Annotated in this window: 95 protein-coding genes, 1 tRNA gene, 2 rRNA genes and 3 pseudogenes (1 of these 101 running past the window's edge); 78 read left to right on the forward strand and 23 right to left on the reverse strand. The window is 59.3% G+C overall.

Translation table 11 applies throughout. The features are described 5' to 3' along the window. The 3 genes from rrf (BLL36_RS11060) to BLL36_RS11070 all read left to right on the forward strand — a co-directional run. Window positions 1–110, forward strand: a 5S ribosomal RNA gene (gene rrf / locus BLL36_RS11060); the annotation flags it as partial. A 110-nt stretch (window positions 111–220) separates the two neighbouring features. Then, a 5S ribosomal RNA gene (rrf, locus tag BLL36_RS11065) occupies window positions 221–336 on the forward strand. Between the two features lie 351 nt (window positions 337–687). Beyond that, entirely contained in the window at window positions 688–2568 is a 1881-nt protein-coding gene (locus BLL36_RS11070; protein WP_076951472.1) for a methyl-accepting chemotaxis protein, read from the forward strand. Window positions 2569–2614: 46 nt separating this feature from the next. On the opposite strand, the gene BLL36_RS11075 is transcribed toward BLL36_RS11070, so the two are convergent. From BLL36_RS11075 to BLL36_RS11095, 5 genes are all read right to left on the reverse strand, one after another. Then, window positions 2615–3073 (reverse strand): SRPBCC family protein, encoded by a 459-nt coding sequence (locus BLL36_RS11075; protein WP_076951883.1) that lies wholly within the window; start codon window positions 3071–3073, stop codon window positions 2615–2617. Window positions 3074–3091: 18 nt separating this feature from the next. Continuing rightward, window positions 3092–6469 (reverse strand): amino acid adenylation domain-containing protein, encoded by a 3378-nt coding sequence (locus tag BLL36_RS11080; RefSeq protein WP_076951473.1) that lies wholly within the window; start codon window positions 6467–6469, stop codon window positions 3092–3094. After that, the gene (locus BLL36_RS11085) at window positions 6457–7413 is read right to left on the reverse strand and encodes a diiron oxygenase (protein ID WP_076951474.1); all 957 of its coding nucleotides are present in this window, start codon (window positions 7411–7413) and stop codon (window positions 6457–6459) included. Before BLL36_RS11085 ends, BLL36_RS11080 begins: the two co-directional genes overlap by 13 nt. Next, window positions 7410–8168, reverse strand: coding sequence for a DUF3050 domain-containing protein (locus BLL36_RS11090; RefSeq protein ID WP_076951475.1), 759 nt, complete (start codon window positions 8166–8168; stop codon window positions 7410–7412). The genes BLL36_RS11085 and BLL36_RS11090 overlap by 4 nt, the downstream gene beginning before the upstream one ends. Before the next feature lie 327 nt (window positions 8169–8495). Next, window positions 8496–9206, reverse strand: a complete 711-nt coding sequence (locus tag BLL36_RS11095) for a GntR family transcriptional regulator (RefSeq protein ID WP_076951476.1) — start codon at window positions 9204–9206, stop codon at window positions 8496–8498. Between the two features lie 357 nt (window positions 9207–9563). Here BLL36_RS11095 and BLL36_RS11100 point away from each other — a divergent pair, with 357 nt between their 5' ends. From BLL36_RS11100 to BLL36_RS11140, 9 genes are all read left to right on the forward strand, one after another. Continuing rightward, window positions 9564–10457, forward strand: coding sequence for a TauD/TfdA dioxygenase family protein (locus BLL36_RS11100; RefSeq protein WP_076951477.1), 894 nt, complete (start codon window positions 9564–9566; stop codon window positions 10455–10457). Between the two features lie 14 nt (window positions 10458–10471). After that, window positions 10472–11497, forward strand: coding sequence for an ABC transporter substrate-binding protein (locus BLL36_RS11105; protein ID WP_076951478.1), 1026 nt, complete (start codon window positions 10472–10474; stop codon window positions 11495–11497). Window position 11498: 1 nt separating this feature from the next. Continuing rightward, the gene (locus BLL36_RS11110) at window positions 11499–12350 is read left to right on the forward strand and encodes an ABC transporter ATP-binding protein (protein ID WP_076951479.1); all 852 of its coding nucleotides are present in this window, start codon (window positions 11499–11501) and stop codon (window positions 12348–12350) included. A gap of 12 nt (window positions 12351–12362) precedes the next feature. Next, window positions 12363–13211, forward strand: a complete 849-nt coding sequence (locus BLL36_RS11115) for an ABC transporter permease (protein ID WP_076951480.1) — start codon at window positions 12363–12365, stop codon at window positions 13209–13211. A 51-nt stretch (window positions 13212–13262) separates the two neighbouring features. Continuing rightward, window positions 13263–14183, forward strand: a complete 921-nt coding sequence (locus BLL36_RS11120; RefSeq protein ID WP_076951481.1) for a LysR family transcriptional regulator — start codon at window positions 13263–13265, stop codon at window positions 14181–14183. A 226-nt stretch (window positions 14184–14409) separates the two neighbouring features. Continuing rightward, window positions 14410–15945, forward strand: coding sequence for an MFS transporter (locus BLL36_RS11125; RefSeq protein ID WP_076951884.1), 1536 nt, complete (start codon window positions 14410–14412; stop codon window positions 15943–15945). Between the two features lie 14 nt (window positions 15946–15959). Continuing rightward, on the forward strand, window positions 15960–17018 hold the full coding sequence (locus BLL36_RS11130; protein ID WP_076951482.1) for an HlyD family secretion protein: 1059 nt from the start codon (window positions 15960–15962) through the stop codon (window positions 17016–17018). Next, on the forward strand, window positions 17015–18490 hold the full coding sequence (locus BLL36_RS11135) for an efflux transporter outer membrane subunit (RefSeq protein ID WP_076951483.1): 1476 nt from the start codon (window positions 17015–17017) through the stop codon (window positions 18488–18490). The genes BLL36_RS11130 and BLL36_RS11135 overlap by 4 nt, the downstream gene beginning before the upstream one ends. 124 nt (window positions 18491–18614) lie before the next feature. Beyond that, entirely contained in the window at window positions 18615–19184 is a 570-nt protein-coding gene (locus BLL36_RS11140) for a hypothetical protein (RefSeq protein ID WP_076951484.1), read from the forward strand. 12 nt (window positions 19185–19196) lie between these two features. On the opposite strand, the gene BLL36_RS11145 is transcribed toward BLL36_RS11140, so the two are convergent. Both BLL36_RS11145 and BLL36_RS11150 read right to left on the reverse strand, forming a co-directional pair. Next, window positions 19197–19901, reverse strand: a complete 705-nt coding sequence (locus BLL36_RS11145; protein WP_076951485.1) for a DUF3142 domain-containing protein — start codon at window positions 19899–19901, stop codon at window positions 19197–19199. Further along, the gene (locus BLL36_RS11150; protein WP_076951486.1) at window positions 19898–22066 is read right to left on the reverse strand and encodes a tol-pal system YbgF family protein; all 2169 of its coding nucleotides are present in this window, start codon (window positions 22064–22066) and stop codon (window positions 19898–19900) included. The genes BLL36_RS11145 and BLL36_RS11150 overlap by 4 nt, the downstream gene beginning before the upstream one ends. Before the next feature lie 174 nt (window positions 22067–22240). On the opposite strand from BLL36_RS11150, the gene BLL36_RS11155 reads away from it, so the two are divergent. The 29 genes from BLL36_RS11155 (at window position 22241) to BLL36_RS11295 (ending at window position 59891) form a co-directional block, all read left to right on the forward strand. Then, window positions 22241–23845 carry a glycosyltransferase family 39 protein gene (locus BLL36_RS11155; RefSeq protein ID WP_076951487.1) on the forward strand — a complete coding sequence of 535 codons (1605 nt, stop codon included), beginning with the start codon at window positions 22241–22243 and terminating at the stop codon, window positions 23843–23845. 34 nt (window positions 23846–23879) lie between these two features. After that, the gene (locus tag BLL36_RS11160) at window positions 23880–24125 is read left to right on the forward strand and encodes a DUF2789 domain-containing protein (RefSeq protein WP_076951488.1); all 246 of its coding nucleotides are present in this window, start codon (window positions 23880–23882) and stop codon (window positions 24123–24125) included. Between the two features lie 91 nt (window positions 24126–24216). Next, window positions 24217–24462, forward strand: a complete 246-nt coding sequence (locus BLL36_RS11165) for a type II toxin-antitoxin system Phd/YefM family antitoxin (RefSeq protein WP_076951489.1) — start codon at window positions 24217–24219, stop codon at window positions 24460–24462. Then, complete coding sequence (locus BLL36_RS11170; protein ID WP_076951490.1) at window positions 24452–24733, forward strand: type II toxin-antitoxin system RelE family toxin; 282 nt, start codon at window positions 24452–24454, stop codon at window positions 24731–24733. Before BLL36_RS11165 ends, BLL36_RS11170 begins: the two co-directional genes overlap by 11 nt. Window positions 24734–24885: 152 nt before the next feature. Then, complete coding sequence (locus tag BLL36_RS11175) at window positions 24886–26358, forward strand: Fic family protein (protein WP_076951491.1); 1473 nt, start codon at window positions 24886–24888, stop codon at window positions 26356–26358. A gap of 126 nt (window positions 26359–26484) precedes the next feature. Beyond that, the gene (locus BLL36_RS30445) at window positions 26485–27159 is read left to right on the forward strand and encodes a hypothetical protein (protein ID WP_130925907.1); all 675 of its coding nucleotides are present in this window, start codon (window positions 26485–26487) and stop codon (window positions 27157–27159) included. A gap of 763 nt (window positions 27160–27922) precedes the next feature. Beyond that, entirely contained in the window at window positions 27923–28333 is a 411-nt protein-coding gene (locus tag BLL36_RS11185; RefSeq protein ID WP_076951493.1) for a MarR family winged helix-turn-helix transcriptional regulator, read from the forward strand. Continuing rightward, entirely contained in the window at window positions 28330–30408 is a 2079-nt protein-coding gene (locus tag BLL36_RS11190) for an FUSC family protein (RefSeq protein WP_076951494.1), read from the forward strand. Before BLL36_RS11185 ends, BLL36_RS11190 begins: the two co-directional genes overlap by 4 nt. Then, the gene (locus tag BLL36_RS11195) at window positions 30405–30614 is read left to right on the forward strand and encodes a DUF1656 domain-containing protein (RefSeq protein WP_012721577.1); all 210 of its coding nucleotides are present in this window, start codon (window positions 30405–30407) and stop codon (window positions 30612–30614) included. Before BLL36_RS11190 ends, BLL36_RS11195 begins: the two co-directional genes overlap by 4 nt. Beyond that, window positions 30611–31501 (forward strand): efflux RND transporter periplasmic adaptor subunit, encoded by an 891-nt coding sequence (locus BLL36_RS11200; RefSeq protein ID WP_076951495.1) that lies wholly within the window; start codon window positions 30611–30613, stop codon window positions 31499–31501. The genes BLL36_RS11195 and BLL36_RS11200 overlap by 4 nt, the downstream gene beginning before the upstream one ends. Further along, complete coding sequence (locus BLL36_RS11205; RefSeq protein ID WP_076951496.1) at window positions 31498–32940, forward strand: efflux transporter outer membrane subunit; 1443 nt, start codon at window positions 31498–31500, stop codon at window positions 32938–32940. Before BLL36_RS11200 ends, BLL36_RS11205 begins: the two co-directional genes overlap by 4 nt. A gap of 92 nt (window positions 32941–33032) precedes the next feature. Next, complete coding sequence (locus BLL36_RS11210; RefSeq protein ID WP_076951497.1) at window positions 33033–33665, forward strand: NADH:ubiquinone oxidoreductase subunit N; 633 nt, start codon at window positions 33033–33035, stop codon at window positions 33663–33665. A 146-nt stretch (window positions 33666–33811) separates the two neighbouring features. Beyond that, on the forward strand, window positions 33812–35308 hold the full coding sequence (locus tag BLL36_RS11215; protein ID WP_076951498.1) for a YdgA family protein: 1497 nt from the start codon (window positions 33812–33814) through the stop codon (window positions 35306–35308). 552 nt (window positions 35309–35860) lie between these two features. Then, a complete protein-coding gene (pgaA, locus tag BLL36_RS11220; RefSeq protein WP_076951499.1) occupies window positions 35861–38341 on the forward strand; it encodes a poly-beta-1,6 N-acetyl-D-glucosamine export porin PgaA in 2481 nt (826 codons plus the stop codon). Between the two features lie 12 nt (window positions 38342–38353). Next, window positions 38354–40357, forward strand: a complete 2004-nt coding sequence (gene pgaB / locus BLL36_RS11225; protein WP_076951500.1) for a poly-beta-1,6-N-acetyl-D-glucosamine N-deacetylase PgaB — start codon at window positions 38354–38356, stop codon at window positions 40355–40357. 2 nt (window positions 40358–40359) lie between these two features. Next, the gene (pgaC, locus tag BLL36_RS11230; protein WP_076951501.1) at window positions 40360–41700 is read left to right on the forward strand and encodes a poly-beta-1,6-N-acetyl-D-glucosamine synthase; all 1341 of its coding nucleotides are present in this window, start codon (window positions 40360–40362) and stop codon (window positions 41698–41700) included. Between the two features lie 2 nt (window positions 41701–41702). Beyond that, window positions 41703–42185 carry a poly-beta-1,6-N-acetyl-D-glucosamine biosynthesis protein PgaD gene (pgaD, locus tag BLL36_RS11235; RefSeq protein ID WP_076951502.1) on the forward strand — a complete coding sequence of 161 codons (483 nt, stop codon included), beginning with the start codon at window positions 41703–41705 and terminating at the stop codon, window positions 42183–42185. A gap of 366 nt (window positions 42186–42551) precedes the next feature. Further along, window positions 42552–44276, forward strand: a complete 1725-nt coding sequence (locus BLL36_RS11240) for a ShlB/FhaC/HecB family hemolysin secretion/activation protein (RefSeq protein ID WP_076951503.1) — start codon at window positions 42552–42554, stop codon at window positions 44274–44276. 28 nt (window positions 44277–44304) lie between these two features. After that, entirely contained in the window at window positions 44305–52908 is an 8604-nt protein-coding gene (locus BLL36_RS11245; RefSeq protein ID WP_231998937.1) for a two-partner secretion domain-containing protein, read from the forward strand. Window positions 52909–52923: 15 nt separating this feature from the next. Beyond that, on the forward strand, window positions 52924–53373 hold the full coding sequence (locus BLL36_RS11250; RefSeq protein WP_076951504.1) for a hypothetical protein: 450 nt from the start codon (window positions 52924–52926) through the stop codon (window positions 53371–53373). 676 nt (window positions 53374–54049) lie between these two features. After that, the gene (locus BLL36_RS11255) at window positions 54050–54508 is read left to right on the forward strand and encodes an SMI1/KNR4 family protein (protein WP_076951505.1); all 459 of its coding nucleotides are present in this window, start codon (window positions 54050–54052) and stop codon (window positions 54506–54508) included. Window positions 54509–54750: 242 nt separating this feature from the next. Further along, on the forward strand, window positions 54751–54969 hold the full coding sequence (locus BLL36_RS11260; RefSeq protein ID WP_076951506.1) for a hypothetical protein: 219 nt from the start codon (window positions 54751–54753) through the stop codon (window positions 54967–54969). Between the two features lie 294 nt (window positions 54970–55263). Then, window positions 55264–55668, forward strand: coding sequence for a hypothetical protein (locus BLL36_RS11265; RefSeq protein WP_076951507.1), 405 nt, complete (start codon window positions 55264–55266; stop codon window positions 55666–55668). A gap of 123 nt (window positions 55669–55791) precedes the next feature. Then, entirely contained in the window at window positions 55792–56163 is a 372-nt protein-coding gene (locus BLL36_RS11270) for an SMI1/KNR4 family protein (RefSeq protein WP_231998938.1), read from the forward strand. Window positions 56164–56543: 380 nt separating this feature from the next. Then, the gene (locus BLL36_RS30450; protein ID WP_130925908.1) at window positions 56544–57086 is read left to right on the forward strand and encodes a hypothetical protein; all 543 of its coding nucleotides are present in this window, start codon (window positions 56544–56546) and stop codon (window positions 57084–57086) included. Between the two features lie 162 nt (window positions 57087–57248). Beyond that, window positions 57249–58067 (forward strand): hypothetical protein, encoded by an 819-nt coding sequence (locus tag BLL36_RS11275; protein ID WP_130925909.1) that lies wholly within the window; start codon window positions 57249–57251, stop codon window positions 58065–58067. 292 nt (window positions 58068–58359) lie between these two features. Continuing rightward, a complete protein-coding gene (locus BLL36_RS30455) occupies window positions 58360–58701 on the forward strand; it encodes a hypothetical protein (protein WP_076951510.1) in 342 nt (113 codons plus the stop codon). Window positions 58702–58810: 109 nt separating this feature from the next. Continuing rightward, entirely contained in the window at window positions 58811–59449 is a 639-nt protein-coding gene (locus BLL36_RS11290; protein ID WP_197678443.1) for an RDD family protein, read from the forward strand. Window positions 59450–59456: 7 nt separating this feature from the next. Further along, window positions 59457–59891, forward strand: coding sequence for an RDD family protein (locus tag BLL36_RS11295; protein ID WP_076951512.1), 435 nt, complete (start codon window positions 59457–59459; stop codon window positions 59889–59891). Between the two features lie 33 nt (window positions 59892–59924). Here the strand turns inward: BLL36_RS11295 and BLL36_RS11300 are convergent, their stop codons facing one another. Continuing rightward, complete coding sequence (locus tag BLL36_RS11300; RefSeq protein ID WP_076951885.1) at window positions 59925–60182, reverse strand: hypothetical protein; 258 nt, start codon at window positions 60180–60182, stop codon at window positions 59925–59927. Window positions 60183–60752: 570 nt separating this feature from the next. Between BLL36_RS11300 and BLL36_RS11305 the strand changes: the two genes are divergently transcribed. The 3 genes and pseudogenes from BLL36_RS11305 to BLL36_RS11315 all read left to right on the forward strand — a co-directional run bounded on the left by BLL36_RS11305 (window position 60753) and on the right by BLL36_RS11315 (window position 62738). Then, on the forward strand, window positions 60753–61145 hold the full coding sequence (locus BLL36_RS11305) for a DUF2846 domain-containing protein (RefSeq protein WP_197678494.1): 393 nt from the start codon (window positions 60753–60755) through the stop codon (window positions 61143–61145). Between the two features lie 76 nt (window positions 61146–61221). Further along, a pseudogene (locus tag BLL36_RS11310) lies at window positions 61222–61913 on the forward strand (hypothetical protein). Between the two features lie 204 nt (window positions 61914–62117). Beyond that, window positions 62118–62738, forward strand: a complete 621-nt coding sequence (locus tag BLL36_RS11315) for a hypothetical protein (protein WP_076951514.1) — start codon at window positions 62118–62120, stop codon at window positions 62736–62738. A gap of 173 nt (window positions 62739–62911) precedes the next feature. Here BLL36_RS11315 and BLL36_RS11320 read toward each other — a convergent pair whose 3' ends face one another. Continuing rightward, window positions 62912–63499 (reverse strand): hypothetical protein, encoded by a 588-nt coding sequence (locus tag BLL36_RS11320; protein ID WP_076951515.1) that lies wholly within the window; start codon window positions 63497–63499, stop codon window positions 62912–62914. Window positions 63500–63516: 17 nt separating this feature from the next. Next, complete coding sequence (locus BLL36_RS11325) at window positions 63517–64128, reverse strand: hypothetical protein (RefSeq protein ID WP_076951516.1); 612 nt, start codon at window positions 64126–64128, stop codon at window positions 63517–63519. Window positions 64129–64406: 278 nt separating this feature from the next. On the opposite strand from BLL36_RS11325, the gene BLL36_RS11330 reads away from it, so the two are divergent. The 10 genes from BLL36_RS11330 to BLL36_RS30460 all read left to right on the forward strand — a co-directional run bounded on the left by BLL36_RS11330 (window position 64407) and on the right by BLL36_RS30460 (window position 76535). Continuing rightward, the gene (locus BLL36_RS11330; RefSeq protein WP_076951517.1) at window positions 64407–64988 is read left to right on the forward strand and encodes a hypothetical protein; all 582 of its coding nucleotides are present in this window, start codon (window positions 64407–64409) and stop codon (window positions 64986–64988) included. Between the two features lie 46 nt (window positions 64989–65034). Further along, a complete protein-coding gene (locus tag BLL36_RS11335; RefSeq protein ID WP_076951518.1) occupies window positions 65035–65715 on the forward strand; it encodes a CsgG/HfaB family protein in 681 nt (226 codons plus the stop codon). A 29-nt stretch (window positions 65716–65744) separates the two neighbouring features. Continuing rightward, window positions 65745–66107, forward strand: coding sequence for a DUF4810 domain-containing protein (locus BLL36_RS11340; protein WP_076951519.1), 363 nt, complete (start codon window positions 65745–65747; stop codon window positions 66105–66107). Then, the gene (locus BLL36_RS11345) at window positions 66104–66754 is read left to right on the forward strand and encodes a DUF799 domain-containing protein (RefSeq protein WP_076951520.1); all 651 of its coding nucleotides are present in this window, start codon (window positions 66104–66106) and stop codon (window positions 66752–66754) included. The genes BLL36_RS11340 and BLL36_RS11345 overlap by 4 nt, the downstream gene beginning before the upstream one ends. A gap of 248 nt (window positions 66755–67002) precedes the next feature. Then, window positions 67003–68625, forward strand: coding sequence for a vWA domain-containing protein (locus BLL36_RS11355; RefSeq protein WP_076951522.1), 1623 nt, complete (start codon window positions 67003–67005; stop codon window positions 68623–68625). Between the two features lie 168 nt (window positions 68626–68793). Further along, window positions 68794–69366: an RNA polymerase sigma factor gene (locus BLL36_RS11360; protein WP_076951523.1), complete on the forward strand. Its 573-nt coding sequence runs from the start codon at window positions 68794–68796 to the stop codon at window positions 69364–69366. Further along, window positions 69363–69962 (forward strand): hypothetical protein, encoded by a 600-nt coding sequence (locus BLL36_RS11365; RefSeq protein ID WP_076951524.1) that lies wholly within the window; start codon window positions 69363–69365, stop codon window positions 69960–69962. Before BLL36_RS11360 ends, BLL36_RS11365 begins: the two co-directional genes overlap by 4 nt. A gap of 359 nt (window positions 69963–70321) precedes the next feature. After that, a complete protein-coding gene (locus tag BLL36_RS11370; RefSeq protein ID WP_231999015.1) occupies window positions 70322–71386 on the forward strand; it encodes a 2,3-butanediol dehydrogenase in 1065 nt (354 codons plus the stop codon). 596 nt (window positions 71387–71982) lie between these two features. Then, window positions 71983–74580: a hypothetical protein gene (locus tag BLL36_RS11375; RefSeq protein ID WP_130925910.1), complete on the forward strand. Its 2598-nt coding sequence runs from the start codon at window positions 71983–71985 to the stop codon at window positions 74578–74580. Window positions 74581–74591: 11 nt separating this feature from the next. Further along, entirely contained in the window at window positions 74592–76535 is a 1944-nt protein-coding gene (locus tag BLL36_RS30460) for a hypothetical protein (protein WP_130925911.1), read from the forward strand. Between the two features lie 610 nt (window positions 76536–77145). On the opposite strand, the gene BLL36_RS11385 is transcribed toward BLL36_RS30460, so the two are convergent. Next, window positions 77146–77222, reverse strand: a tRNA-Arg gene (locus tag BLL36_RS11385). 371 nt (window positions 77223–77593) lie between these two features. Between BLL36_RS11385 and gabD the strand changes: the two genes are divergently transcribed. After that, window positions 77594–79036, forward strand: a complete 1443-nt coding sequence (gabD, locus tag BLL36_RS11390) for an NADP-dependent succinate-semialdehyde dehydrogenase (protein ID WP_076951528.1) — start codon at window positions 77594–77596, stop codon at window positions 79034–79036. Window positions 79037–79217: 181 nt separating this feature from the next. Continuing rightward, the gene (gene gabT, locus BLL36_RS11395) at window positions 79218–80495 is read left to right on the forward strand and encodes a 4-aminobutyrate--2-oxoglutarate transaminase (protein WP_076951529.1); all 1278 of its coding nucleotides are present in this window, start codon (window positions 79218–79220) and stop codon (window positions 80493–80495) included. A gap of 207 nt (window positions 80496–80702) precedes the next feature. On the opposite strand, the gene BLL36_RS11400 is transcribed toward gabT, so the two are convergent. Continuing rightward, on the reverse strand, window positions 80703–81704 hold the full coding sequence (locus tag BLL36_RS11400) for a sensor domain-containing diguanylate cyclase (RefSeq protein WP_076951530.1): 1002 nt from the start codon (window positions 81702–81704) through the stop codon (window positions 80703–80705). Window positions 81705–81892: 188 nt separating this feature from the next. Then, window positions 81893–83077, reverse strand: coding sequence for a delta-9 fatty acid desaturase DesA (gene desA / locus BLL36_RS11405; RefSeq protein ID WP_076951531.1), 1185 nt, complete (start codon window positions 83075–83077; stop codon window positions 81893–81895). A 165-nt stretch (window positions 83078–83242) separates the two neighbouring features. On the opposite strand from desA, the gene dibA reads away from it, so the two are divergent. The 6 genes from dibA to BLL36_RS11435 all read left to right on the forward strand — a co-directional run bounded on the left by dibA (window position 83243) and on the right by BLL36_RS11435 (window position 89877). Then, window positions 83243–85156 carry a phosphodiesterase DibA gene (gene dibA / locus BLL36_RS11410; RefSeq protein ID WP_076951532.1) on the forward strand — a complete coding sequence of 638 codons (1914 nt, stop codon included), beginning with the start codon at window positions 83243–83245 and terminating at the stop codon, window positions 85154–85156. Window positions 85157–85661: 505 nt separating this feature from the next. Beyond that, window positions 85662–85844, forward strand: coding sequence for a sulfur starvation response protein OscA (gene oscA / locus BLL36_RS11415; protein WP_010565387.1), 183 nt, complete (start codon window positions 85662–85664; stop codon window positions 85842–85844). Window positions 85845–86004: 160 nt separating this feature from the next. Then, window positions 86005–87015: a sulfate ABC transporter substrate-binding protein gene (locus tag BLL36_RS11420; protein ID WP_076951533.1), complete on the forward strand. Its 1011-nt coding sequence runs from the start codon at window positions 86005–86007 to the stop codon at window positions 87013–87015. A 173-nt stretch (window positions 87016–87188) separates the two neighbouring features. Continuing rightward, entirely contained in the window at window positions 87189–88007 is an 819-nt protein-coding gene (gene cysT / locus BLL36_RS11425) for a sulfate ABC transporter permease subunit CysT (RefSeq protein WP_076951534.1), read from the forward strand. A gap of 13 nt (window positions 88008–88020) precedes the next feature. Next, complete coding sequence (gene cysW / locus BLL36_RS11430; protein ID WP_076951535.1) at window positions 88021–88893, forward strand: sulfate ABC transporter permease subunit CysW; 873 nt, start codon at window positions 88021–88023, stop codon at window positions 88891–88893. A 3-nt stretch (window positions 88894–88896) separates the two neighbouring features. Further along, on the forward strand, window positions 88897–89877 hold the full coding sequence (locus tag BLL36_RS11435) for a sulfate/molybdate ABC transporter ATP-binding protein (protein WP_076951536.1): 981 nt from the start codon (window positions 88897–88899) through the stop codon (window positions 89875–89877). 138 nt (window positions 89878–90015) lie between these two features. Here the strand turns inward: BLL36_RS11435 and BLL36_RS11440 are convergent, their stop codons facing one another. Further along, window positions 90016–90528, reverse strand: a complete 513-nt coding sequence (locus tag BLL36_RS11440) for an Mpo1 family 2-hydroxy fatty acid dioxygenase (RefSeq protein ID WP_076951537.1) — start codon at window positions 90526–90528, stop codon at window positions 90016–90018. A gap of 83 nt (window positions 90529–90611) precedes the next feature. On the opposite strand from BLL36_RS11440, the gene BLL36_RS11445 reads away from it, so the two are divergent. After that, a complete protein-coding gene (locus tag BLL36_RS11445; RefSeq protein WP_076951538.1) occupies window positions 90612–91298 on the forward strand; it encodes a Crp/Fnr family transcriptional regulator in 687 nt (228 codons plus the stop codon). Between the two features lies 1 nt (window position 91299). Here BLL36_RS11445 and uraH read toward each other — a convergent pair whose 3' ends face one another. Together uraH and BLL36_RS11455 are read right to left on the reverse strand one after the other, a co-directional pair. Next, a complete protein-coding gene (gene uraH, locus BLL36_RS11450; protein ID WP_076951539.1) occupies window positions 91300–91710 on the reverse strand; it encodes a hydroxyisourate hydrolase in 411 nt (136 codons plus the stop codon). Between the two features lie 10 nt (window positions 91711–91720). Further along, entirely contained in the window at window positions 91721–92194 is a 474-nt protein-coding gene (locus tag BLL36_RS11455) for a GlcG/HbpS family heme-binding protein (protein WP_076951540.1), read from the reverse strand. 99 nt (window positions 92195–92293) lie between these two features. Here BLL36_RS11455 and BLL36_RS11460 point away from each other — a divergent pair, with 99 nt between their 5' ends. After that, entirely contained in the window at window positions 92294–92653 is a 360-nt protein-coding gene (locus BLL36_RS11460; protein ID WP_076951541.1) for a response regulator, read from the forward strand. Window positions 92654–92797: 144 nt separating this feature from the next. Here BLL36_RS11460 and BLL36_RS11465 read toward each other — a convergent pair. Then, window positions 92798–92962, reverse strand: a pseudogene (locus tag BLL36_RS11465) (helix-turn-helix domain-containing protein); the annotation flags it as partial. Window positions 92963–93081: 119 nt separating this feature from the next. On the opposite strand from BLL36_RS11465, the pseudogene BLL36_RS11470 reads away from it, so the two are divergent. Continuing rightward, a pseudogene (locus tag BLL36_RS11470) lies at window positions 93082–93195 on the forward strand (response regulator); the annotation flags it as partial. Window positions 93196–93323: 128 nt separating this feature from the next. Here BLL36_RS11470 and BLL36_RS11475 read toward each other — a convergent pair. Next, a complete protein-coding gene (locus BLL36_RS11475; protein ID WP_076951543.1) occupies window positions 93324–94328 on the reverse strand; it encodes an AraC family transcriptional regulator in 1005 nt (334 codons plus the stop codon). Window positions 94329–94429: 101 nt separating this feature from the next. Here BLL36_RS11475 and BLL36_RS11480 point away from each other — a divergent pair, with 101 nt between their 5' ends. After that, complete coding sequence (locus BLL36_RS11480) at window positions 94430–95494, forward strand: fatty acid desaturase (protein WP_076951544.1); 1065 nt, start codon at window positions 94430–94432, stop codon at window positions 95492–95494. Here the strand turns inward: BLL36_RS11480 and BLL36_RS11485 are convergent. Then, the gene (locus BLL36_RS11485; protein WP_076951545.1) at window positions 95415–96626 is read right to left on the reverse strand and encodes a CynX/NimT family MFS transporter; all 1212 of its coding nucleotides are present in this window, start codon (window positions 96624–96626) and stop codon (window positions 95415–95417) included. The two genes, BLL36_RS11480 and BLL36_RS11485, sit on opposite strands and share 80 nt — an antisense overlap. Before the next feature lie 101 nt (window positions 96627–96727). On the opposite strand from BLL36_RS11485, the gene BLL36_RS11490 reads away from it, so the two are divergent. Beyond that, window positions 96728–97579 carry a LysR substrate-binding domain-containing protein gene (locus BLL36_RS11490; RefSeq protein ID WP_076951546.1) on the forward strand — a complete coding sequence of 284 codons (852 nt, stop codon included), beginning with the start codon at window positions 96728–96730 and terminating at the stop codon, window positions 97577–97579. Between the two features lie 61 nt (window positions 97580–97640). On the opposite strand, the gene BLL36_RS11495 is transcribed toward BLL36_RS11490, so the two are convergent. Beyond that, the gene (locus BLL36_RS11495; protein ID WP_083735280.1) at window positions 97641–98843 is read right to left on the reverse strand and encodes a hypothetical protein; all 1203 of its coding nucleotides are present in this window, start codon (window positions 98841–98843) and stop codon (window positions 97641–97643) included. A gap of 247 nt (window positions 98844–99090) precedes the next feature. On the opposite strand from BLL36_RS11495, the gene BLL36_RS11500 reads away from it, so the two are divergent. The 7 genes from BLL36_RS11500 to BLL36_RS11530 all read left to right on the forward strand — a co-directional run bounded on the left by BLL36_RS11500 (window position 99091) and on the right by BLL36_RS11530 (window position 104871). Then, on the forward strand, window positions 99091–99672 hold the full coding sequence (locus BLL36_RS11500; RefSeq protein ID WP_076951547.1) for an alpha/beta hydrolase: 582 nt from the start codon (window positions 99091–99093) through the stop codon (window positions 99670–99672). A gap of 49 nt (window positions 99673–99721) precedes the next feature. Then, window positions 99722–100648: a sigma 54-interacting transcriptional regulator gene (locus tag BLL36_RS11505; protein ID WP_076951548.1), complete on the forward strand. Its 927-nt coding sequence runs from the start codon at window positions 99722–99724 to the stop codon at window positions 100646–100648. A 107-nt stretch (window positions 100649–100755) separates the two neighbouring features. Next, window positions 100756–101538, forward strand: coding sequence for a MetQ/NlpA family ABC transporter substrate-binding protein (locus BLL36_RS11510; RefSeq protein WP_076951549.1), 783 nt, complete (start codon window positions 100756–100758; stop codon window positions 101536–101538). 406 nt (window positions 101539–101944) lie between these two features. Next, window positions 101945–102610 (forward strand): amino acid ABC transporter permease, encoded by a 666-nt coding sequence (locus BLL36_RS11515; protein ID WP_076951550.1) that lies wholly within the window; start codon window positions 101945–101947, stop codon window positions 102608–102610. Beyond that, window positions 102591–103250 carry an amino acid ABC transporter permease gene (locus tag BLL36_RS11520; protein WP_076951551.1) on the forward strand — a complete coding sequence of 220 codons (660 nt, stop codon included), beginning with the start codon at window positions 102591–102593 and terminating at the stop codon, window positions 103248–103250. The genes BLL36_RS11515 and BLL36_RS11520 overlap by 20 nt, the downstream gene beginning before the upstream one ends. Then, on the forward strand, window positions 103247–104023 hold the full coding sequence (locus BLL36_RS11525; protein WP_076951552.1) for an amino acid ABC transporter ATP-binding protein: 777 nt from the start codon (window positions 103247–103249) through the stop codon (window positions 104021–104023). The genes BLL36_RS11520 and BLL36_RS11525 overlap by 4 nt, the downstream gene beginning before the upstream one ends. Continuing rightward, a complete protein-coding gene (locus BLL36_RS11530; RefSeq protein WP_076951553.1) occupies window positions 104020–104871 on the forward strand; it encodes a transporter substrate-binding domain-containing protein in 852 nt (283 codons plus the stop codon). The genes BLL36_RS11525 and BLL36_RS11530 overlap by 4 nt, the downstream gene beginning before the upstream one ends. A 292-nt stretch (window positions 104872–105163) precedes the next feature. Here the strand turns inward: BLL36_RS11530 and BLL36_RS11535 are convergent, their stop codons facing one another. After that, window positions 105164–106324, reverse strand: a complete 1161-nt coding sequence (locus BLL36_RS11535; RefSeq protein WP_076951554.1) for an AAA family ATPase — start codon at window positions 106322–106324, stop codon at window positions 105164–105166. A 121-nt stretch (window positions 106325–106445) separates the two neighbouring features. Here BLL36_RS11535 and BLL36_RS11540 point away from each other — a divergent pair, with 121 nt between their 5' ends. The 4 genes from BLL36_RS11540 to BLL36_RS11555 all read left to right on the forward strand — a co-directional run bounded on the left by BLL36_RS11540 (window position 106446) and on the right by BLL36_RS11555 (window position 114155). Next, window positions 106446–107528 (forward strand): efflux RND transporter periplasmic adaptor subunit, encoded by a 1083-nt coding sequence (locus BLL36_RS11540; protein WP_076951555.1) that lies wholly within the window; start codon window positions 106446–106448, stop codon window positions 107526–107528. After that, window positions 107525–108595, forward strand: coding sequence for an efflux RND transporter periplasmic adaptor subunit (locus BLL36_RS11545; protein WP_076951556.1), 1071 nt, complete (start codon window positions 107525–107527; stop codon window positions 108593–108595). Before BLL36_RS11540 ends, BLL36_RS11545 begins: the two co-directional genes overlap by 4 nt. After that, window positions 108592–111657 (forward strand): efflux RND transporter permease subunit, encoded by a 3066-nt coding sequence (locus BLL36_RS11550; RefSeq protein ID WP_076951557.1) that lies wholly within the window; start codon window positions 108592–108594, stop codon window positions 111655–111657. Before BLL36_RS11545 ends, BLL36_RS11550 begins: the two co-directional genes overlap by 4 nt. Before the next feature lie 305 nt (window positions 111658–111962). Next, window positions 111963–114155 (forward strand): glycoside hydrolase, encoded by a 2193-nt coding sequence (locus BLL36_RS11555; RefSeq protein ID WP_076951558.1) that lies wholly within the window; start codon window positions 111963–111965, stop codon window positions 114153–114155. Window positions 114156–114251: 96 nt separating this feature from the next. On the opposite strand, the gene BLL36_RS11560 is transcribed toward BLL36_RS11555, so the two are convergent. Together BLL36_RS11560 and BLL36_RS11565 are read right to left on the reverse strand one after the other, a co-directional pair. Further along, window positions 114252–114878: a class I SAM-dependent methyltransferase gene (locus BLL36_RS11560; protein WP_076951559.1), complete on the reverse strand. Its 627-nt coding sequence runs from the start codon at window positions 114876–114878 to the stop codon at window positions 114252–114254. A 40-nt stretch (window positions 114879–114918) separates the two neighbouring features. Continuing rightward, window positions 114919–115343 carry the 3' portion of a methionine ABC transporter permease gene (locus BLL36_RS11565; RefSeq protein ID WP_076951560.1) on the reverse strand. Its footprint extends 220 nt past the window's final position, so 425 of the gene's 645 nt are visible here — the last part of the coding sequence; its start codon lies beyond the right edge, outside the window; the stop codon is at window positions 114919–114921.

Genomic DNA, 115343 nt, shown 5'->3' on the forward strand with positions numbered 1-115343 from the left:
GACCATAGAGCATTGGAACCACCTGATCCCATCCCGAACTCAGTAGTGAAACGATGCATCGCCGATGGTAGTGTGGGGTTTCCCCATGTGAGAGTAGGTCATCGTCAAGATTAAATTCCAGAACCCCTGTTTGCTAATGCAAACAGGGGTTTTGTTTTTGTAGAAGTCCATGAATTTTCACCGGCACGTTGTTCACACAACGGTCTGGTATACAGAATTTCTTGACGACCATAGAGCATTGGAACCACCTGATCCCATCCCGAACTCAGCAGTGAAACGATGCATCGCCGATGGTAGTGTGGGGTTTCCCCATGTGAGAGTAGGTCATCGTCAAGATCAAATTCCAGAACCCCTGTCTGCTAACGCAGACAGGGGTTTTGTCGTTTAGATCGGCGAAATCGCCGGTAATGGGCCTCTGGGTTAATACTTACTGTTAACCCGTTGTAGCGCAATGCCCCACAAGGCATTTGCCCCCGCAAAGCGGATTCTTGTACGACAACCACCGGTCGGTTTCCTACGCAAAAACGCCATATGTCCTACAAATCCCTAAGTTTTGCCAACCTTTGGCCGAAAGCCTGAAGAGCCATGCGTGCACCGAAATAGAGCGGCCAAAGAAGCTGCCTATACCCTTACATGGAATGTTCCTCTCGGCACGCTCACCCCCTTTGGCAAAAAGAAGTCGATGATATGAATCTCAAGTTCAGCCATAAAATCCTGTTGGCCGCGTCAGGCGTCGTGGTGTTGGCCTTCGCGTTATTTACCCTTTACAACGACTACCTGCAGCGCAGCACCATCAAGCAGAACCTGGAGTCGTCCATCCAGCAATCCGGTGAACTCACCGCCAGCAGTGTCCAGAACTGGCTCAGTGGTCGAATACTGGTACTCGAAAGTCTCACCCAAAACGTCGCCCACCAAGGTAGTGGTGCCGACCTCCCAGGCCTGGTTGACCAATCCGCGTTCACCTCGAACTTTCAGTTCACCTATGTGGGCCAGACCAACGGTGTGTTCACGCAACGTCCAGACGCAAAGATGCCCGACGGTTATGACCCCCGTCAGCGCCCCTGGTACAAGCAAGCTGTAGCTGCAGACAAGCCCATGCTCACGCCACCTTATATGGCCGCAGTGGGTGGGCAGATCGTGACCATCGCGATGCCGGTGAAAAAGAACGGTGAACTGCTCGGCGTAGTTGGCGGTGACCTGAGCCTGCAGACCTTGGTGAAGATCATCAACTCGGTGGACTTCGGCGGCATCGGCCATGCGTTCCTGGTCAGCGGCGACGGCCAGGTCATCGTCAGTCCTGATGAAGACCAGGTGATGAAAAACCTCAAGGACATCTACCCCGGCACCCAGTTAAAAATCGAAAGGGTCAATCAGGACGTCGTTCTCAATGGTCAGGACCGCATCCTGTCATTCACGCCTATCAGCGGCTTGCCTGGCGCAGATTGGTATATCGGTCTTTCAATTGATAAAGACAAAGCCTACGCACCGCTGGGCAAGTTTCGCACTTCCGCATTAATCGCTATGTTAATCGCCGTGGTCGCGATTGCCGTACTCCTGAGCCTGCTGATCCAAGTCTTGCTGCGCCCCCTGACCACCATGGGCGTGGCCATGCAGGATATCGCCCAGGGCGAGGGCGACCTGACCCGCCGTCTGGCTGTCACCAGCAAGGACGAGTTCGGTGAAGTTGGCAGCGCGTTCAATCAATTCGTTGAGCGCATCCACGCTTCGATTTCCGAGGTGTCCTCGGCTACACGCCAAGTGCATGATTTGTCCCAGCGTGTGATGGCCTCGTCCAATGCTTCTATCATTGGTTCGGACGAGCAGAGCGCGCGCACCAACAGCGTGGCTGCAGCGATCAACGAACTGGGCGCCGCTACTCAGGAGATCGCTCGTAACGCTGCCGATGCTTCACAGCACGCCAGTGGTGCCAGCGAGCAGGCCGACGATGGACGCAAAGTGGTGGAGCAAACCATTCTCGCAATGTCGGCGCTGTCGCAGAAAATCAGCCTGTCCTGCACCCAGATCGAGACCCTGAACGCCAGCACTGACAATATTGGTCACATCCTTGATGTGATCAAAGGTATCTCCCAGCAAACCAACCTGCTGGCGCTCAACGCAGCCATCGAAGCGGCACGCGCCGGCGAGGCCGGTCGCGGTTTTGCGGTGGTTGCCGACGAAGTGCGCAACCTGGCTCACCGTACCCAGGAGTCTGCCGAAGAGATCCACAAAATGATCACGTCGCTGCAAGTGGGCTCGCGTGAAGCGGTCACCACCATGAATGCCAGCCAGGTCTCCAGCGAAGAAAGCGTAGAGGTCGCAAACCAGGCCGGTGAGCGCCTGGTCAGCGTGACGCAGCGGATCGTGGAGATCGATGGCATGAACCAGTCCGTCGCAGCGGCAACCGAAGAACAGACCGCCGTGGTGGAAACCCTCAACGTTGATATCAACCAGATAAACCTGCTGAACCAGCAGGGCGTGGCCAATCTCAACGAAACCCTGAAAGATTGCGATGCGCTGTCTCAACAGGCCAATCGGTTGAAGCAACTGGTCGATAGTTTCAAGATCTGACCCGCTGATTGATCAGGCAGGAGCGATTCATGTTGCTCCTGCCCGCTTAGCCAAGCATCCGGCGAACGTTGTCCAACGCGCTATCGACGAAGCCTTGCACAAACTGTCTAAACCCTGTGTTCGCGTCATCTGTGGGTTCCGCGATAATCGTCCAGGTCACCTGGGAACATTGCGCTCCAAGCGATTTCACCTGGATCGCCGCCCATAACCTGGCCACGCCCAGCGTGTTATAGATAGTGGTCCAGGTCATGTGCATGGCTTGCTCGTCCCGGCTATTGAGCTGCTCCACCACGCGGTTGCCATCGCGGAAAAACTTCGTACGCAAGGCGCCCACACCTGTGCCCGTCATCTCGATGTGCGTCAGGTCAGGAATGAACACATCGAAGCCTGCAAATTGCCCCACCATGTTCCACAGCCGCGTCGCATGACAGTCGACCACGACAGACGCCACTATTGGCAGACCGTTCGGGTTGCGAATTAACGTATCGGGTTGCAGCGGTTTCATGAAGTTGTCCTGAGGCATTCAAAAAAAGCCAATGGTCTTGAGGTAGTCGCAGCCTTTGCTCAACAGCGCCGGATCTTTTTCAGGATAACGTGCGCCCATCTGCCGGACCCCCTGTCGCGCGTTTTCATGGCGAATCTTCGACGTGTCACCAATATCTTCATCCAGGCGGCCGAGATAAAAGCCCAACACGCCAAACAGGGCGTTGTCCTGGCCGACCGTTCGTAGCGCCTGTTGCCACCGCGCGATACTTACCCGCTTGAAGCGGTGGCCGGCTCGGCTGAAAGCATCCAGATAGCGGGCCCAGCTCAGAGGTTGTGGGTTGTGCAAGTTGAATACACTGTTGTCGGCTTGAAAGCGGGCGCAGTGGAACGCAATGAACCGAGCCAGAAAGTCCACCGGCATCAGGTCGAAGTTTAGTGCCAGTCGCGGTAGCAGACCCAGTTGCAATGATCCCTTGAGCATCAGCATCAAGCGATTTTTTTGCGGTTGGCACACACCCGTTACGCTGTTGAAACTGACATTGCCCGGGCGGAGGATGTTCACCCAGCCCCCGCGCTCCACCGCACGGCCCAATTGCCGTTCGGCGACCCACTTGGACAGGTTGTAGCCATTCTTGATGTACAGCGGCAACGTGGCGGCGGCGGGTGCTTCGAGGACATAGCCCTGTGTGTCGATACTGCTTGCAGCGGACAGCGTCGAGATAAAGTTGAAGACCTTTTTGCAGTGTGTCTCGCACAGGCGCAGGCACTCGAGCATGGGATCGACGTTGTCCCTGGCCAATGCCGCGTAGTCCATCACGTGATTGACCTGAGCGGCATTGTGTATCAGCACGCCGAAGTCTTTGGCGAGCGTGTCATAAGCGTCGCAGGCCAAACCCAATCGATGCAGGCTGATATCGGCGCTGAATACCTGCACCCGGCTCAGGTCCAGATGCTCCAGGCGATACTCGCACAGCGCCTGTGTAAAGCGTTCCGTCGCCGAATATCCTGGTTCCGCGCGTACCAGGCAGGCCACCTGGGTTGCGCCACCGGCGAGCAACGCCTCGACGATATGGACACCGACAAAACTGTTGGCCCCCGTCACGATCACTCGGTGCGGATCGCCGGCGCGTTCATCCGCCAGCGTGTTGTACACCCACTCCCGTTGAGCATCGCGAGCGGCCTGGCTGAAGCGCGCATCGGGTCGTTCGCCGTCCTCCACCAAGGTTGCCAGGGTACGAATCGTCGGCCCCTCAATGAAGTGGCTAAGCGCGAAGCTACGGCCGAATTGCTCGCGAACGCGCAGCAAAAGGGTCGACAGCAAAATCGAATGGCCGCCGAGATCGAAGAAGCTTTCGTCGATAGATATTTTTGCCGCAGGCAATGCCAGCAGTTCGCTCCACAAACAGGTCAGCCGCACGTGAAGCGGGGTTTGTGCCGCGCAGCAGTCAGCCTGCGCAGTAGGCGAGAGCGGCAGTGCCAGCAACGCCCCGCGATCGACTTTGCCGTTGCCGGAACACGGCATGCAGGGCAGTAAATTCCAGAATCCGGGTCTCATGTAGTCCGGCAGCCACTGCCGCGCGTGTTGCTGCAGGGCCGCCACAGTGGCCCCCGGTTCAGGTTGGGCGACATAGCCTCGGATCCTGAATTCGCGATCGATCACCACCGCCACCTGGCGATACAGCCGACTGTTACGCAAACACTGTTCAATCTCTTGCGGCTCAACCCGAAACCCTCGGATCTTCACTTGATCATCTCGCCGCCCCCCCAGTACGATCCCGTCGGCGGTCCACTTTGCCAAATCGCCGCTGCGGTAAGCCCGCAAGCCCCGGCCGCCTGGCACGGCCAGCTCCACGAACGCAGGGGCGGACTGTTGCGCAGCGTTTACATACCCCAGGCTCACCCCCGGCCCGACGATATAAAGCTCACCCATCACCTCTTCATCCACCGGCTGCAGGTCATCGTCGAGAATCAGCACTTGGCTGTTGGCGATGGGGTAGCCGAGGTTGCGGTTGCTATCAGCGGGGTTCAACGTCCGATGGGTAACCAGCACAGTCGCCTCCGTGGGCCCATAGAGGTTATGAAACCGGCACTGCTTCGCCAGGTGTTCGATCACATGGGGCTCGCACACATCACCGCCGGTCAGCAGATGCTTCAGGCCCAGTGGTTCTCCTGGTGGCAGAATGTTCAGCAGGGCTGGCGGTAGAAAGGCATGGGTGACGCGTTGCCGGTGGAGCAGACCCAGTAGCTGCCGAGGATCTTGTCGTTGCTCCGCATCAGGAACGATCAATTCGGCGCCTGCTATCAGCGCGGGGAAAATGTCGATCAGCGACGAGTCAAAGCTCACCGGCGAAAATTGCAGGACGCGGGCCTGCTCATCCAGCTCCATACAGGCCCTGAACCAAGCCGCAAAATGTGCAAGGTTAGCCTGGCTGAGCAACACTCCCTTGGGGTGGCCGGTGGTGCCCGAGGTGTAGAACGTCATGCAGGGAGCATCAGCCGCGGGCCGGTGGCGCATCAGTGGGCGCGTCAAGTCGGCGCCGCGCAGGTCAACACTTCTGACATCCAAGGTAATGAAACACTCCCGCAAGGGATGCCGACCGGCGTCAAGCAATACCCGCGCATCAGCATGTTCAAGCATGACCAAATGGCGCTGAGGAGGATGGTCCGGCGCTAGCGGCAGATACACCGCTGCGCAGCCCAGTACCGCAAGAATACTGGCGTACAACTCGGTGGATTTTTCCAGGCATACGCCGACCACTGCTGACGTCTGCGCAGTCTCCAGCAATGGTTGCAGCCGCTGCTGGATCGCGATGGCGTGAAGCTGCAATTGACGATAAAGCACTTGGTTGCCGGCGATGTTCAGCGCCGGCCGGTCAGCGAAGGTTTGAAGGCTGGCCTGCAACCGTTCGATTACAGGCACCTGGGCTTCCTGCATGGCAGCAGGGTCTTCAGTGCGGTTGAAGCGATGCACAAAAGCCAGCGCGTCAAGCTCGCCCAAACCCTGCTCGGGCCATTCATTGGCCGCGGCGCTCATGCAGAAATATTCAGGATCCCGCGAAAACCCACTGACGTGCAGCGCGACCCACTCCACCAACGCCTGTGTGACCTGCCGGCGCAGGCGCTGGCCATTGCCGTTGCGCTCGTCCGCGACGTCCAGTACCGCTGACAGCTGCCGTCCAGGCCCATATGCGCGTAGTTGCAGCGCGGGCAGCCCGCAGTCGGCTACCGGGCCGACACCCAGGCGCAGGCTTAGTCGTGGAATTGGGCCGGTGTGATCCAGCGCTCCGTGGCTGCCGTCATCGATACAAAGGTCGATGCCCTCGTCACCCGAGGCATGACCATACTGTTCCAGTTCCTGCCTGATGGCGCCCAAGGCGCTGCTGGCGCCGGCAAATCCGATGGTCAGTCGCCGCATGTCGCCCTCCGGGACACTGGCAGGTAAGCGTCCAGCGCTTGCACCACGCTCGGCGTTTGCAGCAAACCGCTGTGTTGCAGGAAGCTGAGGATATTGCCCATCAATGGGTGCTGCCGGGTGATGGGAAAGGCCAGCGCCGCGGCTTCATCGCGTAGTGCGCCGCGCAAGCTGGCGCTGATGTCGAGGTGTTCGATCAAGTGCAGGTCGAAGCTTTTATGCAGATCGTTCGTCAGGTAGTGGGCCAGGAAAATAGGCAGTACCTGGGCGATGCTATCGCGGTCGTCGTTGCTCGCAGTTTGCCAATACAAACGTACGAGCCGTGTCCAGAACCGGGCGTGGCGGCCTTCATCAAACAGGTGGTCGGCCATCAAGCCACGGATGGAGGCCTTGACGCTGGCGTCCTTGGAAAACGCCGCCACATCGTGGGTCACGGTGTTTTCGGCAATGGCCACGCCAATCAGCGCTATTGCATCACGCAAGCGCGCTGGCGCCTGTGCCTGCGCCGCCGGCAGCGCGCGGCTCAATTCGATTTCCCGCGGCGGCTCCAACGGTTGTATGCCGGTCATGGCGACGGTTTGCTGCAGGAAATCCAGCGCAACCAGCGCGTGGTAGTCCTCGTCCACGACGACGGTCATCGCGTCAACGCGACAGGCAAGCGGGAAGGGGACCGAGAACTGATTCTTGGCAATGCTGCGCGCGGTCTTGTCGACGATCTCGGTCTCGAATATCACGACGTCATTGATGAATTTGTAGAAGCTTTGCACCAGCACGAAATCGCGCCATTGCGGGCAGTGTTCCAGGAATGTCCCACAGAGCACCAAGGGTTGGCGGCACAACGGATAGATCAGCTTGTCATCGTCCTCCAGTAAGCGACGAGGACGTGTGCGGATGGTTGCGCGGCGCTCCCAGTCATTGGCAATAGCTTGGTAGTCGGCGGCGTTCATAGGTGCACCGCTTGCAGCGAGGCCCGAACTTCATCCCAGAACGCGATACGCCCCTCCACAGCCGCCAGGGCGGCGTCGTTGGCCTGTTGCGGGTACGCCGGGTCCGCACTGGCGAGGCGCTGCAGCAACTGTTCGGCTGCCGGCCCATGGTCCTGGGCGTCCAATTCGATGTGCCGCTTGAGGTAGGCACACAAGGTAGGTGCCTGGCGACGGACCCATTCATCAGCGTTCAGGAGGCGCGTGAACATCGTCGGGATGACATGCTCGCGACTGTGCAGAAAGGCTGCCGCCACGCAATGGGGCGGCGCGTTCAGCGCAAGGTGCAAGGTGCCGCTGACGAAGCAGGCTACGCCGGGAAGCACCTCGATCTCCTGTAAGGCGGCAGTTGCTTCTACGCCCTGGCGTTGTAGCGCGACAAAGCGGTTGATAGGCAAGGTGCTGGCGCCCACTTCAGTCATGGCCTCCAGGTAAAGTTCGAAGTGGCTGCAATAGCCTTCCCCCGGATGCAGGTCTGACTCCTCAGCCAGCACGATCTCGTTGATCAGGCGTGCGGCTTGCGGGTCGGCAGGTGGCAGCCAGGGCAGGCGAGTGCAGGTCAAGTCCTGCTGCAGGCGTTTGGCGAGGGTCATGAAGTCCCAGACGGCAAATATGTGGCTCTCCATAAAAAGTTGTAACTTGCGCAGGGAAGTTATTTCTGAAAATAACGGATGGCTGCATAACTGCAGTTTTGCTGTTTCAAGTAATGGTTGATGCATGGTTGGTGCCTTAATTGTTGCGTTTGCTGTGAGCGCAGCGATAAGTGTTTTGTTGGCAAGAAGTGAGTGGGTATCAACCAGCCGCCGACGCGCAGGGTCGCTCCATAAAAGGACTGCAACGTCGAGTGAAGTGTCTGGTTCAGGAGTAAAAGATAATAAGCGGGTTAAACAAGTTGGCGAGCATACAAATGTGTTAGAAGTTTTTCTAAATAATATGCGCTGTAAGTTACTTTCTTGGTTGTCGGTGGGAAGTTTCCACGGGGCGGCGCGCTAATACTTAGCCAGGCAGCCCCGCAACAGCGATGTTCGAAATAGCAGCGGTGTGTTTTATTGCGTGCGTTTAATGTTGTCGACATCCAAGCCATTGAGGTACGCCGTGATCACCTCCATGCCTCGCATCAAATGATTGCGCAGCGTCAGGATGCTTTGCGCGGTTTTCTTTTGCGCCACCAGGCTCAGCAGTTCGCGGTGATCTTCCTGGGAAGTCTCACCCAGGCCCATCGCTTCGAGGTTGTAACGCAGGAAACGTTCTTCCTCGTTCAAACCGTGTTCCACCAATTTGAGCAGCCGCTGGTTCGGGGCCTTGCCATACAGCGTCATGTGGAACAGCCGGTTGAGGCGACCGATCTCGCGGTAGTCTTTTTCCTGTTCCAAAGCGTCGATGATGGCGTTCGCCTCGACGATATCTGCCTCGGTGAGCAAAGGAATCGACAGGCGCAGCGCTTCAGATTCCAGCAGCATCCGCAGTTCATAGGTTTCGGCCGAGTTATCCTCGATCAACGGTGCAACGACGGCACCCTTGTGGGTCACCACATGCAGCAGTGACTGGGCTTCGAGCTGGCGTAAGGCTTCACGCACCGGCATCCGACTGACCCCGAACAAGCTGGCCAATTCCTGTTGGCGCATGGCGGTACCGCAGGGCAACCGACCATCCAGGATGGCGTTGCGCAAGGTTTCTTCAATCACGGAGCGAGCGAGATGCGCGGGAATAGGTCCGCTGATCTTGATGCTGTTCAAAGGGGTCGGCTTATGCGTCACGGTTACGCTACGCTCCTTATTATAATGGGGTGGCTAATTGGATCCAAAGGCACACTAGGGGCTGCCCATAAGCTTGTCAAACCCGCACGGTTTCGGCTTGTAAGCGGCTCAACATGGCGCTCCGAGCACCCACAGCCAGGTTTATCGAGTCTTACGCAGCCACGTTCAACTTGCCTGCCTCCGAGGCGGCGATGGCGATGACACCCGAATATCAAGCCAGCGCAGTATGAGCCCTGGACGCCTAGCCGCGAGGGATCGCGCCAGAACATTTCCTGTCTATCGTTATTCGCTAACGGTATTTAAATTGCTGTTCTTATATCTATAAAGTCAACATCCTGTCTGACCGGGAGTGACCTTATGTCCGCCATCTCTACTGTTCCAACAGCGACCGCCACCACCCAAACCTTTGATATCCGTCCGTTGCCCGGCAGTGTCGGCGCCGAGATCATTGGCCTGAATTTGTCGCAACCGGTCAATGACCAGGATTTCGCACGCATCCATCGCGCGCATCTGGAGCATCACGTCGTGGTGTTCCGAGACCAACGCATCACCCCTGAGCAACAGATCGCCTTCAGCCGCCGCTTCGGCGTGCTGCAGATCCACGTGCTCAAACAGTTCTTGCTGGCCCACCACCCGGAAATCCTGATCGTTTCTAACATCATTGAAAATGGCCAATCCATTGGGCTGGGTGACGCGGGCAAGTTCTGGCATTCGGACCTGTCCTATAAGGAGCTGCCAAGCCTGGGCTCGATGCTGCACGCCCAGGAGCTGCCCAGTGAAGGCGGCGACACGTTGTTCGCCGATATGCACAAAGCCTGGGACCAACTACCCGAGCACCTGCGCAAAGCTGTTGAGGGGCGCAGCGCGGCGCATTCCTACACCGCGCGTTACAGCGAAACCAAATTCGAAGGCAACTGGCGGCCCACGTTGACGCCCGAGCAGCTTGCCCAGGTCGCTGAAGTGGTGCACCCCGTTGTGCGCACCCACCCGGAAAGCGGCCGCAAGGCGCTGTTCGTCAGTGAGGGCTTCACCACCCGCATCGTCGGCCTGCCGGAGGACGAGAGTCGCGATCTATTGACCCAGCTCTACGCCCACAGCGTGTTGCCACACAACATCTACCGCCACCACTGGCAGCCCCACGACCTGGTGTTCTGGGACAACCGCTCGCTGATCCACCTGGCTGCCGGCTGCCCGAGCCATCTGCGCCGCAAGCTGTACCGCACCACCATCCAGGGCGACGCGCCTTTCTGATTCGGAGCATGACCATGTCCAGGAAAATTCCATATGCACGCCTGGCCGCGACCGTCGGCCTGGGCCTCAGCCTGCTGGCCGGCAGCCTTGTTGCGCCAGCGGCCGCGCAGGCAGAAGGGGAGATTCGCATTGCTGAACAGTTCGGCATCGTCTACCTGCTCCTCAATGTCGTGCGCGACCAGCACCTGATCGAGAAGTACGGCAAGCAGGAGGGCATTGACATCAAGGTCGACTGGACCCAGCTGTCCGGCGGCGCAGCGGTCAATGACGCGTTGCTTTCAGGCTCCATCGACATCGCCGGTGCCGGCGTCGGCCCGCTGTTGACCATCTGGGACCGCACTTATGGCAAGCAGAACGTCAAGGCCGTGGCATCACTGGGCAACTTCCCGTACTACCTGGTGAGCAACAATCCCAAGGTCAAGACCATCGCCGATTTCACCGAGAACGATCGCATCGCGGTACCGGCGGTGGGCGTGTCTGTGCAGTCGCGCTTCCTGCAATATGCTGCGGCCAAGCAGTGGGGCGACAACGCATTCAACCGCCTCGACAAATACACCATTGCCGTCCCGCATCCGGATGCCACCGCCGCCCTGATTGCCGGCGGCACCGAGCTGACCGGGCACTTTTCCAACCCGCCGTTCCAGGATCAGGCCCTGGAGAACCCCAACGTGCATGTGGTGCTCAACACCTACGACCTGCTCGGTCCGAACTCACCCACGGTGCTGTTCGCCACCGAAAAATTCCGCAATGACAACCCGAAAACCTACAAGGCGTTCGTTGACGCATTGACCGAAGCGGCGCAGTTCGCCCAGAACGATAAAGGCGCCGCGGCCGACACTTACCTGCGCGTGACCAAGGCCAGGATCGACCGCGCCGCACTGTTGAAAATCATCGATAACCCGCAGTTCGAATTCAGCGTCACGCCCAAGAACACCTATCCGCTGGCGGAATTCCTCTACCGCGTCGGCGCCATCAAACACAAGCCTGAATCATGGAAGGACTACTTCTTCCAGGACGCCAAGCCCCTGCAAGGAAGTTGAGATGAACGCACCCTTGCAAGGCCACACGGCCAGCAACCTGCACACCGCCGCGCCGTTGCTGGCGGTGGATAACGTCAGCCTGGAATACCGCACCCCCGAGCGCGTCGTACGGGCCACGCACCAGGTGAGTTTCGAGATCGACCCGGCCGACCGCTACGTACTGCTCGGCCCGTCGGGCTGCGGCAAGTCCACCTTGCTCAAATCCATCGCCGGGTTTATCAAACCCTGCGAAGGCGAGATCCGCTTGCTGGGGCAAATGGTCGAACAGCCGGGGCCGGACCGCATCGTGGTGTTCCAGGAATTCGACCAATTGCCGCCGTGGAAAACCGTCAAACAGAACGTGATGTTCCCGCTGCTGGCCTCGAAGACCTTAAAGCGTGTCGAGGCCGAAGAACGCGCGCTGCATTACCTCGACAAAGTCGGCCTCAGCGCTTTCGCCGACGCCTACCCGCACACGCTTTCCGGCGGCATGAAAGCCCGCGTGGCGATTGCGCGGGCGTTGGCCATGCAACCGAAAATCCTGTTGATGGACGAGCCCTTCGCCGCCCTCGACGCGCTGACCCGGCGCAAGATGCAGGAAGAACTGCTGCTGCTCTGGGAAGAGGTGCGTTTTACCCTGTTGTTCGTCACCCACTCCATTGAAGAGGCGCTGGTGGTCGGCAATCGTATCCTGCTGTTGTCGCCCCATCCCGGACGGGTGCGCGCGGAAATCCACAGCCATCAATTTGACCTGCACAGCCTCGGTGGCGTGGCGTTCCAGGCGTCGGCGCGGCGGATTCATCGCCTGCTGTTCGATGAAGCACCCCAGGCCGAACGTGAGTTGGGTTTTGCCGACATCCGCATCGCTTATTGAAGGGCTGACCCCATGCGCCAGGAATACGAAATCACCCTCGAGCCGCTGCTCAGCGTTCCTGTGGAACGCGAGCTGCCCCTGCGCCAGCGTCTGTGGCAACAAGGCTGGCTGCGCAAGGGCCTGATCCTGATCGTGCTCGCGATCCTCTGGGAAGCCATCGCGCGCTACCAGAACAATGACTTGTTGCTGCCCAGTTTTCTCCAGACCGCTCACGCCCTTTACGACGGCTTGTTCAGCGGCGAACTGTTGAGCAAGGTGAATATCTCGCTGGTCGTACTGATCAAGGGCTACCTGATCGGCATCGTGCTGGCGTTTGCCTTGACCACCTTGGCGGTTTCGACCCAACTGGGCCGCGACCTGCTGAGCACCCTGACGTCCATGTTCAACCCGCTGCCGGCCATCGCGCTGTTGCCGCTGGCGCTGTTGTGGTTTGGCCTGGGGCAGAACAGCCTGATCTTCGTGCTGGTGCATTCGGTGCTCTGGGCACTGGCGCTCAATACCTACTCGGGGTTCCTGGGGGTGTCCGAAACCCTGCGCATGGCTGGCCGCAACTATGGCCTCAAGGGCATGCGTTTCGTGCTGTTCATCCTGATTCCGGCGGCGCTGCCGTCGATCCTTGCCGGCCTCAAGATCGGCTGGGCATTTGCCTGGCGCACGCTGATCGCCGCCGAGCTGGTGTTCGGCGCCACCAGCGGCAAGGGTGGCCTGGGGTGGTACATCTTCCAGAACCGCAACGAGCTGTATACCGACAAAGTGTTCGCCGGGCTGGCCGTGGTGATCCTGATCGGCCTGCTGGTGGAGAACCTGGTGTTTGACACGTTCGAGCGGCTCACAGTGAAACGCTGGGGCATGCAGCGCTGAATACGCTACGATTGCGCCGAGTTCACTCCCCACCGAACACGAGTGCCTGGCATGCAACTACCGGACATGAACCTGCTGGTCGCCCTCGACGCCTTGCTGGATGAGGGCAGCGTGGTCGGCGCGGCGCGCCGCATGAACCTCAGCCCGGCGGCCATGAGCCGCACCCTCACGCGCATCCGCGAAGCCGTGGGCGATCCGATCCTGGTGCGTGCCGGTCGCGGCCTGGTGCCGACGCCCAAGGCGCTGCAGTTGCAGGGCCAGGTGCGCAACGTGGTTGAGCAGGCAGCGTTGCTGTTTCGCTCGGCGGATCAGGTGGACCTGAGCACGTTGCGCCGCCGCTTCAGCGTGCGCGCCAATGACTTTTTCATTGGCGTGTATGGCGGTCGCCTGTTCGACACCATGGAGCGCATGGCGCCGCTGTGCGAGCTGTGCTTCGTGCCCGAAGGCGACACCGACGACGAAGCCCTGCGCGAAGGGCGGCTGGATTTGCGGGTGAGCAACACCCTGCCGGCAAGCCCTGAGGTGAAGGTGCAGAACCTGTTTTCCACTACCTTCGTCGGCCTGGCGCGGGAAGACCATCCGTTGTTCGATGAAGAAATTACCGCCGCCCGTTTTGCCAGCTATTCCCATATCAGCATCTCGCGGCGCGGCATTGCCCGTGGGCCGATCGACACCGCACTGAATGCCCAGGGCCTGGAGCGCCGCGTGGCGATGATCGCCCCAGGCTTTCACGGCGCCATGTTCATGCTGCCCGATTCCGACCTGCTCCTGCCGGTGCCCAAGGAAGCGCTCCTGAGCGCCAAACGCCTCAAACTGCCGCTGCGCGCGTTTGCCTTGCCGATCTCCCTGCCGACGCTGGTATTGGCCCAGTTCTGGCACCCGCGTTTCGACAAAGACCCCGCCCATAAATGGCTGCGTGAAACCATGCGCGAGAGCTGCCATGCCACATGGCTGGAAGCACAACCGGCTTAAAGTGAATGCGGTCTATGTGGGAGCTGGCTTGCCTGCGATAGCGGTGGGCCAAATAACCAATCTGTATCAGACAGTCCGCCATCGCAGGCAAGCCAGCTCCCACAGGCATCAACACTGGATTTTAGAGTTGCGTCTGACGCACTTATAACCTTCCAATAAGTAACTTTTTGTCATGGATGTACCTGATTAAACTGCTCGGGTATTGACCATTCCGAGTTACCTGTTCATGACTTCCCTCGCTGCACCCGCCCTTGAGGCCGCAGCCAAACCCACCGCCATCACTCCTCCCGTCTTCGGCCCGCGCATTATCATCGGCCTGGTCGGCGTGTTGCTGGCGGTGCTGGTTTCGGGCCTCAACGAGATGGTCACCAAGGTCGCGCTCGCGGATATTCGCGGTGCGCTGTCCATCGGTTTTGACGAAGGCACCTGGCTGGTTGCGGCCTATACCGCCACCTCGGTGTCCGCCATGGCCTTCGCGCCCTGGTGCTCGGTGACCTTTTCGCTGCGCCGCTTCACCTTGTGCGCCATCGGCCTGTTCACGCTGCTCGGCATCCTGTGCCCGTTCGCGCCGAACTACGAAAGTCTGCTGGTGCTGCGCACCGTGCAAGGCCTGGCGGGTGGCGCGTTGCCGCCGATGCTGATGACCGTCGCGCTGCGCTTCCTGCCGGCCAGCGTCAAGCTCTACGGCCTGGCCGGCTATGCACTCACCGCCACCTTCGGCCCAAGCCTGGGCACGCCGCTGGCTGCGCTGTGGACCGAGTACGTCGGCTGGCAGTGGGCGTTCTGGCAAATCGTCGCGCCTTGCCTGCTGGCGATGGCCGCCGTGGCCTACGGGCTGCCCCAGGACCCGCTGCGCCTGGAGCGCTTCAAGCAGTTCAACTGGCGTGGCCTGCTGCTGGGCTTTCCGGCGATCTGCATGCTGGTGATCGGCATCCTGCAAGGCAATCGCCTGGACTGGTTCGAATCGGGGCTGATCACCTTTCTGCTGTGGGGCGGCAGCGCGTTGCTGGTGCTGTTCATGCTCAATGAGTGGTCGCACCCCATGCCGTTTTTCAAGCTGCAGATGCTCGGCCTGCGCAACCTCTCGTTTGCCTTGATTGTGCTGGCGGGCGTGTTGATGGTGCTGACCTCGGTGATCATCATCCCGTCCAGTTTCCTGGCCCAGGTCCAAGGTTATCGGCCGCTGCAAACGGCGCCAGTGATGTTGCTGATGGCGCTGCCGCAATTGATCGCGCTGCCGCTGGTGGCGGCGCTGTGCAACCTGCGCTGGGTCGATTGCCGCTGGGTATTGGGGATCGGGCTGGGCATGCTGGTGCTGTGTTGCGTGGGCAGTTCGCAGCTGACCTCGGCGTGGATTCGCGACGATTTCTACGGGCTGTACCTGCTGCAGATTCTGGGGCAGCCGATGGCCGTGCTGCCGCTGCTGATGCTGTCCACCGGCAGCATCCAGCCAACGGACGGCCCGTTCGCCTCCGCCTGGTTCAACACCATCAAGGGACTGGCCGCCGTGATCGCCACGGGCGTGCTCGATACCTTGACCACCCAGCGCCTGCACTTTCACTCGACCCGGTTGGTGGACCGCCTGGGCAACTCGCCCCTGGTCGACGGCGACGCGCCGGGCTTGGCGCACCGTCTGCACGAGCAGGCCGTGGTGCTGACTTCTTCGGATCTCTACTACGTCATGGCCGCGGTCGCGGCGGCGTTGATCCTGCTGATTTTCTGGATGCCCACGCGGATCTTCCCGCCTCGCGCACCGACTTGATTGAAGGACTGTTCATGAAACGCAAAGATAAAATTGCCGTCTCCGTTATCGCCGTATTGGCGGTTGGCGTAATCGTGTACCTGGCCGCGCCGGGTCTGCTGGGTAGCAAGCGCCAGACCACCAACGACGCGTTCGTCGCCGCAGACTTCACCCTGGTGGCGCCGCGTGTGGCGGGCTTCATCAAGGAAGTGCTGGTGGAGGACAACCAGCGCGTCAAGGCCGGCCAGCTGCTGGCGCTGATCGACGACCGCGATTTCCGTGCCGCCGCCCAGGCAGCCGACGCCGATGCCCTGGTTGCCCAGGCCCAGCTGAAAAACGCTGCCGCGACCCTTGAACGCCAGAGCTCGGTGATCGCCCAGGCGCAGGCCACTGTCGCGGCGGATCGTGCCGAAGTGGCCTTCGCTGAACACGAATTGAACCGCTACAACCACCTCGCCGGTGTGGGCGCGGGCACCGTGCAGAACGCCCAGCAAGCCAAGACCCGCATCGACCAGGCCACTGCGCGCCTGGCCAACGCCACGGCGGTGCTGGCGGCCGAACGCAAGCAAGTGGAGATCCTCACCGCCCAGCGCAATGCCGCCGAAGGTGGGCTCAAGCGCGCCCAGGCAGCGTTGGAGATGGCCAGTTATCAGCTGTCGTACACGCGCATCGTCGCCCCGGTGGACGGCATGGTCGGCGAGCGTGCGGTGCGGGTTGGCGCTTATGTGACGCCAGGCAGCAAGATCCTCGCCGTAGTGCCACTGGGGGAGGCTTATGTGGTGGCCAACTTCCAGGAAACCCAGCTCTCCCATATGCATGCCGGCCAGGCTGTGCAGGTGCGCGTCGATAGCCTGGACGGTGAGCTGCTCAACGGGCATCTGGAAAGCCTGGCACCCGCCACCGGGGTGACCTTCGCTTCGATCAAACCGGATAACGCCACCGGCAACTTCACCAAGGTCGTGCAGCGCATTCCGGTGAAAATCGTCCTCGAACCCAACCAGGCGCTGACCGAACGCCTGCGGGTCGGCATGTCGGTAGAAGCCACCGTCGACACCCAGCCGACCGCGCAGCAGCATGAGGTGGCCCAGCAATGAAACAGATTGCCTGGCTTACCTTGAGCCTCATCAGCCTGAGCGCCTGCACCGTTGGCCCGGACTTCCACAAACCCGACAGCCCACAACTGACGCAATGGAGCCAACCCCAGGGGCGCCAGGCGGCCAGCCGTGCCGTCAGCGACCCGTTGCAGGAGCGCTGGTGGGGCGTGTTCCACGACGAGCAGCTCTCGGCGCTCACGCGTCGTGCGCTCACCGGCAACCTCGACTTGAAACTGGCCAGCAGCCGCCTGGAACAGAGCCGCGCCGTACGTCAGGTAGCCACCGCCGAGCGCTACCCCGATGTCGACGCCACGGGGGCCTACCAGCGCAAGCGCAACAGCGGCAAAGGCTTGAACGACCCGTCCGGTGAAAACGGCCGTTCGGCGTTCAACCAATGGGGCACGGGCTTCTCCGCATCCTGGGAGCTGGACTTCTGGGGTCGCGTCAAGCGCGAAACCGAAGCCGCCGACGCCACCCTGCACGTCGCCGAAAACGACCGCCGCGCGGTGCTGCTGTCAGTCCTGGCCGAGACCGCCCAGGACTACATCCAACTGCGCGGTGTACAGAACACTCGCGCCGTCACCGAGCAAAACCTCGACGTTGCCCGCCATAGCCTCAAGCTGTCGCAGTTGCGTTTGGCCGACGGCGTGGCGACCGACCTGGACGTCGCCGAGGCCGCCGCTCAAGTCGCCGCCATCGAGGCACGCCTGCCGGATCTGCAACAACGCCAGGACCAATTGATCAACGCCCTCAGCCTGTTGATGGGCGAGCCGCCCCAGGCCTTGCATGCGCAGTTGTCCAAGGACGCCGCCGTACCGCAAACCCAGCGCCAGGTTGCCATTGGCCTGCCGTCGGAACTGGCCGAGCGTCGCCCGGATATTCGCCAGGCCGAAGCCCGGCTGCACGCCGCCACTGCGAACATTGGCGTGGCAAAAGGTGACTTCTACCCACGCATTACCCTGTCGGGTAATCTTGGCTCCCAGGCCATGCAACTGTCGGATTTCGGTTCCTGGGGCTCGCGCGCCTTTGCCTTCGGCCCGCAGTTCAGCGTGCCGCTGTTCAACGGCGGACGACTGCAGGGCATGTTGAATCTGCGTGAAGCCCAGCAACAGGAAGCGGCGCTGGCGTACCAGCAAACCGTGCTGCGGGCCTGGCATGAAATCGACGACCAACTGACCCGCTACAACGCCAGCCAACTGCGCCGCGACAGTCTCGCCGAAGCCGTGCGCCAGAACCGGATCGCCCTGCGCACCGCGCAGCAGCAGTACGTGGAAGGCGTGGTGGATTTCGTCAACGTACTTACCGTGCAAAGCGCGCTGCTGGCGACGCAGGAGCAGTGGGTGGAAAGCTCGACGGGTGTGTCCCTGGCGATGGTTGGTTTATACAAAGCGCTGGGCGGAGGGTGGGAATCGGTGTATCCGCTGCAAACCGCCAGTGATCTGGGTGCCATTACGGCGAAGGACGCACGGTAGTGTCGAGCCTCACCTACGACTGGTAGGCAATCGGTTGTAGGACACGTCCTGATTGAGTCGTGGGTGAACCCTAAACGTCTCGCGAGCGTTAGCTTTTCATTGGCTAACCTCGCGAGAACTGCCTATGTCCATCGCCGAAAATCCTTACGCCACGCCGCAGTCCCGTCTGAGCTGGATGCCGGTTCGCCAACCCGTGTTTTTGGTCGTGGCTCCGCGCAAATTTCTCTCCATGGTGTTGCTGACGCTGGGCGGCTACTTTGTTTACTGGCTCTACCGCCAATGGACGCTTTATCAGCAAGCTAGCGGCAAACGGCTGTGGCCCTGGGTTCGGGTGCTGTTCCCGGCGTGCTACTTCTGCTCGCTCATTCTTCGCGTGATGCAGGAACTGGAACAGGGTGAATCCGCCTATTACTGGTGGCCGCGTTGCCTGGCGGTGATGATCTTTGTGTGTGGGTGTTTGCCCCTCACGGTGTTGTGGCTGCTCTCACCGTTTGCGGCACTTGCTGTAGCGGCCTGCATCGCCGTGTTGCAAGTGGCGCTCGCATTGCAGTTGCAGTGTGCGATCAATCACTTGGAACGCGATCCGGAGGGAGAGGGAAACGCGGGCCTGACGCGTGCCAATTGGCTTGGAATAGCGGCTGGGCTATTGGGGTGGGGGTTGCTTGTTATAGCAGGTGTCTGGGGCGCCGGATGAGGGGCCCACGTTTCAAGGGTTTTGCAAAAACACCACATACCCTCGAAACCACTCACTCCCTTGCAGATACTTCGGTTCCTCCCACGTCCCACCCTGAATCAAGCCGATCTTGAACGCCAGCCCCAGGCGATTCATGCGTGGCAGGTACGCCGCGTAATCCGGGATGCTGTGGCGCCCCTGATAGGTCTGCACCACCACTTCATCCACCACGCCCTTGAGCTGGGCGATGGCGGCGGGGTCGGCGTTGCTGCTCCAGTCCATCAGGCCGGTGATGCTCAGGCGCAGGTCGCTGGGAAGGCGCTGGCGCAGGTCGCGCAGGAAGTGGGCGTATTCGTGCAGGTACTGGGTGCGGGCGTCGAAATCGATCTGAATGCCGACTACCGGGTTGCCTGCGTCGCGCCAGCGTTGCACCTGGCCGAACAATTGGCGGTACACCTGCTCGGGCCAGTGCAGGGTGTGGGCGCGGTAGACGATCCAGATGTCGCCCTGGGTCAGGCGCGGCACGCTGATGCCTTGGGCGATCATCTGCACCCCACGCTGCGGGGCGCGGCGGGTGGAGTTGATCTGGCCCTGGAGGATATACAGCGTTTTGGCCTGCTTGAGCACCGGTTGTGGCGTGACGCCGCTCCACAGCCAGAAGGCATCATAGTCGCGGGCGTCAACGGCGCCGAAAGCCGGGCTTGCCAGCAACAGCAAGCCTAGCCAGAGGTGCTTCACCAGTAGTACTGCAGCGATTTGCCCCACTGGGTGTCGGCGTGGCTGCTTTTGAGCTGACGGAACCAGGCTTTGCGCACTGCCGGCGTGACATCCTGGCCGCCACAGCTGTTGTAGCCGGAAGGCGCATAGCAGTTGATGGCGCGGAACAGCGCGTAGGCCCTGTCATTCTTCGGCGCCTTGGCGTTACCAATCACCTGTTTGTAGCCGTCCAGGCGCGAGAACGTTTCACCCTTGAAGTCCGACGCGCTGCTGCCCAGGCTGCCGGCAGCGCGTGCCTGTTCCAACGGCATGCCGTCCAGGCCGTTGCGCAGGATGAACTCGCCCATGCAATTGAGGCCCTGTGGGTTTTTGGCATCGCCCTGCAAGGTCGCGGCGGTTTGCGCGATGCTTGGGCAGGCATAGCCGGACTCGGCCTTGTCGCCGTTCCACTGGAACAGCTTCAAGGTCTGGCTGGCGCCGTAGACGTAGCCCAGGCTGGTGCCCAGTTTGTCTTCCGGAGCAGCGGCCGGCAGTTGCTTGAGGTCGTCGGCGAAGGTGGCGTACTGGCCGCGCAGCAGGTCTTTGTAGAGCAGCACGAACTGCGCCGTCTGGCGCTCCACCGGATCGCTCGCCTGGCCGATCTGCTGGCGCAGCAGCTCGGGGCCCGCCACGTTGCGCAACAGGATATAGCGCACTTGCCTGGCGCTGATCGGTGAGTCGGCGGCGAAGACCTTGGCCAACTGGCCACTGCGCTCATAATTCATGGCCAGGGCCAATTCCAACTGGTCGCGTTGCAATGGCAGTTTCGCCAGGGGCAGCAGTTGCAGCCAGAGCGCTTCGGCGCCTTTCCAGTCTTGCTTGGCTTCCAGGGCCAGGGCGCGCAGGGTCTGCTGGCTGAAGGCGAAGTAGTCCAGGCTCGTCGGCACGCTCTGCGGCAAGTGTTTCAACGCGGCGTCCGGCTGATGTTCGGTATACAACGCATGCGTCGCCAGCAGGTAGTCGTACAGTTGCGGCGCGCCGACGAACGCGGCTTTTTGCTTCTCCAGGTCGGCGCGGGAAAGGGCGGGTTGGTTGCCACCGCGCATCACCATCAGGTCGCTGACGAGTTGGATCATTGGCGTAGTGACGGTCTGGCTATTGACCATCAACAGCTTGAGGTCAGCTTCTTCCACCAGTTCATCCACGGACACATTGCGCTGCGCGTTCGTTGCCGCGGTCATCGCCCAGGCGTAGGCCTCGGCGAGTTTGGTGTTGTCCCCCGCCAGCCAATACACGCGGCGCAACAGGCCGCGGGCAGAGGCCACGTAGTCGCCTTGTGGATATTGTTTCAGGTAATTGAGAAAGCCCTGTTCGGCATCGCTCAGCGCCGACTTGTCCACCTGCTCCAGGCGCGGCATGCCGTACTCGTCGAAGGCTTCAGCCTGGGCCTGGTTCAAGGAGGTGCGCGCGGTCATGTACAGCGCAGTCTGCTGCAGCCAAGGCAGATTGCTCGTGCTGGCGGCGGCAAAACCGCGTTCGGCGTAACCAAAGCGACCGCTGTAAAAGTCGGCGGCGGCTTGCAGGTAAGTGCGCAACCGTTGTCCTTCGCTCGACTGGATCTGCTGGGCGTCCGCCACCTGGCCGTCCCAGGAGCAGGCGGTGAGCAGTTTCAGGCGTGCCTTTACCAGCAACTCGCGTTCGGTCGCCGGTATATCGGCCTTGATCACCTGGCTGATAAACGCAGTGGCGCTGTCATCGTCGTTGCTGCGGCAGCGGCTGCCTTCACCGCTGAGGAACGCTTCGCCTGCGGTTTTGTAGTCGTCGCGCTTAATGCCCAACGGTTGGAGCAACGTGTCGAGTTCAGCGGTGCGCGAATCATCCGGCGCGCTGTCGGGTTCGTCGTTCGTTGCGGGCACGGGCGCCAGGCGATAGACCGGGAAGGGCACCGGGCCAAAGCCCTGGGCCAGGTCATCTTCGCTCAAGGCGTTGGGCGTCAGGGGCGCAGCATTTTTGTCCGCCAGCAACAGGCGCAGGTTGACGCGGCTGTCGTTGCCCGGGCTGAGGAAGGGTTGGTTGCTGCATGAGTCGAGGCTGTCACGCGCGACCCGCCAATCGGGGTAGCACGAGTCATCGGAACTGGCCTGGGCCTGTTGGGAAATTCCGGCGAGCAGTGCCAGTGCCAGGGGTGACAGAAAACCGATGCGCATGACGTGTCCTTGAGCCTGAGTCCGTGGAGGAGGGCAATAGTAGCGTGTTCCTACCACCGCTTCGGAGAAGCCCTGCACAAATTGTCGAATTGTCGGTCTATGAGGGCGAAGCAAGGGCTTTTGCCCTAGAGTGGCGGTGTTTGCATTCAGGCAATCAAGGGTTGGGGAATCAAGGTGCGTCGGTCTGTGCTAGAGCGAAACGAAAAGGTCGGGACATTCCCCGCACTCAACCGCCTCACTTGGGAAGGTGCCGGTTGGATCAGCCGACTCTGGTGGGTACCGATCCTGGCACTGGCTATCGCGCTGCGATTCTACAACCTGACGGCAGCGGCCATTTGGGGCGATGAAGGCTCCAGCCTGTTGCTCAGCGAATACGCGTTGGCCGATTTGTGGTTCCACGCGGCGCACGACGTGCACCCTCCGCTGTACTTTTTCCTGTTGCGCGGCTGGATCGAGCTGTTCGGCGACAGTATCTGGTCGATTCGCGGCATGAGCGCCATTCCCGGTGTGATTGCCGTAGGGCTGGGCGTCTGGCTGACACGGCAATTGTCCACTCGGCGTGCGGCGGTGCTGGCGGGGATCCTGCTGGCGCTGCTGCCGACGGCGGTGCGCTACAGCCAGGAAGTGCGCATGTATTCGCTGCTGGCCGTGTGGTTGCTGGGCGCCACGCTGGCGCTGGTGTACTGGGTGCGGCAACCCGAGCGCACGCGCTATCTGGCGGCGTATGTCGTGTTGATGAGCGCTGGTTTCTATACCCATTACTTCACCGCGCTGTGCGTGCTGGTGCATTGGAGCTACCTAAGCGTGCTGGGTGTCACAACGGCGCGTGAACAGCGCCTGATCACGCGCCCGGCATGGTGGGTGGCCAACGCCACGATTGTGCTGTTGTTCCTGCCGTGGCTACCGAACCTGCTGGATCTGGTGCAGCACGTCGAACAACTCAAGGTGGGTGGCGACATCGGCTGGGAAGAGCCGGTCAACCTGCTCTCGCTGCCGTCGATGATCTGGCAGTTCATGCTGCAGGATGAAGGCATTGGGTTCTGGGCACCGTTGTTCTGGCTGTTTCCATTGCTGCTGGTGGCTGTTGTCCTGACTGCCGCTTGGCGTGACCGCGAACGCTACCGTCCGGCCAGCCTGTTGGCGCTGTTTTTCCTGTTGCCGCTGTTGTTGGTGTACGGGGTGTCTTTTATTTCCCCGGTATTTATCGAGCGTTACCTGACGGTGTACGCCTTGGGTTTGCCGATCCTTTTCGCGATCGCAATCGACCGCTTGCCTTCACGCTTTTCTCTGCTGGGGGCGGCACTGTTTGTGCTGTTCGTTGGCGTGGAACTGGTCGGGTTGAAAAACAATTTCGCGGTGGATGAGCATGATCAATTCAACGTGCCGGTGGAATTCGTCAACCGCAATTACCAGGAAGGCGACCGCATCGTCCTCAGCGACATGATGTGGTACTTGAGCTACGTGTATTACGACCAGACCGACGCTCAATTGCAGCTGTATACCCCGCCCAAACCCGACGGCACGCCAACCCGGCCCAACGCTTATGGTTTCGGCACTCTGGTGGACCAGGACGGCGGCCGCATCTACCTCGACCACCTGTCGGCGCTGCCCGCGGAGGCCCGTCGCGTGTGGCTGATCAGCAGCGTTGAGGCGCCAGATGAATTCGCCCCATTGCCCCCTGGCTGGCGCGAACTCAGTCGCCAGGAGGGCGGCGGCGCCAGGGCGCGATTGTTCTTGTTGTGCAATGTTGCGTCGGCGCAACCCGAAGGCTGCCGCTAGACTGAAATAATTCTTTGCGCTCAGGAGTCCCATTATGGAATCAAGCATGCATAGCCTGCCGTCACTGTTCAAACAGCTTGGGCTACCGGATGACCCGGTGAGCATCGAGAAATTCGTGACGGTTCACTCGCCGCTCAAGCCGGAGTTGAAACTGGCGGATGCGTTCTTCTGGACAGATAGCCAGAGAGCGTTTTTGCGCGAGGAGATTCTGGACGATGCGGATTGGGCGGTGGTGGTGGATGAGTTGAATCTGATGCTGCGGGGCGGGCGAGGGGTTTGAAAGTGTTAGTCGTGGTCTATAAACCCGATTTTCAGAGTTGCCGGCTTGCACAAAAATAGACCAGAATAAAGACCTTATTGAGGTCTTAATTATGCAAAATGTTCTGGCCGACATGGCCGTCAGTGTTTCCGAACTTAAAAAAAACCCCTCTGCTGTGATGAATGGCGCCCATGGTGGGCCGGTTGCCGTGCTCAATCACAATCGTGTGATGGGCTATATGGTTCCTGCCCACGTCTTTGAAGCGATGATGGAACGTCTGGATGACTTGGAATTGGCGGAACTTGTCCGCTCGCGCAGCCATGAGACGCCTGTACCGGTAAATCTGGATGACCTATAAGCTCGAATTCCTGCCCTCCGCTCGCAAGGAGTGGGACAAGCTTGGGCACACTGTACGCGAGCAGTTCAAAAAGAAACTGGTGGAGCGTCTTACGCTACCCCGCGTCCCCCCGGACGCCCTGCATGGGATGCCCGACTGTTACAAAATCAAACTGAAGGCCTCTGGGTACCGTTTGGTTTATCAGGTGATTGACGCGCGAGTCGTGGTTTCGGTTGTTGCGGTAGGCAAGCGTGAGCGTAGCGATGTTTATGATCGCGCGAAAAAGCGTTGAGGCCGCAGAGTTGGGCACGGTTGGCGTTATTTGCATTGAGTGGCCAGGGGTGCAAAAAAATTAACAAAAGTGGGGAAAATTGAAAAAAACTTATGAGCGTTGAAAAAATCTGGGCTTTAATCGCGTATGTGAACTTTTTCTGAGGCTTCGCGATGTCTCTGGTTGGTTATGCTCATCTCCATCAATCGCTCGGGCTGAAAGCCATCGCTCCTATGCGTGTTGCGATGATCAAGCCTGTCACTCGGATTTCGATGATTGGTGATTGCCTGGCGGTTCCGCACGCCGTTGCCCCTTCGGCTGGCTCGGTACTCGACCATATTCTTTTCGCCCTCAAGCATGAAGGCGTCAACCTCGGCATCCTGGCTCAGGCGCTTGAAGCCGTCACGGCAGACCAACTGCTGCGGGAACTGGAAAAAGCCCCTAACGGCGTGTTCATTCGCAAGGTCTGTTATCTATGGGAAGGCATGATCCTACGGCGTCTGGATTACAGCAAACCGATCAACAGCCGTGTTGCTCCACTGTTCGACCCGCAGCGCTATGTGACGGGCCCTTCGACGCGAAATTCCCGTTGGCGCATCGACTTCAATGGTTTGGGGTCTTTGGCTTATTGCGCGACGGTCGAGCGTACGCCAGAAATCGACACTCTGCTTGGCCTCGACATCCTCGGCCGCGCCAAATCCTTCATGGCCACCCTGCCGCCCGAAATGATGGACCGCGCGATCCAGTGGGCCTACCTGCATGAAACCCGCGACTCGTTTGCCATCGAAAAAGAGCAGCCCAGCGAAGAAAAGTCCCGACGTTTCGTTCAACTGCTGCGCCAAGCCCACGAAGGGCGCCTGCTTACCGAGGACTATCTGGTCGAGCTGCAAAACAGCACCGTCTCCAACCCCTTCGACAAAGCGGTCGCATTTCGCCACGAACAAAATCACCTGCACAACGGCCTGCGTGGCGCAGCGGGCGTCAGCTATGTGCCGCCGCCCCCTGCGTTGTGCCACGAGTTGATGGAAGAGCTGATGGCTTTTGCCAATCAACCTGTGCGCGAGGTCGACCCTTTGATAGTGGCGGCGGTTACCGCGTTCGGCTTTGTGTTCCTGCATCCATTCATGGATGGAAATGGTCGCCTGTCGCGCTTCCTGATCCACCAGACCTTATGCCACCAGGGCGCATTGGAAAATGGCCTGCTGTTGCCGGTTTCCGTCGCCATGAAGCATGAAGAACAAGCCTACCTGCAAGCCTTGAAAACCTTCTCCCAACCAACGCGAGAATTCTGGAACGTTACCTGGCTGGACGCCGACCACATGGCGTTCGACTTCATCGGCCACCCCTCGATCTACCGCTACTGGAACGCCACCCACTGCGTCGAATTCACATTGCAAATGGCCCGCCGCGCGCTGGAAGTGGAACTGCGCGAAGAGACCGAATTTCTCGACCGCTATGACCGGGTGATCAAGGCGGTAAACCAGCGCTTTGACGTGCGCGGCAGTGATCTGTCGAAGCTGGTGATGATGTGCCTGGATAACGAGGGCAAGGTGTCGAAGCATCGGCGCAAGCAGTTCCAGTACAGCGTGCCGGAGGAGGTGTTTGAGTTTATTGAGGAGGAGACCCTGAGGTTGATGGGGGAGTAAGAGGGCAATTCCGATATTCCGTGGAAAATATCGGAAACGTCCTATTTCTTTAGGGGAAACGGACGATAGCTAGCGCAGACGCTTTTTCTTATCAAAGGATTACTTCCTATTGATAAGTGATACTACATGCAAAAGCTGATTCCGCGCGGAACATTACAGAGTCTTGACCCCTCGACGATTGAGTTTGTAAGTCCTTTTTTTGCGACGTCAATTGTTGAGTCTCATCTTTCCTATACTTCCAGTTTGCCTGGTTTGGCTGAGCTCATCCGTGAGTGTGGTATACGTTTGAGTTCGTGTGTAGCGTGGAATGAACGAAGTGGGGTACTTGAAAAAATTAAAAAAGGAGAGTGGTTGCTTATCTCAGAGCGGGCGGGTGCTTTAAATGACATGAAAGCCAGGCGATGTATCCCAGTAGGATTTTCTTCCGGGCAGCGTGATAGCGAGGAGGTGGTAGGGCCGGGCAAATGGGCATTTTTTAGCATTGATTACGACGGAGTGAAAAACACCGCAATTATAGCCGCCAATCGATTAAGTTCTATGGGTGATCAAGGCCGAGTATTTGGTTCTGACGGCAAAGATTTAGCAAATACGACCAGGACACTTATACAGCACTGGGTACCACTGAATGATTTCGAAGAGCACCGCATCGCTGACTCTGCCATACGTCGATATGGTGAGCTCCGGCATACGCCACAACGGTTTTTGGAAGGCGAGGACAAGTGGCAGGTCGGGGGGAAATCCTGGCATTGGCAGCCAGTAACGCCAGATGAGGCTTATGAAACAAAGGGTGGTACAAAATGAGCCATCGCAAAATTTGGTTGTTGTGGGGGGCGATGGATGCGATATATCTCATTTGGTACTCAATCAATAGTTTTTTTAATAATAGAATTCCGTATTTGAATGACTTGATAAGCGCTTCACAGGTTTTGCAGGAGCACAGTGCCGTGCAAGTGTATTTTTTTGTGTTCGCGTTAGTTTTACACGTATCACTATTCGCATCGTGTGCGATGTTTTTTCTTCAAAAAAATTCAGTCCGGTGGCTTGTCGTTTTTCAAACGCCTTTACGGCTTGTGCTCGTTATTCCATCCATTTCACTCCTGTTAATAGGCGCTCGAATCTTCCCGCATTACAGCGTGCTGCTAATGGCTGGATTGATCGGCGCGTCGGAGATTCTAAAAGTCTGGAGCGTGTGGCGATGGAGCAGAAAATGCTGACGCTTTAAGCTTCGCCTGGATGGTCAGACCGAGCAGCAAACCTGAAATCAATGCAGATCTAAATGTGGGAGCGGGCTTGCTCGCGAATGCGGTGATTCAGTCAACGAATGCAGTGACTGACACACTGCATTCGCGAGCAAGCCCGCTCCCACACTGGATTCTGTGGTGTTGCGGCTATCGCTGAAAATTCAGCACCTGCACTCAAATGCGCTTTACTTATCACACCTCCCACCACCGATCCGCTAAATTGTTTCAAAACTTGACGCGTTTGCATCACTCCATCATATTGATAGTTAGCAAACTAACTGTATGCGAACGATCCAGTGCCTCATTCTCTCGAACAACTCCAGATGAACCTCAGCAGCAGCATGGTGGTAGGCGCCCGTAACTGGCGCAAAATCTGCCAGAGCACGCTGGTGAGCTATGGCATCTCCGAAGCCTGCGCCGTGCCGTTGCTGATGATCGGCCGCTTGGGCGACGGTGTGCACCAAGTAAAAGTCGCCCAGGCCTCGGGCATGGAAAGCCCGTCGCTGGTGCGCCTGCTCGACCGGCTGTGTACCGACGGCTACGTGTGCCGCACCGAAGACATCCATGATCGCCGCGCCAAGTCATTGAGCCTTACCGAGCGTGGCCGCGAACTGGTACGCGCGGTGGAAGTGCAACTGGTGCGCCTGCGCAAGGACGTCCTGGTGAATATCGCGCCCGACGATCTGGAGGCCGCGCTGCGTGTGTTGCGCGCTTTCGAGGCGGCGACGCCGTGAAGGGTTTCTTCACCGGCATGCCGCCTGCCAAAGACTGGTTCTACGGGGTTCGTACCTTCGCCGCGTCGATGATCGCCTTGTACATCGCCATGCTCATGCAAATGCCGCGTCCGTACTGGGCGATGGCCACGGTGTATATCGTGTCGAGCCCGTTTGTCGGCCCTACCAGTTCCAAAGCGCTGTACCGCGCCATCGGCACCTTCATGGGCGCGGCGGCGGCGGTGATTTTCGTGCCGATGTTTGTGCAGTCGCCGTACCTGTTGGTGGTGGTGATTGCGCTGTGGACGGGCACGCTGTTGTTTCTGTCGATGCACCTGCGTACCGCCAACAATTACGCCCTGATGCTCGCTGGCTATACCTTGCCGCTGATCGCCCTGCCGGTGGTGGATAACCCGCTGGCGGTGTGGGACGTGGCCGAGGCGCGCACCGAAGAGATCTTCCTCGGCATCGCCGTGGCGGCGGTGGTGGGCGCGATGTTCTGGCCGCGCCGGCTGATGCCGGTGTTCGACGGCTCGGTGGCCAAGTGGTTTGCCGACGCGAAGGTCTACAGCCGGCGCTTCCTCACGCGCACGGTTGAGCCTGAAGAAATCAGCACCCTGCGCGGCGGCATGGTCGCCACCTTCAACACCCTCGAATTGATGATCGGCCAGTTGCCCCACGAAGGCGCCCGGCCGCAGACGGTGCGTAATACCAAGGAGTTGCGTGGGCGGATGATTCACCTGCTGCCGGTGATCGACGCCCTGGACGACGCGATCTACGCCATCGAACACCGTGCACCGGAGTTTCTCGATCAGTTCACGCCGCTGCTGGGAGCCGCCAGTGCCTGGCTGGAAAGCACTACAGAAAACGCCCCCGTCGAACGCTGGCGCGTGCTGCGCGACAAGATCGACGCCGCCCAACCCCAGGGCGAAGCGCTGGATGACCGCCACACGCTGCTCTTCTCCAACGCCCTTTACCGGTTGGCTGAATGGATCGACCTGTGGCAGGACTGCCGTAGCCTGCAAGCTGCCATCCAGTGCGAAAGCCAGGACACCTGGCGCGCCGTCTATCGCCACTGGCGCCTGGGCCGGCTCACGCCGTTCCTCGACCGTGGGCTGATGTTCTACTCGGCGTTTTCCACCGTCACTGCGATCATCGTCGCCTCGGTGCTGTGGATTTTGCTCGGCTGGACCGACGGCGGCAGCGCGGTGATCCTGGCCGCCGTCGCCTGCAGTTTTTTCGCCTCGATGGACGACCCGGCGCCGCAGATCTACCGGTTCTTTTTCTGGACGGCCATGTCGGTGCTGTTCGCCAGCCTCTATCTGTTCCTGGTACTGCCCAACCTGCACGATTTCCCGATGCTGGTGCTGGCGTTTGCCGTGCCGTTTATCTGCATCGGCACGCTCACCGTGCAGCCGCGCTTTTACCTGGGCATGTTGCTGACGCTGGTGAACACCTCGTCATTTATCAGCATCCAGGGCGCCTATGACGCCGACTTCCTCAACTTCGCCAACGTCAACCTGGCCGGTCCCGTGGGCCTGCTGTTTGCCTTTGTGTGGACGCTGATCGCGCGGCCCTTCGGTGCCGAGCTGGCGGCCAAGCGCCTGACCCGTTTCAGCTGGCGCGACATCGTCAGCCTCACCGAGCCGGCGACCCTCGCCGAACACCGGCACATGGCCGCGCAAATGCTCGACCGCCTGATGCAGCACCTGCCGCGCCTGGCGCTGATCAACCAGGACACCGGCACCGCCCTGCGCGATTTGCGCGTGGCGCTGAACCTGCTTGACCTGTTGGCCTATTCGCCGCGCGTGCTCGGTGTGCCACGGGTGCTGCTCAACCAAGTGGTGGAAGGCGTGGGCGGCTATTTCAAGGCCTGCCTCAAGGCCGGTGAACGCCTGCCGGCGCCCAGCGGTCTGCTGATGACGCTGGACCGCACGCGTCGCGCCCTCAACGGGCAAGGCCTGCAAGACGAAGACGACACCCGCCTGCACTTACTGCACGCGCTGGCCGGTTTGCGCCTGGCGCTGTTGCCGGGCGTGGAATTCATTGGCGGCGCCGAGCTGCAAGCGCCGCTGCCTGATGGAGCGCCTTTATGATCGGTGATCTGGATATCAGTGGGGTGTTCCTGCCCACGCTGCTGGTGCTGATGGGCATTACGTACGTGTTGTTCCTGGTGGTGCACGGGCTGTTGACCCGCGTCCACTTCTATCGCCTGGTCTGGCACCGGGCATTGTTCAATGTGGGGCTATACGCGCTGTTGCTGGGCGCGGTGGACTCACTCAGTCGATACCTGATGACATGAAAAAACCTTTTTTGACCATCGGCCGTGTGGTCCTCACGCTATTGATCGTGACGTTTGCGGTCGTCGTTGTGTGGCGCATGGTCATGTACTACATGTTCGCGCCCTGGACCCGTGACGGCCACATCCGCGCCGACATCGTGCAGATCGCCCCGGACGTGTCCGGGCTGATCCAGCGCGTCGACGTGCGCGACAACCAGTTGGTGACCAAAGGCCAGGTGCTGTTCGCCGTCGACCAGGACCGTTTCAAGCTGGCCCTGCGCCAGGCCCAGGCCGCCGTCGCCGACCGCCAGGAAACCCTGGCCCAGGCCCAGCGCGAGTACAAGCGTAACCTTGGCCTGGGCAACCTGGTGCCCAGCGAGCAGTTGGAAGAAAGCCAGTCGCGCGTCGCCCGTGCCCAATCGGCCCTGGCCGAGGCCCAGGTAACGGTGGATTCGGCCCAGCTCAACCTCGACCGCTCGGTAATCCGCAGCCCCGTCGACGGCTACGTCAACGACCGGGCGCCGCGCACCCAGGAATTCGTCACCGCCGGGCGTCCGGTGTTGTCGGTGGTGGACAGCAACTCGTTCCATATCGACGGCTACTTCGAAGAGACCAAGCTCGACGGCATCCATGTCGGCATGGACGTGGACATCCGCGTGATCGGCGACAACGCCCGCCTGCGCGGCCATGTGCAGAGCATCGTCGCCGGTATCGAAGACCGCGACCGCAGCAGCGGCTCCAACCTGTTGCCCAACGTCAACCCGGCGTTCAGCTGGGTGCGCCTGGCCCAGCGGATTCCGGTGCGCATCGCGTTTGACGAGGTGCCGCCGGACTTCCGCATGATCGCCGGGCGAACCGCGACCGTCTCGATCATTGGCGATAAGGTTAAAGACGGAGGCACGCCATGAAGCAGCTGCTGGCAAGCGCCGCGCTGGGTTTGCTGCTGACGGCCTGCCAAGCGGTGGGCCCGGACTACCAATTGCCGGACAAGGCCGCCATCAACCGGAGTGACCTGCAAGGAGAGTTGGCAGGCAAGGGCGGCAATGTAGTGTCGGCGCCGGTGCCGGTGGACTGGTGGAAACTGTACAAGGACCCGCGCCTGGATGAGCTGGTGCGCCAGGCCATGGCGTCCAACACCGACCTGCGCGTGGCCGCCGCCAACCTGCAGCGGGCGCGCTTTCAGACCCAGCAAGCGCAATCGGCGGGTGGCTGGAGCGCCGGCGCCAAGGCAGAAGCCCAGCGCCTGCAGGAGTCCGGCGAAGCGTTTTTGCTGGCTGACAAAGTCCCGGTGGATAACATCGGCAGCGTTGGTATCACCACGTCGTATCAATTCGACCTGTTCGGCACCTTGCAACGCGGCATCGAAAGCGCCCAGGCCAGCGCCGATGCCGCGCAGGCCGCCGCCGATATCGCGCGCATCACGTTGGTGGCGGACGTTGTGCGGTCCTACACCCAAGTGTGCGCGGCGAACGAAGAGCTGGCGATCGCTAACCAATCCCTTGAGCTGCAAGCCCAGAGCACGAAACTGACCCAGCGCCTGCGGGACGCCGGGCGCGGCGATGAAACCCAGGTGACGCGCTCGCAAACCCAATACAAATCCCTGCGCGCCGACATGCCGCGCTACCAGGCGTTGCGCCAGGCCGGGCTGTTTCGCCTGTCGATGCTGCTGGCCAAGCCGGTGGACCAATTGCCAGCGGGCACCAACACCTGCGCCGAACTGCCCCACATCGCCCAGCTGCTGCCGGTAGGTGACGGCGCGACGCTGCTCAAGCGCCGCCCGGATGTGCGCCAGGCCGAACGCCAACTCGCCGCGGCCACCGCGCGCATCGGCGTGGCCACCGGCGCGCTTTACCCGGACATCAGCATCGGCGCCACGGTGGGCACCGTGGGTCTGCTCGACAACCTTGGCCAACCGGCGACCAACCGCTGGGGTTTTGGCCCGATGATCAGCTGGACGGTGCCGACCAATGGCGCCCGGGCGCGCATCCACGAAGCCGAGGCCGCGACCCAGGGCGCCCTGGCGCACTTTGACGGCGTGGTGCTCAACGCCATCCGTGAAACCCAGACGGGCCTTGCGCAATACACCGCGCAACTGCAACGTCGCGACGCCCTCAGCGACGCAGGCGAGTCGGCCAAGGAAGCGGCGGCCCAGACCCATCGCTTCTTCCAGGCCGGCCGCGCATCGTTCCTGGCCGACCTGCAAGCCACCCGCACCTACACCGATGTGCGCGCGCAACTGGCAGCGGCCAACACCCAGGTTGCCATGAGCCAGATCGATCTGTTCCTGGCCCTGGGCGGCGGTTGGGAAAGCGGACGAACGCAAGCCTCACAGCCCGGCAAACCCTGAGCAGGTAGCTATGCTTTGACAGGTGGATCGCCTTGGTTTTATCAATGGCGGCCATCTGACACTGCTCGCGTTTGCTCATGGGGATTCCAATAATGAAAAACCCTTATGCTCCCGCTTTCTGGTGCGTGCTGTTCGCACTGGTGCTGTTATCGGCCGCGTATTTCTATGGCGTCATGCTTGCCCACCAACTCGACAAGGCCATGGTGTTTCTCGACAGCGCCTGCCTGGTCATCGGCACCCTGTCCATCGGCGTGGTGGCCTGGGCCTCCTACCAGAACCAACGGGTCAAGAAAAAGCTCCTCGAGCAAGGCAAGACCCGTGTGGTGATCTGGGACACCAAGGTCGCGCTGCGCCGGGTCGAAACCGTGTTCGACCGCTATTTCTGGGGCAGCTATTGGCAGCCGGGGCGGACCTTCCAGGAAGTCATGGGTGACCTCACCGGCACGCCGCTGGAAAAAAGCCTCGAAGTCCTGAAAAAACAGTGCGTGGCCCTCGACCGGCAAGTTGCCGAAGGTAGGCACTGGCTGAATAACGCGCGGGAATTGTCCGACGTTGCAACGCAAATGGCCCGCGAGCGCTACCAGCTGGACTTCTGCGACCCCAAGTCCGACACCCCCGCAAACGCCGTGATACACCGCGAGTTCGAGGTGCTGGTATACACCTGGACGGCGCGCCTGAAGAGCTTCGACCACCAGCTCGATGAAATTGAGCTGGAGTACTCCTGAACTCCTGCTGAATCGATCCCTCTGAAAAGCTGGGCCGTTCGCGCCCGCCAGTGCTAATCTTCCCCCGTTTTCGGCGGGCTTGAGCCAACCCCCTCAGGGTTCAAGGAAGACAGCCCACTTCTCACAGGATTTGATCAGGTCACTTCATGAATAAGCCAGCCGTTGTTCTTTTGGGTTTCGTTGTCGCCGTGGGCGTCGTCAGTGCAGGCGGTGCCTGGTATACCGGCAAGCAGTTGGAGCCGGTGCTGCAGACGGCCGTGCAGGACGCCAACAAGGAACTGCAACGTTCCATGGCCGGCGTCGACGGCACCGTTGCCCTGGAGCTGGTGTCCCTGGACCGTGGCCTGTTCAGCAGCACCGCGCACTATCGCCTCACGGGCCAGGGCTCGTTTTTCGGCGAGCAGAACCCGAACCCCGAGCTGTTGATCGTCGACCACATCGAACACGGCCCACTGCCATTCTCGCGCCTGGTCTCGCTCAAATGGCTACCGGTCATGGCCACCAGTCACTATGAACTGGAAAAGAACGCCACCACCGAGAAATGGTTCGCCGCCGCCAAAGACAAATCGCCGCTCAAAGGCGTGGCCAATATCGGCTACAGCCGTTCGGTGAGTGGCAATCTCGAATTGCTGCCCCTGGACTTCAAGGACCCGACGTCCTCGGTGAGCTTCTCCGGCCTGAACCTGGATTTTGACAGCACCGCCGAAGGCAAGAAGGTCAAGGTTGATGGCTACATCAATAGCCTCAAGCTGGCGGTGGTTGACGCCAATGGCGCGCCGTTCGAAGCCGAGTTCGCCGGCCTGACCGTGGCCAGCAACCTGGAGAAATCCACCTTTGGCTTCTATACCGGCCAGAACACCATCGAACTGACCGATACCAAGCTCACCTTCGGCCCGCAGAAAGCCGTACTGACCCTCAAGGGCTTCGAGCAGAAAGACAGCAGCGAAGTCAACGACAACATCATGGCCGGCCGCGTCGACTACAAGATCGACGAGATCGGTTACCAGGGCAAACCCGTCGGCTCCGCCGCCATGGCCCTGAGCCTGAAGAACATCGATGTGCCATCGAGCCTGCTGCTGACCAAGCTGTATCAGGACAAGATGCAGCCTGTGCAAGCCGCCGCCGCCGCGGGCCAGCCAGTGCCGGAGTTGCAACTGACCGAGGCCGAGCAAGCCCTGGCCGAAGCCAACGTCAACCAGTTGCTGGCCGCCAAGCCGCACCTGGCGCTGGAAAACCTGTCGCTGAAAACCACCCACGGTGAGAGCAAATTCAACCTGGTGCTGGACCTGGCCAAGCCGGCCTCCATGGAACTGCCACCGGTTGAACTGGGCAAGCAAATCGTTGCGCTGCTGGACGCCAACCTGACCCTGTCCAAGCCGATGATCGCCGACGTTGCCGCCCTGCAGGCGCAGGTGGGCGGTGTGACCGACCCTAAAGCCATCGAGCAGCAATCCCAGATGGCCAGCGAAATGGTCAGCGGCATGGCCGTTGGCACGCAACTGGCGACCCTGGTGGGCAGCGACGTGGTGTCCAAGCTGCATTACGCCAACAATGAAGTGACCTTCAACGGCCAGAAGATGACCGTCGAGCAGTTCATTGGCTTCGTGATGTCCAAGGTCGGCTCGGTGAGCGGCGCTCAATAAGCCCTCGGGGCCGCGCAAAGCGGCCCGATTGAAATGCAATCAAACTGTGGGAGCTGGCTTGCCTGCGATAGCCATAGCTATCTACACAATTTTTAAAGGCTGAAAAATCTCCCTGTAGTGAGCGGGCTTGTCCCGCGCTGGGCTGCGAAGCGGCCCCAAACCAGACGAATTGGGTTTGCCTGAAACTGCGCATTGTCTTTATTGGGGCGGCTTCGCCACCCAGCGCGGGCGGTGCGACGATTCGACAAGCCCGCTCACTACAAAGATGTGTAGATACCCATGCTGTGTAGCGGTGGTTCAGCAACAGAGATGCCGGCTGACCTGACGCCATCGCAGGCAAGCCAGCTCCCACACTGGTTTTTGTGCCCTTGCACGCATTGCAGTGCAACCTTGAGCAATTCTGAACAATTGTTCTGAATCTCCCTCCCCCTTTCTCCGCTAAGGGATAGTTCCCCCAGGAAAGCTAGGTCGGGTCACGAGACGCCGACACCCTGATGCGCACCGCTCAGGCTCACCCATCGTTACAGCTTTCCTTGTAAGGAAGCCGACGATATGTTGCCAAACCCACCACTCAGTGCATCAGGCCGGTTGCGACTGCTCATCGGAGCAGCCTTGTGCAGCCAGTTGCTAATGCCCACCTTTGCGATGGCCGACCCGGCCTATGACGCCCTGATCATCCAGGCGCGCAACGGCAACTTCACGCCCGCCCTTACTCAACTGCGCCAACTGCCCGCCGAGCGCCAGACGCCAGGCCAGATCAGCGACCACCTGGTGATCGCCGGCTGGGCCGGCCAGGATGCCGAAGTGCTGAAGGTGTACGAGGCGCAGGGCCAGAATCGCAATTTGAACGCCCAGGCGCTGGCCACCGTCGCGCGTGCCTACCGCGACCAACAAAAGTGGGCGCAGGCCGAGACGGTCTACCGCAAGGCGCTGCTGCGTGAACCGAACAATCTCGACCTGCAACTGGGCCTGGCCCTTACCCAGGCCGATTCAGGCAAAGCCACTGAAGCCGTACAGCGCACCCGCGCGCTGGTCGCCGCCAAGCCCGATGACCCGAACCGGCGCATGGCCCTGGGCTACGCCCTGACCCGTGCGGGTTCGAACTATGACGCCCTGTTTGAGTTCGACCAGGCCTTTATCCGCGCCGGCGACAAGCCCGAAGTTGCCCGCGAATACCTCGTTGCCCTGCAAAAGGCCCGCCTGCCGGAAGCCGCCTTGCGCCTGTCGGCCCAGCGCCCGGGGCTGATCGATGCCGTCACCCAGCGTCGCCTCGAAGGCGACCTGGCCGCCGAGCGCGTGCGCATGGCCGAGTTCGCCACGCGTACCGAGAAAGAACGCTTTGTGATCGCTGACCGCGCGCTCGCGGACTACGACCGACTGCTCGCCCGCTGGACCCCGGACGCCAGCGCCCAGGGCGACGTGATGATCTGGCGCATCGACCGCCTCGGCGCGCTCAAGGCGCGTGCGCGCACCGTTGAGGTGATTCGCGAGTACGAAGCCCTCAAGGCCGAAGGCGTGCAATTGCCGACCTACGCCGTGCGCTGGGTCGCTGCCGCCTACCTCGACCAGCGCTTGCCGGAAAAAGCCGCCCCGCTGTATCGCCAGGCGGTGACCGCTGCGGATGCCGACCCGGGCGATCATGTCAAAGACAGCTCCGCCCTGTTCTACGCCTTGCTGGAAAACGACCAGGTGGCCGAGGCGCGCGCGGTCGCCGATAACCTGGCCCGCACCGAGAAGCCCCGGGTTGAGCTCAAGGGCCTGCCCATCGGCAACCCCAACGACGAGTGGATGGACGCCCAGCAGTTGGCGGCCCAGGCCGGAACCTATGGCGATGACCTGGAGACCAGCGAAGAAAGCCTGGAAACCCTGGGCAACAAAGCCCCAGGCAGCATCGGCGTGCGTTTGGCGCAGGCCGAGATGTACCGTGCCCGCGAATGGCCAAGACGCGCCGAAGCGTCACTCAAGGAAACCGAAAACCAGAGCCCGCGCGACATCGGCGTGGAAATGTCCCAAGGCTTCACCGCTTTGGACCTGCAGGAGTGGCGTCAACTCGACCTGCTCGCCGATGACGTGGTCGCCCGCGCCCCGGAAAACCGCCAGGTCCAGCGCCTCGATCGCCTGCGCAAAGTGCACGACATGGCTGAAGTCCGCGTCGAGGCCTACACCGGCAAAAGCTTCGGCGGCAGCAATAACGAGGAGAGCGGCGCAATAACCGGCAGCCGTGACTGGGGCATTGAAAGCGTGATCTACACGCCGCCCATCGACGAAGACTGGCGCCTGTTCGCCGGCGCCGGCTACGGCACCGCCGAGTTTGCCGAAGGCACCGGTCATCACCGTTGGCAGCGCGTGGGCGTGGAACGGCGAACCCGTGACATGACCCTCGAAGCCGAGGTCTCCAACCATTCCTACGGCTTTGGCGCCAAGCAAGGCGCGCGCGTGTCGATTGCCCGCGACATCAACGACCACTGGCAATACGGCGGCAGCCTCGACTACCTCGCGGCGACCACCCCGTTGCGCGCGCTGAATGCTGACGTCACGGCCAACGGCGGCAGCGGTTTTATCCGCTGGCGCGCCAATGAAAGCCGTGAGTGGAGACTGGCCGTGAGCCCGTCCCATTTCAGCGACGGCAACGACCGCGTCGAAGCCTTGCTCACCGGCCGCGAGGGCATCTACAGCTCGCCCAAGGTGCAAGTGGAACTGGGCCTTGAGGTCAGCGCCAGCCGCAACAGCAAAGAAGACACGGCTTATTTCAACCCGAAGTCGGACTTCGGCGTGATGCCCACCGTCAACGTCAACCATGTGCTTTATCACCGCTACGAGACCCAGTGGAGTCAGCAGTTCCAGGTCGGTGCGGGGACTTATCGCCAGCAGGATTACTCCAGCGGCGGTGTCGGCTTGATCGGCTACGGCCAGCGTATTCGCTGGAACGACGTACTCGAAGCCGGCGCCAACCTGAGCCTGGTCAGCCGCACGTATGACGGCGATCGCGAACGCGATCTGCGCCTGCTCGTCGACCTCACTTACCGTTTTTAAAAGAGCCTGATCATGACCCTTCTCAGCCGTTGTCTGCTGGTCCTGGGCGTATTGCTGGCCAGCGCTTGCGCCCAGCAACCCGCGCCATTCACGCCACCCGCCGAGCGCCCGATACAGGCCAACGAAGCGCCGTGGCCGAAAAATCATTTCCTGGGCATCGCCTACCACGATGTCAGTGATAACGACCCCGACCAGGCGGTGGTGGCGGTGCGCACCGAGCGTTTGATCGAACAGTTGGCCTGGCTGCGGGAGAACGGCTATCAGGCGGTCAGCGTGGACCAGATCCTCGCCGCGCGCCGGGGTGGGCCGCCGCTGCCGCCCAAGGCTGTGATGCTCAGCTTCGACGACGGTTATTCGAGTTTCTACACCCGCGTGATGCCGATTCTGCGCGCCTATAACTGGCCGGCCGTGCTCGCGCCGGTCGGTTCCTGGATCGACACGCCGCTGAACCAGCCGGTGGACTTCGCCGGCATGCCGCGGCCACGGGGCGAGTTCCTCACCTGGCAGCAGATCCGTGAAGTGTCGCGCTCCGGCCTGGTGGAAATTGCCGCCCACACCGACGCCAATCACAAGGGCATCCTGGCCAACCCCCAGGGCAACCTGGAGCCGGCCGCCACCACGCGCCGCTTCGATCCGGCGACCAATAGCTATGAAACCGAGGCGCAGTTCCAGGCGCGGATGCGCGCTGACGTGGTCGCGATCTCAAACAAGATCCGCGCCGTCACCGGCAAGGCGCCCCGCGTGTGGGTATGGCCGTATGGCGCGGCCGACGGCACTTCCCTGGCCGTGGTGGGTGAGCAGGGCTATGAAATGGCGCTGACTCTGGACGACGGCCTCGACGACTCGAACAAGTTGATGAACAGCCCGCGCTTCCTGGTGGACTCCGATCCGGACGGCGAGCACTTCGCCAGTAGCATCGTCTCGGTGCAGGCCAAGGCGCCGATGCGCGTCATCCATGTGGACCTGGACCACGTCTACGACGCCGACCCGGCGCAACAAGCGCGCAACCTCGACGTGCTGGTGCAGCGTGTGGTGGACATGGGCTCGCCGACGGTGTTCCTGCAAGCCTACGCCGACCCCACGGGTGATGGCCTGGTGCGTTCGCTGTACTTCCCCAACCGTCACCTGCCGATGCGCGCCGACCTGTTCAACCGAGTCGCCTGGCAATTGCATACCCGGGCCCGTGCCAGCGTATTTGCGTGGATGCCGGTGCTGAGTTTCGACCTCGACCGCACATTGCCGCGCGTAACACGCTGGGACCCGCAAACCGGCAAGGTGGGCACCGATCCGGATGATTACAAGCGCCTGTCGCCGTTCGATCCGAAAGTGCGGCAGATGATCGGCGAGATCTACCAGGACCTGGCGAGCTCCGGTAACAGTGGTGTCGACGGCGTGCTGTACCACGATGATGCCAAGCTGAGCGACTTTGAAGACGCCAGCCCCGCTGCACTCAAGGCCTACGCCGCCCAGGGCCTGCCGGACAACATCGCCGCCCTGCGTGCCGACCCTGCCGTGATGCAGCGCTGGACCCGCTTCAAGAGCCGCTACCTGATCGACTTCACCAAGGAGTTGACCGCCAAGTTCCGCGCCATCCGTGGCCCGCAAATACTCACGGCACGCAATCTCTTCGCCGAGCCGATGCTCAACCCCGGCAGCGAAGCCTGGTTCGCGCAGAACCTTGACGATTTCCTCCAGACCTACGACTGGACCGCGCCAATGGCCATGCCGTTGATGGAGGGCCAGGCATTGGCCAACTCCGACGCCTGGCTGGAAAAACTCGTGGCCACGGTCAAACAGCGCCCCGGCGCGCTGGAACGCACGGTGTTCGAACTGCAAGCCAAAGACTGGCGCACCAAGGCCGCGCCCGATATCAGCGGTGCGCAGTTGGCGCAATGGATGAACGTGCTCAAGCGCCAGGGGGTTACGAGTTTTGGTTATTACCCGGACAACTTCCTGGAAAACTCCCCGGACCTGAAGACTGTGCGTCCGGCCCTTTCCAACCAATGGAACCCTTGACCATGTTCGACAGAATCCTGGCTATATGCGTGCTGGCACTGGTATTGGGCGTGCCCCTGGGCCTGATCTTCCTGGTCACCGGGCAGTTCCTGATGGACTTCGTCTTCTTCTACCCGCTGTTCATGTCGGGGTTGTGGATCGCAGGCGGCTTGTACTTCTGGCTGCACTGGGAGCGCCACTGGCCCTGGGAAGAAGACACGCCGGCGCCGACCCTGGCCGGCAACCCGCTGATCTCGATCATCATCCCTTGCTACAACGAAGGGGATAACGTCGCCGACACCATGGAGGCCGCGCTGGCCCAGGTGTACCCGAACATCGAAGTGATCGCTGTCAACGACGGCTCCTCCGATAACACGGCGGCCGTCCTCGATGCCCTGGCTTTGCAGCACCCGCGTCTGCGCGTGCTGCACCTGGCGCAGAACCAGGGCAAGGCAGTCGCCTTGCGCATGGGCGCCGTGGCCGCGCGCAGCGAATACCTGGTGTGCATCGACGGTGATGCGCTGCTGGATAAAAACGCCGCGGCCTACATGGTGGCGCCGATGCTCGACAACCCGCGCCTGGGCGCCGTGACCGGCAACCCACGCATTCGCACGCGCTCGACCCTGATCGGTCGGGTGCAGGTCGGCGAGTTCTCGTCGATCATCGGCCTGATCAAGCGCACTCAGCGGGTCGTCGGGCGGATCTTCACGGTGTCCGGTGTGGTGGTGGCGTTCCGTAAAAAGGCGCTGGATCGCATCGACTACTGGAGCACCGACATGATCACCGAAGACATCGATGTCAGTTGGAAGCTGCAGCTCGATCACTGGAGCATCTTCTACGAGCCGCGCGCCCTGTGCTGGATCCTCATGCCCGAAACCGTCGCAGGCCTGTGGAAGCAGCGTTTGCGCTGGGCCCAGGGCGGCGCCGAAGTGCTGTTCAAGAACATCCGCGGTATCTGGCAATGGCGTCATCGCTACCTGTGGCCGCTCTTGTTCGAATACTGCCTGTCCACCGGCTGGGCCTTCACCTTCATGCTGTCGGTGATCTTCTGGGGCGTGGGCAAATTCGTCCCGCTGCCACAAGCGATTGCCGTCGACTCGCTGATGCCGCCGGCCTTTACCGGGTTGGTATTGGCGATGGTCTGCCTGTTGCAGTTTGCGGTGAGCATCCTGATCGACCGCCGCTACGAAAAAGACCTGTGGAAAACCCTGTTCTGGACGGTGTGGTACCCCATGGTGTTCTGGCTGGTCAGCCTGTTTACCACGCTGGTCAGTTTTCCCAAGGTGTTGTTCAACCAACACCAGAAGCGCGCACGCTGGGTCAGCCCGGATCGCGGAATCAAACCGCTCAGTGAGGAGGCGTGATCATGAAACTGGTCAGAACTCGCCAACGTTCCGTGATGTGGGTCATCGATGTGCTGTTGACCCTGATGGCCTGGGCCGGCTTGATCTGGTTGCTGGCGCGCGGGATCAACTCGATATTGCAGACCCACGGTGGCCCTCGATTCGAGGCGCCTATTTTCGCCGCGCTCAACACCCTGCAGATCTACCTGTGGATCGCGGTGTTCAACGCCATCATCCTGATCAGCTGGGCGCGCTACCAGCAACGTCGTGGTCGCAAGTTTGCCCAGCGCCGCGCCGAGGCCAAGGCGCTCAGCGACCAGCACCTGAGCGAGAGCTTCAGCCTCGCTGACGGTGACCTTGAGCAGTTGCGCCGGCCGGGTGTGCTGGTGATCCATAACGACGATGAGGGCGGTGTGGCGCAAGTGACGTCCCATGTCTCGCGCGATGTGGAAAAACCGGGGCTCACCCTGGTGCCGGGCAACGTCCAGAACAAAGACGCCAGCTAAGGAACAGCACTGGAAGATCGTTCCCATGCAATGTGGGAATGATCTTGTTCAATCCGGTAAATGCGACCCAATTCACAAAACCCTCGCGAACTTTTCTGCTTTTTTCGGTACTAACTTATCTCAGCAAGAACTTGATGGCCAAATAATGGCAAATTATAAGTTCTATGATGAATACCGATCAACAGTGCTGCCGCTTGTCGGAAGAATACTTCCAATGACAGGCCGAGTATCTTCTTGGTTGTTTTTATTCATTATTAATCAATGGGTTACACGAGTATCTAGTGCGAGAATCCAACTAACTCTGTTTTTTGAGTTATCGGAAGTTCGATGCTAGTTTGCCGGCCCCTGATCTTCGATGGATCGAATATGTCTTTTTTATTGCCACGGACCCGGTACCTGCTGTGCACTTTCATGCTCGCTTATATGAGCCTGAACAGCGCCACGGCCGCCCCTACGCCTGGGGATCAGGACCTGATTCGCGACCGCCAGAACCGCCTCCTGGAAGAGCAGCGGCGGCGTCTGGACGAACTCCAGGACTTGCCCGGCAAAGGCGATCAGTCCCAGGCCCCGGCCACACCCGCCGACACCCGTTGCTTCCCGATCAAAGACATCGAACTCAAGGGCGCCGACAGTCTGTCCGCCGGCGACCGCACCCTGCTGCTCAAACCTTATATCGGCCAGTGCCTGGGCGTTCCACAGCTCAATGAGCTGCTCAAGGTCATCACCGACTATTACATCGCCAAGGGCCATGTCACCAGTCGTGCCTATTTGCCGCAGCAAGACCTTTCCAGCGGCCACCTGCAGGTGCTGGTGGTGGAAGGCAAGCTCGAAGGCTTGAAGGGCGCGCAAGGCAGCAACCTGACCGACCGCGAGCTGGCCATGGCGTTTCCCGGCGACGTCGGCGGAGCGCTTAACCTGCGGGAAATCGAGCAATTGGTCGACCAGCTCAGCCGTTTGCCTTCCAAGCAGGCGCAAATGGAGCTGACCCCTGGCAGCCAGATCGGCGGCAGTGAAGTACGGGTCAAGAACGTGCCGCAAAAGCCCTGGCGCGCCAGCCTGTCACGCAACAACGACGGCCAGAAGAGCACCGGCGAACAACAATGGGGCGCGGGCCTGGAGTGGGACAGCCCGCTGGGCCTGGCCGATCAGCTGATTTTGCGCGGTGGCCACGACGCCATCAGCGACCATCAGAAAACCTCCAACAGCAGCATGTTCTATTACAACCTGCCGTGGGGCTGGTGGAATTTCAGTTACACCTACAGCGAGAGCGAATACCGCACCTTCCTCATGCTGGACGACCTAAAGGTCAAGCAGAATGGCGACAGCCAGAACCATCAACTGCGGGCCGAGCGGGTGATCCATCGCGACGAGGTGAGCAAGACGTCGGTCAACGTCGGCCTGACTCACCTGCGCACCAACAACTACCTGCTCGACTCGCGGCTGGCGACCAGCAGCAACCGCCTCAGTGAATTTCAGGTCGGCATCACCCACGGTCGACGCATCGGCAATGCCTTCGTCAACCTGGACGTGGGCATGCAAAACGGCATTGGCGCCTTTGACGCGCAAAGCGACCAGCAGGTGCGGGATGCCAACGGCAACCTCACGGCGACCCCGCGCTATCGCAAATACACCGCCACGATGAGCTACCTGCAGCCCTTCACGTTGTGGGGCGAGTCGCTGAGTTTTTCCAGCCTCGCCACCGGGCAGCGCAGTGAAGACGTGCTGTACCCCGCGCAACGCATGAGCCTGGGTGGCTCTTACTCGGTGCGCGGCTTCAAGGACCAGCAACTGAACGGCGACAGCGGCGGCTACTGGCGCAACGAAGTGCGCTGGGCGCGCCCGGTAACCCTCGACTGGATGCGCCCGGCCTTCGCCGAATACGGCGCCAGCGTCGGTTATGACCAAGGCGTGATCAGCAACGATCGCTACAACGATGACCAGCATGGTCGCGTGTCGAGTAACTCCCTGGAGTTGTTCGCGCGCGGTAAAAACGTCAGCACCAGCGTGACCTTTGCCCATTCCCTGGAGCGACCTGGCGTGGTGACCGAGCGCGAAGCGCCGATCTATTTCCGCCTGGATTTCTTCCTGTAATCAACACCGCTGCCCTGAGATCTTGAATATGGACGCTCGCCCTGCAACCGCCCTGAAAAGCCTGACCCAACGCGGCCTCGCCCTGATCCTGGCCAACGCACTGTTCTGGCAGCCGCTGCTGGCCCAGGCCGACGGTATTGCGGTCAGCGGCCCGGGCACCACGCTCGGCCAGGCAGGCAACGGCGTGCCGGTGGTGAACATCGCAACGCCCAATGGCAGCGGCCTGTCCCATAACCAGTTCAAGGACTACAACGTCGGCCCCAATGGCGTGATCCTCAACAACGCCACGGGCGCGGTGCAGAGCACCCAACTGGGCGGGATCATCGTCGGCAACCCGAACCTCAAGGGCGGCGCGGCGAACGTCATCCTCAACGAAGTCAACGGTGGCAGCCCCAGCCAGTTGCGCGGCTACACCGAAGTGGCGGGGCAGTCGGCCAAAGTCATCGTGGCCAACCCTTACGGCATCAGTTGCAACGGCTGTGGGTTCATCAACACGCCGAATGTCACCCTGACCACCGGTAAACCGGTCATCGACAAAGTCGGCCGCCTCGACCACTACCAAGTGGATGGCGGCGCGGTAACCATCGACGGCCAGGGCTTGAACGCCAGCAACGTCGACCGTTTCGAAATCATCACGCGTACCGCCAAGATCAACGCCAAGATCAACGCGCGTCAGCTCACCGTGATTGCCGGGCGCAATGACGTCGATGCCCAAAGCCTGAAAACCACCGTGCGCGCCGACGACGGCAGCGCCAAGCCGGAACTGGCCATCGACTCCTCGGCCCTGGGCGGCATGTACGCCGGCGCGATCAAACTGGTGGGCACCGAAGCCGGCGTGGGCGTGAAGCTCGACGGCACCTTGGCGGCCAGTGGCGGCGATATCCAGCTCGACGCCAACGGCCACTTGAGCATGGCCCAGGCGGCCGCCAGCGGCGCGGTGGATATCAAGGCCGCGAGCCTGGAAACCAAGGGCGCGGTTTACGCCGGCACGCGCCTCAAGGCGCAGACGACCAAGGGCACGCTGAAGAACAGCAAGACCCTCGCCGCGCGCGACAGCATCACCCTGGCCAGCAACGGCCAACTGACCAACACCGGCATCATCGAAGCCGGGGTCAACGCCGACAACACGCGCAACGCCGTTGGCGACGTGCAACTGGACGGCCAGAACATCAGCAACACCGGCACCGTGATCGCCAATCGCACCCTCACCGCCACCGCCACCCAAGTGGATAACCAGGGCGGCACACTGAGCGCCAGGCAGGCGCTGAACATCACCGCCGACAACGTCGACAACCGCAACAAAGGCCAACTGCTCAGCGACGGTGCGCAAACCCTCACGGTCAGCGGCCTGCTGGACAACAGCCAGGGCGGCATCATCGACAGCACCGGCGCGTTTACCCTGCACGGCAACCGCCTCGACAACAGCGCCGGCAACCTCACCGGTGGCGGCTCGATCACCCTGGACCTGCTCGGCGACCTGATCAACCGCAACGGCAAGCTGGCGAGTGTCGGGCCGCTGCTGGTGCAACGCGCCGCCCACATCGACAACCAGGGCGGCAAGCTCGCCAGCCAGGGCCTGCTGACACTGTTCGCCAACAGCATCGATAACCAGAACAAAGGCACCCTGGCCGCCAACGGTGGGCTGGCAATCACCACGACGGGCCTGCTGCAAAACGGCGCCGACGGCTTGATCCACAGCGAGCAGGGCGGCCTGAACATCACCGCCGGTACCCTCGATAACAACGGTGGGCGCATCGCCGCCAAAGCCGGTAACGCAGTGGTTGACGCGATCAACTTCAATAACGGCAACGGCGCACTGTTCGCCGGCAGCGGCGTGAGCCTTACCGGGGTCAATGTCGATAACGGCGGCGAGATCGCCGGCAACCGCATCGACGTCAACCTGCGCGGCACCCTGACCAACCGTGGCCTGATCGAAAGCGCCACGACCCTCGATGTCGAGAGCGCCGGCCTGACCAACAGCGGCCAGATGCGCGCCCTGGGCACCACAGGCAAGACCCGCTACGCCATCGGCGGCGTGCTGAACAACAGCGGTAGCCTGGACACCGCCAACGACCAGCTGAGCCTCGCCGCAAACACCTTCCAGAACACCGGCGGCAAGGTGTTGCACGTGGGCACCGGCGTGCTCGACCTGAGCGGCATCAGCCTGGATGACGTGGGCGGCAGCCTGGTCACCAACGGCGACCTGACCCTCGACAAAACCAACTGGACCAACAGCACCGCGATCCAGGCCGGGCGCCTGACTGTCAACGTCGACAACCTGAAACAGACCGCCACCGGCCAATTGCTCGGCACCCGTAGCCTGGTCGGCAAAGGCCTGGACTGGAGCGTTGGCGGTGCTGTCGCCAGCCAGGGCAGCCTCGACCTGACCGTAGACAACCTGCTCAACGACCACGGCCTGATCTTCAGCGGCGGCGACATGAACCTGCGCGTGGACCGCCTGAAAAACCTCGGCGCCACGCTCTACGCCATGGGCAACCTGCGCGTCGACCGCGACGGCCAGGGCACGGCGGCCACCAGCATCATCAACAGCTCGGGCACGATCGAAAGCGAGCGCAACCTGATCCTGGCCGCCAGCACGATCCAGAATATCCGTACTGTGCTCAACACCGAGTCCGGGATCTACAGCGCGTCCATCACCCCCACGGCCTGTATCAAGTACGTGACCGGTGGCGACTGCGACGGCGGCAAGCAGAACCATCCGTTCCAGATCACCGTGCGTGATCACTTTATCGTCAGCGACGCCACGCCCGCTTCCAGCATCACCTCGGGCGGCGACATGCTGCTGAGCGGCGGTGATCTGCTCAACAGCAGCAGTAGCATTGCCGCCGGCGGCGCCATGACCGTGCGCGTCAACCAACTGAGCAACGTCGGCCTGGTGACCCACGACACCCAGTACGACCGTATCTTTACCTCGGCGCGTGAGCGCAAGCCGGGCGGCTGGTACCGCGAGGCGGCGGCGTTCACCCAGCGCTATGCGGCGGGCCAGAACATGGACGGTGTCGAAGCCGGCCTGGCTTCGTTCATCGGCAAGATGGAAAGCGAAAAGACTGACCTGAGCAAAACCACTCAACTGATGGTGCCGGACCAGAGCTACGCCGCCGTGATTCAGGCCGGCGGTGCCGTGGACGTACACGCCCAGAACGGCATCGATAACAGTGTCGTGAACCGTGGCTACACCTACGTCGGCAGTGGCGCCAACACCACCAAGCCGGGCTTCTCGACCGAGGTCAAACTCAACTCGCAATTGCCACCCGACCTCACCCAGCAACAGGTCAACCCACTGAGCCTGCCTGGCTTCGACCTGCCCACCGGGCAGAACAGCCTGTTCCACCTCAACGATGGCAAGGGTGCCACCGGCCTGCCCACCAGCCAGTTCGCGGCCAGCCCGCACAAATACCTGATCGAAACCAACCCGCTGTTCACCGACATGCGCCAGTTCCTCGGCTCGGACTACATGCTGACCCGGCTCGGCTACGACCCCGAGACCGCACAACGTCGTCTCGGTGATGGCTTCTACGAACAGCGCCTGATCCAGCAAGCCGTGCTCGCCCGTACCGGCCAGCGCTTCATCGATGGCCAGACCAGCGACGCCGACCTGTTCAAGCACCTGATGGACAACGCCATCAGCAGCAAAACCGCACTCAACCTGTCGGTGGGCGTCAGCCTCACCGCCGAACAAGTCGCGGCCCTGACCCACGACATCGTGTGGCTGGAAAACGCCACCGTCGCCGGGCAGGAGGTGCTGGTACCGGTGCTGTACCTGGCCCAGGCAAACAACCGCCTGGCACCGAATGGTGCGCTGATTACCGGCAGCGACGTCAACCTGATCACCGGCAGTAACCTGAATAACGCCGGCACCTTGCGCGCCACCGGCAGCCTGTTGGCCAACGTCGGCGGCAACCTGGCCAATAGCGGTTTGATGCAAGCCGGCGGCCGCCTCGATGTACTGGCTGGCGACAACCTCAGCAACCGCGCGGGCGGTGTGATCAGCGCGGGCAACGTCAACCTCGCGGCCGGCGCCGACCTGCTCAACGAACGCAGCGTCACCACCCACGAAAGCGCCAGCAGCTACCGCACCGAGCGCAGCGACTTCGTCGACAGCGCCGCGCGCATCGAATCGGCCAACGACCTGGCGCTGAAAGCTGGCGGCAACTTCAACAACGTCGGCGGCGTGCTCAAAAGTGGCGCCGATATGGCCGTCCAAGCCAAAGGCGACGTCAACATCACCGCCTCGAAGAGCCTCGACAGCGGCGCCATCGGCACCCGCTCGAACTTCACCACCATCGCCCAGCAAGGCTCCGTGGTCGAGGCCGGCCGCGACCTGCACGTGGTTGGCGGGCGCGACATCAGCGCCGTGGCCAGCCAGGTCGAGGCCAAACGCGACGTCAACCTGATTGCCACCCGCGACCTCAACGCCATCGCGGCAGCCAACGAGCAGCATTCGACGTCCAACTCGAAAAAGGTCAAGAGCATCGAGGACCACGTGCAGCAAGTCTCCAGCGTGATCAAGGCCGGCGGCGACGCCACCCTGAGCGCCGGGCAGAACCTGCAATTGGTTGCCAGCCAGGTCAACGCCGGCAACGAAGCGTACCTGGTATCCGGCAAAAACCTCGACCTCAAGGCCGCTGCAAACCAGGACTACAGCTTCTACAGCAAGACCAAGAAAACCTCCCAGGGCAAGAAATTCCGCCTCGACGAAACCAGCGCCGTTAACAACGTCGGCAGCCTCGTCAGCGCCGGCACAAACAGCACCGTCGTGGCCGGTGAAAACCTGCTGCTGGCCGGCAGCGCCGTCACCGCCGAAAAAGGCGCCACGCAACTGGCGGCCGGCCAGGACGTGAGCATCCTCGCCGTCACTAACTCCGACAGCGCCCGCCACGAACGCAAGGAAAGCAAAAGCAGCTGGGGCGGCCTCAAGTCGAGCAAAGTCCAGGACAAAGTCGACGAAAAACGCACCACCGCCCTGGGCAGCATGGTCTCCGGCGAAACCGTCACCGTCGCCGCCAAGCGCGACGCCACGGTCACCGGTTCCAACCTGGTCAGCACCGGCGACCTCGCCGTGCAAGCCGGCCGCGACCTGACCATCGACGCGGCGCAAAACACCTTCGCCCGCACCGACATGCACAAGGAGAAGAACCGCGACCTCACCGGCGTGCTGACCGGCAACAAGCTCGGTCTGGACGACATGACCGGCAACCAGAAGCTCTACATCAACAGCTCCAAACACAACGGCACGGCCAATGAAATGACCTTGACCGGCAGCACCATTGGCTCCAGCGCGGGCAACGTGTCGCTGACGGCGGGGCGTGAGTTGAAGGTGGTGGCCAGTGATTTGGTGAGCACCAAGAACATGGAGTTGAGCGGGGCTGATGTCACCGTTACTTCAGGGATGGAGACGGCCAGTCAGACCAGTAAGGACAGTTCCAAGAGCTTGGCGGTTGGGCGTGTAGTGGGTGGCATGATCGTCGACACCGCCACCAGCATGCGCGATGCAGCCAAGGCGTCACGCAGTGCCGACGACCCACGGTTGAAGGCCGTGAAGATCGCCCAGGCGGCATTGGCGGCCTACAACCTTAATAATCAGATGGGCGACCTTGCTAATAAAATCAACGGCAATGACGACACCAGTGGTGGTTCCTCCGGTTCGATGATCAAGATTGGCACCGAGCTGGCCAACACCCGCACCAAAAGCAGCAACGAGTATGCGGCGCAAACCGCCCACCAGAGCAGCCTGAACGCCGGCGGGAAACTGTCGATCATCGCGGCGGGCGATGCGCCGGGTACCGCAGGGGATCTGTTGATCACCGGCAGTACGCTGAAAGCAGGCGACACCCTGCTGTCCGCGAAAAACAACATCCTGATGCAAAGCGCACAGAACACCACTGATCGCAAAAACGACGGCTCGCGCAACAGGACGGCCATCGGCGTCAGTTTCAATATCGGTGAGCAAAACGGCTTCACTCTCGACTTGGGCGCGCAAATCGCCAAAAACCTGGGTTCGGGTAGCTCCGTCACCCAGGTCAACACCACCCTGGACACCGGCTCGCTGGTACTGCGCAGCGGCCAGGACACCAGCCTGATCGGGGCCCAGGTGCGTGCTGATCGCATTGATGCCGACATCGGCGGCAACCTCAACATCCTGTCGCGCCAGGACTCCGAGACGTCCAAGAGCAAGCAGAACAGCGCCGGTTTTGGCGCGAGCATCTGTATTCCTCCGTTCTGCCTAGGCTCCACCGTCTCCGCGTCCGCGAACCTGGCGGCGTCGAAAATGAACAGCGACTACCAGGCGGTGACCGACCAGAGCGGTTTCTTTGCCGGTAAAGACGGCTACGACATCAATGTCGGCAAGACCACCACCCTGCAAGGCGCGGTGATTGCCAGTGAAGCCAGCGCTGACAAGAACCGCCTCAGCACGGATCGCCTGCTGGTCAGCGACATCAAGAACAAGAGCGAGATCAAGAGCCAATCGGCAGGCGTGAGCGTCTCCGGTTCTTACGGTGGTGGGGTGGGGACACTCAAGCCAGGTCCCTTGTATGGCATGGCGCTCAACGACTCGGACCACAGCCACACACGCAGTGCGGTAAGCGAAGGCACAATCGTAGTGCGCAACCCTGCTGGCGCCAGTGATCTGGTCGGTCTGAACCGCGACACCGCCAACGCCAACCAGCGCCTCGACAAGCCAGATGAAAAGGCCATGCAAGAGCGCATGGACCTGCTCAAAAGCTCGATGGAGCTGACCAAGGGCATTGGCGATGCCATTGCCGATGCCAGGATCAAGGCCGCAAACGACCCCAACAGCGACGTCAACAAAGCCACGCGGCAGAAGCTGATTGAAGACGGTATCGCCAACCCGACACAGGCTCAGATCAGCCAGCGTGCCCAACAGGATTACGGCGTAGGCAGCAGCTTCCAAAAAGCCAGCCAGGCGGTGACAGCCGTGGTGCAAGCGGCGATGGGTGGCAGCGTTGGTGGTGCGTTGGCGGGGGCGGCGGCGCCGTATCTGGCGCAGACGGTCAAGAAGATGACCGATGACGACCCCGACGCCAACCTGATGGCTCACGCCGTGTTGGGTGCCGTTCTAGCCAAAGCTGGCGGTAACTCAGCGCTCTCGGGTGCAGTGGGTGCTGTCGCTGCGGAGGGAACCGCGCGGCTGATCAAGGAAAGCATGTATGGCGATGTCAGTAACGAAAACCTGTCTGAAGGGCAAAAGCAGACAATCTCTAGTCTCGCGACGTTGGCAGGTGGTCTTTCCGGATCGTTGTCCGGCAAGGGCGCATTGGATGCGGTGGCAGCGGCTCAGGTTGGGAAGAACGCTGTTGAAAATAACCAACTGAGTATTCTGGAAAGGCCGTTACTCGATAAAAAGCAGCAGCAATATAAGGCCAACTGTAGTGGTGATGCTGCTGCAACAGCAAATTGTATGGGGCTGGCCGACGATATTGATGCGCTGAGGAAAAAAGGCAGCAGCGTCCTGCAGAACGACCGTTTTGAAGCGACTGATTTCATCCCTACGATAGAAGACGTAGTCAGCCCAGGCAAAGTTGTGTCGTGTGCCGTCTCGGGCAATGGATATTGCGTTGTCACGAACAAGGTCATCAAAACTGACCTAGGTGATGAATGGGCCCTGCAACCGGCTACTAACGCACAAGCCATCGCGGGCGGCGCCGATCAGACCGCATCGGATAAAGAGACGACACGCCTCCTCAAAGCAAGATCGGACGAGCTGGTTGCCGCTGGATGCGGCGGAATGGGGCCTATCAGTATCGGCTGCCAGACCTACACGGCTTTCGGTGGAACGCGTCTGTTGGGCGAGCAAACCACCGAGCAGCGTGTGCTGTGGGGCTCGCAAGCTATCTTGAACAGCCTGGGTCTGGTCGGCGTGGTTTTCAGTTCTGCGGGCAAAACAGTCATTGCCGAAGCGGAGAAAGCCACTTCGGGTTCGAAAAGCTTAAAAACTGAGCTGACGCTCGTCCCTGAGCAGAACTTCACGCTCAGGGGTGGCGCGCAATTTGTTGAAAGCCCGGTTATCCAACCTAACACCACCGTTCGACTCACGGGTGATGTCACGCTGAAAACCGGTGTGATCGTACCGAAGGGTAGCGTAGTGACGGTCAGCGATGACGTCATGAAGGTGGTTGAGCCAGGTGGTGCCAGTTCAATCAGGTCTTATGACAAAAATGTCAGCCAGCCACTCTTGCTGACGGACAGTCCGGCGAAATCATTCACATTGGACGATGTTCGTAATCTGACTGGGCGGGAAAAATGGGAGGCCGGAGAGACGTATATCCAGCAACTTTACGGTTCAACAGGCCAGCGTTACTATCCTGTGCCTGGTACGGGCGGGCGTTATGTCGATGCGCCTGTCGATATGCAGAACAGTATTATTTCCGCTAATGAGGTGAAAACATACCAGCGAGGTATAACTGCTACAGGAAAATTGAATGAAGTACCGTTGACAGGAAAACTCTACGATCAGATTGAGAAAGATCTTTATCTTCGAGATGTTGTGAAGGGTTATCAACCCAGATGGATATTTTTAGAAGCACCACCAGCAGAAAATCTTTCGAGAATTCTGAAGCTGAACAAAATTGACGTAATTATTCATAATTAATTATTGAGGTAGGCAATGGCAAACACTGGCGATACGCCCGACATGCTGCTGGACCGACGCGCTGCTGGATTTGCGGCATTTAAATCAGAGCGTATGCCAGTGCTGCATAAATTCTGTGAAAGTTTAGGATTTGATCAGCCGCATGAAGTATTGATTGAGCCAAAAAAGTTTTTACCTCTACTGGATGATGGATTTCAACACGCTGTTATCAGTGAGGAAAATAGGGTGTGGTTTGTTACTCGTATCGGATATTACATCGGCGAGTACTTGATTTCCCTGTTTGATGGCTGCTGGTTACTTGATGATGATCCATTGTCGCCGTCTTTTGCCAAATACGTAGTCGGCGATTTTTCAATTGAAGGGGTTAAAGCAAAAGTTGTCGACCCTTTTGAAATCGCACAGCGTTATGCAATTACGCCGGCTCCGCGCTTTTTAAGACAAGAGATCGAAACGGCTTTGGACTAAATTGAGCTGGATAAAGGGGGCGGGGTTCAGGTGCAGACCACTTTTTTGTTTGAGTAAACAGCGGGCTAGAAAGTACTGGAAGTATTACGCTCTTTAAAAACTAGATTTTTATTTCAGCTGTTTAAAATTTTTAGCAAGGCGTTGGGAATGCAGAGAAGACAAGACTCTCCCCTTCAAAGGCAACGACATTGCTAGACGTGTTTGGTAAATACTTCCCCCTTTTTTCCATTGTGCTGAGTCTGCAAAAATTAGCTATGACATATAAAGGGGACGGATTTATTTAGTGTGACGCTGATCGGTAGGCGATTAAACAAATCTGGTCCCTTTAATTTTTTATTGTAAATCCTGGTTTCGTGCAAAAAATGCGCGATAGAACCAATCAGTGAATCCACAGCACGGGCCAAGCATCAGGCAGGTAAGTCATATACCGCTCTAATTGTATTAGGATTTGTATTGGGCTTTAGTAAGGAAGTTTAAGTGACGTACATACACTGAAAAGAGTAAAAAGGTAGTTGGGCTCAGGCAGCGTTCTTGTTTGGGTGTCAGTGGAGCTGATCTGGCAATGTTGCGCTCTTTAAAAATTAGTTTATTATTTTCACTTATTGAGGCTAAAGAGTTTAACTCTTATCAGTCGGATTGTTGGAAGTTGTGGGCTCGGAGCCGGGAGTAATTAGCCGTGGATTATTCAAGAATAATTAATCTTATTAAAGAGTCGGATTTCGTTGAATTTGCCGATTATGGTGACGGTATTGCTAATGAGTGGATTCATAAAGCTGAAACTCGTCTCGGGTTGAAATTGCCTGATAGCTATAAATGGTGGCTGAAGTATTATTCTGGCGGGGAAATATCTGGGGAGGAGATTTATAGTATCTCCGAAATGAATTTTGATAGTGTAAGGGGTGGCGATATCGTTTATATGTCAATCGTCAACGGTCGAAATGGGTTGTGTGGGAAGGAGAGGCTGTTTATCTGTGAGCCGCCGGGTGCAGGGGAATCATTTTGTTTTGCCACGGATGATGGACTTAATGATGGGGAGTATCCTGTTTATAGACTTAATCTTTCTAATCAAATTTCTAGTTTGTATGCGAAAAATTTTATCGATTTCTTAGAGAAAAGAATAATTTCTCTCAGTTGAATAATAATTATGCGTTTAAAAAGGTTGAGAAAGACCTGGGGCAAAAGCGACTGGTGCAGTTGAAGTGCCGGCTACATCTGCAACTGCGCGGGTTAGTTGGTGTAAAGAAAAAGAGGGCGGATCTTTTTAAGTGTTTCGCTTGACGGTAAACTATTAATAGATCTATCTCCGTTAATGAGTGACTCTGTATTTTTAGGATTTTCAATAGTGGAGCTGATTTCTATTTGAAGAAGAAGGCAGCAATGAAAAAAAATGAAACTTGGTGGGTCGCTATTTATTTTCCTTGTGCCTGCGCGTTCGGTCTTTTGTTTATGTGTGTGTTCTTTCAGATTGCCGGGTATTGGCTGAGTGGTGGCGAGGACTTTATTGTGCTTATAAAAGAAAATGTGCCGCTTTATTTAAAAATGGCTGGTGCCGGAATTGTTCTAGGTTTCGTTTTATGGTTTTTTAATATCCGTTGATTTTTCATTTAATAAAAGTAGTTAAGCTTTTGTATAGGGACGGATTTTATTTAAATGTGACGCTGATCAGTAGGTAATTAGATAGATCTGCCCCTTTTAATTCGGGAACATTAAGGCCAAATGAGTTCGCTGAACATTTAAGTTCTAATGGAAAAGCGGAACCGCTAACAAGACCGGCTATCAAGAATTTACCGATTACTTTGTTAATAAGTTTGGGGCGCAAGGGAAAGGACGGCTAAATGGTCAAGTCATCGAAAGCGCTACAACAGTCTATGTGCCGTGACGGTGGTAAATATGAAGCTCGAAGCCGAAAACAGTCCTGTAATAGTTGGTGCTAGCCAAGCGCAGCTTATAAAAACGCTGAAAAAATTAAAAAGCTATGGCCCTAGCTCTTTCGCATGCATCACTGACGATGACGGAAACTATGTACAAGTGGCTGGAGGCAGATTTACTTGTTTTATAGAAAGGTATGACGCTAAAAGTAAAAAGCTGTTTAGAGGTTATCATTCAAGTTCCAGTACTAACTTTGAAGATGGAGCCTTGCTGTCGTTTAGTGCAGGCCGTGTTCCACTAAAAAAAGATGAGTGGTTTAATATTGATGATGTGATTGAAGTTTTTTCCATGTTTAATCAACGTCAGGCTTTACCAGGGAGTATTTACTGGCGCGAGATAAATGTTCTGAATCAAAGCGGTAGTTGAGGGGAATCGGGGTCAGGCCACGCTTTCATTCGGAAAATGATAATGGGAAACGCACTTAAAATTCTCGAACTCATCAACCATATCAGGTCTGCTGAACGTTATGAGGGTGATTACGGGAGTTGCTTGACTGATCGTGAACCCATATTGAGTGGGGTCGATGCAGCTGACCGCGACAGCGTCCCCGCTGACTATCTGGCGTTTCTAGGCACCTTCGGGTTTGGCGATTTAGACAGCGCGCTTTATATAGAAGACGGTCCAGATAAATACGCGGCCATCGCCGGATGTGAGGTGGATGCGTATAGTCGGATGTATGTTTTTGCTGGTACTTCCGATGGTGTACTTTATGCTTTTGATGCAGGCAATAACTGGTCGATAGTAGAGATTGATTCGGAGATCGATGAGGTCAGGGTGCTGGCCGATAACTTCTCAAGCTTCATCCTCAATCAATTAATTGAGGTAAAAGGTTATGTCGATTGGCGTGCGGAGCAAGAGTAATCGGGGTCAGACAAGGTTTTTCTTTGAATGAGTGTATGTGGGATAAAGGGATAAAGGGGGCGGATTTGTTTAAGTGTGACGCTAATCGGTAGGCTATTAATAAATCTGTCCCCTTTAATTGTTGAGCAAATCTTCAAAAAGCCGTTCCTGATGCGGCTAACTTTGATCGTAGGCTTGTTGTGGATGATAAGCCGTTAGGCCGTCCGATCGCGAAGGATAGACAAGAGATAATTAGGTTTATTGAGGCGTTTAGGCAAAGAGAGGGGGTTTTGCCGCAAACAATAGGTATACAGCGATATGACCCTAAAACTGGCGTGGCTGTAAGAACAGATTTACACTCGCCAAATGAATTTTTGCCATAAAATCAGAGAGCCTAAATTATGAGTTATGAGCATAAAGCATTTATTTTTGATATTGATGGCTTTGGTCGTGAGCTTAAGCCGTTGTTGGAGCGCTGTTTGCTCTCGGGAGAAGTCGATCAATTGCGGGATTTTATTATTTCTAATAAACGATCATTAGTTGACCCGTACGAGGGCGTTGCCTTAGATGATAGTTGGGAAGATATGATTGAGATCAATGATGTTCATCAGTATGGGGATTTTGCACTTACAAAGTACTATTCGCCTGCTGATGACCGAGGATTGGGTTCATGGTGGAGTATTATTCAAGAACTACTTTCTGATAAAGATAAATTAAGCTCCTCACCCTTTTTAGGCGTTCCGATAGGCTCGGAGGATGTATTCTTTGATCCTGGAAAAATGGGTTCTTATTTTCAATCTGAAAATGAAGTGGGTGTAAGTCTCAGTAAAGTTTTAGAGATTGAAGAAAAAGTCCCATATGATGCGCTTGAAGTTCTTAGAGAGTTTAAAAGAATGCTTGAGCAGGCCATAGACGAAAATAAAGGGGTTTATGTAACCTTTTGAAAGAAAAGTAAAATCGGCTCTAGGTCGCGGGGGGGTTATTTATATAAAAGGGGACGGATTTATTTATATAAAAAGGGACGGATTTATTTAGGTATGACGCTGATCGGTAGGCTATTAATAATATGTTCCCTTTAATGCTTTTGGTGCCAAACCGGTGATGGCATGAACGTCAAAGCGGCCTTAGAAGCACTGGGCTTACCCGACACGCTGGTAGCATGCGCCGATGGAAGCATCGGCACGCCCATCTGCACGCTGCAAGCCCCTGCCGAGTGGTATGTGTTTCCACCTGCGTTGATCCCGATATGGAGTGACGGATCTTGGCCTACCTATATCGGGTACTGGAAGCACTGGTTTGTTGATCGTGAACCCACCTTCGTAAAAATGTCCGTTGGCAGCGACGGAATGACCGTAGAGATCGCCTGCACGCCTGCGCAACTGATGGGCGTGCTCGCGATGATGTCGATGAGTCTTGAGGAGGGCGTCACGCCCGAACTTGAGCAGTTCGCCAAGGCGGTGGGGCTTGGTTGCCTGGACGCATTGGATGCGCAGTCGTTGAAAAGTGGTGACGATTCCAAAGGCTTCGCCAACGTCGAACCGTTCAAGACGTTGACGCCACTGGCTAGTATTTCTGACGGTGCAAACCGTTACACCGGAAACTTTCCGAACCCGTTCGACCCAGCTCCTGGCTGGTGGGAAAGCAGCTGCTATTTTGAAGTGGTCGACAAGCACATGCCGGTGCCGAAAGGCGTGGAATTGCCCGCTTGGTTTGATCCTGAACGCGAAAAAAAGCCGTTGTTCGAGGATTTCATGCAAGCGGGACGCCTTGACTGCGCATGGCTGACCTTGAACTCCACCGGCTGGTCCATCGCCGATGCACGGCAGGCACTGGTTGCGTTGCAGGAACGCGCCGATGATAAGGCGTTTGACGCGGTTGTCGCCTACTGGTTGTCCATTGCGGATTTGGATGCTGGGGCATATTAAAAATGAAGGGAAATCGGGGTTAAGGGATCAGGATAAAGCTGACTGATTTATTTAGGTGTAGCGTTGGTCGGTAAGCTATTAAATAAATCTGTCCCCTCTTTGATGAATTAATGCAAGAGATGAAGATTGATACTGTAAGTGTGGTAATTAAAAATGACCAAAGAGTTCCTGTTGGCTCTAGCTCGGTAGAGGTTGAAATGTCTGATTTCAAATGTATTTTTCTAGATCATGATGTCGATGCAAATCCAGACCTGCAGTTTTATGCTGGCTTTTTTTAAACTATCAACCTTCGATGTGGCAGAAGGGGTGCGGCGATGGAGTTTTTAGCTTTATCAATGACAAAGACGACAAGTCTGAGCTGGCCGTTTTGGAGAACAAAGAGCTCGGCATTTCTGTAAGATACAACTTCAGGGCTGCTGGTGGACGCAGAGGGGCAGAATATTACTCAGTAGGCGATCAACAAAAAATGAATCAGGTTAAAGACTTTGGGGAGGACCAATTTGTTCCTGCTGGTTCTTTTATACAGCCGAAAATAGCATGGTTAGCGGTTGAAGATTTTTTTAAAAATCCTCTAGTTAAATCACATCGAATAGCATGGTTAAACTCTAACGATATTTCTTGGCCAAACGACTGATAATATGATGGGTTGCCACCAGTTCGCTATAACAGCAACGACAGCCGCTTCATGGGCCAAGTCGCGGTTGAGGATGTGGTGGGCAAGGTCACCGGCATCTGGTTCTCGAATGAGCGAGCGCGCATTGGGACGACTTTCCCATAAGGCTTTCAAGCAGCGCTGGCGCAGGTACTCCCGGCCAGCGGTCAGTACAGAAATAAAATTGAAAAGGCAGGGAGCCGATCTGCGCCCAGTCAAAAACAGGCATAAACCTTTTGAGCTGGAGCAATACCGCATGGATGCAAACAACGCCGCAAAACGCCCGACAATCCTGGCCAGTATCGGCCGGCGCCTGGCCGCTCGGCTCATCGACTGCGCCATCGCAGCTCTTATCTTTTTCATCGTCAAATTCTGCGTCGGCGTGTTGTCTGCCTACGTGCCGGCGGTGACGCCCAAGGCTGGCTTTCTCGCCGCGTTTTTTGCGGCGTTTGCCTACTTCCTGCTGGCCGATGCGCTGCCCAACGGCCAGAGCCTGGGCAAGCGCCTGTTGAGCATTGCAACCGTGGATCGCAAAACCCGTAAAGGTTGCAGCATCTCCCAGTCATTCACCCGCAATGCCGGGGCGCTGGTGATTATCGATTGGGTGTGGATATTCATGGAGTCGCGGACGCGTCTGGGGGATATGTTCGCCAAGACCATTGTGATCCAGACCGGCAATTTGACGGGCGTTCGCAGCCTTGCGGATATTTATGACAACGGCAGGGGATAAGTACGTTATGAACGATTCAGTATCGGCTACACAAAACTGGGACCTTGCCAGCCCGTTCAGGCGGCTGTTCGGCTATTTCATCGATATGGTCGTGGTGTTTTTTTTGCTGTTTTTGAGCTACATGCCGGGCTACGCCTATGTGTATTTGCACTCGGTGGCAGGCCGTGGTTTTTTTTATGGCCTCCACTATGTGCTGTTGTTTCTGGCCTTCGGGTACTACCTGTTCTGCGATGCCTTGCCCAATGGCCAGAGCCTGGGTAAGCGGGTATGCCGCACGGCTGTGGTGGGTTATCCGTACCCCACGAACTGCACGTTGTTCCAGTCGTTACTGCGCAATTTTCCGAAGATGCTCTTCAGTGTGCTGGACGGTTTTTTCGTGCTGTTCGGGTTGCGTCGTCGCCTGGGCGATATGTTGGCCAAGACGATTGTGATCAACACATGAGCAGGGCGGCCTGACAGGGCCGCCCGGTGTAACTCACGACGGGTTGGTATTCAGCCGGCGGCTGATGGCATTCAACAAATCGCAGCCATCACGCAATGGAATCGCCAGCAGATGGGCGAAGTCCTGCAGCACTACGGCATCGCTGCTGAGTTGTTCGCGGAAGGCCAGGTTTTCCAGGAGTTGGGTGACGGCTTGGATGCGGTGCACGGCGGCGTCGTGGAGGACGTCGAGGGGCGCCTGGGTGTCGATGAGCAGGGCGGGGATGGTGCAGTCGTGGCCGGTTAGGGGCATGTAGCGGTTCATAATCAAAAGCTCTCTGTTAATCGTTGAGGGCTCGTTCTTCGGGTCGCCAAACCCGGTCGCCATTGGACGACGGCCGGACTATAAGCCCCCCATCCAAAACCATGCAAGGCGTCCGTCCAGGCTGTAACAATTCTGCGTGTCACCGCCGATCAATGTGGGAGCGGGCTTGCTCGCGAAAGCGGTGTGTCAGAGACAGATTGGCTGACTGACGCTCCGTATTCGCGAGCAAGCCCGCTCCCACATGTTTGATCGAGGTGTATCAGCTGGATAGCGGTTGGTTCTCTAATTTTGAGCAACGGCCGGACTACACGCCCTCACCCAAAATCGCGCAAAGCATCAGAGTGATGGCATAATGCCTTATGTTATGCCATCCATTGCCGACACACTGGCGATGGCTAGAGGCATTAAAAATCCGAACCGGCCTTCGCCAGTATTTTCCAGACCGCTGCACCGCTACCCACAAGGAAGAAATACATGATCAAGTTGTCCTGCAAAGCCGCTGTCGTTCTGTCCCTGGCCACGCTGTTCGGCTGTTCTTCGACCCCTTCGGTCGAGAAGATGCAGGCCGACGTGGCGAGCTATTCACTGCCCAAGGCTGCCGTGGCCGATAAAGGCCTGGTGTACTTCGTTCGCCCTAGCAACGTCGGGATGCTGGTACGGTTCAACGTGTTCCTGGATGACAAGGAAGCCAACTCGGAGATGGGTTACAACCGCGGTAACCAGTACATCTATTTTTTCGTGACGCCGGGCAAGCACGTAATCAGCTCCAAGGCTGAAAACTGGGCGGATATGCCAATCGACGTCAAGGCCGGTGAAGTGGTTTACCTCAAGCAGGAAGTCGAAATGGGCTTCGCCGTGGCGCGCAACAGCCTCAAAGTGCTGAGTGATCTGGAAGGCCGTTATCTGGTCAAGGATGCGTCCCTGGGCACCATTGCCAAAGAAAGCAAATGAGTTAACGCGTTTGTTGCCGGCGGGACCGAGGCTCTGCCGGCAATGACTGGTCAACTGCAAACATTAAAGGACTGATGTGAAAAACCTCCTCTTCATCCTCCTCACCACCCTTGCCTCGGCGGTTGCGTCAGCCATCCCCTGACGCCCGAAAACCGCGCGCAGATCAAGACCGTAAAAGTCCTGCCCGTAAAGTGGGAAAAGAACATGGTGTACTTCGGCCAGCAACAAGCCTGGGGCGCGGCCCTGGGGGCTGGGCTTGGCGCGGGCGTTGGCATGGCCAGCGGTGCATCCAAGGTGGGCACCGCGGCGTTGAGCGGCGCTGGCTTTGCGGGCGGCATGAAGCTCGGGCAGTTGGCCGAGATGCCGACGCCCGTGGCCATTCTGACACTGATGGAGGCGGAAAAAATTGACGTAGGCGTGTTGCTCAAGCAAGGCTTTATCGATGCGCTGGGCAAGACCTCAACGCTTAAGGTGGTCGGTGACGACGAGCCCGCCGATGCGCAGATCCAGTTGACCGTGGCCGAGTGGGGCTTTCGGCTCACGCAAGGTTTCAGCAGCGTGATTTATCCCACGCTCAACGTGCTGGCGCAGATGAATCGAGGCGATGAAATGATCTGGCGCACCAGTGAGGCGGTTACGCCTTTCAATGGCGAAAATGTCTACGGCTACACGCCGCTCACCTATCGCACAGACCCCGAGGCCTTGCGCCGGGCGCTCACCGGTATCACGCAGATTTCCGGGCGTTATCTGGTGCAGGAACTCAAGTAGGCTGCGCCCCTTGGGGTGTATGCGTTTCATGTTCGTCATTACGACCAAGCTGAGCTCCGCTTTCCGTAGGAGCGAGCTTGCTCGCGAAGCGCGTTCAGCTGACGCGGGTTTCCTGGATGCCCGCGGCGCTCTCGGGTTTTTCGCGCGCAAGCTCGCGCCTGCAAGGGGCTGTGTTGAAAGTGGTTTAACCCAAGGAGTTTCCCGATGAAATTGCACCGTCTGTTTATCTCAATTGCCGCACTTGTCACCTGCACCAGCAGTTTTGCCGCGGCGCCTGCCCTGCAGGGTTTTCTCGCCTGCGACCAACGCTCTCTGGCGGTCCTGGACCAGCCAGGGCTCAAGGAGCGTGTCTCCCATGCGGTAGAAAACGGCAGAATTACTTTCAGCGGCGGTACAAAAACCGACATGGGTCAGCGCTGGATGTTCGATAAGCCGTTGACCCTCGACGGCCTGACCTTGACCGGCTTCTTTGCCGAAGACCTGGACCTGATGGGCTCGCGCATCATCGGTTGGGGGTTCTACACCGAGCAGGCCCCCGACGCGCTTTACGCCCAGTTGAGCAAAGTGCCGGGTACCGAATTGGAGCAAGCCAATGGTATCTACGCCCGCGCGCAGATCTGGTCGCACAAGCAATCGGCCTGGGTGCCGGAGGGCGGCGGCGACAACGCAGGCAAGCTGGTCACTGACACGGCCGAACGCATATTGATGGTTGAGCCTGCACCCGCAGACTTGGCCAAGACCAGCAAGGGCATGGTCACCTGCTCGGTTCAGGGTGCGGTGAGCGCGGCAATGCTCAAGACCACTCGACCTGATCTGATCAAGTGAGCTGAGGCAACGCTGGCGTACTCAGTATTCTTGAGGCACGCAGGCCAAATGGGGAGGGGGCTTGCCCCGATAGCAGTGTGTCAGCCAATGCATGCATGACTGATACACCGCTATCGGGGGCAAGCCCCCTCCCACATTTGGATGTGCATTCTGGCAGGCGACAAGGCGCCGGTTCAGAGCAACTTGCGCTGCACCGCCTCATCCAGCGTGCTGCGCGTCAGCGCTTCGACCACGTCCTTCGTATCCGCCTGGAACGGGATGCCCACGATCAGCACCAACTGCATCCAGGTGCGCACCGATTCGCTCTTTTTCACGCGGCCCAGTTCCTTGCCGTCTTTATCCTTGAACACCGTTTCCAGCGTGAAGATGTTCTTCGCGGTGGTCGGGATGATGAAGAACGTAAAGCCGGTGATGAACGCCGACACCGGGCTGTACTCTTCGTTGTTGTGCAGCGTGGCGTCCACGTAGAGGTCCGAGTCGACCTTGTCGGTGCTCACCCGCGAAAAACGGTTGGAAGCGCGATACGAGTCGGCCACGGCTTTTTCCCACAGCACCACCGGGGCGCCGACTGCCGCGTTGCCCGGGCCGCCGTTGACGTGGTTCTGCGCGGTGGTGCGCACGTACACCGTGGGCTTTTGCGCGGGCGCGTTGGCGGTCGGCGGCCAGGTTTGTACGGCCGGCAGTTCGTGCTGCGAGTAAGACACGCAACCGGTCAGCAAGACGGCGGCGAGTACCAGGCTGTGTTTGATCAATCCTTTCATGCAGTGCTCCTTGAGAATTACGGTTTGGCCAGGTTGGCGGTCGCGGTGTCGAGCAGTTGCCCGACCAGTTTGGTCAGTTGTTGGCCGCCCATCGAAGGCGCCCAGTATTGGCCGCTGTACAGGCCCACGTTGTGTTCGAACGTGATCGAGTCTCTGGCCTTGGCCAGTTCCTTGCCGTTGCGGTCGACGATCACCAGGTCGCCGGCCACGTCGAAGCTGTCGACGTAGATCGGGCCGTTGACCCAGATCCAAATGGTCAGCGTCAGCAGCGCGCCGGGTACGTACGCCGGGTGCGGCGCGCGGTGGCCCTTGAGGGAGGTCATGTTGAATTTGAGGGTGACGTCCTGCTCGCCCAGGCGCACCGGGTACTCAGTGACCTGCTTGAAGTAGCCTGCGCTGCGCACGTACTGGCTGATCTGGGCCGTGAGGGACTGGCTGATGGCGGTCTTGTTGGCCTCGTTGACGTCGGCGGCGCTCACCGTCACATCGGCAATTTGCGCACTGCGCGGGCTGCTGACAGACACCTGGTGGAGCGGGGCGGCGATAGGGCCGGTGACGGTGTAGGACACGCAGCCGGTCATCGACAGCGCGGCGAGCAGGGCGGTAGCCCGAAGCAAAATGTTAAACATGCAATATCCCTATAAGTGAACAAGCAAGTTACTGTCTCGACCTTGATGGGCATAACTTGAGCAGGCTTTTTTTGGACAAATAAGGTGGTGGGTGAAGGCATATAGCCATCTTTTTTTCGTTTCCCAGACAAGGCCTTAGCGTCGCTCGCTCTGTACACAGGCACAAATGCCAGTAAAGCGGCGGCCCTTTGGCGTCAAAACAGCTTGAGAACGTGTTTCAACTCCGTAAAATGCCGCGATTGTTTAAAGCTCGATACTTTTCAGGGACGAATTCACACATGCGCGTGTTTGCCGCCTTCCTTGCGGTCTGCCTATTAGCGGGCTGCGCCTCCAAGCCGCAGTACTACATCTCGCCGGCACCGGTCACGATTCCCAAGACAGCTACCTATTGGGTCGACACCTTCGACGTTGAGGTGGGCGGCAAAAGCAAACATTTCATGGCCGACGACAATGTCCGCAAGGCGCTCGGTGTCGATCTGGTCGAGCGTTTGCTCAAGGCCAAGCGTTACGCCACCAGCAAGGAAACCGCCGATTACTTGCTCGACGTGGATATCGTCTACGTGCGCCATATCGTCGACACCCAGGGCGGGCTGTCCAACCTGCTGATCGACGACGGCACCATCCTGCAAAGCATCGATTTCGGCTACAAGGTCAAGGTCAAGAAAGCCGGCTCCGAGGTGCTGCACTTCGCCCAGAATCGGCCTGGCCTGGTCCCCAACAATTGGCGGGGCCAGGCGCAGCAATGGAGAACCCTTGGCGGCGTCATTACCAATACCGGCAATGCCAGTGTCGAGCGGTATTTCACGGGTGGCTTGAGCCATTACATCATCGATGACCTGCAGGATATTCCTTCCCGATAGCGGCTTTGCGCAATCGTCCCTGGATTTCCCCACTTAGGAGCAACTCTTGAAAACACTCTGCAAAATCCTGCTGTCGGGCCTCACCGCCGCAGCGCTGCTGACCGTGGCCGGTTGCGCCACCGAGAGCAACCACGCGATGCCGGTGGAACAGGTCGCCAGCGCCAGCGTGGCCTATTCCGGCGTGCGCGTACCGATTGCCGTGGGCAAGTTCGACAACCGCTCCAGCTACATGCGCGGCATTTTCTCCGACGGCGTTGACCGCCTCGGTGGCCAGGCCAAGACCATCCTCATCACCCACCTGCAGCAGACCAACCGCTTCAGCGTGCTGGACCGCGACAACATGGGCGAAATCTCCCAGGAAGCCAAAATCAAAGGCACCGCGCAGAAGCTCAAGGGCGCTGACTACGTGGTGACGGGTGACGTGACCGAGTTCGGCCGCAAGGAAACCGGCGACCGCCAGTTGTTCGGCATCCTCGGCCGTGGCAAGACCCAAGTGGCCTACGCCAAAGTCGCGCTGAATATCGTCAACATCAGCACCTCCGAAGTGGTGTATTCCACCCAGGGCGCCGGTGAGTACGCGCTGTCCAACCGTGAAGTAATCGGCTTCGGCGGCACCGCCAGCTACGACTCCACCCTTAATGGCAAGGTCCTCGACCTGGCCATGCGCGAAGCCATCAACCGCCTCGTCGACGGCATCAACGCCGGCGCCTGGAACCCGCGCAACTGATCAGCAGCACCTCAAGGAGCAGTACACGGATGAGCAAGGCAGTTAAGTTGGCGCTGATGCTGACAGCAATCGCGGTAGTCACGGGGTGCCAGACGGCGCCCCAGCCCCTGTATCAATGGGAAAGCTACCAGCCGCAGGTTTACGAGTACTTCAAGGGCGAGCCCAAGGAAGCGCAGGTCGAGGCACTGGAGCGCGACCTGCAGAAGATCAACGCCAGCGGCCGCAAGGCGCCGCCGGGTTACCACGCCCACCTGGGCATGCTGTACCTGAGCATGGGCAAGGATGACCAGATGGTGCAGGAATTCCGTACCGAAAAGGCACTGTTCCCCGAGTCCGCCGCTTACATGGACTTTCTGCTGAAAAACGCCAAGACCGGAGTCGCCACTAAATGAGCCTGTTAAAACTCACTGGCGCCTTGCTGGCTCTGGCCTTGCTCGGCGGTTGCGCGGCACCCAAGACGATTGATTACACGGCATACAAGCAGGCGCGGCCCAAGTCGATCCTGGTGCTGCCGCCGATCAATGAATCGCCGGAAGTGCAGGCGTCCTACAGCCTGGTCTCGCAAGTGACCTACCCGTTGGCCGAAGCCGGCTACTACGTGTTGCCGATTGCCCTGGTGGACGAAACCTTCCGCCAGAACGGCCTCACCACCGCCAACGATATCCAGGGCGTGGCACCGGCCAAGCTGCATGACATCTTCGGCGCGGACGCGGCGTTGTACATCACGGTCACCGAGTACGGCACCAAGTACATGCTGATCTCCAGCGACACCTCGGTGACCGCCTCGGCCAAACTGGTGGACCTGCGCACCGGCACCACCCTGTGGACCGGCTCGGCGCATGCGTCCAGCGAGGAAGGCAACAACAACAGCGGCGGTCTGGTCGGCATGCTGATCACCGCGGCGGTCAAGCAAGTGATCAACAGCTCCACCGACGCGGCACACCCGATCGCCGGTATCACCAGTGCACGGTTGTTGTCGCCGGGCCAGCGCGCGGGGATTTTGTACGGGCCGCGTAACCCCAAGTACGGCACGGACTGATCCCAGGTTCTGAACACACCACACATCCAATGTGGGCACCGGCCCATGTGGGAGCTGGCTTGCCTGCGATAGCATCACCTCGGTTTAACTGAAAAACCGAGGCGCTTGCATCGCAGGCAAGCCAGCTCCCACACAAAGCCTGCTCCCACAGTAGATGGGTGGTGTTATTCCGAATCAGGTTTAACCCGAACCCTCCACACCTTGCGTCTGACCTTGTGAACGGATCATTCATTCACGAGGTTCAGCCCATGTCCCGTCCTCTGCTCTTCCTGCGTCCTGCTGCCCAGGGCTTCGCCGTTACCCTGCTGGTAACGCTGGCCGGGTGTGGGCTGTCTTCATCCCCTGACCTGGCCAAATCGGCTGAACCCGCCGTCGAGCTGCAACGCGCGTCTACTCAAGGTGCCCTGGTCAAACGCATGGCCATGCCGGCACCGATGCAGATGCGCGAATCGGTCAACCTGGACTACCGCAGCGAACCCCGCGAGCAATACGCCAACCTGCCGGACAACCCGGTGCACCGCGTGGCCGAAACCCCCGTCTCCACATTCAGCGTCGACGTCGACACCGGCAGCTACGCCAACGTACGACGTTTCCTCAACCAGGGCAGCCTGCCGCCCGAAGGTGCTGTGCGATTGGAGGAAATGGTCAACTACTTCCCCTACAACTACGCGCTGCCCACCGACGGCTCGCCCTTCGGCGTAACCACCGAAGTCGCCGCCACGCCGTGGAACCCGCACACCCGATTGCTGCGCATCGGCATCAAGGCGTCCGACCGTGCCGTGGCAGAACTGGCACCGGCCAACCTGGTGTTCCTGGTCGACGTATCCGGCTCCATGGACCGTCGCGAAGGCTTGCCCTTGGTGCAAAGCACCCTGAAATTGCTGGTGGATCAACTGCGCGATCAAGACCGCGTTTCACTGGTTGTCTACGCAGGTGAATCCCGTGTAGTGCTCCCGCCCACCTCGGGCCGCGACAAGGCCAGGATCCGCAACGCCATCGACCAACTCACCGCCGGCGGCGCCACGGCGGGCGCATCGGGCATCGAACTGGCCTACCAGATGGCCCGCGAAGGCTTTATCGGCAACGGCATCAACCGCATCCTGCTCGCCACCGACGGCGACTTCAATGTGGGCATCAGCGACTTCGACAGCCTCAAGCAAATGGCCACCCGGCAGCGCAAAAGCGGCGTGTCGCTCACCACCTTGGGTTTCGGTGTGAATAACTACAACGAACACCTTATGGAGCAACTGGCCGACGCCGGCGACGGTAACTATGCCTACATCGACAACCTGCGCGAGGCGCGTAAGGTGCTGGTCGACCAACTTAGCTCGACCTTGGCGATAGTCGCTCGGGATGTGAAATTGCAAGTGGAATTCAACCCGGCGCAGGTCAGCGAATATCGCCTGCTGGGCTATGAAAACCGCGCCCTGAAGCGTGAGGATTTCAACAACGACAAGGTCGACGCAGGTGAAATCGGCGCAGGCCACACGATGACGGCGCTGTACGAAATTGTACCGAAGGGCGAGAAGGGCTGGCTGGAGCCGTTGCGCTACGCCGCCGCGCCGACAGCCGAGGGTAAATCCTCCGAACTGGCGATGCTGCGCGTGCGCTACAAGCCGGCGCCGGGCGGCAACAGCCAGTTGATCGAGCGACCCATCAGTAATGCTTCGAGCAAGCCCAGCGATGACCTGCGCTTTGCGGCTGCCGTGGCCGCCTTCGCCCAACAGCTCAAGGGCGATGGCCGCTACACTGGCACCATGAGCCTGCAGGACACCGCCACACTGGCCCGCTCCGCCCGAGGCGATGACCCCTTCGGCCTGCGCAACGAATTCGTGCAATTGGTAGAACTGGCCCAAAGCCTCAAGCACTGACCCCGAACACACCACTAATCCAATGTGGAAAACTGGCTTATGTGGGAGCTGGCTTGCCTGCGATAGCGGTATATCAGGCACCATCCATGGCCCAGGCCCACCGCCATCGCAGGCAAGCCAGCTCCCACCCGAACAGCGTCAACTTTACGAAAGGAGTCCGCCCCCCACATGGCCGTACCCGATGACCCACCCAGCGACGAATCCCTGCTGGCCCGCTACCGCACTGGCGACGCCGCCGCGTTCGAAGCCTTGTACGTGCGCCATCGCCAGGGCCTGCACCGCTTCCTCGTGTCCCTAAGCAACAAAGCCGAACTGGCCGAGGAAATCTACCAGGACACCTGGCTCAGCCTGATCCGCAGCAACACCCAGCCACAAGGCCGGGCGAGTTTTCGTACATGGCTGTTCCAGATTGCCCGCAACCGCCTGATCGACCACTGGCGCAAACACGGCATCCACACCCCGCTGCACGACAGCTACGACGAACAACTGCACGCCCAGGCCGACGACAGCGCCGGCCCCGAACAGCAACTGAGCCTGAGCCGCGACCAGGCGCGCCTCGACGCTGCGCTGCAAGGCTTGCCCGAAGACCAGCGTGAAGTCTTCCTGCTGCGCCTGCACGGCGACCTCGAGGTGCCGCAGATCGCCGCCCTCACCAACGCCCCGCTGGAAACCGTAAAAAGCCGCCTGCGTTACGCCCAGCAGAAACTGCGCCGCCTGCTGGCCGAGGAGATACCCGCATGACCGACTCCCGACACACCCCGGACCCCGACGACCTGCCGCTCCAGCATTACCGTCAACACAGCACCGGCGAGCCGCCCGCGTCCCTCGACGCCTTCATCCTCGCCACCGCCCGCCGCGAAGCGCCTACGCCGCAACCGAACCTGTGGCAACGCTGGCTGCAAGCCTGCCAACGCCCGCGCTGGCAAATGGCATTCGCCACCGTGGCCGGCCTGGCGCTGATGGTCGGCGTGGTGATGCGCGAGCCCGTACCGCAAGCCGAAATCTCCACCGCAACCTTCTCCGCCTTGCACGAAGACGCCGCCCGGCCGGCCCCTCAAGCGGCCCCCGCGCCGATGGCCCGAATCGCCCCCGCGCCCAAAGCCGAACGTGCCCCCGTCCAGGCTGAAATCGCCGGCGCGATGGCGGCTCAATCCACGGCAAAACTGAGCAAGCGCGCGCCGGTTGCATTGCCTTCATTGGAAGAAGGATTGCAGGAGATTGTGCGGCTGCGTGAGGCGGGCCAGAGCAAGGCAGCGGATGAAAAACTGCTGGCCCTGCACAAGCGCTTTCCCGATGAAGATTTACCCGCGCGCCTCGAAGCGTTGCAACAGCGATAACGCGGGTCGTTGAAGACCTAGGTCATGGCAGGCCGTGAGACGCAACGTCTCACGGTCTCGACGCGATCTCCTGCGGCCCGGCACCGCGCGTCTCACGGGCGCGCGATACCGGGCAACTCCCGGCGTTGACCGCAGCGCTCTAAAAAAGGCGTGTCCGGGGGTTATGGCCAACCTGGCACCGGCCTTGCTCCAGCACTGACAGCCAGCCCGACTGGCGACCCAATAATAAAAAGTGCTGCCCGATATCCCGCCCCGCGATAGGGCCCGGACATCGCGCAACCGTACCGACGCCCCTGGCGCCCGTACCCACCGTTCAAGGAGATTTCGCCATGACCCTCCCGATCAATCCACAAGGCAGCATGCGTGCCGCCGTCTGGCACGGCCGTAACGATATCCGCGTCGAAGACGTCCCGCTGCCGGTGTCGCCCCCCGCAGGCTGGGTGCAGATCCGCGTGCAGTGGTGCGGCATCTGCGGGTCCGATCTGCATGAATACGTGGCCGGCCCGGTGTTCATCCCGGTTGACGCCCCCCACCCGCTCACCGGCATCAAAGGCCAGTGCATCCTCGGTCATGAATTTTGCGGCGAGATCGTCGAACTCGGCGCGGGCGTGCAAGGCTTCAGCGTCGGCGAACCGGTAGCGGCCGACGCGTGCCAACATTGCGGCACCTGCTACTACTGCACCCACGGCCTGTACAACATTTGCGAAAACCTGGCCTTCACCGGGCTGATGAACAACGGCGCCTTCGCCGAACTCGTCAACGTACCGGCCAACCTGCTGTACAAACTGCCGGCGAACTTCCCGGCCGAAGCCGGCGCACTCATCGAACCGCTCGCGGTCGGCATGCACGCCGTGAAAAAAGCCGGAAGCCTGCTCGGGCAAAACGTCGTGGTGGTCGGTGCCGGCACCATCGGCCTGTGCACCATCATGTGCGCCAAGGCCGCGGGCGCCGCGCAAGTCATCGCCCTCGAAATGTCCAGCGCACGCAAGGCCAAGGCCCTCGAAGTCGGCGCCACCCACGTACTCGACCCCAACCAATGCGACGCCCTCGCCGAAGTACGCCGCCTCACCGCCGGCCTCGGCGCCGACGTCAGCTTCGAATGCATCGGCAACAAACACACCGCCAAACTCGCCATCGACCTGATCCGCAAGGCCGGCAAATGCGTATTGGTGGGCATCTTCGAAGAGCCCAGCGAATTCAACTTTTTCGAATTGGTGGCTACGGAAAAACAGGTGCTGGGTGCGCTGGCCTATAACGGCGAGTTCGCGGATGTGATCGCGTTTATTGCTGATGGGCGGCTGGATATTACGCCGCTGGTGACGGGGCGGATTCAGTTGGAGCAGATCGTGGGGCAGGGGTTTGAGGAGTTGGTGAAGAACAAGGAGCATAACGTGAAGATTATTGTGTCGCCGGCTCGGGTTTGAGGTGAGGGGGTGGGGGGGATTGTTCCATACCGCGCCCACAAAAAGCCCCAGGTCTTTCGGCCTGGGGCTTTTTCATTTCTATATGGCCTTGAGCACCTACGCCGTGGGTGAATACTTTGAGAGGCTCTGGCCGAAATGCTACCGAAGCGCCTACCGCTGGCTGAGACTCAAGCCCGCTGTGCTGAAGCTCCAAGAGGATCATCGTTCTTCGTCTGTTCACGAAATATCAGATTGATACCGCACGAGGCGTGATTCTGGATGTGGTACTCACGCAGCTAAAAAGGCGCAAAGCCCAACAAAGGTCCGGAAAAAGTTCAGTGGTGAATAGGTTCTGCGATGGCAGTCGTCCTAAAGTCAGGTGTTTGGAAATCTGCCCTTGTTCTACAGTCGTGGTCAATAGAGACCATTTGCTGGCTACGATCCTAGGCCGTTCATAAACCTTGCAGATTGTCGCCAATCCAGATTCCCCTTTGGGCACAAGGAAAGTAAGATGAGGGAATCGCATGATGGCTTTTTGTTATCGCTGCGCCAGCGAGCAGGGGCGTCATGAGATGTAAATATCTAGAAGTAAAAATAAACTCATGAACAGGATGTCTATGTCTAGGTTAATTGCGGTGAAATCTCACTCTCATTTTCAAGGGAACACTGGAGTAGTGATACCTCTGATAATTGAAGAAGATGGGAGGGCTCCTAGAGAGGTATATCCAGAAGAATTCGAACATGGGAATAAGATTTTCATTGCAGATGAATACCAGGCAAAAATTGACGATAGCTACAGAGAGGATGAGTTATTTGTAATAACTGCATGGAGTGAAACAGATAAGGATGACTGGAAGACTAATACTAGCAAACAAAGATACATATCATTCAGCAACTTGATTAGGCCGCTTGAAAAAAGTGCATATCTACCGATTGTTGATATGGAAATGCCTGACATAAGCACGGGGTCAGTGGAGTCAATTCCAAACTCGGGGCTTAGCAATACCCACTTTATGATTCGAAATGGAGGCTTCATAAGTGGTCCGTTTACCGCGCAACACAATGGTTCAGCATGGAGCGTATCACCAGTCCTAGTTAATACACCACTTTCATTGCAAACACATAATATTGCGCAATTTACAGAAGAGGATTTATCTTCAAGTGGGCTGCTAATAACAACAAATTTAAATGGTATTACACACTGTTACCTATCCTCCCTAGAGCGCGCGAAGCATGTTGAGCACGATGTGCAAGACTACATTTCAGACTCGGGACTTATTACTTACTATACAAAGAACGGTTTTGGGAAAAACGATAAAAATAGTTTATCTAGAACAGAGGCAGGTAAGCTCAAGGCTGCCGTAGAAGCTTACAAGAAGACTAATAAGGCAGTAGAGAATAACGATAGGCTTAATCGCCTTAAAGAAATTTTAGATAGTTACTTAAACTCTGAGGGGGTCGGCCTCGAAATTATTGATGGCTATTTAAATAATACGCAGAATGGGCGAGACTTCTTAGAGAGCTTTGTCAGGCAAAATAGAGATATTCTATTAAAGGATAAAGCTGAAGAGCTAAGGAAGAGGTTGGAGGAACAAAAGGAAAGGAATGATCTCGAGCTCTCAAAGCTTTCTTCTGAAATTGAGCAAAGAAAGCAAGAATTAAAGCAAGAAGAAAACAAAGTTTTAAATCAACGAAAGATATCGGAGCAAGAAATTGAAGAGATCAAGAAAAAAACAGCTGCTCAGATCAAAGAGGATTCACTTAAGGGGCAAGAGGATCTAAAGGAAGAAATTAGGCAGTTAGAAAAATTAAAAGAAGATTTGCAGGGGGAAGTGGAAGCAATTAATCTGGATTTTTCACAGCTCACTGAAAAGTTGAAGTTGCCAAAAGAAATACAACATATTCAGTTCACACTGGAAGATAGAAAAAGACAAATATCTGAACTTGAACGTACGAATTACGATCTCGAAAAGCTAGTCGAAAGGCAGATGGCGAAGCTTTCATCTCCTGACTTAAGCATAGTTATGCTAGAGCACAAAACCATCAGCCAAATTCTAAGTGGGCAAAAAACCACTTACAACCCAAAAATAAAACCATATTTTCCTAAAAGGTCTGCTAAAGAATTAGAGGATAATACTCGAGGGGATTATATTGAAGGGCTGAAAAAGCAACTTGAAGGTGAGGATGGTCGGCAGTTTAATTATGATGAGGTTGGCAATCTAGTAGTCACGATGATGCAGTCTTTTCTAACTGTTCTGGCTGGCCCTCCCGGAACTGGAAAGACATCTACAGTTACTAGATTGGCAAAGCATATGGGACTTATAAATCCCGATAGTTCTGATGCCGATCAAATAAATAGATTTCTCAATATCCCTGTTGGGAAGGGTTGGGTATCTAACCGAGATTTGATTGGATTCTGGAACGGTTTAAAAAATATATATCAGCCTTCTCGCTCTGGATTGTATGAGTTTATGCGTGCAGCGGAAATTGAGAGCAGTGAATTTTCTAATGATTTACTCAATTTGGTACTGCTTGATGAAGCCAACCTTTCGAGTATCGAACATTATTGGAGCGACTTCCTAACATTGAGTGATACATTTAACAATGACGGTAATAAAATAAATCTCGGAATTCAAGGTTCAGAACATCAATACTTAACAATACCTAAAAGCTTACGTTTCATTGCTACAATTAACAGCGATGAAACTACTGAGCGTCTATCTCCGAGATTGCTTGATAGAGCCCCGGTTATATCTTTAACTCACTGTCAGTTTTCTCTGCCTACTGTTAACGATTTCGAGTCGTTGTTTGGTGGGGCATTACCGTATAGTTCTCTTCACAAAGCTTTCAACCCAAATGATATTACATTTGCATTGAGTGATGCAGAAGACAATAACTTAAAGTCTATAATTACAACGCTTTCGTCTGGGCATAATCGAACAGCGCCAATCCATATAAGTCCACGAAAAATTCAGTCGATTCATAAATATTGTAAAACTGCGAACGAGCTATTATTTCAAAGATATCAGACAATGGATTTTGCTATTGCGCAGCATATACTCCCAGTGATAAATGGCTATGGTAAGGGGTATAGAGATAAATTGGTGCAGCTTCATCAGAAGCTAGGGGATTATAATTATGAAATTTCGCGTAATCTTCTCGGCAATATTATCGAGCAAGGTGATGAGCTGACAGAATCATACTCGTTTTTTTGAGGACTTTGATCATGCTTAAACTCGAATTCCTGTCTGGTGCCCGAAAGGGTGAACAAGCTATATTGAACATAGCCTCAGACGAGGCCACTTCACGTCCGCAAATACGCGAAGATGACGTTATAAAATTTACAGCGACTCTTGATCGAGAGGCTAGGGTTAAGCTTGTTCTGCATGAAATACAAATGTACGCTACAAGCCGAAAGCAAGTCGGTGATAGTTGGATATATGAGTGGTCGCCAGGTCTAGGGGAGTATAGGCATCATTGCTTTTTTCAAAACTACTATGGTCTTGCATCATTAGATCTTCTTATTGAGGATTTTGAACCTTCTAATTTAACTCTTGAATATGTCCCCGTCTCACCTTCAAGTAGTAAAATACTCATTGAGTATCAGGAGATAGAAGTTCTGGCGAAGAGTGAGAATGCATCGCGAGTGGATGCCATGATCAACTTTCTAAGTTCCCAGGACTCCAATCTCATTGCAAGCGTCTTCCGTGTAACTCGACTTAGAGCCGGATTTATCGGTGATGAAGGTCGTTCAGATAGCCAGTATTTAGACAGAATTGAGAAGAATACTAGAGAGCTGGAGAGAGTGACCAGAGCGCTCTTCAGGAACCCGATCCTAAAATCTAGAGCGCAAACTCGCCTGGTCGTTCCAAACGAACACTCGGTCCCTGATGATTCAACAATTTCTTGGATTAACGATAATACCAGTGAGATTTATCAAACAGATGATCAGTTCTCTTCTTTCTTTGAGATTGACGACGTTCACTTTAATGCAAATAAAATTTTAGAGACGTATGTGGCTACAAGTAGTGACTGCTACGAGAACAGAGTTATTCACGGGTATGTGGTTTTATTAAAGCGAGCAGTGAAATCAATTCTCGATTCAATGAAGTCAAGAAAGCTTGTTCAAGAAAAAGAGCCGCCGAAAGGTTATGCTTCCTTTTTTACCCAGATCAATAAATATTCTACAATAATTAACAAAAACAAAATTCAACGTTGTTCAGATCTTGATCTTCGCTTAGGCGCTATATTGGCAAAGCTGAAAAATCTGATACCTGTCAGTAATCTCCATCTTGGGGTTCCGCAACTAACACCAAAGGCGAAGTCTAATCCAATTTATAGGGAAATATTTGTGCGCATGATTGAATTCATGCGTTTTGGGAAGCCAAGCTGGGATGTAAATGATGAACTATTGTCAATCACCTCAGTGCCTAAGCTATTTGAGTACTATTGTCTGTTTATTGTTAGGGAGAAGATAGAAAACTTTATTGCAAAGGAAACCCCAGCTCATCGTGCGGAGAATGAGGCTACAGAGAATATTTCGAAATTTAGCTATGCGTTTCGGGAGCTAACCATAAATTTGCTCTACGAACCGTCTTACTGGACTCACGGTCATCACAATGCAAAAAGTGCGCACCTCATAAACAGCGAAGGGTGGACTCGCTCCAAACTCGAAAAATTTAAATACAGCTCTGATCCACTTATCGATTTCAGTGTTGGTAAACGAGGTACTACTGGCCCGCATGCTCGCCGTAGTCCAGACTTGGTTGTTCAAGTAGAAGCACCTGGTCGTCAAACTTTATCAATAATTATTGATGCCAAATACACAGGGAATGAAAAAGCATTTTTAGATTATCTTCCCGATTTGACAATGAAATATATTCATGGGATTCATGACAAGGCTACGGGTCACCAGCAAACTGTAGCATTAATCGTCATTAATCCAACTAGCGATCTTGAAGAGCGAACTCGACACTTTCACTCGGAAAGCTATTCAATTCACGGTAGCTCACCGGTGATTCCTGCGCTGCTTGTCAGCTCTTTGGACTTTACGACGGCTGAACTACAGGCGTCAGATTTTCACAGCAATATCATCAAAGTGCTTGAGTTGGTTACAAATATGCAAAACATCAACGAAAAGGAGAAAGTAAAACTATCCATCGTGGCGTGATTGGTCTGAATTAAAAACACGTCTAAAATCCTCTTGTTTTTAGTAGGTGCCAATATGAATATGATGTTTGCAAATTTTTCGTCATAGATATCCCCTTAGGGTTCTGGTGTAATTTATTGCTTGCGATTATTCATGCTGTGCAAAGTCATCATGAGGTGATCTATTACCACTGAAGTGTCTATAAGCCAAAACTTCGAAATACTGACTATCAGGATTCTGTCCAAAAAAGCGGAAGCGGCTGAGGCTTCCGCTACCTCATCAGCCGCCCTATCTTTTGAGTTGAAGGACAATGAAATCAAGCTCTGCCTTGATTGCTTCGACCGTCAAAGTCTCGACTTTACTAACTTTGTTGTCTTTATTGTTTAGGGGCAAATGGGGGGCAAATGGGGACAGATTTATTTATGTTCTGATCGAAGGCCCATTCGTCGCATGGCACCACGCCTCATTAGGGATTGCAGGCTAGGAGCGCAGCCAACTGTCGGCCTGAGACACAAGAGCCCATATCAGATGCAACCATCCGGAAACTCCAGGCAGTTGAGTCCCACGGCTTGTAAAAATCACCCACAAAAAAGCCCCAGCTCTTCCGACCTGGGGCTTTTTCATCTCTATCTGGTGCACCCGGCGGGATTCGAACCCACGACCCCTGCCTTCGGAGGGCAGTACTCTATCCAGCTGAGCTACGGATGCTTGTGCGGGCGACATCATACCCATGTCGACCTTGGGCGTCCATGCTGGTCTTCGGGCGTTTGCGCGTAGGAACCTGCCGCCCGGAGGCCCTAACCCAGGCACCACCGATCAGTGCGCTGAAACCAAGGCCAACTACGCTGATCAGAAAGTTCAGGCAAACGCGCCGGTTTCGTTCTTTTTTTCGAACAGGCTATTGCCCTGTACCCCCATTGATCCTAGGATTCGTTTGAGATTTCAAACGCTCTGCCTCTCTTGCGCTATCTATTCACTGTGGCGCGTTGAGGCCGATTTCCCTGACGGCAGCCCACAAGGCGCCTTTCAACAACTCTAATTCGCTCCGCGTGCGCGCGGTGCTGTTAAGGAAAGCCGACATGCAGCTCAAAGACACCCAGTTGTTCCGCCAGCAAGCCTTTATCGATGGCGCTTGGGTCGATGCGGACAACGGTCAGACGATCAAGGTCAACAACCCTGCCACGGGCGAGATTCTCGGTACCGTGCCGAAGATGGGCGCCGCGGAAACCCGCCGGGCCATCGAGGCCGCCGACAAGGCGTTGCCGGCCTGGCGTGCGCTCACCGCCAAGGAGCGCGCCAATAAGCTGCGCCGTTGGTTCGAGCTGTTGATCGAGAACCAGGATGACCTCGGTCGCTTGATGACCCTCGAGCAAGGCAAGCCGCTGGCTGAAGCCAAGGGCGAAATCGTCTACGCCGCTTCCTTTATCGAGTGGTTCGCCGAAGAAGCCAAGCGCATCTATGGCGACGTGATCCCCGGCCACCAGCCCGACAAGCGTCTGATCGTGATCAAGCAGCCGATCGGTGTGACCGCTGCGATCACGCCGTGGAACTTCCCGGCCGCGATGATCACCCGTAAAGCCGGCCCTGCCCTGGCCGCTGGTTGCACCATGGTGATCAAGCCGGCGTCGCAAACGCCGTTCTCGGCCCTGGCGCTGGTTGAGCTGGCGCACCGTGCCGGTATCCCGAAAGGCGTGTTGAGCGTGGTCACCGGCAGCGCCGGCGACATCGGCGGCGAGCTGACCAGCAACCCGATCGTGCGTAAGTTGTCCTTCACCGGCTCGACTGAAATCGGTCGCCAGTTGATGGCCGAATGCGCCAAGGACATCAAGAAGGTTTCCCTGGAGCTGGGCGGTAACGCGCCGTTCATCGTGTTCGACGACGCGGACCTGGATAAGGCCGTCGAAGGCGCGATCATTTCCAAATACCGCAACAACGGCCAGACCTGCGTCTGCGCCAACCGTCTGTATATCCAGGACTCGGTCTACGATGCGTTCGCCGAAAAACTCAAGGTGGCCGTGGCCAAGCTCAAGATCGGCAACGGCCTGGAAGAAGGCACCACCACGGGTCCGCTGATCGATGAAAAAGCCGTGGCCAAGGTCCAGGAACACATTGCCGATGCCCTGAGCAAAGGCGCGACGCTGCTGGCCGGTGGCAAGGCGATGGAAGGCAACTTCTTCGAGCCGACCATCCTCACCAACGTGTCGAAAGACGCCGCCGTGGCCAAGGAAGAAACCTTCGGCCCGTTGGCTCCGCTGTTCCGCTTCAAAGACGAAGCCGAAGTGATCGCGATGGCCAACGACACCGAGTTCGGCCTGGCTTCTTACTTCTATGCGCGTGACCTGGGCCGTGTGTTCCGTGTGGCTGAAGCCCTGGAATACGGCATGGTCGGCGTCAACACCGGGTTGATCTCCAACGAAGTGGCGCCGTTCGGCGGCATCAAGGCGTCGGGCCTGGGCCGTGAGGGCTCCAAGTACGGGATCGAGGATTACCTGGAAATCAAATACCTCTGCCTGGGCATCTAAGCTCGGTAAAGGATCGCTGCAAACGCAAAGGGCACGAGAGCGCTGACCCTTTGCGTGTTTGACCCCGTTATTCGCAGTGGCCGGGAAAGCTGTGGCAGTCGATCATCGCATGCTGCCGTAGTTGCCTCCCCGCCACCTATCCTTGAGCCACGCCGCCCGATGAGCGGCGAATGAGGACTTTATGAGCAAGACCAACGCTTCCCTGATGAAACGCCGCGAAGCCGCTGTACCGCGCGGTGTTGGCCAGATTCACCCGATCTTCGCCGAATCGGCGAAGAACGCCACCGTGACCGACGTTGAAGGTCGCGAGTTCATCGACTTCGCCGGCGGTATCGCCGTGCTGAACACCGGCCACGTGCATCCGAAAATCATCGCCGCCGTGACCGAGCAGTTGAACAAGCTGACGCACACCTGCTTCCAGGTCCTGGCCTACGAGCCTTACGTGGAACTGTGCGAAAAAATCAACGCCAAGGTCCCAGGCGATTTCGCCAAGAAAACCCTGCTGGTCACCACCGGTTCTGAAGCCGTGGAAAACGCGGTGAAGATCGCCCGCGCCGCTACCGGCCGTGCCGGCGTGATCGCGTTCACCGGTGCCTACCATGGCCGCACCATGATGACCCTGGGCCTCACCGGTAAAGTCGTGCCGTACTCGGCCGGCATGGGCTTGATGCCTGGCGGCGTGTTCCGTGCGCTGTTCCCGAATGAGCTGCACGGCGTGAGCGACGACGATGCCATCGCCAGCATCGAACGCATCTTCAAAAACGATGCCGAGCCGCGTGATATCGCTGCGATCATCATCGAACCGGTGCAGGGCGAGGGCGGTTTCTACGTCGCGCCCAAGTCCTTCATGAAGCGCCTGCGCGAGCTGTGCGACAAGCACGGCATCCTGCTGATCGCCGACGAAGTGCAAACCGGTGCCGGCCGTACCGGTACCTTCTTCGCCATGGAGCAGATGGGCGTTGCCGCCGACCTGACCACCTTCGCCAAATCCATCGCCGGCGGTTTCCCGCTGGCCGGTGTGTGCGGCAAGGCCGAATACATGGACGCCATCGCCCCAGGCGGCTTGGGCGGCACCTACGCCGGTAGCCCGATCGCTTGCGCGGCCGCGCTGGCGGTGATGGAGGTGTTTGAAGAAGAGCAACTGCTGGACCGCTGCAAGGCGGTGGGCGAGCGTCTGGTGACTGGCCTCAAGGCGATCCAGGCCAAGTACCCGGTCATCGGCGAAGTGCGTGCCCTGGGCGCGATGATCGCGGTCGAGCTGTTTGAGAACGGCGACAGCCACAAGCCAAACGCGGCGGCGGTTGCCTCGGTGGTGGCCAAGGCGCGTGACAAGGGGCTGATCCTGTTGTCCTGCGGTACCTACGGCAACGTGCTGCGCGTACTGGTGCCGCTGACCTCGCCGGACGAGCAGTTGGACAAAGGCTTGGCGATCATTGAAGAGTGCTTCTCCGAGCTGTAGGCGGATGCTGAGCTGATCGACAAAAAAAACCCGCTTCGGCGGGTTTTTTTGTGTCTGGAATAAATCCTGAGAGTTGCACGATCCCCTGTGGGAGCTGGCTTGCCTGCGATAGCGGCAGACCACACAGCACAGTGCTAGCTGACAGACCGCTATCGCAGGCAAGCCAGCTCCCACAGGAAAAGGGTGTCTCCCACAGTGGAAGAGGGTCTAGCCCGCCACCACGCGGTTCTTGCCCAAACGCTTGGCCTCGTACATGGCGGTATCGGCCCGGGCGAACAAATTGTCCAGCGTCGAGTCTTGTTCGGTGAGGCTGGCAAGGCCCTGGCTGATGGTCACGCTGAAGGCCTGGCCCGCATAACTGAAGCTCAGCGCCTGGATCTCCTTGCCCAGCCGCTCGGCGACTTGCAGGGCCATTTCCGGCGAGCAACCGGGTAGCACGGCTGCAAATTCTTCGCCGCCGATGCGTCCGAACAGGTCGCCACGGCGCAATACGCTGCGACCGCTCTCGGCGATACGGCGCAATACCTGGTCACCTTCTAGGTGGCCGTAGGTGTCGTTGACGTCCTTGAAGTCATCGATGTCCAGCAGCAGGAAGGCCAGCGGCGCGCCTTGGGCGCAGGCGCTGTCGAAGGCCTGGTTGGCGCATTCGAAGAAATGTCGGCGGTTGCTGCTCTGGGTCAGCACGTCGGTAGTGGCCAGACGGTGCAGCTCCAGTTCCATCTGTTTCTTTTCGGTGATGTCTTCGGCCATGCCCACCACCACCAGCGGTTCGTCGGGGTCGGCCTGCTGGTTGATGTAACACTTGTCGCTCAGCCAGCGGATCTGCCCGTCGGCGGTGATGATGCGGTACTCGCGGTCCTCCACGGTGCCGGTTTCCAGCACGCGGGCCAGGCTGTGTTCGGCGTAGTCGAGGTCTTCGGGGTGGATGCTGTTGCGCCATTCCCGATAGTCGGCAAGCAGCAGGCCGGCGGAGCGTCCGAATATGCGCTCATAGGCGGGGCTCACGTAGAGTACGCGGCGGGTCTCCCAGTCGATGGCCCACAGCACCGCATTGACGCTGACCAGCAGCGAACTCAGCAGTTGTTCGCGTTCACTCAAGCGCTCGACCTCACCCTGTGCATGCACCAGCGCCAGCAGGGTTGAAGCCGCAGCCGGACGCGGGTGTTCAGCGACGGGTGGATCAGGCAAACAAGGCTTTTCGTGAACCATCGGCACAACTCTCTCTGGGCGCGCCGCAAGGTGGAGCAGCGGTCACAACAAGGGGCCACCATGATGGCGAAGTGTTCATTGAGAGAGGCGAATTGCAGTGAAGTTCCGTCAACAGGACCGATTGCCGGTGACCGAGAAATGACGCCAAAAAGCTGCGGGGTGGGAGGGAACGCCCTCCCACCGTACCCTCATACGGTTACAGGGCGCAGCGAATAGGTCTTCAATTGATGGGCAAAGTCCCGCAGGGACTGGATACCGCTGGCCTCGGCTTCGTGCACCCATTCCTTGATGGCGGCGAGCATATCGTGGCCGTTTGAACTGGTCTTCAGCCAGATCTGCTGCAGCGCCAGGCGCTTTTCGTAGATCACTTTCAGGGCTTGGCTGTGTTCCAGCATGCCCTGGATGCGCAGGTGATGGCGGTCGTCCAGCAAGCTGGTTTCCCGCGACAGCAGGCGTTTGGCGCGGTGGAACTGGTGGCGCACCGAGTGATCGACCTTTTCCAGCTCCTGCTTGACCAGCGGGCCGATCACCAACTTGCGGTACTGGGCCATGATCTGGAAGCGGTTGTTGAGGATCGCCATGGCGGTGTCCATGTCCAGGTGGCCCTTGCCTTCCACGCGATGGGCGATAGGGGCGACGCGTTGCACCTTGGCCAGGCGCAGGAAGCTGAATACCTTGATCCACGCCCAGCCCAGGTCGAACTCCCATTTTTTCACCGACAGCTTGGCGGAGTTGGGGTAGGTGTGATGGTTGTTATGCAGCTCTTCGCCACCCACGATAATGCCCCATGGCACCAGGTTGGTCGCCGCGTCACGGCATTCGAAGTTGCGATAGCCCACGGCATGGCCCAGGCCATTGATCACACCGGCGGCCCAGAAGGGAATCCACATCATCTGGATCGCCCAGATCGTGATGCCGATGGTGCCGAACAGCAGCAGGTCGATCACGCCCATGATCGCCACGCCCAGCAGCGGATAGCGCGTGTAGACCTTGCGCTCGATCCAGTCGTCCGGGCAGTTCTTGCCGTAGATGCGTAGGGTCTCGGGGTTCTCAGCCTCGCTGCGGTACAGCTCGGCGCCTTTGCGCAGCACGGTCGACAGGCCTTTGATCACCGGGCTGTGCGGGTCGTCGACGGTTTCGCACTTGGCGTGATGCTTGCGGTGGATGGCGGTCCACTCGCGGGTGTTCTGCGCCGTGGTCAACCACAGCCAGAAGCGGAAGAAGTGTTTCAGGCCGGCATTGAGCTCCAGGGAGCGATGGGCTGAATAACGATGCAGATAGACCGTGACCGCAATAATGGTCACGTGGGTCATCAACAGAGTGACCGCCACCAGTTGCCAGGCTGACAGGTCAAGAAAACCGTTGTACCACATAGGCTGTATGGCCCTCAGATAAAGAAAAGAACAGCTCACGCATTATCACTAAGCCTACACAGAAAACCAGCCGCCCTTTCAGATAGGAGTGACTGGATGTTTCTTATTCTATAATCCGCAGCCTTTGTAGGGCGATTCTGTTTTTGGGTAAGGATTACTGACCATATGCTGTTTTCATACCGAGGTGCCCTGCGTGCGGGGCTGGTCTACCTGCTGGTTTCCGTGCTGTGGATAAGCCTCACGCCCGCGATATTGATCGAATTTCTCGATAACCCGAGTGAGCTGACCCATTGGCTGCAGGTTCGCGGCTATGTGTGGGTGGCCCTCAGTGCCGTGGCGATTTCCCTGCTTTGCGCCCGGTTTGCCCGTGCCAGCCAGTTGCTGCAACCCCTCAAGGAAAACCGCGAGCGCCTGCGCCAGGCCGCTGCGGTGTTCGACTGCACCCGCGAAGGCGTGCTGGTGACCGACGCGCAGGGCCTGATTGTCCACGTTAATCGGGCCTTTATGGCGATCACCGGCTACCAGCGCGAAGACGTCATGGGCCAGCAGCCGAGCCTGTTCAAGTCTGGGCGCCATTCGTCGAATTTTTACCAGCAGATGTTCCAGAGCCTGGCGCGCACCGGCGAATGGAGCGGGGAAATCTGGAACCGACGCAAAAGCGGGGAGATTTATCCACAGTGGCAAACCATTCGGGTGATCTTCGATGACCAAGGCCAGGTCTCGCATTACGTCGCGGTGTTTTCCGACATCAGCGCCATCAAGGACTCCGAGCACGAACTGGCCCACCTTGCGCACCACGACCCGCTGACCGACCTGCCCAACCGCCTGCTGTTCACCGACCGCGCCGAGCAGGCGCTGGCTTCGGCGCAACTGCACAAGCGCGGTTGCGCCCTGCTGTTGCTGGACCTGGACCACTTCAAGATCATCAACGACAGCCTGGGCCATAACGTCGGTGACCAGTTGCTCAAACTGGTGGGCGAACGGCTCACGGCGCTGCTCGGCCCGGGTGTGACCCTGGCGCGCCTGGGCGGTGATGAGTTCGCCGTGCTGGCGGAAAGTTGTCCACAGCTGGCCCAGGCCGGCGGCCTGGCGCAACGTATCTTGCAGACGATGAAACAACCGTTCATCTTCGATGACCACCAGCTGTTTATCAGCGCCAGTATCGGTATCAGCCTGTTCCCCAACGACGCCCTGAGCGCTGAACAACTGCTGCGTAACGCCGATTCCGCGCTGTTCAAGGCCAAGAGCGCCGGCCGCGAAGGCTATGCGTTGTACACCGAAGAACTCACCGCTCACGCGCAGAACCGTGTGGAAATCGCCAGCGAATTGCGCCGCGCCCTTGAGCGGCAGGAGCTCTGCGTCTATTACCAACCGGTGCATGAGCTGCACGGCGGCCGCTTGATCGGCGTCGAGGCGTTGGTGCGCTGGCAGCACCCGGAGCGGGGCCTGGTGCCCCCGGTCGAGTTCATCCCCATTGCCGAACGCACCGGGTTGATCGCCGAGATCGATGCCTGGGTCATGCACCAGGCCTGCCGGCAAATGTGCCAATGGTTGTCCCAAGGGGCGCCCTTGAGTTTCATCGCCGTCAACGTGTCCAGCCGCCTGTTTGCGCGGCGCGAGCTGTATGCGCAGGTCGCCCAGGTGCTGCATGAAACCGGCCTGGACCCGGCGTTTCTTGAACTGGAGGTTACTGAAAGCGCCGTGATGCAAGACCCGGAGGTCGCCCTGGAGCAGATGCACCGCCTGCGCGAGCTGGGCCTGCGCCTGGCCATCGATGACTTTGGCACCGGCTATTCCTCATTGCTGCGCCTCAAGCGCCTGCCGGTACAGAAACTCAAGATCGACCAGGGTTTTGTCGCCGGGCTGCCGTGGGACGAAGATGACGCCGCGATTGTGCGCGTGGTGATCGCCCTGGCCAAAAGCATGGGCATGCAGGTGCATGCCGAGGGGATCGAGCAGGCGGAGCAGGCGCGGTTTCTGCTCGACCAGCAGTGCGATATGGGCCAGGGATATTGGTTTGGGCGGCCGGTGCCGGCAGAAGAGATAGATTGGATGAAGGCGCCAACCATCCGGATTTGAAATGCCTTCAACCTGTGGTAGCTGGCTGGCCTGCGATGGGCATGGGTATCTACACATCTTTGTAGTGAGCGGGCTTGTCCCGCGCTGGGTGGCGAAGCAGCCCCAAACCAGGCGACCGGATTCTACCTGAAGCTCGGCGATGCCTTTATTGGGGCGGCTTCGCCACCCAGCGCGGGACAAGCCCGCTCACTACAGAGAGATTTGTCAGCCTTTGAGGGTTGTGTAGATACCTATGCTGCGATGGGGGCCGACCAGTTGCTGCATTCGGTGACTGACACACCGCTATCGCAGGCAAGCCAGCTCCCACAGTTGGATTTGCATCAAGCTGACTCAGTACTCGGCTCCAAAACCTGCATCTAACCCCACGCCCCAATAGGAAATTATTTTTGGTTATATAAACATTCTTAAATAGTCTTTTTAAGAATATCCGCGCTTATTTACTATCGCCCTCACGCCACAAGCAGTGCCACCACTGCGCAGGCATCTTCATTTCAGGAGCGAGACCATGAGCGCATCTCTACGTAGCGTTGACGGCCAGGACGAAGCAGCCATTTTGCGCGAGATCCAGAGCGCCCTGCGCGATCTGCGGTTTGGCGCGGTGGAAATCACGGTGCACAACGCGCAAGTCGTGCAGATTGAACGCAAAGAAAAATTCCGCCTGCAGAACCCGGGTAACAAGCCCGCCTAAGCAACAACTATAAGAATAAGCCCCTGTAGGAGCGAGCTTGCTCGCGAAAACCTTTAACGATGACGCAGCGCTATCAGGTAACTCGCGTCGGCCTCAGGTTTTTCGCGAGCAAGCTCGCTCCTACAGGGGCGGCCAACACCCCAGAATTTCAGGAGCTTCTATGTCGTCGATTCGCCGTTATGCCCTGGCCGCCCTGGCCAGCGCCGTGTTTGCAGGTTCCGCGGTTGCCAAGGACTACGAGTTGCTCAACGTCTCGTACGACCCTACGCGTGAGCTGTACCAGGACTACAACGCTGAGTTCACCAGCTTCTGGAAACAGTCCCACCCCGGCGACACCGTCAAGATCCAGCAATCCCACGGTGGTTCGGGCAAGCAGGCCCGGGCTGTGATCGATGGCCTGCGCGCCGACGTGGTCACCCTGGCCCTGGCCGGTGACATCGACGAAGTTGCCAAGCTGGGCAAGACGCTCCCGGAAAATTGGCAGACCCGCCTGCCGGATGCCAGCACCCCGTACACCTCGACCATCGTGTTTTTGGTGCGCAAGGGCAACCCCAAAGGCATCAAGGATTGGGGTGACCTGATCAAGAAAGACGTGTCGGTGATCACGCCGAACCCGAAAACCTCCGGCGGCGCCCGCTGGAACTTCCTCGCCGCCTGGGCCTACGGCCTGAAAGCCGGTGGCAGCGAAGCCAAGGCCCAGGAATACGTCAAGGAGCTGTTCAAGCACGTGCCGGTGCTGGACACCGGCGCGCGCGGTTCAACCATCACCTTCGTCAACAACGGCCAGGGCGACGTGTTGCTGGCCTGGGAAAACGAAGCCTTCCTGGCCCTGAAAGAAGACGGCGGCGCCGACAAGTTCGATATCGTCGTGCCTTCGCTGTCGATCCTCGCGGAGCCGCCAGTGGCCGTGGTCGACAAGAACGCCGAGAAAAAGGGCAACACCGAAATCGCCACCGAATACCTCAAGCACCTGTACAGCCCGGCTGGCCAGGAAATTGCGGCGAAAAACTTCTACCGCCCACGCGATGAGAAAGTCGCCGCCAAATACGCCCAGCAGTTCCCGAAACTGGACCTGGTGACTATCGACAAAGACTTCGGCGGCTGGAAAACTGCCCAACCGAAATTCTTTAACGACGGTGGCGTGTTCGACCAGATCTACACGGCGCAGTAAGCCAAAGTATCTATAGGGATCCGCTTTTCTGTGGGAGCTGGCTTGCCTGCGATGGCATCACCGAGGTGTGACTGATACACCGAGGTGCCTGCATCGCGGGCAAGCCCGGCTCCCACACAAGCCAGTGTCCACAGAAACGTGCAGTGGTGTTTACCCTTTAACCAAGGACTCTTATGTCGCGTCGTACCTCCCCCGTCATACCCGGCTTCGGGCTGACGCTGGGCTACACCGTCGTGTACCTCAGCCTGATCGTACTCATCCCGCTGGCGGCGATGTTTGTCCACGCCGCCCAACTCACCTGGGATCAGTTCTGGGCCATCATTTCCGCACCGCGCGTGCTGGCGGCATTGAAACTGAGCTTCAGCACCGCGTTGTATGCCGCGCTGATCAACGGCGTGATCGGCACGCTGCTGGCCTGGGTGCTGGTGCGCTACACCTTCCCCGGCCGCAAAATCATCGATGCGATGATCGACCTGCCGTTCGCCCTGCCCACCGCCGTGGCCGGTATCGCGCTGACGGCCTTGTATGCGCCGAACGGCTTTGTCGGCCAGTTCGCCGCCGACCTGGGCTTCAAGATCGCCTACACCCCCTTGGGCATCACCCTGGCGCTGACCTTCGTCACGTTGCCGTTCGTAGTGCGCACGGTGCAGCCGGTACTGGCCGACATCCCCCGGGAAGTCGAAGAAGCCGCCGCCTGCCTGGGCGCCAAGCCGCTGCAGGTGTTCCGCTACATCCTGGTGCCTGCGTTGCTGCCGGCTTGGTTGACCGGTTTCGCCCTGGCGTTTGCCCGTGGCGTCGGTGAGTACGGTTCGGTGATCTTCATCGCCGGCAACATGCCGATGAAAACCGAGATCCTGCCGCTGCTGATCATGGTCAAGCTCGACCAATACGACTATCGCGGCGCCACGTCCATCGGCGTGCTGATGCTGGTGGTTTCCTTTGTATTGCTGCTGCTGATCAACTTGTTGCAGCGGCGCATCGAACGTCCATAAGGAGGCGCGGAACATGTCCCAATCGTCTATTTCCGCCGCGTCCTCGGCCAACGCCGCCCGCCGTGGCAGCGCTGTGTCGCGACGTATCCTGATCGGCCTTGGCTGGCTGGTGTTCGTCCTGTTTCTGCTGTTGCCGCTGCTGATCGTGGTGACCCAGGGCCTGAAAAACGGCCTTGGCGCGTTCTTTACCGCCATCCTCGAACCCGACGCGTTGTCGGCGCTGAAACTCACGGTGATCGCCGTGCTGATTTCGGTGCCGCTCAATGTGGTATTCGGCGTCAGCGCCGCCTGGTGCGTGAGCAAGTACTCGTTCCGTGGCAAAAGCATCCTGGTGACGCTGATCGACCTGCCGTTCTCGGTGTCGCCGGTGATTGCGGGCCTGGTCTACGTACTGATGTTCGGCGCCCAGGGCTTCTTCGGCCCGTGGTTGCAGGACCACGACATCCAGATCGTATTCGCCTTGCCCGGTATCGTACTGGCGACCATCTTCGTCACCGTGCCCTTCGTGGCCCGTGAGCTGATCCCGCTGATGCAGGAGCAGGGCACCCAGGAAGAAGAGGCCGCGCGCCTGCTGGGCGCCAATGGCTGGCAGATGTTCTGGCATGTCACCGTGCCGAATATCAAGTGGGGCCTGATCTACGGCGTGGTGCTGTGTACCGCGCGGGCCATGGGTGAGTTCGGCGCGGTGTCGGTGGTGTCCGGCCACATTCGCGGCGTCACCAACACCCTGCCGCTGCATGTCGAGATTCTCTACAACGAATACAACCACGTCGCCGCGTTTGCGGTGGCCAGCCTGTTGCTGATCCTGGCGCTCTTCATCCTGCTGCTCAAGCAGTGGAGCGAGAACCGTATCAACCGCCTGCGCAACAGCGCTGGTGAGGAATAAGTCATGTCGATCGAAGTCCGTAATGTCAGCAAGAATTTCAACGCCTTCAAGGCCCTCAACAGCATCAATCTGGACATCCAGAGTGGCGAGCTGGTGGCGTTGCTGGGCCCGTCCGGCTGTGGCAAGACCACCTTGCTGCGCATCATTGCAGGCCTCGAAACCCCGGATGACGGCAGCATCGTGTTCCACGGCGAAGACGTCTCCGGCCACGATGTGCGTGATCGCAACGTCGGGTTTGTGTTCCAGCACTATGCGTTGTTCCGCCACATGAGCGTGTTCGACAACGTGGCGTTCGGCCTGCGCATGAAACCGAAAAACCAGCGCCCGAGCGAAAGCCAGATCGCGGTCAAGGTGCATGAACTGCTGAACATGGTGCAGTTGGATTGGCTGTCGGACCGCTACCCGGAACAACTCTCCGGTGGCCAGCGCCAGCGTATCGCCCTGGCCCGCGCCCTGGCGGTGGAACCCAAAGTGCTGCTGCTGGACGAGCCGTTCGGCGCCCTCGACGCCAAGGTGCGCAAAGAGCTGCGCCGCTGGCTGGCGCGCCTGCACGAAGACATCAACCTGACCTCGGTGTTCGTGACCCACGACCAGGAAGAGGCCATGGAGGTTGCCGACCGCATCGTGGTGATGAACAAGGGCGTGATCGAGCAGATCGGCTCACCGGGTGAGGTCTACGAAAACCCGGCCAGCGATTTCGTCTACCACTTCCTCGGCGACTCCAACCGCCTGCATTTGGGTGAAGACAAACACCTGCTGTTCCGTCCGCACGAAGTGTCGTTGTCGCGGCATGAGCTGGAGGATCACCATGCTGCTGAGGTGCGTGATATTCGCCCGTTGGGCGCGACCACGCGGGTGACGCTGAAGGTTGAAGGCCAGCCCGAGCTGATCGAAGCTGAAGTGGTGAAAGACCATGACAGCCTGACCGGCCTGGCCCGTGGCGAGACCCTGTTCTTCAAGCCCAAGGTCTGGCAAAAAGCCTGATCACACCGCAACACCCAATGTGGGAGCGGGCTTCTGTGGGAGCTGGCTTGTCGGGTCGCCGCATCGCTGCGATGGCATCACCGCGGTGTATCAGATACACCGAGGTGATGCCATCGCGGGCAAGCCCGGCTCCCACATTTAGACCGAAAGCAGCAGGACCGGCCCGGAGCGCTGCTCGATCTGCTGCTTCAACCCCTGCCGCAACCCCAGCAAAAACGCCAACTCCGCCACCACAAACAGCGGCCCCACGATCAGCCCCGACACATCATCGATAAACGCCGGCTTCTTGCCTTCGTAGTAATGCCCGACAAACTGAATCACCCAGCCCACCACAAACATCCCGACGCCACTGCCCAGCCACACCAGCGTGCTCTGCGCCGCCAGCGCGTGCCCGGCCCATACCGACAACCCCATCAGCAACGTCATCAATACGCCCAACGCCAGTTCCAGGCGCAGGTAAAACCACGCCGACAACAGCGCGACAATCACGGCCGGTGAAATCCACAGGCCAGCCACTGTCCATTCGGGGCGCGACAGCAGCACGGCGACCGCGACCACGATCAGCGGAATGCCGATAAAGTGGCTGGCGATATTGCGCGGGTCGCGGTGGTAGGCGGCGTATTGGCTGAGGTGGTCGACGAGGCTTTTCATTGTTATTCCTCCTGTAGGATGCTTGATCATGCCCTGTCAGCCTGTGGTGAACTGTCAACTGGGCGACAATCTTCGGAGTTCCCATGGATGCACAGAAATGGCACGCCCGTCTGGCCAGCGGGCACTGGTTCAGCCATCTGCCTGTCGAGCTACAGCGTAGCCTGCTGGCGGCCGCGCGGTTGCGCTCGCTGACGGCGGGGCAGTCGCTGTTCAAGCGCGGCGATCCGCCGTGTGGGCTGTATGCGGTGCTGGACGGCGCGGTGCGCATCAGCGCGGTGAATGCCCAGGGCAAGGAGGCGGTCTTGAGCCTGGTGGAAACGCCTTACTGGTTCGGCGAAATCTGCCTGTTCGATAACCTGCCGCGCACCCACGATGCCCTGGCGATGGGCCCGTGCACCCTGTTGCAGGTACCGCAGGCGTCGATGCTCGACATCCTTGCCAGGCAGCCGGTGTATTGGCGCGACGTGGCCTTGTTGATGAGCCACAAATTGCGCCTGTCGTTGATCAACATCGAGCAGATGAGCCTGATGCCCGCGTCGGCGCGCCTGGCCCATCGGCTGCTGATGATCGCCGAAGGCTACGGCGAGATCGACCCGGCGCGCCGCACACTGCAACTGCCCCAGGAGGATCTGGCAGCGATGCTGGGCTTGTCGCGCCAGACCACCAACAGTCTGCTCAAGGCGCTGGAACAACAGGGCATCATCGGCCTGAGTTACGCTGCGATTGAGGTGCTGGACTTGCAGGGCCTGCGGCAGGCCGCGGGCCTGTGAACTAAGAGCCGCGATAGGTGGAAAAGCCGTAAGGGCTGAGCAACAGCGGAATGTGGTAATGCTGGTCGGCCTGCTTGACCTGGAAGATCACCGGCACCTCGGGAAAGAACGTCTCGCGATTGGCTTTTTTGTAATAATCGCCGGTCTTGAATACCACGCGGTACTCGCCGGGTTGCATGGCCTGGTTGGCCGGGAAGAGTTCGGCGATACGCCCCTGCTGGTTGGTGACGCCGTTGGACAGCGACTGCCAGTGATCGCCCACGTGCTGCTCCAGGGTGACGCCGACACCGGCGGATGGCAGGCCGTTTTCCAGGTTCAGCACATGCACGCTCAGCGGGTTGCCGGCCGCCAGCGCCAGGCCGCTCAGGCCGCTCAGGCTGAGGGCGGCAAGGGTCATGTTCAACGTTTTCATCATTGTTTCCTCAAGGGGTGATATTCAAGCCAAGTTGATTGGCCGCGTTGACCGCGCAGGCTTCGTCCTGCTCGGCGCCGCCGGCACCGGCGATGCCCAGCGCGCCCACCAATTCGTTGTCGGCAAACAGCGGCACGCCGCCGCCGAGCAACAGCAACTCGGGCAAGCTGTTAAGGTTGGCGGCTTCGGGGTTGTTGCGGGCACGCTCGGCGAACAGTCGGGTCGGGGTTTTCGACGACAGTGCGGTATACGCCTTACGCTGGCTGGCCACACTGTTGTGCGGGCCAACGCCGTCGGCGCGCAGGCTGAGCAACAGGTTGGCGCCGCGATCCACTACGGTGATGGCCGCGGTGCAGTGCGCCAGGCTGGCGTCCGCCAATTGGCGGGCGGTGGCCAGATCGAGGTCGGCGTGACGCGGCAGTGATGGCGCTGCCACGACGCTGGCGCTGATGGCGATACTCAAGAACAAGGCGGTGCGGTACATGGGAACGGCTCCAGAAAGCAGGCCGCCACCTTAGCCAGCGGACGGGGTCAAAAGCCGAACAATTTGATGACAGGTTTGTAATGAACCCAAGAGGTAGGCATGCAGGTGTTGTTAGTGGAAGACCAGCCGCAACTGGCGCAACGCATGGCCCAGGGCCTGAGCGAGGCAGGTTTTGCCGTGGAAGTCGCGGCCAACGGCATGGCCGCCCAGCGGTTTGTGGAAAGCACCGAGTACGACTTGGTGATCCTGGACGTGATGTTGCCGGGGCTCAATGCCTGGAAGCTGCAGCAGGCGATTCGGCAGAAGGGCCAGACGCCGGTGCTGTTCCTGACCACGCCGGGCGGGATTGAAGATCGTCTGCGCGGGCTGGAATTGCATGAGGATGATTACTTGCTCAAGCCGTTTGAGGACAAGGCGTTGGTGGTGCGGGTCAAGAAGTTGTTGCGTCGCGGGCGTTGATTCATCTGGAAGCTGCAGCGCCTGTTCCGGTGCTTTCGCGAGCAAGCCCGCTCCCACAGTTGACCGATTTCCAGCTTTGGAATGCGGTCAACTGTGGGAGCGGGCTTGCTCGCGAAGAGGTCCTTAAAAACACCACAAGCCTATCTACCGCAACCCATCCCTGAACTGCCCCGGCGTCATCCCCGTCCAGCGCTTGAACGCCCGGTTGAAGCTGCTGGTGTCGGCAAACCCCAATAAATGACTGACCTCGGCCAATGAGCACTGCGGATCGCGCAAATGAAGTAACGCCAGGTTCTCCCGGCATTGATCGTTCCCACGCTCCGCGTGGTAATGCATCCCGTGACGCTCTGCGTCACCTTATGCATTGAGTTGTCGGCGGGACGCGGAGCGTCCCAGGCGGCATTCCCACGCGGAGCGTGGGAACGAGCAATTGCCTGCGCGGGCTGGAGCTGCATGAGGATGATTACTTGCTCAAGCCGTTTGAGGACAAGGCGTTGGTGGTGCGGGTGAAGAAATTACTGCGCCGTGATCGCGGGCGTTGATCGGTCCTAATAAGCAACGCCTGGGCCGGCGTCATCGCAGGCAAACCAGCTCCCACATTTCGAAATGCATTCCCCTGTGGGAGCCGGGCTTGCCCGCGATGAGGCCCTCACAGGCACTACAAACCTATCTACCGCAACCCATCCCTGAACTGCCCCGGCGTCATCCCCGTCCAGCGCTTGAACGCCCGGTTGAAGCTGCTGGTGTCGGCAAACCCCAATAAATGACTGACCTCGGCCAATGAGCACTGCGGATCGCGCAAATGCAGTAACGCCAGGTTCTCCCGGCATTCATTGAGCAACGCATCAAACCGGCAGCCTTCATCGGCGAGATGCCGCTGCAAGCTGCGCAGGCTCAGGTGCAAGGCCTGGGCGATGCGCTCGGCGCCGGGCTCGCCCTCCGGCAGTTGCGCCTCGATGGCCGCGCGCACCTTGCGTTCCCAGGTCAGCGGTTGCAGCTGGGCGAGGGTGCGCTTGAGCACGGTTTCGTTGTGCTCGGCCAGTTCCGGGTTGGCATCGTCCAGGTGGCTGTCGAAATCCTGGGCGGCGAACTCCAATCGGTCTTCCTCGGCGCCGAAGAATACCGGCGCGCGAAACACCCTGTGCCATGGCTGGGGATCGGCCGGCTGCGGCCGTCGCAGGTACACCGCCAGCGGCGCGTAGTCGCGTCCCAGGCGGTTGCGGCAAGTGCGCACATAAATCGCCGCGAACGCATCGATGGCTTCAAATGCCGGTGCCGGGCTGCCCGGCGGCTGCAACAGGCGAAAGCGGTAACGCTCACCTTCAAGGCTCAGCTCCAGGGTCAGTGCATCGCTGACCACCTGGTAATAACGCACGATGCGCTCGAACACTTCACGCAAGCTGCCGCTGGCGACCAAGGCATACCCCAACGCGTGAAACGTGGTGGGGCTGACAAACCGCGACACCCGCAAGCCGATGGCCGGATCGCCGCTGGCCTGCACCGCCAGCGCCCACAGGCGCGTGGTGGCCGACAGCGGATAACGTGCGTTGGGGTCGTCCATGCGCTGCGGGTCGAGCCCGGCCTGCGTGCACAGCGCGGCACTGTCGAGGCCCAGGGCGTCGAGCTGCTTGCGCAGGGCGCGGGTCCAGCTGGCGAGGGAGGTGGGTTCGGTCATGGCGATTGGCGCTTGCGGTCAACAGGTTGGCGTGCGGGGCTAGCATCCTGCCTGATCGCTTGGGGCAGGATGTGAGCATCAACAGACCAGAGGATGGAAGCATGGACGGTACTTCTGCAAGCCCCCAGCGGATGAATGCACAACAGCGCGCGGCGCATATCCGTGAAGTGGTGCTGGCCGAGGGCGTGCGACTGCGTCGGCAACATCCCTGGTTGCTGCATCAGGATGCGCTGGGGGCGGGGATCCTGGCGTTTGCGCTGGTGGGCATGATCGGCTCGGCGGCGCTCTACATCATGGGGTACATGGCGTGGTGGGCGTGCCTGCTGCTCAATGCGTTCTTCGCCTCGCTGACCCATGAGCTGGAACATGACCTGATCCACAGCATGTATTTTCGCAAGCAGCGCCTGGCGCACAACCTGATGATGGGCCTGGTATGGCTGGCGCGGCCGAGCACGATCAACCCGTGGATTCGCCGGCACTTGCACCTCAACCATCACAAGGTCTCCGGCACCGAGGCCGATATGGAGGAGCGCGCGATCACCAACGGCGAGCCCTGGGGCATCCCACGGTTGCTGATGGTGGGCGACAACATGATGTCGGCCCTGATTCGCCTGTTGCGCGCCAAGACCTGGCGGCACAGGTTCAGCATCCTCAAGCGTGTATTGCTGGTGTATGCACCGCTGGCGCTGCTGCATTGGGGCGCGTGGTATGTGTTCCTCGGCTTTCACGCCGCCAACGGCATCGCCAGCCTGTTGGGCGCGCCCATCGAATGGTCAGCGGGCACTTTGCAGATGATGCAGGTGATCGACATCGCCGCCGTGGTGATCATCGGCCCCAATGTGCTGCGCACGTTTTGCCTGCACTTCGTCAGCTCCAACATGCACTACTACGGCGATGTGGAGCTGGGCAATGTGATCCAGCAGACCCAAGTGCTGAGCCCCTGGTGGATGTGGCCGCTGCAAGCGTTCTGCTTCAATTTCGGCAGCACCCATGGCATCCACCATTTTGTGGTGAAGGAGCCGTTCTACATCCGCCAGCTCACCGCCAGGGTGGCGCATGAAGTCATGGCTGAGATGGGGGTGCGTTTCAATGACTTCGGGACGTTTGCGCGGGCAAATCGGCTTGAACCACTGGCGCGGGCGCAGGGCGGTAAGTCGCCGGGCTGAATACCCGCGTTACCACCAGCATCGCGACCGCCGTCGCGGTCAGCACGATCCAGGCACTGACAAAGCTACCGGTGACTTCGCGCAACCAGCCGGTCAGCCACGGCGAAACCGCATTGATCAAAAAGCCCACGCCCTGTACGAACGCCGCCAGTTGACCGGCTTGTCGCGGGTCGCGGTGATGGTCCAGGGTCAGCAGCAGGCTGAGGGCGAAACACGCTCCCAGGCCGAAACCGCACAGCGCCACCCACACATGGGGAAACTGCAACGGTGCAATCAACAGGCCGAGGTAGCCAAGGGTCTGGGCCAGCAGGCTGACCCACAGCAGGGGCCGGCGGTCGACCCCGCGTTGCGCTAGCACCGGCATCAATAGCGCCGCGATCACCTGGAAGATCGTCATGAAGGCCAGCAGTGATCCGCTGGGCAGTACACCCCAACCCAGTTGCTGATAGTAGGCGGGCAGCCACGCCACCAGGCTCATGTAGCCGCAGTTCACCAAGCCGAAATACAGCGCCAGCAGCCAGGCGCGACGATTGCGCAGGCCCTGGAATGCTGGCGCCACCCGCGGGTTTTTCGCAGCGCCCAGCGGCAACCAGGCCCACAACAGCAACGCCGCCAGCGCTGGCAACAACCACACGCCGAGCCCGGCCTGCCAGTGCTGGAAATGGTTGGCCACCACCGGGCTGAGCAGCGCCGCCAGCCCGCCACCGGCCATCAACGACGCGGAATACACCCCCATCGCCACCGGCACGCGGTAATGGAACTCGCGCTTGATCATTGCCGGCACCAACGCCTGGATCAGCGCCACGCCGGCACCGCCGAGCAAGGCCGTGACCAGCAGCGCCGAGCCCTGGCCCATCAACCAGCGGGCCAGGCACGCCAGCAGGATCATCATCAGGCCCAAGGCGATGCCGCGCCGCTCACCCAGCTTTGCTTCAACGCGCACACCCACCAGCGCCACCAGGCCCATGCACACCACCGGCAGGCTGGTAAGCAGGGCGCTGCTCTGGAAACTCAGGCCGGTGGCCTGGCGAATCTCGCCGAGCAATGGGCTGATCGAGCTGAGGATCGGCCGCAGGTTCAGGCCGAGCACCACCAGCAGGGCCGAGCCGGCGAAAGATTTATTGAGGGTCATGCGTGCTCGTGCATTGGGTGGATGAGGCGTGAGTATGGCCAGCGCCCAAGGTATTCTGAAATTAAATATAACCATGCCATCCAGTGGCAAAGGGAATGACCATGTTCGATCCCGTGTTGCTACGCAGTTTTGTCGCGGTCGTCGATTGCGCCAGCTTCACCCGGGCGGCTGAGCGCCTGCATTTGACCCAGTCGACCGTGAGCCAGCAGATCCGCCGCCTGGAAGAGGCGGTGGCGTGCCAGTTGCTGGACCGTGACCAGCGCCGTGTGGTTGCCACCGTCGAGGGCGAGCGCTTGCTGGCCTATGCGCGGCGCATCCTGGCGCTGCACGAGGAGGCCGCCGATGTGTTGATCGGCCAACAAAGCGACGGCGTGCTGCGTCTTGGCGTACCGGAAGACTTTGCCGCTGAGCGCTTGATGCCATTGCTGTCTTCGTTTGTGCTGGCCTATCCCCGGGTGCGCCTGGAAGTCGCCAGCGGGCTTGGCCCGCAGTTGCAGCGCCAGTACCGCAGTGGTGAGTTCGACGTCTTGCTGGTCAAACAAATGGGCGACAGCGACGACTGCCTGGCCTCTTGGCCAGAACCGTTGTGCTGGGTTGATAGCCGCAGCACGCCGTCCCTGCACCGCGACCCATTGCCGCTGGTGGCGTTCCCCGTGGGCGGCCTGTATCGCAATGAAATGCTGCAACATCTGGAGGTGGGCGGCTGGCGCTGGCGCATTGGCTATTCCAGTGCCAGCCTGGCCAGCGTGTGCTCGGCGGTGGCGGCGGGGCTGGGCATCAGCCTGCTGCCGGAGCGCGTGGTGCAACCAGGGCATCGCATCCTGGGCGCCGACAGTGGTTTGCCGGCTGTGCAGGGGGTGCGCCTGGCATTGTACGGCCGCGGCGGCCTGGGGGCGGCAGGGCAGACACTGCTGCGTCAGTTACTCGAGTTATGCGCGCATCACACCCCCTAGGTTTTCCGAGATCCACGTCACCCTCTCCGCAGTACCTTCGCTGGGGCGGGTGCACTCAAGATCAGGCCCGCTCGGCGCGCTGCGTGTTGAGCAACTCACCGATGAGTTGCGTGGCGGCACCTTGCCCGAAAAGATGACCGGCGTCCTGGCGGGGACCGACGACCGATTGGCCATCCTGGCCGGTATAGGCCAGCGTCCCCCCCAGTACTTCCACGGCGCTGTGATAACCGTTACTGATCAGGAAGGCCGCTGTGCCAGCGGCGCGTGCATAGCGTGCGTCGCGCTCCGCCGGGGGCAACTGGGCCATGGGGTCGTTTGCAAGGTCCGGACGCTCATTGAGTCCGTCCATGACTCGGGTATAAGGCCTTTGTTCCCCGCGTAGCATGTCCCAGACCGCCAAGGTCTCTGCCTGGGTGCCGGACATATGGGCGATCAGCGGTTCCGCGGTATTGTCCACGCGCTCTTTCTTGAGCTGTGCCACGTCCCACCGGCTGGGAAGCAGCCGATTCGATTTTATTCCCAGCAGATCATCTGCTTCCTTGCCCAGGTTGTGGACGCCGGTACGAAGCGGTTGGGCATTGGGTGGTTTGATCCGTTCCTGCTTTTTGGCCGGCCCTATGGTGCCCGAGCCTCCCAGCGCGCTGGTGGGCGCGATGGATTGCGCTGCCGAATAAGGCAGGCCCAGCAAGCCGGGAATGGCTTCCCGTAGCCGCTTATCCTGCCCTGGTGTGCGCTCCACGCCTGTGGTTGTGCTGCTCAGGATTGCGCCGATGTCACCCATGAGCGCGATCATTATCGAGCGGTCTTTTGCTGTGGCGCTGTTGCTGCCGGCAGGGACGTCGTCCATCAGGCGTTGGAGCGTGCGGAGCAATGCTTGAGGTTTTTCGCCCGGCATCAGTCCTTCAGGCCCGAAAAGGTGCCCACCCAGTGGCGCCTGCAGGTCGCCTAGCCGGCTGATCATGTCGTGTGCCTTGCCTGCCGCCAACCCCAGTTCACTGCGCAATGTGTCACCTGGGTGGTACAGAAGATCCCTGGCTGCGACGGTCTGTTGCAGGGCCAATGCCCGTGTGCGTCCCCCTGCCTCGGTGCGACTGGCCGGATCCACGAATTGCGCTGCTTGATCCTTGGCGCGCGCCTGGGAAGCGGTAGCGGTCGACGGTGAAAGTTGCAGCGTGGGCGAAGGGGCTGTGCCGCGCGGACCGTTGTCTATCAAGGACTGGGTGTGGCTGGGGGGCAAAACGTTTAGAGGTTGGTGGACGAGCATAATTTTTCACCTTTGATGTCGGGGCATTTTTCTGTGGCTCGTTACAGGCCGACGGTTCCGGTGCCCAGTTTTCGAGTCTTCTTCTTATCAGGGGGGGGCGGCCTTTTTTGCCGGGAACGTGGATCAAAGTCGATCTTCTCTGGTATTGAAGTTTTGGTTATTAATAAATAGCTTCTTATTCCTTAACGAATATAAATCCCGTCCCTATACTGATCAGCAACGCTAAACGCTGCAGGAGGGCACACCCATGCACAGCGAGTCGATTCGTTACCTGATCGTGCCGGGCTGGCAAGGATCGCCAGAAGATCATTGGCAAACCCATTGGCAGCAGAGCCTGCCCAACAGCGCCCGGGTGGAGCAGGCCGATTGGGTGACGCCGCGTCGCGAAGACTGGGTCGCGGCGCTGGCCGAGGCCATCGCGGCCGACAGCACGCCGGTGATCCTGATCGCTCATAGCCTGGGCTGCATTACGGTGGCGCATTGGGCGGCCACCGCACCGGTGCACTACCTGCGGCAAGTACGCGGTGCCCTGCTGGTGGCCCCAGCCGACGTCGAACGCCCTGCGTGTGCACCGGCGTTGCGCAACTTCGCGCCTATTCCCACCGACCTGTTGCCGTTTCCCAGCCAGGTGGTCAGTTCCGACAACGACAGTGCCGTCAGCGCCCCTCGGGCGGTGGAGCTGGCCCGCAACTGGGGCGCCGAGGCCGGCATTTTGTCCGGCGCCGGCCATATCAATGTGAAGTCCGGCCACCAGCGTTGGGAACAGGGTTTCGCCTACCTATATCGCCTGCAGAGCCGCCTCGAGCATCACGCCCGGCGCACTGCCTGAACATTTTTCAACGCCCTGTCCCTGAGTGGAATGGGGGCGGGAGTCTGCCATGAGTCTGCATGAAACCTACGGCCAGCCCTTGCTGACCTTTCCCGACGCCGAAAAAAGCCCGCTGAGTATCCGCGCCAAGGCGTTGGTGTTTGTCGATCCGCGTTCACGGCAACTGCGCGAAGAACTGGAAAGCCTCGCGCCGCGCGCCTTGCCCGTGTTGATTCGCGGCGAGACGGGCAGCGGTAAAGAGCTGCTGGCGCGGCATATTCACCGTGGCAGCGATCGTGCCGGGTTGTTTGTCTCGGTCAATTGCGGCGCGATCAGCCCCACCTACGCCGACGCGGAATTGTTCGGTTATGCCGCCGGCGCCCACAGCGGTGCGGCCAGCAGCCGGGCGGGTTGGTTCGGTTCGGCCAATGGCGGCACTTTGTATCTGGACGAGATCGGCGACTTGCCGCTGCCGATCCAAGTGAAACTGCTGGCGGCCCTGGAAAACCATGAAGTCACCCGTGTCGGTGCCCATCAGCCGAGCCCGGTGGACGTTCGCCTCGTCGCCGCCACCAGCATCGACCTGGCGCAGGCCGTGGCAGCCGGCAAGTTCCATGAGCGCCTGTTCCATTACCTGAGCGAAGGCCGACTGGACTTGCCGGCGCTGCGCGAGCGGGTCGGCGATATCCTGTCCCTGGCTGAATACTTTCTGGGTATTTACAGCCAGCGCCTGGGCCTTCCAGTACCGTTGATCAGCGATGCCGCCCAGCGTGTGCTGGAGCATCACAGCTGGCCGGGCAATACCCGCGAGCTGGAAAACGTTATCCACTTTGCATTGCTGGTCAGCAGCGGCGATGAAATTTTGCCCGAGCATTTGAATTTGCCCGTCACCGGTTCGCCGCTGGAACAAGTGAGGCGGATTTTCGCGAGCGCCAGTCCCGCAGAGCAGGAAACGTTGCGTAAATTCCTGCATGAGCAAAATGGAATATCAAAGTGAATAAAAGATATTGTTCGGGAATAAAAAATATAGGTATTGTCCGTTCCATGCCGCGATAGCACTTCGCTGGCACCTCACATAGAAAACGGTCGTTAGAAGGACATTGCATGAAAAAGGTTCTGTTGTTTACCGCACTGGCGGCTGCCCTGACTGCTGGCTTCGCCCAGGCCAACGAGAAACTGGTGGTGGCCGCCACCCCGGTGCCGCACGCCGAGATCCTGGAGCTGATCAAGCCGACCCTGGCCAAAGAAGGCGTGGACCTGCAGATCAAAGTCTTCACCGACTACGTGCAGCCGAACGTGCAAGTCGCTGAGAAACGCCTGGACGCCAACTACTTCCAGACCCTGCCGTACCTGGAAAACTTCAACAAGGGCAAGGGCACCAACCTGGTCACCGTGATCGGCGTGCACGTCGAGCCGTTCGGTGGCTACTCGAAAAAGATCAAGAATATTTCCGAGCTCAAGGACGGCGCCACCGTTGCCATCCCGAACGAAGGCTCCAACAGCGGCCGTGCCCTGTTGCTGCTGCAGAAAGCCGGTGTGATCACCCTGAAAGACCCGACCAACGCCCTGTCCACGCCGAAAGACATTGCCAGCAACCCGAAAAACCTGAAATTCAAAGAGCTGGAATCCGCCCTGCTGCCACGCGTGCTGGACCAGGTTGACCTGGACATGATCAACACGAACTACGCATTGGAAGCCGGCCTCAACCCGGCCAAGGACGCGCTGATCATCGAAGACGCCAAATCGCCGTACGTTAACTTCCTGGTCGCGCGCCCGGACAACAAGGACAGCGATGCGATCCAGAAGTTGGCCAAGGCCCTGACCAGCCCGGAAGTCAAAGCCTTCATCGAGAAGAAGTACAACGGCGCGGTGTTGCCGGCGTTCTGATGTAAGCCAAAACCCCCTTCAAGGTTTAAACGCCGACGGCTACTACAGCGTCGGCGTTTTTTTTGCCTGCAATCTGGAACACGGCCAACACTGTGGGAGCTGGTGTTTCAGACGGTGCGGCTATTGATCGCCCTGCGCAACGCTACCAACCATTTCACCAGCTCCTGCGGATCCAGGGGCTTCGCTTTCTTTTTCATGTTCATTCCCTCGAAATACAGACCCACCAACCATAGCCTTCACCCGCCAAACCCGCGAACCCGACGGTTATCTTTTTGGGTGATATCAATATGCTATTTTGGTATTTAAATTTTGCTTTTTATACCTTTAAAGTTCGTGCTACCCGGCGTTACCCACACCGGCTCGGATTGCGCTCGCTGCATTACCCATGCGGCGTCATGGACTGGAAATGACCTTCGATTTCGCTTTTATCCTCAGCACCCTGCCGGCGTTTCTAAAGGCCGTGGGCGTGACGCTGCAAGTGGGCCTGATCGCCATCGCCACCTCGTTGCTGGTGGCGCTGATCAACGCGGCATTGCTGGTGTTTCGCACGCCGTACCTGTCGCGCCTGGTCGGGCTCTATGTGGAGTTGGCGCGTAACACGCCGCTGCTGATCCAACTGTTCTTCGTGTACTTCGCGCTGCCGGCCCTGGGCTTGAATATTTCCGGCTTCTGGGCGGCGATCATCACCATGACCTTCCTCGGCGGCGCCTACCTCACCGAAGTGCTGCGCGCCGGCGTCGAAGCGGTGCCGCTGGCGCAGATCGAGTCGGGCAAGTCCATCGGCCTGTCCGACTGGCAATTGCTGCGTCACGTGATCCTGCCCCAGGCCGGCATCCTCAGCCTGCCGGCGCTGTTCGCCAATTTCATCTTCCTGCTCAAGGAGACCACCGTGGTCTCCGCCGTGGCGGTGCCGGAGATTCTCTACACCACCAAGAGCTACATCGCCCTTTACTACAAGACTTACGAAATGCTCGCGGTGCTGACGCTGATTTGCGTGCTGCTGTTCCTGCCGCTGTCGCTGCTGCTCAGCCGCCTGGAAAGGAGGCTCCAGCATGGCCAGTTCGGGTCTTGAGTTGTTATGGGTGTCGTTGCCGCAACTGGGCAAGGGCGCGGCGCAAACCTTGTCGATTTCATTCTTGAGCATCGCGTTCAGCACGGTTGGTGGCGTGTTGTACGGCGTGCTGCGCACCTTGAACAACAGGCTGATCAACGCGCTGCTGCGGGTTTACCTGGAGCTGTTTCGCGCGATTCCGGTGTTGGTGTGGTTGTACCTGTTGTTTTTCGGCCTGCCGATTTTCTTCGGCCTGAGCATCCCGAGTTTCTGGTGCGCGGTGCTGGTGCTGTCGCTGTGGGGCGCCAGCGAAGTGGGCGAAGTGGTGCGCGGTGCCTTGCATTCGCTGCCCCGTGGCCAGCGTGAAGCGGGGTTGTCGATTGGTCTCTCCGATCCGCAGCTCTACGGCTACGTGCTGCTGCCCCAGGCCCTCAAGCGCATGACGCCGCCGACCATCAACGTTTACACGCGCATCATCAAGACCAGTTCCCTGGCGGTGCTGATCGGCGTGGTGGACGTGATTAAGGTCGGCCAGCAAATCATCGAACGCACCTACGAGTCCGTGTTGATCTACGGCGTGCTGTTCCTGTTTTTCTTCTTTATCTGCTACCCGTTGTCGGCGGCCTCCAAGGTGCTGGAACGGCGCTGGGCCCAAGCATGAGCGCATTGATCGAGTTCCAGGGTTTCAATAAATACTTCGGCGACACGCACGTGCTCAAGGGCATCGACCTGAGCGTGCAAAGCGGCGAAGTGGTGGTGATCCTCGGCCCCAGTGGCTGCGGCAAAAGTACCTTGCTGCGTTGCCTCAACGGCCTGGAAGTGGCGCACAGCGGCAGCCTGCGTTTTGCCGGCCGAGAGCTTATGGAAAAAAGCACCGACTGGCGCCAGGTGCGCCAGGACATCGGCATGGTGTTCCAGAGTTACCACCTGTTCCCGCACATGAGCGTGCTCGACAACATCCTGCTCGGCCCGTTGAAGGTGCAAAAACGCGACCCCCGCGAAGCCCGCGAACAGGCCGAGCAATTGCTGGCGCGTGTGGGCCTTGCCGACAAGCGCGATGCTTACCCGCGCCAGCTCTCCGGCGGTCAACAGCAACGCATCGCCATCGTCCGCTCGCTGTGCATGAACCCTCAGGTCATGTTGTTTGACGAGGTTACCGCGGCCCTTGACCCGGAAATGGTCAAGGAAGTGCTGGAAGTGATCCAGGGCCTGGCGCGCGATGGCATGACCCTGCTGATCGTCACTCACGAAATGGCCTTCGCCCGCGCTGTCGCTGACCGCGTGGTGTTTATGGAGGCCGGTCGCATCCTCGAACACAACACCCCCGAGGCATTCTTTACGAACCCGCAAACCGCACGCGCGCAGCAGTTCCTGGAGAACTTCTCCTTTGTTTCAACACTGCCCAAAAAGATCAAGGAACTGGAACTGATATGAAAAAGTTACTGCTGCCACTGTTTGCCGTCGCCTTGCTGGCCGGCTGCGATAAAAAGGCCGAAGAGCCTGCAAAACCGGGCGTCGCCGTGAGCTACATCGACAAGATCAAGGCGCGCGACAAGCTGATCGTCGGGGTCTTTACCGACAAACCTCCCTTCGGCTTTGTCAACGAAGCCGGCCGCTACGTGGGCTTCGATACCGATATCGGTCGCCAATTCGCCAAGGACCTGTTGGGCGACGAGAACAAAGTCGAATTTGTTGCCGTCGAGCCGGCCAGCCGCATTCCGTTCCTGCAAAGCGACAAGGTCGACTTGATCCTCGCCAACATGACAGTGACGCCGGAGCGCAAGGAAGCGGTGGACTTCACCAACCCCAACCTGAAAGTCGCGGTGCAGGCCCTGGTGCCCAAGGACAGCGCAGTGAAGAACCTGAATGACCTGGCCACCCGTACCACTATCGTGACCACCGGTACCACCGCCGATATCTGGCTGACCAAAAACCACCCGGACTGGAAACTGCTCAAGTTCGAAAAGAACTCCGAGTCGCTGCAAGCCCTGTCGGCCGGGCGTGGCGATGCGTACGCGCAAGACAACCTGGTGCTGTTCAGTTGGGCCAAGCAGAACCCGGGCTACCGCGTGCTGGAGGAAAAACTCGGTGATGAAGCGCCGATTGCCCCAGCGGTGAAGAAGGGCAATATCGAACTGCGTGACTGGGTAAATGCCGAGTTGGCGAAGTTGGGTGAAGAGAAGTTCTTGCTCAAGCTGTATGACCAGTATGTGCGTAAAGAGCTGAGCGATGACACCAAGCCTGAGAGTGTGATTGTTGAAGGTGGGAAGTGGCAGGGCTGAAACCTGGTTTTTGTGCTGACTGTACCGGCCTCATCGGGGCATAGGTATCTACACATTTTTGTAGTGAGCGGGCTTGACGAATCGTCGCACCGCCCGCGCTGGGCTGCGAAGCGGCCCCAAACCAGGCGAATTGGGTTTTTCTGAAACTGCGCGGTGTCTTTATTGGGGCGGCTTCGCCACCCAGCGCGGGACAAGCCCGCTCATTACAGGGAGATTTGTCAGCCTTTGAACGTTGTGTAGATACCTATGCTCATCGGGGGCTTGCTCCCGATGAGGCCGGTACAGCCGCCACCTACTCCGGCCAATGCCAAGCCGGCGCATCCAACATTCCCTGTCCAACGATTTGGGTCGCTCCCAGCACCTTCTCCAACACAATCGAGTTACACCCCTCGTCCTGCTCCAACGCTGCAATCAAACGACTGGCGTGGGACACCACCCACACCTGGCACTGCCGGGACGCCTGGATAATCAAGCGCGCCAATGCGGGCAACAAATCAGGATGCAGGCTGGTCTCCGGCTCGTTCAGCACCATCATGGTCGGCGGCCGTGGCGTCAGCAGCGCAGCGATCAGCAACAGGTAGCGCAAGGTGCCGTCCGACAGCTCCGCCGCCGACAACGGCCGCAGTAACCCTTCCTGGTAAAACTCAATCGCAAAGCGCCCGCCTTGCAACGGCTCAACACTCAAGCGCGCCCCTGGGAATGCATCGCTCACCGCCCGCTCCAGCGCTTCACGGTCACCGATCTCGCGAATCGTCTGCAATGCTGCCGCCAGATCCCGTCCATCGTGATGCAACACCGGGGTACGTGTGCCCAGTTGGGGTTGGCGTACCGGTGCATCGACATCGCTGCGAAAGTGGTCATAAAAGCGCCAGCCACGAATGCTCTCCCGCAGCAGCAACACCTCAGGCGAGCCACGCAGGCTGCCGACTTGATCGAACAGGCTGTGGTAATTGGGCGTGTGATGCGCCAGTACATCCCAGTTGCGCCCATCGCGGGCACGCACCATCGGTCCGGAACGTTGCACCAGCAGGCTGGCCGGACGGTACACCGGACCTGCCCAAATGCACTCCTTCTTTACTTCCGGGTCCAGTGCGAACGATGACAGTGACAGCTCCGGCAACCCGAGGGAGATCGCATAGCTGAAATCCTCTGCGGCAAACCCCAGGCGCAGGCGCTTGACGCTTTGGCGCGTAGTGGCCTGGATCGGCACTTCACCGTTGCGCATCCGCCGGCTGAGCGTCTCTGGCCCGGCCCAGAAGGTGGAATCGAGCCCGCCCTCACGGGCCAGCGCATTGATCACGCCACCCTGGGCGGTTTCCGCCAGCAGGCGCAGGGCCCGGTACAAGTTGGACTTGCCGCTGCCGTTGGGCCCGGTGATCAGGTTCAGCCGGTCCAGGGGCACTACCAATTGGTTGATCGAGCGGTAATTGGACACCGCGAGGGTCTTGAGCATGGGCATTCATTCGGCTTGGGAACCATTGGAGTATGGGAGTCTCCATGCAGATAAGGAACCCTGAACTAAGCTCACAGTCGCATGCACACTGGCAAGTCGGCATCACGCAAAAGGAGCCTGCATGGGCGGTCGTATTTCCACCTGTATTTTTGGTCTTGGCCTACTGACGCTGCTGAGCGGCTGTGGCGAAGAAAAGGCTGAACCCAAGGCGCATTCACGGGTGTTTGTACAGACCGTGCAGCCGGCGGATTTTGCCGCGGCGGTGACGCTGACGGGCGATATCCAGGCGCGGGTGCAGACGGACCTGTCCTTTCGTGTCGGCGGCAAGATCATCCAGCGCATGGTGGATGTCGGCGATCGCGTGAGCGCCAGGCAAGTCCTGGCCAAGCTCGATCCCAAGGACCTGCAGACCAACGTCGACTCCGCCCAGGCCCAGGTCGTGGCCGAACAGGCGCGGGTCAAGCAGACTGCAGCCGCCTTCGTGCGCCAGGAAAAACTCTTGCCCAAGGGCTACACCAGCCGTAGCGAATATGATTCCGCCCAGGCCGCGCTGCGCAGCAGCCAGAGCGCCCTGGCTGCTGCCCAGGCCCAACTGGCCAACGCCCGTGAACAACTGGGCTACACCGCGCTGCTCGCCGATGCGCCTGGCGTGATTACCGCGCGCCAGGCCGAAGTCGGCCAGGTGGTGCAGGCCACGGTGCCGATCTTCAGCCTGGCGCGCGATGGCGAGCGCGATGCCGTGTTCAACGTGTATGAATCGCTGCTGGTGGAGCCGGCGCCGGACGCGCCCATCACCATCAGCTTATTGGATAACCCAAGCATCAAGGCCGTGGGCAAGGTCCGTGAAGTCACCCCGGCCGTGGCCGCCAATACGGGCACCGTGCAGGTGAAAATCGCCCTGCAGGCGCTGCCCAAAGGCATGGATCTGGGTTCGGTGGTGAGCGCCACCGCCAATGGCCCGGCCAAGGCAAGCATCGAACTGCCGTGGGCCGCATTGACCAAAGACCTCAGCGAACCCGCGGTATGGCTGGTCGACGGCGACGGCAAGGCGCAACTGCATAAGGTCAGCGTGGCGCGTTACCTTACCGGCAAAGTCATCATTGGCGACGGCCTCAAAGGTGGCGAGAAGGTCGTGGTGGCCGGCGGGCAATTGCTGCACCCCGGCATGACGGTCGAGATCGCCCAGCCAGGAGCCCAGCCATGAAGCCTCTGACGCTGCTGCTCGGCGCCTGCCTGTTGCTGGTCGCCTGTTCGAAGCAAGAACCGCCGCCCGAGCCCGTGCGCCCGGTGCTGTCCATGGAAGTGAAGGCCGAAGACCAGCAAAGCCTCGGTCGTTTCGCCGGTACCATCCAGGCGCGCTATGAAAGCAACCTGGGCTTTCGCGTGCCTGGCCGTATCGCTCGCCGCGCGGTGGACGTGGGCGCCGAGGTGGACAAAGGCGCCTTGCTCGCCGTCCTTGACCCCACCGACCAGCAGAACCAACTGCGCGCGGCCCAGGGTGACCTCGCGCGGGTGCAGGCCCAGTTCATCAATGCCCAGGCCAATGCCCGTCGCCAGCAGGAGTTGTTCAACCGTGGCGTCGGCGCCCAGGCCCAGTTGGACGTGGCCCAGACTGACCTGAAGACCACCCAGGCTACCCTCGACCAGGCCCGCGCGTCGGTCGATCAAGCCAAGGACCAGCTCAACTACGCCGAACTGCGCACTGACCACCCTGGCATTGTCACCGCCTGGAACGCCGAGGCCGGCCAGGTCGTCACGGCCGGCCAGCAAGTGGTGACCCTGGCGCGCCCGGACATCAAGGAAGCGGTGATCGACCTGCCCGCCGGCCTGGCCGAGCGCCTGCCGCCGGATGTGGTGTTTCTGGTCGCCGCACAACTCGACCCGAGCGTGCAGACCACCGCCATCGTGCGCGAGATAGAACCCCAGGCCCAAAGCGCCACGCGCACCCGTCGCGCCCGCCTGAGCCTCACCGAAACACCGCCTGCATTTCGCCTCGGCACGGCGATCAGCGTGACCTTGAGCACCGCCATCGCGCCACGCATCGAGCTGCCTTTGAGCGCCCTGCAGGAGGTCGACGGCAAGACCCGCATCTGGCTGCTCGACACCCAGAACCAGACCGTGCAACCGCGCGATATCACCGTGCTCAGCCGTGACGCCGACAGCGCCCTGATCGACGGCGGCGTCACACCCGGCGAGCGCATCGTCACCGCCGGCGTGAACAGCCTGAAACCAGGGCAAAAAGTCAAAATCGACGAGGACAGCCCGCGATGAAAGGGAGCTTCAACTTATCCGACTGGGCGCTCAAGCATCAGTCCTTCGTCTGGTACCTGATGTTCGTCGCGCTGTTGATGGGCGTATTTTCCTACATGAACCTGGGGCGCGAGGAAGATCCTTCGTTCACCATCAAGACCATGGTGATCCAGACCCGCTGGCCGGGTGCGACCCAGGAAGAAACCCTCAAGCAGGTCACTGACCGCATCGAGAAAAAACTCGAAGAACTCGACTCACTCGACTACGTGAAAAGCTACACTCGGCCGGGCGAGTCCACAGTGTTCGTGTTCCTCAAGGACACCACCAGCGCCAAGGCCATCCCGGAGATCTGGTACCAGGTGCGCAAGAAGATCGACGATATCCGCGGCAGCTTCCCCCAGGGGTTGCAGGGGCCGTCGTTCAACGACGAGTTCGGTGATGTGTTCGGCTCGGTGTATGCGTTTACCGGCGACGGCCTGTCGATGCGCCAGTTGCGCGACTACGTTGAGCAGGTGCGCGCCGAGATCCGTTCGGTGCCGGGGCTGGGCAAGGTCGAGATGATCGGCCAGCAGGACGAAGTGATTTACCTGAACTTCTCCACGCGCAAACTGGCGGCGCTGGGGGTTGACCAGCGCCAGGTGGTGCAAAGCCTGCAATCGCAGAACGCGGTGACGCCGGCCGGGGTGATCGAGGCCGGGCCGGAGCGGATTTCGGTGCGCACCTCCGGGCAGTTCGCCTCGGAAAAGGACCTAGCCAACGTCAACCTGCGGCTCAACGACCGTTTCTATCGCCTGGCGGATATCGCTGAAATCACGCGCGGCTACGTCGACCCGGCGCGGCCGATGTTCCGTTTCAACGGCAAACCGGCGATCGGCTTGGCCATCGCCATGCAGAAGGGCGGCAATATCCAGTCGTTCGGCAAGGCGCTGCACGGACGCATGGACGAGCTGACCGCCGACCTGCCGGTGGGCGTCGGCGTGCACAAGGTTTCCGACCAGGCGGAAGTGGTGGAGGAGGCCGTAGGCGGCTTTACCAGCGCGCTGTTCGAAGCGGTGATCATCGTGCTGGTGGTGAGCTTTATCAGCCTGGGCATGCGCGCGGGGCTGGTGGTGGCGTGCTCGATTCCGCTGGTGCTGGCGCTGGTGTTCGTGTTCATGGAATACAGCGGTATCACCATGCAGCGCGTCTCGTTGGGCGCGTTGATTATCGCGCTCGGCCTGCTGGTGGACGACGCGATGATTACCGTCGAGATGATGATCACGCGCCTGGAAAAAGGCGAAACCAAGGAGCAGGCGGCGACCTATGCCTACACCTCCACGGCGTTCCCGATGCTTACCGGTACGTTGGTGACGGTCGCAGGTTTTGTCCCGATTGGCCTCAACGCCAGTTCGGCGGGCGAGTACACCTTCACCCTGTTCGCGGTGATTGCCGTGGCGATGCTGGTGTCGTGGGTGGTGGCGGTGCTGTTTGCGCCAGTGATTGGCGTGCATATCCTCAGCGCCAACGTGAAACCCCACAATGCCGAGCCAGGGCGGATCGGCCGCGCGTTCAACGGCGGCATGCTCTGGGCCATGCGCAACCGCTGGTGGGCAATCGGCATCACCTTGGCGCTGTTCGTCGCCTCGGTGTTTTCCATGCAGTTCGTGCAGAACCAGTTCTTCCCGTCGTCGGACCGTCCTGAAATCCTGGTCGACCTGAACCTGCCGCAAAACGCGTCGATCAACGAAACGCGCAAGGCCGTCGACCGTCTGGAAGCGATCATCAAGGACGACCCGGATATTGCGCGCTGGAGCACTTATATCGGCCAGGGCGCGATCCGTTTCTACCTGCCTCTCGACCAGCAACTGGAAAACCCCTATTACGCGCAGCTGGTGATCGTGAGCAAAGGCCTGGAAGAGCGTGGCGAGTTGATCACACGCCTGCAAAAGCGTTTGCGCGATGACTTCGTGGGCATCGGCAGCTTCGTGCAGCCGCTGGAAATGGGTCCGCCGGTGGGCAGGCCGATTCAGTATCGCGTGTCCGGCAAAGACACCGACCAGGTGCGCAAGCACGCCATCGAATTGGCGACCCTGCTGGATGAAAACACCCACCTGGGCGAGATCATCTACGACTGGAACGAGCCGGGCAAAGTGCTGCGCATCGACATCGCCCAGGATAAGGCGCGGCAGCTGGGGTTGTCCTCGGAAGACGTGGCGCAGCTGCTCAACAGCGTGGTCAGTGGCGCCTCGGTGACCCAGGTGAATGACGATATTTACCTGATCAACGTGGTCGGCCGTGCCGAAGACGCCGAACGCGGCACGCCGGAAACCCTGCAAAACCTGCAGATCGTCACCCCCAACGGCACCTCGATTCCGCTGCTGGCCTTCGCCACCGTGCGCTACGAGTTGGAACAGCCGCTGGTATGGCGCCGCGACCGCAAGCCGACCATCACCATCAAGGCGGCGGTGCGCGATGAGATGCAGCCAACGGACCTGGTGAAGCAACTCAAGCCGCAGATCGATAAATTCAGCGCCGGTCTGCCGGTGGGTTACAAAGTCGCCACCGGCGGCACCGTGGAAGAAAGCGGCAAGGCCCAGGGCCCGATTGCCAGCGTGGTGCCGTTGATGCTGTTCCTGATGGCGACCTTCCTGATGATCCAGCTGCACAGCGTGCAGAAGATGTTCCTGGTCGCCAGTGTCGCGCCGCTGGGCCTGATCGGCGTGGTGCTGGCGCTGATTCCCACAGGCACGCCCATGGGCTTCGTGGCGATCCTGGGGATCCTGGCGCTGATCGGCATCATCATCCGCAACTCGGTGATCCTGGTGACGCAGATTCACGAATATGAGCTGGCCGGCTATACGCCTTGGGATGCGGTGGTGGAGGCCACCGAGCATCGGCGCCGGCCGATCCTGTTGACGGCGGCGGCAGCGAGCCTGGGCATGATCCCGATTGCGCGGGAAGTGTTCTGGGGGCCAATGGCGTACGCCATGATCGGCGGGATCATCATCGCCACATTGCTGACGCTGCTGTTTTTGCCGGCGCTGTATGTGGCCTGGTACAAGATCCGCGAGCCGGAACCGGAGCATCAGCAAGAACGCGGTTAAAAATGTGGGAGCCTACACAATCTTGTAGTGAGCGGGCTTGCCCCGCGCTGGGTGGCGAAGCCGCCCCAAAACCAAGCGACTCGGGTCAATCAGGTATGCCCCAGTGACCCTATCGGAGCGGCTTCGCCACCCAACGCGGGGCAAGCCCGCTCACTACAGGTTGCTTCTGTGCCCTTACATATCTGTAGATTCTTATGCCCAGTGGACTTTTGAACTGTGGGAAGCTTCTGCAAATGACAGGCGTCGCCCCGGCGAACCATTGAGTGTCTTACCCTCCGGCTTCCACTTCTCAACGGTCGCCTGCCATGAGTTCCATGCGTCATACCTTGCTGATCTTCTGCCTTTTCATGTCACCCCTCGCCTTCGCCAGTACCGTGTTGGAAAACCCCCTGTGGCGGGTCGAACTCGACGCCGCGACCCTCGCCATTCGTGCTACACCCAGCGGTCAGCCGGCGGTACAAGTGTCCAGTGGCGTACCGGCCCGTGCCGTGAGCCAACTTGCACACAGTGATCAACAGGCCGATTGGCAGTGGGATGACGGCGCCTTTCGCGTAAGCGCCACCCTCAAGCAGCGCGACCTGGTATTGACTATCCAAGCGCGTGAACCCGGCGAACTACCCATCCTGCAACAACCGGCCAGTGCCATGGGCAAGGGGCTGATCTGGCCGCTGGCCGAAGGGCATTACGTCCCCGCCGGCAATGCCGTGTGGAACGCTTTTTTGCTTGAACAAGGCGACATCAACACCACCCAGGACCTCAGCCTGCCACTGTGGGGTGTCGATCACGGCACGTTTACCCTCAACTGGTTGCTGACCAACCCCTACAACAACCGCCTGCGCTGGCAGGCGGACCAGGCCCTGTCCCTGGCCCATGAATTCACCGCGCTCGATCCTGGCGCGCCCATGACCCTGCTGCTGCATCTGGGCGATGCCGACCCGTTGGCCGGTGCCAAGCGCTATCGCCAATGGCGGGTGGAGCAGGGTCTTTATGAACCCTTGGCCGACAAGCTGCGCCAGACACCCGAGGCCGAGAAACTGCTGGGTGCCAGTCACGTCTACCTGTGGGGCAATGACCTACTGGCGCCGAAGGATGTGCGGGACTGGCCGCTGTTGCTCAAGCGCTTGCGCGGCCATGAAATCAAAAGCCTGCTGGACAAGGAGGCCAGCAAGATACTGGCGCAGCGCTCTCCCTTGAATCGCTATGAACAGACGTTGTTGCTGCGCGGCCTAAACGCGGCGATCAACACCAAGGCTCGACAGAGCTGGCAACGTGAAGAACCGGATATGACCCGGCTCGCGGCGCGCTACGGTGAATTGCGCGGCGAGTTGGCCGTGGACTTTGCCGGTGCCTTGAGCGATTCCCCGGCAACCTGGGGCAGCCAGACGATCCAATCGTTGCGCGACTCAGGCCTGCCGCGGCTGCTGCTGACCCTGGGCGAGGGCTGGGAAGGCGGCCTCTGGCATCCCGAGGCGATTCGCGCCGGTGTCGAGGCGGGTTACCTGATGGCGCCCTACGACTCCTATGAAACCGCATTGTCCGCCACGGAAAACCCTGACTGGACCACCGCCCACCTCGGCGCCAAGGCCTACCGCGACTGCGCGATTGTATTGAAGGGCGGCAAGCTCAAGACCGGTTTCCAGCAATCGGGCCACTACACCGACCCACGTTGCGTGCGGCCCTTGCTGGAGGCACGCGTGAAGGCTGTGCAGGCCAAAGCCGGTTTCAACGCCTGGTTCCTCGACGCCTACGCCACCAGCATGGTGTTCGACAGCTACCGCGACGGCGCCCGCATGACCCAGGCGCAGAACGCCGAGGGCAACATCGATGCCTGCCGCTGGCTGAATACCGTACGCCAGTTGCCCACCGGTTCCGAAGACGGCAACGCCGTCACTGCCCAGGGCATCCTGTTCGCCCATGGCATGCAGACGCCCGTGATCGGCTGGGGTGATCAAGCCATGACCAAGGACAAGCAATCGCCCTACTACGTCGGTAACTGGTACCCACCCGAGCAACCAACGGTGTTTTTCAAGCCGGTGCCATTGAGGGAGCCGTTTCGCACGGTGCATGTCGAGCCGAGCATGCGCCTGCCGCTGTATCAGGCTGTGTTCCACGGTTCGGTGATCACCACCCACCACTGGCTGTTCGACAGCCTCAAGTTGAGCAATGTGCAGGCTGAAAATGAGCTGATGCAGTTGCTCTATAACGTGCCGCCGCTGTATCACTTGAGTGCTGCGACCTTGAAGCAACGACTCCCGTTGATCCAGCGCCAGGACGCCTTTTTCCGCCCGCTTCACCAACGCTTGGCCACGCAGGAAATGACCGGGTTCAGATGGCTGACAGCGGATCGGTTGGTACAGGAAACCACGTTTGCCGATGGGACGCGGTTGGTGGCGAATTTCACTGATCGGGAGAAAGAAGGGTATGCCGGGCGTAGCGTGACAGCCTTGGTGGTGGGTGAGGAACCAAGGGTGTATCAGGTGCAGCAGCGGAGCCCTTGAGTCCGTCATCGCGGGCAAGCCCAGCTCCCACAGGGGAATGCACTTTCCTGTGGGAGCTGGCTTGCCTGCGATGAGGTTGGCCCAGGCGATGACGCTCTAGAGTTTGCGCCACACGCTGGCCAACCAAGGCTGCTGCTCCCGAGGCAACCCGGTCGGTCGATAGTAATGCTCCAACTCCACAAATCCCGCCTCCGTCAACAGCGCCTGCCACGCCGCGAGGTCGTGATACGAGCCATACCTCGGCCCGTTCCAGCCTTCCTGGTTGTCCCCGCGCGGATTGGAGCTGAACAGCACGCCCCCAGGTTTCAACGCCTCATTGAGCTGCTTGAGCACGCGCGGCAGTTCCTGCCTGGGAATATGAAACAGCACCGCATTGGCAAAGATCCCGTCAAAGCGTTCGGCGGGCAGATCGAGCTTGAGGAAGTCCTGCTGCAACACCTCACAACCACTGTCTTCGCGCGCCATCTGCGCAAACCGCTCCGAACCGTCCAGGCCCACGGCGATATGCCCCATGCGCGTGAATGTCTGTAAATCGCGGCCTGGCCCGCAACCGAAATCCAGCACCGTAAACGGCGCCTTGCTTTGGATATGCCGCAGCAGCGCGTCGATGTTCTGGCTCACATCGTGATCGCGAGTGCCTTCGCGAAAGTCCTCGGCCACTTTGTTGTAGTGGCCGAGGGTGGTGGATGTGATCTGGTCGAGGTCGTCGGGCTTGAGGGGCATGGTGCTGAATACCTGGATGCTTCGATGGCCCGACTATACCTCACCTCTTGTTGAGCACCCGCGCCAACCGATCACCCCCCAACTGAATCACCGCCACCAGCACCACCAGCAGCACGATCACCGTGAGCATGATCTGCGTATCAAAGCGCTGGTAGCCGTAGCGGTAGGCGATGTCGCCCAAGCCGCCCGCGCCAATCGCCCCGGCCATGGCGGACGAATTGATCATGGTCACCAAGGTGATGGTGAATCCGCCGACGATCCCCGGCAGCGCTTCGGGCAACAGCACATGCCAGACGATGTGCCAGCGCCGGCAGCCCATGGCCTGCGCGGCTTCGATCAGGCCGTGGTCGACTTCGCGCAGGCTCACTTCGGCGATGCGCGCAAAAAACGGCGTGGCGGCAATGGTCAGGGGGACCACGGCGGCCCAAACGCCATACGTTGTGCCGACGATCAGCCGGGTAAAAG

The organism is Pseudomonas cedrina subsp. cedrina, from assembly GCF_001983175.1.
Classification (GTDB): domain Bacteria; phylum Pseudomonadota; class Gammaproteobacteria; order Pseudomonadales; family Pseudomonadaceae; genus Aquipseudomonas; species Aquipseudomonas cedrina.

What these genes read in the sequence shown, in the direction of transcription:
- BLL36_RS11070 (WP_076951472.1), top strand. Translation starts at nt 688, where the DNA reads ATGAATCTCAAGTTCAGCCATAAAATCCTGTTGGCCGCGTCAGGCGTC.
- BLL36_RS11075 (WP_076951883.1), bottom strand. Translation starts at nt 3,073, where the DNA reads ATGAAACCGCTGCAACCCGATACGTTAATTCGCAACCCGAACGGTCTG.
- BLL36_RS11080 (WP_076951473.1), bottom strand. Translation starts at nt 6,469, where the DNA reads ATGCGGCGACTGACCATCGGATTTGCCGGCGCCAGCAGCGCCTTGGGC.
- BLL36_RS11085 (WP_076951474.1), bottom strand. Translation starts at nt 7,413, where the DNA reads ATGAACGCCGCCGACTACCAAGCTATTGCCAATGACTGGGAGCGCCGC.
- BLL36_RS11090 (WP_076951475.1), bottom strand. Translation starts at nt 8,168, where the DNA reads ATGCATCAACCATTACTTGAAACAGCAAAACTGCAGTTATGCAGCCAT.
- BLL36_RS11100 (WP_076951477.1), top strand. Translation starts at nt 9,564, where the DNA reads ATGTCCGCCATCTCTACTGTTCCAACAGCGACCGCCACCACCCAAACC.
- BLL36_RS11105 (WP_076951478.1), top strand. Translation starts at nt 10,472, where the DNA reads ATGTCCAGGAAAATTCCATATGCACGCCTGGCCGCGACCGTCGGCCTG.
- BLL36_RS11110 (WP_076951479.1), top strand. Translation starts at nt 11,499, where the DNA reads ATGAACGCACCCTTGCAAGGCCACACGGCCAGCAACCTGCACACCGCC.
- BLL36_RS11115 (WP_076951480.1), top strand. Translation starts at nt 12,363, where the DNA reads ATGCGCCAGGAATACGAAATCACCCTCGAGCCGCTGCTCAGCGTTCCT.
- BLL36_RS11120 (WP_076951481.1), top strand. Translation starts at nt 13,263, where the DNA reads ATGCAACTACCGGACATGAACCTGCTGGTCGCCCTCGACGCCTTGCTG.
- BLL36_RS11125 (WP_076951884.1), top strand. Translation starts at nt 14,410, where the DNA reads ATGACTTCCCTCGCTGCACCCGCCCTTGAGGCCGCAGCCAAACCCACC.
- BLL36_RS11130 (WP_076951482.1), top strand. Translation starts at nt 15,960, where the DNA reads ATGAAACGCAAAGATAAAATTGCCGTCTCCGTTATCGCCGTATTGGCG.
- BLL36_RS11135 (WP_076951483.1), top strand. Translation starts at nt 17,015, where the DNA reads ATGAAACAGATTGCCTGGCTTACCTTGAGCCTCATCAGCCTGAGCGCC.
- BLL36_RS11140 (WP_076951484.1), top strand. Translation starts at nt 18,615, where the DNA reads ATGTCCATCGCCGAAAATCCTTACGCCACGCCGCAGTCCCGTCTGAGC.
- BLL36_RS11150 (WP_076951486.1), bottom strand. Translation starts at nt 22,066, where the DNA reads ATGCGCATCGGTTTTCTGTCACCCCTGGCACTGGCACTGCTCGCCGGA.
- BLL36_RS11160 (WP_076951488.1), top strand. Translation starts at nt 23,880, where the DNA reads ATGGAATCAAGCATGCATAGCCTGCCGTCACTGTTCAAACAGCTTGGG.
- BLL36_RS11165 (WP_076951489.1), top strand. Translation starts at nt 24,217, where the DNA reads ATGCAAAATGTTCTGGCCGACATGGCCGTCAGTGTTTCCGAACTTAAA.
- BLL36_RS11170 (WP_076951490.1), top strand. Translation starts at nt 24,452, where the DNA reads ATGACCTATAAGCTCGAATTCCTGCCCTCCGCTCGCAAGGAGTGGGAC.
- BLL36_RS11175 (WP_076951491.1), top strand. Translation starts at nt 24,886, where the DNA reads ATGTCTCTGGTTGGTTATGCTCATCTCCATCAATCGCTCGGGCTGAAA.
- BLL36_RS30445 (WP_130925907.1), top strand. Translation starts at nt 26,485, where the DNA reads ATGCAAAAGCTGATTCCGCGCGGAACATTACAGAGTCTTGACCCCTCG.
- BLL36_RS11185 (WP_076951493.1), top strand. Translation starts at nt 27,923, where the DNA reads ATGAACCTCAGCAGCAGCATGGTGGTAGGCGCCCGTAACTGGCGCAAA.
- BLL36_RS11195 (WP_012721577.1), top strand. Translation starts at nt 30,405, where the DNA reads ATGATCGGTGATCTGGATATCAGTGGGGTGTTCCTGCCCACGCTGCTG.
- BLL36_RS11200 (WP_076951495.1), top strand. Translation starts at nt 30,611, where the DNA reads ATGAAAAAACCTTTTTTGACCATCGGCCGTGTGGTCCTCACGCTATTG.
- BLL36_RS11205 (WP_076951496.1), top strand. Translation starts at nt 31,498, where the DNA reads ATGAAGCAGCTGCTGGCAAGCGCCGCGCTGGGTTTGCTGCTGACGGCC.
- BLL36_RS11210 (WP_076951497.1), top strand. Translation starts at nt 33,033, where the DNA reads ATGAAAAACCCTTATGCTCCCGCTTTCTGGTGCGTGCTGTTCGCACTG.
- BLL36_RS11215 (WP_076951498.1), top strand. Translation starts at nt 33,812, where the DNA reads ATGAATAAGCCAGCCGTTGTTCTTTTGGGTTTCGTTGTCGCCGTGGGC.
- pgaA (WP_076951499.1), top strand. Translation starts at nt 35,861, where the DNA reads ATGTTGCCAAACCCACCACTCAGTGCATCAGGCCGGTTGCGACTGCTC.
- pgaB (WP_076951500.1), top strand. Translation starts at nt 38,354, where the DNA reads ATGACCCTTCTCAGCCGTTGTCTGCTGGTCCTGGGCGTATTGCTGGCC.
- pgaC (WP_076951501.1), top strand. Translation starts at nt 40,360, where the DNA reads ATGTTCGACAGAATCCTGGCTATATGCGTGCTGGCACTGGTATTGGGC.
- pgaD (WP_076951502.1), top strand. Translation starts at nt 41,703, where the DNA reads ATGAAACTGGTCAGAACTCGCCAACGTTCCGTGATGTGGGTCATCGAT.
- BLL36_RS11240 (WP_076951503.1), top strand. Translation starts at nt 42,552, where the DNA reads ATGTCTTTTTTATTGCCACGGACCCGGTACCTGCTGTGCACTTTCATG.
- BLL36_RS11245 (WP_231998937.1), top strand. Translation starts at nt 44,305, where the DNA reads ATGGACGCTCGCCCTGCAACCGCCCTGAAAAGCCTGACCCAACGCGGC.
- BLL36_RS11250 (WP_076951504.1), top strand. Translation starts at nt 52,924, where the DNA reads ATGGCAAACACTGGCGATACGCCCGACATGCTGCTGGACCGACGCGCT.
- BLL36_RS11260 (WP_076951506.1), top strand. Translation starts at nt 54,751, where the DNA reads ATGAAAAAAAATGAAACTTGGTGGGTCGCTATTTATTTTCCTTGTGCC.
- BLL36_RS11265 (WP_076951507.1), top strand. Translation starts at nt 55,264, where the DNA reads ATGAAGCTCGAAGCCGAAAACAGTCCTGTAATAGTTGGTGCTAGCCAA.
- BLL36_RS30450 (WP_130925908.1), top strand. Translation starts at nt 56,544, where the DNA reads ATGAGTTATGAGCATAAAGCATTTATTTTTGATATTGATGGCTTTGGT.
- BLL36_RS11275 (WP_130925909.1), top strand. Translation starts at nt 57,249, where the DNA reads ATGAACGTCAAAGCGGCCTTAGAAGCACTGGGCTTACCCGACACGCTG.
- BLL36_RS30455 (WP_076951510.1), top strand. Translation starts at nt 58,360, where the DNA reads ATGTGGCAGAAGGGGTGCGGCGATGGAGTTTTTAGCTTTATCAATGAC.
- BLL36_RS11290 (WP_197678443.1), top strand. Translation starts at nt 58,811, where the DNA reads ATGAGCGAGCGCGCATTGGGACGACTTTCCCATAAGGCTTTCAAGCAG.
- BLL36_RS11295 (WP_076951512.1), top strand. Translation starts at nt 59,457, where the DNA reads ATGAACGATTCAGTATCGGCTACACAAAACTGGGACCTTGCCAGCCCG.
- BLL36_RS11300 (WP_076951885.1), bottom strand. Translation starts at nt 60,182, where the DNA reads ATGCCCCTAACCGGCCACGACTGCACCATCCCCGCCCTGCTCATCGAC.
- BLL36_RS11305 (WP_197678494.1), top strand. Translation starts at nt 60,753, where the DNA reads ATGCAGGCCGACGTGGCGAGCTATTCACTGCCCAAGGCTGCCGTGGCC.
- BLL36_RS11315 (WP_076951514.1), top strand. Translation starts at nt 62,118, where the DNA reads ATGAAATTGCACCGTCTGTTTATCTCAATTGCCGCACTTGTCACCTGC.
- BLL36_RS11320 (WP_076951515.1), bottom strand. Translation starts at nt 63,499, where the DNA reads ATGAAAGGATTGATCAAACACAGCCTGGTACTCGCCGCCGTCTTGCTG.
- BLL36_RS11325 (WP_076951516.1), bottom strand. Translation starts at nt 64,128, where the DNA reads ATGTTTAACATTTTGCTTCGGGCTACCGCCCTGCTCGCCGCGCTGTCG.
- BLL36_RS11330 (WP_076951517.1), top strand. Translation starts at nt 64,407, where the DNA reads ATGCGCGTGTTTGCCGCCTTCCTTGCGGTCTGCCTATTAGCGGGCTGC.
- BLL36_RS11340 (WP_076951519.1), top strand. Translation starts at nt 65,745, where the DNA reads ATGAGCAAGGCAGTTAAGTTGGCGCTGATGCTGACAGCAATCGCGGTA.
- BLL36_RS11345 (WP_076951520.1), top strand. Translation starts at nt 66,104, where the DNA reads ATGAGCCTGTTAAAACTCACTGGCGCCTTGCTGGCTCTGGCCTTGCTC.
- BLL36_RS11355 (WP_076951522.1), top strand. Translation starts at nt 67,003, where the DNA reads ATGTCCCGTCCTCTGCTCTTCCTGCGTCCTGCTGCCCAGGGCTTCGCC.
- BLL36_RS11360 (WP_076951523.1), top strand. Translation starts at nt 68,794, where the DNA reads ATGGCCGTACCCGATGACCCACCCAGCGACGAATCCCTGCTGGCCCGC.
- BLL36_RS11365 (WP_076951524.1), top strand. Translation starts at nt 69,363, where the DNA reads ATGACCGACTCCCGACACACCCCGGACCCCGACGACCTGCCGCTCCAG.
- BLL36_RS11370 (WP_231999015.1), top strand. Translation starts at nt 70,322, where the DNA reads ATGCGTGCCGCCGTCTGGCACGGCCGTAACGATATCCGCGTCGAAGAC.
- BLL36_RS11375 (WP_130925910.1), top strand. Translation starts at nt 71,983, where the DNA reads ATGTCTAGGTTAATTGCGGTGAAATCTCACTCTCATTTTCAAGGGAAC.
- BLL36_RS30460 (WP_130925911.1), top strand. Translation starts at nt 74,592, where the DNA reads ATGCTTAAACTCGAATTCCTGTCTGGTGCCCGAAAGGGTGAACAAGCT.
- gabD (WP_076951528.1), top strand. Translation starts at nt 77,594, where the DNA reads ATGCAGCTCAAAGACACCCAGTTGTTCCGCCAGCAAGCCTTTATCGAT.
- gabT (WP_076951529.1), top strand. Translation starts at nt 79,218, where the DNA reads ATGAGCAAGACCAACGCTTCCCTGATGAAACGCCGCGAAGCCGCTGTA.
- BLL36_RS11400 (WP_076951530.1), bottom strand. Translation starts at nt 81,704, where the DNA reads ATGGTTCACGAAAAGCCTTGTTTGCCTGATCCACCCGTCGCTGAACAC.
- desA (WP_076951531.1), bottom strand. Translation starts at nt 83,077, where the DNA reads ATGTGGTACAACGGTTTTCTTGACCTGTCAGCCTGGCAACTGGTGGCG.
- dibA (WP_076951532.1), top strand. Translation starts at nt 83,243, where the DNA reads ATGCTGTTTTCATACCGAGGTGCCCTGCGTGCGGGGCTGGTCTACCTG.
- oscA (WP_010565387.1), top strand. Translation starts at nt 85,662, where the DNA reads ATGAGCGCATCTCTACGTAGCGTTGACGGCCAGGACGAAGCAGCCATT.
- BLL36_RS11420 (WP_076951533.1), top strand. Translation starts at nt 86,005, where the DNA reads ATGTCGTCGATTCGCCGTTATGCCCTGGCCGCCCTGGCCAGCGCCGTG.
- cysT (WP_076951534.1), top strand. Translation starts at nt 87,189, where the DNA reads ATGTCGCGTCGTACCTCCCCCGTCATACCCGGCTTCGGGCTGACGCTG.
- cysW (WP_076951535.1), top strand. Translation starts at nt 88,021, where the DNA reads ATGTCCCAATCGTCTATTTCCGCCGCGTCCTCGGCCAACGCCGCCCGC.
- BLL36_RS11435 (WP_076951536.1), top strand. Translation starts at nt 88,897, where the DNA reads ATGTCGATCGAAGTCCGTAATGTCAGCAAGAATTTCAACGCCTTCAAG.
- BLL36_RS11440 (WP_076951537.1), bottom strand. Translation starts at nt 90,528, where the DNA reads ATGAAAAGCCTCGTCGACCACCTCAGCCAATACGCCGCCTACCACCGC.
- BLL36_RS11445 (WP_076951538.1), top strand. Translation starts at nt 90,612, where the DNA reads ATGGATGCACAGAAATGGCACGCCCGTCTGGCCAGCGGGCACTGGTTC.
- uraH (WP_076951539.1), bottom strand. Translation starts at nt 91,710, where the DNA reads ATGAAAACGTTGAACATGACCCTTGCCGCCCTCAGCCTGAGCGGCCTG.
- BLL36_RS11455 (WP_076951540.1), bottom strand. Translation starts at nt 92,194, where the DNA reads ATGTACCGCACCGCCTTGTTCTTGAGTATCGCCATCAGCGCCAGCGTC.
- BLL36_RS11460 (WP_076951541.1), top strand. Translation starts at nt 92,294, where the DNA reads ATGCAGGTGTTGTTAGTGGAAGACCAGCCGCAACTGGCGCAACGCATG.
- BLL36_RS11475 (WP_076951543.1), bottom strand. Translation starts at nt 94,328, where the DNA reads ATGACCGAACCCACCTCCCTCGCCAGCTGGACCCGCGCCCTGCGCAAG.
- BLL36_RS11480 (WP_076951544.1), top strand. Translation starts at nt 94,430, where the DNA reads ATGGACGGTACTTCTGCAAGCCCCCAGCGGATGAATGCACAACAGCGC.
- BLL36_RS11485 (WP_076951545.1), bottom strand. Translation starts at nt 96,626, where the DNA reads ATGACCCTCAATAAATCTTTCGCCGGCTCGGCCCTGCTGGTGGTGCTC.
- BLL36_RS11490 (WP_076951546.1), top strand. Translation starts at nt 96,728, where the DNA reads ATGTTCGATCCCGTGTTGCTACGCAGTTTTGTCGCGGTCGTCGATTGC.
- BLL36_RS11495 (WP_083735280.1), bottom strand. Translation starts at nt 98,843, where the DNA reads ATGCTCGTCCACCAACCTCTAAACGTTTTGCCCCCCAGCCACACCCAG.
- BLL36_RS11500 (WP_076951547.1), top strand. Translation starts at nt 99,091, where the DNA reads ATGCACAGCGAGTCGATTCGTTACCTGATCGTGCCGGGCTGGCAAGGA.
- BLL36_RS11505 (WP_076951548.1), top strand. Translation starts at nt 99,722, where the DNA reads ATGAGTCTGCATGAAACCTACGGCCAGCCCTTGCTGACCTTTCCCGAC.
- BLL36_RS11510 (WP_076951549.1), top strand. Translation starts at nt 100,756, where the DNA reads ATGAAAAAGGTTCTGTTGTTTACCGCACTGGCGGCTGCCCTGACTGCT.
- BLL36_RS11515 (WP_076951550.1), top strand. Translation starts at nt 101,945, where the DNA reads ATGACCTTCGATTTCGCTTTTATCCTCAGCACCCTGCCGGCGTTTCTA.
- BLL36_RS11520 (WP_076951551.1), top strand. Translation starts at nt 102,591, where the DNA reads ATGGCCAGTTCGGGTCTTGAGTTGTTATGGGTGTCGTTGCCGCAACTG.
- BLL36_RS11525 (WP_076951552.1), top strand. Translation starts at nt 103,247, where the DNA reads ATGAGCGCATTGATCGAGTTCCAGGGTTTCAATAAATACTTCGGCGAC.
- BLL36_RS11530 (WP_076951553.1), top strand. Translation starts at nt 104,020, where the DNA reads ATGAAAAAGTTACTGCTGCCACTGTTTGCCGTCGCCTTGCTGGCCGGC.
- BLL36_RS11535 (WP_076951554.1), bottom strand. Translation starts at nt 106,324, where the DNA reads ATGCTCAAGACCCTCGCGGTGTCCAATTACCGCTCGATCAACCAATTG.
- BLL36_RS11540 (WP_076951555.1), top strand. Translation starts at nt 106,446, where the DNA reads ATGGGCGGTCGTATTTCCACCTGTATTTTTGGTCTTGGCCTACTGACG.
- BLL36_RS11545 (WP_076951556.1), top strand. Translation starts at nt 107,525, where the DNA reads ATGAAGCCTCTGACGCTGCTGCTCGGCGCCTGCCTGTTGCTGGTCGCC.
- BLL36_RS11550 (WP_076951557.1), top strand. Translation starts at nt 108,592, where the DNA reads ATGAAAGGGAGCTTCAACTTATCCGACTGGGCGCTCAAGCATCAGTCC.
- BLL36_RS11555 (WP_076951558.1), top strand. Translation starts at nt 111,963, where the DNA reads ATGAGTTCCATGCGTCATACCTTGCTGATCTTCTGCCTTTTCATGTCA.
- BLL36_RS11560 (WP_076951559.1), bottom strand. Translation starts at nt 114,878, where the DNA reads ATGCCCCTCAAGCCCGACGACCTCGACCAGATCACATCCACCACCCTC.